General features: G+C 73.3%; 101 protein-coding genes and 2 pseudogenes (2 of these 103 cut by a window edge). 57 read left to right on the top strand and 46 right to left on the bottom strand.

Going from position 1 to position 115,343, the window contains the following annotated elements; genetic code table 11:
- Positions 1–820, bottom strand: the 5' portion of a protein-coding gene (locus LG395_RS15310; protein ID WP_225810235.1) for an amidohydrolase. Its footprint begins 1,049 nt before the window's first position; 820 of the gene's 1,869 nt are visible here — the first part of the coding sequence; its start codon is at positions 818–820; its stop codon lies beyond the left edge, outside the window.
- A gap of 428 nt (positions 821–1,248) precedes the next feature.
- On the opposite strand from LG395_RS15310, the gene LG395_RS15305 reads away from it, so the two are divergent.
- The 6 genes from LG395_RS15305 (at position 1,249) to LG395_RS15280 (ending at position 7,305) form a co-directional block, all read left to right on the top strand.
- Complete coding sequence (locus LG395_RS15305; RefSeq protein WP_225810068.1) at positions 1,249–2,220, top strand: alpha/beta hydrolase; 972 nt, start codon at positions 1,249–1,251, stop codon at positions 2,218–2,220.
- 16 nt (positions 2,221–2,236) lie between these two features.
- Positions 2,237–2,953 carry an alpha/beta fold hydrolase gene (locus LG395_RS15300; RefSeq protein ID WP_171150268.1) on the top strand — a complete coding sequence of 239 codons (717 nt, stop codon included), beginning with the start codon at positions 2,237–2,239 and terminating at the stop codon, positions 2,951–2,953.
- A 177-nt stretch (positions 2,954–3,130) separates the two neighbouring features.
- Entirely contained in the window at positions 3,131–3,553 is a 423-nt protein-coding gene (locus tag LG395_RS15295; RefSeq protein WP_225810234.1) for a hypothetical protein, read from the top strand.
- A gap of 116 nt (positions 3,554–3,669) precedes the next feature.
- Entirely contained in the window at positions 3,670–4,845 is a 1,176-nt protein-coding gene (locus LG395_RS15290; protein WP_225810066.1) for a PLP-dependent cysteine synthase family protein, read from the top strand.
- Entirely contained in the window at positions 4,842–6,083 is a 1,242-nt protein-coding gene (locus LG395_RS15285; protein WP_225810063.1) for an MFS transporter, read from the top strand. The genes LG395_RS15290 and LG395_RS15285 overlap by 4 nt, the downstream gene beginning before the upstream one ends.
- Positions 6,084–6,138: 55 nt before the next feature.
- A complete protein-coding gene (locus LG395_RS15280) occupies positions 6,139–7,305 on the top strand; it encodes a MalY/PatB family protein (RefSeq protein WP_225810061.1) in 1,167 nt (388 codons plus the stop codon).
- A 57-nt stretch (positions 7,306–7,362) separates the two neighbouring features.
- Here LG395_RS15280 and LG395_RS15275 read toward each other — a convergent pair whose 3' ends face one another.
- From LG395_RS15275 to LG395_RS15255, 5 genes are all read right to left on the bottom strand, one after another.
- A complete protein-coding gene (locus tag LG395_RS15275; protein ID WP_225810060.1) occupies positions 7,363–9,288 on the bottom strand; it encodes a glycoside hydrolase family 5 protein in 1,926 nt (641 codons plus the stop codon).
- Positions 9,289–9,418: 130 nt separating this feature from the next.
- Positions 9,419–11,338 carry a glycoside hydrolase family 97 protein gene (locus tag LG395_RS15270; protein ID WP_225810057.1) on the bottom strand — a complete coding sequence of 640 codons (1,920 nt, stop codon included), beginning with the start codon at positions 11,336–11,338 and terminating at the stop codon, positions 9,419–9,421.
- A gap of 133 nt (positions 11,339–11,471) precedes the next feature.
- Positions 11,472–13,793 carry a glycosyl hydrolase family 95 catalytic domain-containing protein gene (locus LG395_RS15265; protein ID WP_225810054.1) on the bottom strand — a complete coding sequence of 774 codons (2,322 nt, stop codon included), beginning with the start codon at positions 13,791–13,793 and terminating at the stop codon, positions 11,472–11,474.
- 291 nt (positions 13,794–14,084) lie between these two features.
- Positions 14,085–15,197 (bottom strand): glycoside hydrolase family 19 protein, encoded by a 1,113-nt coding sequence (locus tag LG395_RS15260; protein ID WP_171159487.1) that lies wholly within the window; start codon positions 15,195–15,197, stop codon positions 14,085–14,087.
- Between the two features lie 130 nt (positions 15,198–15,327).
- The gene (locus LG395_RS15255; protein WP_372463294.1) at positions 15,328–16,116 is read right to left on the bottom strand and encodes a lectin; all 789 of its coding nucleotides are present in this window, start codon (positions 16,114–16,116) and stop codon (positions 15,328–15,330) included.
- A 281-nt stretch (positions 16,117–16,397) separates the two neighbouring features.
- On the opposite strand from LG395_RS15255, the gene LG395_RS15250 reads away from it, so the two are divergent.
- Entirely contained in the window at positions 16,398–17,615 is a 1,218-nt protein-coding gene (locus LG395_RS15250) for an alginate lyase family protein (RefSeq protein ID WP_171150260.1), read from the top strand.
- A 22-nt stretch (positions 17,616–17,637) separates the two neighbouring features.
- On the opposite strand, the gene LG395_RS15245 is transcribed toward LG395_RS15250, so the two are convergent.
- On the bottom strand, positions 17,638–18,540 hold the full coding sequence (locus LG395_RS15245) for a DUF6424 family protein (protein WP_225810053.1): 903 nt from the start codon (positions 18,538–18,540) through the stop codon (positions 17,638–17,640).
- Positions 18,541–18,744: 204 nt separating this feature from the next.
- On the bottom strand, positions 18,745–19,221 hold the full coding sequence (locus LG395_RS15240) for an SRPBCC family protein (protein ID WP_171150258.1): 477 nt from the start codon (positions 19,219–19,221) through the stop codon (positions 18,745–18,747).
- Between the two features lie 327 nt (positions 19,222–19,548).
- Between LG395_RS15240 and htpG the strand changes: the two genes are divergently transcribed.
- The gene (gene htpG / locus LG395_RS15235) at positions 19,549–21,459 is read left to right on the top strand and encodes a molecular chaperone HtpG (RefSeq protein WP_225810052.1); all 1,911 of its coding nucleotides are present in this window, start codon (positions 19,549–19,551) and stop codon (positions 21,457–21,459) included.
- Between the two features lie 99 nt (positions 21,460–21,558).
- Entirely contained in the window at positions 21,559–22,119 is a 561-nt protein-coding gene (locus LG395_RS15230) for a DUF2269 domain-containing protein (RefSeq protein WP_225810051.1), read from the top strand.
- Between the two features lie 170 nt (positions 22,120–22,289).
- Here LG395_RS15230 and LG395_RS15225 read toward each other — a convergent pair whose 3' ends face one another.
- The 4 genes from LG395_RS15225 to LG395_RS15210 form a co-directional block, all read right to left on the bottom strand.
- Positions 22,290–22,715 (bottom strand): pyridoxamine 5'-phosphate oxidase family protein, encoded by a 426-nt coding sequence (locus LG395_RS15225; protein ID WP_171150255.1) that lies wholly within the window; start codon positions 22,713–22,715, stop codon positions 22,290–22,292.
- A gap of 94 nt (positions 22,716–22,809) precedes the next feature.
- Positions 22,810–23,025, bottom strand: coding sequence for a hypothetical protein (locus tag LG395_RS15220; RefSeq protein ID WP_225810050.1), 216 nt, complete (start codon positions 23,023–23,025; stop codon positions 22,810–22,812).
- A gap of 165 nt (positions 23,026–23,190) precedes the next feature.
- The gene (locus LG395_RS15215) at positions 23,191–24,708 is read right to left on the bottom strand and encodes an MFS transporter (protein WP_225810049.1); all 1,518 of its coding nucleotides are present in this window, start codon (positions 24,706–24,708) and stop codon (positions 23,191–23,193) included.
- Positions 24,709–24,786: 78 nt separating this feature from the next.
- Positions 24,787–25,686, bottom strand: coding sequence for a LysR substrate-binding domain-containing protein (locus LG395_RS15210; RefSeq protein WP_171150252.1), 900 nt, complete (start codon positions 25,684–25,686; stop codon positions 24,787–24,789).
- A 141-nt stretch (positions 25,687–25,827) separates the two neighbouring features.
- On the opposite strand from LG395_RS15210, the gene LG395_RS15205 reads away from it, so the two are divergent.
- Positions 25,828–26,835, top strand: coding sequence for an aldo/keto reductase (locus tag LG395_RS15205; RefSeq protein WP_225810048.1), 1,008 nt, complete (start codon positions 25,828–25,830; stop codon positions 26,833–26,835).
- Between the two features lie 38 nt (positions 26,836–26,873).
- A complete protein-coding gene (locus LG395_RS15200) occupies positions 26,874–27,284 on the top strand; it encodes an SRPBCC family protein (protein ID WP_225810047.1) in 411 nt (136 codons plus the stop codon).
- Positions 27,285–27,319: 35 nt separating this feature from the next.
- Here LG395_RS15200 and LG395_RS15195 read toward each other — a convergent pair whose 3' ends face one another.
- Positions 27,320–27,988, bottom strand: a complete 669-nt coding sequence (locus LG395_RS15195; protein ID WP_225810045.1) for a TetR/AcrR family transcriptional regulator — start codon at positions 27,986–27,988, stop codon at positions 27,320–27,322.
- Positions 27,989–28,162: 174 nt separating this feature from the next.
- On the opposite strand from LG395_RS15195, the gene LG395_RS15190 reads away from it, so the two are divergent.
- Positions 28,163–28,408: a hypothetical protein gene (locus LG395_RS15190; RefSeq protein ID WP_225810043.1), complete on the top strand. Its 246-nt coding sequence runs from the start codon at positions 28,163–28,165 to the stop codon at positions 28,406–28,408.
- A gap of 15 nt (positions 28,409–28,423) precedes the next feature.
- Here LG395_RS15190 and LG395_RS15185 read toward each other — a convergent pair whose 3' ends face one another.
- The 8 genes from LG395_RS15185 to LG395_RS41670 form a co-directional block, all read right to left on the bottom strand.
- Positions 28,424–29,200 carry a LamG domain-containing protein gene (locus LG395_RS15185; RefSeq protein ID WP_225810041.1) on the bottom strand — a complete coding sequence of 259 codons (777 nt, stop codon included), beginning with the start codon at positions 29,198–29,200 and terminating at the stop codon, positions 28,424–28,426.
- 173 nt (positions 29,201–29,373) lie between these two features.
- Complete coding sequence (locus LG395_RS15180; RefSeq protein WP_171150246.1) at positions 29,374–29,547, bottom strand: hypothetical protein; 174 nt, start codon at positions 29,545–29,547, stop codon at positions 29,374–29,376.
- A 24-nt stretch (positions 29,548–29,571) separates the two neighbouring features.
- Positions 29,572–29,928, bottom strand: coding sequence for a PRC-barrel domain-containing protein (locus LG395_RS15175; RefSeq protein WP_225810039.1), 357 nt, complete (start codon positions 29,926–29,928; stop codon positions 29,572–29,574).
- Positions 29,929–29,991: 63 nt separating this feature from the next.
- Positions 29,992–31,209, bottom strand: coding sequence for a spore photoproduct lyase family protein (locus tag LG395_RS15170; RefSeq protein WP_225810037.1), 1,218 nt, complete (start codon positions 31,207–31,209; stop codon positions 29,992–29,994).
- Between the two features lie 117 nt (positions 31,210–31,326).
- A complete protein-coding gene (locus tag LG395_RS15165) occupies positions 31,327–31,665 on the bottom strand; it encodes a DUF3140 domain-containing protein (RefSeq protein ID WP_225810035.1) in 339 nt (112 codons plus the stop codon).
- Between the two features lie 5 nt (positions 31,666–31,670).
- Positions 31,671–31,907, bottom strand: coding sequence for a hypervirulence associated TUDOR domain-containing protein (locus tag LG395_RS15160; RefSeq protein ID WP_225810033.1), 237 nt, complete (start codon positions 31,905–31,907; stop codon positions 31,671–31,673).
- Positions 31,908–32,036: 129 nt separating this feature from the next.
- A complete protein-coding gene (locus LG395_RS15155; RefSeq protein WP_225810031.1) occupies positions 32,037–32,654 on the bottom strand; it encodes a hypothetical protein in 618 nt (205 codons plus the stop codon).
- Between the two features lie 129 nt (positions 32,655–32,783).
- Positions 32,784–33,266 carry a cytochrome P450 gene (locus LG395_RS41670; protein ID WP_225810029.1) on the bottom strand — a complete coding sequence of 161 codons (483 nt, stop codon included), beginning with the start codon at positions 33,264–33,266 and terminating at the stop codon, positions 32,784–32,786.
- Between the two features lie 174 nt (positions 33,267–33,440).
- Between LG395_RS41670 and LG395_RS15145 the strand changes: the two genes are divergently transcribed.
- The 3 genes from LG395_RS15145 to LG395_RS15135 are packed head-to-tail and all read left to right on the top strand — an operon-like array spanning position 33,441 to position 36,274.
- The gene (locus LG395_RS15145; protein ID WP_225810027.1) at positions 33,441–34,496 is read left to right on the top strand and encodes a FecCD family ABC transporter permease; all 1,056 of its coding nucleotides are present in this window, start codon (positions 33,441–33,443) and stop codon (positions 34,494–34,496) included.
- Positions 34,497–34,498: 2 nt separating this feature from the next.
- Positions 34,499–35,266 carry an ABC transporter ATP-binding protein gene (locus LG395_RS15140; RefSeq protein WP_225810024.1) on the top strand — a complete coding sequence of 256 codons (768 nt, stop codon included), beginning with the start codon at positions 34,499–34,501 and terminating at the stop codon, positions 35,264–35,266.
- A 9-nt stretch (positions 35,267–35,275) separates the two neighbouring features.
- On the top strand, positions 35,276–36,274 hold the full coding sequence (locus LG395_RS15135; RefSeq protein WP_225810022.1) for an ABC transporter substrate-binding protein: 999 nt from the start codon (positions 35,276–35,278) through the stop codon (positions 36,272–36,274).
- 99 nt (positions 36,275–36,373) lie between these two features.
- Here LG395_RS15135 and snpA read toward each other — a convergent pair whose 3' ends face one another.
- On the bottom strand, positions 36,374–37,063 hold the full coding sequence (gene snpA / locus LG395_RS15130) for a snapalysin (protein WP_225810020.1): 690 nt from the start codon (positions 37,061–37,063) through the stop codon (positions 36,374–36,376).
- A gap of 181 nt (positions 37,064–37,244) precedes the next feature.
- Here snpA and LG395_RS15125 point away from each other — a divergent pair, with 181 nt between their 5' ends.
- The 15 genes from LG395_RS15125 to LG395_RS15055 all read left to right on the top strand — a co-directional run bounded on the left by LG395_RS15125 (position 37,245) and on the right by LG395_RS15055 (position 55,331).
- The gene (locus LG395_RS15125; RefSeq protein WP_225810018.1) at positions 37,245–38,285 is read left to right on the top strand and encodes a LysR family transcriptional regulator; all 1,041 of its coding nucleotides are present in this window, start codon (positions 37,245–37,247) and stop codon (positions 38,283–38,285) included.
- An 847-nt stretch (positions 38,286–39,132) separates the two neighbouring features.
- Entirely contained in the window at positions 39,133–40,047 is a 915-nt protein-coding gene (locus LG395_RS41440) for a GNAT family N-acetyltransferase (protein WP_225810016.1), read from the top strand.
- A 197-nt stretch (positions 40,048–40,244) separates the two neighbouring features.
- The gene (locus LG395_RS15115; protein ID WP_225810014.1) at positions 40,245–42,389 is read left to right on the top strand and encodes a DUF8189 domain-containing protein; all 2,145 of its coding nucleotides are present in this window, start codon (positions 40,245–40,247) and stop codon (positions 42,387–42,389) included.
- Between the two features lie 113 nt (positions 42,390–42,502).
- A complete protein-coding gene (locus LG395_RS15110; RefSeq protein ID WP_225810012.1) occupies positions 42,503–43,792 on the top strand; it encodes an ABC transporter substrate-binding protein in 1,290 nt (429 codons plus the stop codon).
- A 1-nt stretch (position 43,793) separates the two neighbouring features.
- The gene (locus tag LG395_RS15105) at positions 43,794–44,729 is read left to right on the top strand and encodes a carbohydrate ABC transporter permease (protein ID WP_225810010.1); all 936 of its coding nucleotides are present in this window, start codon (positions 43,794–43,796) and stop codon (positions 44,727–44,729) included.
- Positions 44,729–45,592 (top strand): carbohydrate ABC transporter permease, encoded by an 864-nt coding sequence (locus tag LG395_RS15100; RefSeq protein ID WP_225810009.1) that lies wholly within the window; start codon positions 44,729–44,731, stop codon positions 45,590–45,592. Before LG395_RS15105 ends, LG395_RS15100 begins: the two co-directional genes overlap by 1 nt.
- Positions 45,589–47,688, top strand: coding sequence for an alpha-galactosidase (locus tag LG395_RS15095; RefSeq protein WP_225810007.1), 2,100 nt, complete (start codon positions 45,589–45,591; stop codon positions 47,686–47,688). The genes LG395_RS15100 and LG395_RS15095 overlap by 4 nt, the downstream gene beginning before the upstream one ends.
- A gap of 48 nt (positions 47,689–47,736) precedes the next feature.
- On the top strand, positions 47,737–48,507 hold the full coding sequence (locus tag LG395_RS15090; protein ID WP_225810005.1) for an SDR family NAD(P)-dependent oxidoreductase: 771 nt from the start codon (positions 47,737–47,739) through the stop codon (positions 48,505–48,507).
- A gap of 109 nt (positions 48,508–48,616) precedes the next feature.
- Positions 48,617–49,354, top strand: a complete 738-nt coding sequence (locus tag LG395_RS15085) for a FadR/GntR family transcriptional regulator (protein WP_225810003.1) — start codon at positions 48,617–48,619, stop codon at positions 49,352–49,354.
- Positions 49,351–50,496, top strand: coding sequence for a galactonate dehydratase (dgoD, locus tag LG395_RS15080; protein WP_225810001.1), 1,146 nt, complete (start codon positions 49,351–49,353; stop codon positions 50,494–50,496). The genes LG395_RS15085 and dgoD overlap by 4 nt, the downstream gene beginning before the upstream one ends.
- A 5-nt stretch (positions 50,497–50,501) precedes the next feature.
- Positions 50,502–51,356, top strand: coding sequence for a hypothetical protein (locus LG395_RS15075; RefSeq protein WP_225809999.1), 855 nt, complete (start codon positions 50,502–50,504; stop codon positions 51,354–51,356).
- A 23-nt stretch (positions 51,357–51,379) separates the two neighbouring features.
- Positions 51,380–52,012, top strand: a complete 633-nt coding sequence (locus tag LG395_RS15070) for a bifunctional 4-hydroxy-2-oxoglutarate aldolase/2-dehydro-3-deoxy-phosphogluconate aldolase (RefSeq protein WP_225809997.1) — start codon at positions 51,380–51,382, stop codon at positions 52,010–52,012.
- Entirely contained in the window at positions 52,009–52,929 is a 921-nt protein-coding gene (locus LG395_RS15065; protein WP_225809995.1) for an SMP-30/gluconolactonase/LRE family protein, read from the top strand. The genes LG395_RS15070 and LG395_RS15065 overlap by 4 nt, the downstream gene beginning before the upstream one ends.
- Positions 52,926–53,963 carry a sugar kinase gene (locus LG395_RS15060; RefSeq protein ID WP_225809994.1) on the top strand — a complete coding sequence of 346 codons (1,038 nt, stop codon included), beginning with the start codon at positions 52,926–52,928 and terminating at the stop codon, positions 53,961–53,963. Before LG395_RS15065 ends, LG395_RS15060 begins: the two co-directional genes overlap by 4 nt.
- Before the next feature lie 141 nt (positions 53,964–54,104).
- On the top strand, positions 54,105–55,331 hold the full coding sequence (locus tag LG395_RS15055) for a cytochrome P450 family protein (RefSeq protein ID WP_225809992.1): 1,227 nt from the start codon (positions 54,105–54,107) through the stop codon (positions 55,329–55,331).
- Positions 55,332–55,391: 60 nt separating this feature from the next.
- Here LG395_RS15055 and LG395_RS41665 read toward each other — a convergent pair.
- Positions 55,392–55,492 (bottom strand): annotated as a pseudogene (locus LG395_RS41665) (2-hydroxyacid dehydrogenase); the annotation flags it as partial.
- Positions 55,493–55,503: 11 nt separating this feature from the next.
- Between LG395_RS41665 and LG395_RS41660 the strand changes: the two are divergent.
- Positions 55,504–55,683 (top strand): annotated as a pseudogene (locus tag LG395_RS41660) (hypothetical protein); the annotation flags it as partial.
- Positions 55,684–55,949: 266 nt separating this feature from the next.
- Positions 55,950–56,552, top strand: coding sequence for a sugar O-acetyltransferase (locus LG395_RS15050; RefSeq protein WP_171150222.1), 603 nt, complete (start codon positions 55,950–55,952; stop codon positions 56,550–56,552).
- Positions 56,553–56,592: 40 nt separating this feature from the next.
- Here LG395_RS15050 and LG395_RS15045 read toward each other — a convergent pair whose 3' ends face one another.
- Complete coding sequence (locus LG395_RS15045; protein WP_225809991.1) at positions 56,593–58,116, bottom strand: class I adenylate-forming enzyme family protein; 1,524 nt, start codon at positions 58,114–58,116, stop codon at positions 56,593–56,595.
- Positions 58,117–58,351: 235 nt separating this feature from the next.
- On the opposite strand from LG395_RS15045, the gene LG395_RS15040 reads away from it, so the two are divergent.
- The 5 genes from LG395_RS15040 to LG395_RS15020 all read left to right on the top strand — a co-directional run bounded on the left by LG395_RS15040 (position 58,352) and on the right by LG395_RS15020 (position 64,213).
- Positions 58,352–59,977, top strand: coding sequence for an NAD(P)-binding domain-containing protein (locus tag LG395_RS15040; RefSeq protein ID WP_225809989.1), 1,626 nt, complete (start codon positions 58,352–58,354; stop codon positions 59,975–59,977).
- A complete protein-coding gene (locus tag LG395_RS15035) occupies positions 59,974–61,086 on the top strand; it encodes an alpha-hydroxy acid oxidase (RefSeq protein WP_225809988.1) in 1,113 nt (370 codons plus the stop codon). The genes LG395_RS15040 and LG395_RS15035 overlap by 4 nt, the downstream gene beginning before the upstream one ends.
- On the top strand, positions 61,080–62,540 hold the full coding sequence (locus tag LG395_RS15030) for a cytochrome P450 (RefSeq protein ID WP_225809986.1): 1,461 nt from the start codon (positions 61,080–61,082) through the stop codon (positions 62,538–62,540). The genes LG395_RS15035 and LG395_RS15030 overlap by 7 nt, the downstream gene beginning before the upstream one ends.
- A 44-nt stretch (positions 62,541–62,584) precedes the next feature.
- Positions 62,585–63,862 (top strand): cation:proton antiporter, encoded by a 1,278-nt coding sequence (locus LG395_RS15025; protein ID WP_225809984.1) that lies wholly within the window; start codon positions 62,585–62,587, stop codon positions 63,860–63,862.
- Between the two features lie 198 nt (positions 63,863–64,060).
- Positions 64,061–64,213 carry a hypothetical protein gene (locus LG395_RS15020; protein WP_171150217.1) on the top strand — a complete coding sequence of 51 codons (153 nt, stop codon included), beginning with the start codon at positions 64,061–64,063 and terminating at the stop codon, positions 64,211–64,213.
- A gap of 75 nt (positions 64,214–64,288) precedes the next feature.
- Here the strand turns inward: LG395_RS15020 and LG395_RS15015 are convergent, their stop codons facing one another.
- The 7 genes from LG395_RS15015 to LG395_RS14985 form a co-directional block, all read right to left on the bottom strand.
- Positions 64,289–65,842: an ATP-binding SpoIIE family protein phosphatase gene (locus tag LG395_RS15015; protein WP_225809981.1), complete on the bottom strand. Its 1,554-nt coding sequence runs from the start codon at positions 65,840–65,842 to the stop codon at positions 64,289–64,291.
- A gap of 74 nt (positions 65,843–65,916) precedes the next feature.
- Positions 65,917–67,017: a PP2C family protein-serine/threonine phosphatase gene (locus tag LG395_RS15010; RefSeq protein ID WP_225809980.1), complete on the bottom strand. Its 1,101-nt coding sequence runs from the start codon at positions 67,015–67,017 to the stop codon at positions 65,917–65,919.
- A 601-nt stretch (positions 67,018–67,618) separates the two neighbouring features.
- On the bottom strand, positions 67,619–70,615 hold the full coding sequence (locus LG395_RS15005; RefSeq protein ID WP_225809978.1) for a glycoside hydrolase family 2 TIM barrel-domain containing protein: 2,997 nt from the start codon (positions 70,613–70,615) through the stop codon (positions 67,619–67,621).
- A 71-nt stretch (positions 70,616–70,686) separates the two neighbouring features.
- A complete protein-coding gene (locus LG395_RS15000) occupies positions 70,687–73,422 on the bottom strand; it encodes a glycoside hydrolase family 38 N-terminal domain-containing protein (RefSeq protein WP_225809976.1) in 2,736 nt (911 codons plus the stop codon).
- A 35-nt stretch (positions 73,423–73,457) separates the two neighbouring features.
- On the bottom strand, positions 73,458–74,264 hold the full coding sequence (locus LG395_RS14995) for a carbohydrate ABC transporter permease (protein WP_225810232.1): 807 nt from the start codon (positions 74,262–74,264) through the stop codon (positions 73,458–73,460).
- Between the two features lie 47 nt (positions 74,265–74,311).
- Positions 74,312–75,259, bottom strand: a complete 948-nt coding sequence (locus LG395_RS14990) for a carbohydrate ABC transporter permease (protein ID WP_225809974.1) — start codon at positions 75,257–75,259, stop codon at positions 74,312–74,314.
- A gap of 7 nt (positions 75,260–75,266) precedes the next feature.
- The gene (locus LG395_RS14985; RefSeq protein ID WP_225809972.1) at positions 75,267–76,601 is read right to left on the bottom strand and encodes an ABC transporter substrate-binding protein; all 1,335 of its coding nucleotides are present in this window, start codon (positions 76,599–76,601) and stop codon (positions 75,267–75,269) included.
- A gap of 264 nt (positions 76,602–76,865) precedes the next feature.
- On the opposite strand from LG395_RS14985, the gene LG395_RS14980 reads away from it, so the two are divergent.
- Positions 76,866–77,864, top strand: a complete 999-nt coding sequence (locus LG395_RS14980) for a LacI family DNA-binding transcriptional regulator (protein ID WP_171150211.1) — start codon at positions 76,866–76,868, stop codon at positions 77,862–77,864.
- A gap of 50 nt (positions 77,865–77,914) precedes the next feature.
- Here LG395_RS14980 and LG395_RS14975 read toward each other — a convergent pair whose 3' ends face one another.
- On the bottom strand, positions 77,915–78,835 hold the full coding sequence (locus tag LG395_RS14975) for a LysR family transcriptional regulator (protein WP_225809971.1): 921 nt from the start codon (positions 78,833–78,835) through the stop codon (positions 77,915–77,917).
- Positions 78,836–78,936: 101 nt separating this feature from the next.
- Between LG395_RS14975 and LG395_RS14970 the strand changes: the two genes are divergently transcribed.
- Positions 78,937–80,100, top strand: a complete 1,164-nt coding sequence (locus tag LG395_RS14970) for a diaminopropionate ammonia-lyase (RefSeq protein ID WP_372463234.1) — start codon at positions 78,937–78,939, stop codon at positions 80,098–80,100.
- Positions 80,101–80,278: 178 nt separating this feature from the next.
- Here LG395_RS14970 and LG395_RS14965 read toward each other — a convergent pair whose 3' ends face one another.
- Positions 80,279–80,704, bottom strand: coding sequence for a VOC family protein (locus LG395_RS14965; RefSeq protein ID WP_225809969.1), 426 nt, complete (start codon positions 80,702–80,704; stop codon positions 80,279–80,281).
- Positions 80,705–81,137: 433 nt separating this feature from the next.
- Here LG395_RS14965 and LG395_RS14960 point away from each other — a divergent pair, with 433 nt between their 5' ends.
- From LG395_RS14960 to LG395_RS14950, 3 genes are all read left to right on the top strand, one after another.
- A complete protein-coding gene (locus tag LG395_RS14960) occupies positions 81,138–81,875 on the top strand; it encodes a flavodoxin family protein (RefSeq protein ID WP_171150208.1) in 738 nt (245 codons plus the stop codon).
- A 111-nt stretch (positions 81,876–81,986) separates the two neighbouring features.
- On the top strand, positions 81,987–82,700 hold the full coding sequence (locus LG395_RS14955) for a HEAT repeat domain-containing protein (protein WP_225809967.1): 714 nt from the start codon (positions 81,987–81,989) through the stop codon (positions 82,698–82,700).
- A gap of 3 nt (positions 82,701–82,703) precedes the next feature.
- Positions 82,704–83,708, top strand: a complete 1,005-nt coding sequence (locus LG395_RS14950; RefSeq protein WP_171150207.1) for a MerR family transcriptional regulator — start codon at positions 82,704–82,706, stop codon at positions 83,706–83,708.
- A gap of 161 nt (positions 83,709–83,869) precedes the next feature.
- On the opposite strand, the gene LG395_RS14945 is transcribed toward LG395_RS14950, so the two are convergent.
- Positions 83,870–84,412, bottom strand: a complete 543-nt coding sequence (locus LG395_RS14945; protein ID WP_225809966.1) for a GNAT family N-acetyltransferase — start codon at positions 84,410–84,412, stop codon at positions 83,870–83,872.
- A 242-nt stretch (positions 84,413–84,654) separates the two neighbouring features.
- On the opposite strand from LG395_RS14945, the gene LG395_RS14940 reads away from it, so the two are divergent.
- A complete protein-coding gene (locus tag LG395_RS14940) occupies positions 84,655–86,817 on the top strand; it encodes an ATP-binding SpoIIE family protein phosphatase (RefSeq protein ID WP_225809965.1) in 2,163 nt (720 codons plus the stop codon).
- An 82-nt stretch (positions 86,818–86,899) separates the two neighbouring features.
- Here the strand turns inward: LG395_RS14940 and LG395_RS14935 are convergent, their stop codons facing one another.
- From LG395_RS14935 to LG395_RS14925, 3 genes are all read right to left on the bottom strand, one after another.
- Positions 86,900–88,084 (bottom strand): beta-ketoacyl-[acyl-carrier-protein] synthase family protein, encoded by a 1,185-nt coding sequence (locus LG395_RS14935; RefSeq protein ID WP_225809963.1) that lies wholly within the window; start codon positions 88,082–88,084, stop codon positions 86,900–86,902.
- Between the two features lie 366 nt (positions 88,085–88,450).
- Positions 88,451–89,083 (bottom strand): AAA family ATPase, encoded by a 633-nt coding sequence (locus LG395_RS14930; RefSeq protein ID WP_171150203.1) that lies wholly within the window; start codon positions 89,081–89,083, stop codon positions 88,451–88,453.
- A gap of 126 nt (positions 89,084–89,209) precedes the next feature.
- A complete protein-coding gene (locus LG395_RS14925; RefSeq protein WP_225809961.1) occupies positions 89,210–89,905 on the bottom strand; it encodes a DNA alkylation repair protein in 696 nt (231 codons plus the stop codon).
- Positions 89,906–90,354: 449 nt separating this feature from the next.
- Between LG395_RS14925 and LG395_RS14920 the strand changes: the two genes are divergently transcribed.
- The 6 genes from LG395_RS14920 to LG395_RS14895 all read left to right on the top strand — a co-directional run bounded on the left by LG395_RS14920 (position 90,355) and on the right by LG395_RS14895 (position 95,814).
- Positions 90,355–90,507: a hypothetical protein gene (locus LG395_RS14920; RefSeq protein WP_225809959.1), complete on the top strand. Its 153-nt coding sequence runs from the start codon at positions 90,355–90,357 to the stop codon at positions 90,505–90,507.
- A gap of 559 nt (positions 90,508–91,066) precedes the next feature.
- Positions 91,067–92,254, top strand: a complete 1,188-nt coding sequence (locus LG395_RS14915; RefSeq protein WP_171150200.1) for a lycopene cyclase family protein — start codon at positions 91,067–91,069, stop codon at positions 92,252–92,254.
- A 64-nt stretch (positions 92,255–92,318) separates the two neighbouring features.
- Positions 92,319–93,038, top strand: coding sequence for a class I SAM-dependent methyltransferase (locus tag LG395_RS14910; protein ID WP_225809957.1), 720 nt, complete (start codon positions 92,319–92,321; stop codon positions 93,036–93,038).
- A 74-nt stretch (positions 93,039–93,112) separates the two neighbouring features.
- Positions 93,113–94,627 carry an FAD-dependent oxidoreductase gene (locus tag LG395_RS14905; RefSeq protein ID WP_225810230.1) on the top strand — a complete coding sequence of 505 codons (1,515 nt, stop codon included), beginning with the start codon at positions 93,113–93,115 and terminating at the stop codon, positions 94,625–94,627.
- Between the two features lie 142 nt (positions 94,628–94,769).
- Positions 94,770–95,222, top strand: a complete 453-nt coding sequence (locus LG395_RS14900) for a hypothetical protein (protein ID WP_225809955.1) — start codon at positions 94,770–94,772, stop codon at positions 95,220–95,222.
- A gap of 115 nt (positions 95,223–95,337) precedes the next feature.
- Positions 95,338–95,814, top strand: a complete 477-nt coding sequence (locus tag LG395_RS14895; protein ID WP_225809953.1) for an MSMEG_6728 family protein — start codon at positions 95,338–95,340, stop codon at positions 95,812–95,814.
- A 204-nt stretch (positions 95,815–96,018) separates the two neighbouring features.
- On the opposite strand, the gene LG395_RS14890 is transcribed toward LG395_RS14895, so the two are convergent.
- The 7 genes from LG395_RS14890 to LG395_RS14860 all read right to left on the bottom strand — a co-directional run bounded on the left by LG395_RS14890 (position 96,019) and on the right by LG395_RS14860 (position 99,593).
- Positions 96,019–96,180, bottom strand: a complete 162-nt coding sequence (locus tag LG395_RS14890) for a hypothetical protein (RefSeq protein WP_171150196.1) — start codon at positions 96,178–96,180, stop codon at positions 96,019–96,021.
- A gap of 103 nt (positions 96,181–96,283) precedes the next feature.
- On the bottom strand, positions 96,284–96,496 hold the full coding sequence (locus tag LG395_RS14885) for a helix-turn-helix domain-containing protein (RefSeq protein WP_171150195.1): 213 nt from the start codon (positions 96,494–96,496) through the stop codon (positions 96,284–96,286).
- A 121-nt stretch (positions 96,497–96,617) separates the two neighbouring features.
- Positions 96,618–97,115, bottom strand: coding sequence for a hypothetical protein (locus tag LG395_RS14880; RefSeq protein ID WP_225809952.1), 498 nt, complete (start codon positions 97,113–97,115; stop codon positions 96,618–96,620).
- Positions 97,116–97,269: 154 nt separating this feature from the next.
- Positions 97,270–97,845 (bottom strand): Rv1733c family protein, encoded by a 576-nt coding sequence (locus LG395_RS14875; protein ID WP_171150194.1) that lies wholly within the window; start codon positions 97,843–97,845, stop codon positions 97,270–97,272.
- Between the two features lie 182 nt (positions 97,846–98,027).
- Positions 98,028–98,861 carry a rod shape-determining protein gene (locus tag LG395_RS14870; RefSeq protein WP_225809951.1) on the bottom strand — a complete coding sequence of 278 codons (834 nt, stop codon included), beginning with the start codon at positions 98,859–98,861 and terminating at the stop codon, positions 98,028–98,030.
- Positions 98,858–99,232, bottom strand: a complete 375-nt coding sequence (locus LG395_RS14865) for a TraR/DksA family transcriptional regulator (protein ID WP_225809949.1) — start codon at positions 99,230–99,232, stop codon at positions 98,858–98,860. Before LG395_RS14865 ends, LG395_RS14870 begins: the two co-directional genes overlap by 4 nt.
- Positions 99,233–99,281: 49 nt before the next feature.
- A complete protein-coding gene (locus tag LG395_RS14860) occupies positions 99,282–99,593 on the bottom strand; it encodes a TraR/DksA C4-type zinc finger protein (protein WP_171150191.1) in 312 nt (103 codons plus the stop codon).
- 337 nt (positions 99,594–99,930) lie between these two features.
- Between LG395_RS14860 and LG395_RS14855 the strand changes: the two genes are divergently transcribed.
- The 5 genes from LG395_RS14855 (at position 99,931) to LG395_RS14835 (ending at position 107,870) form a co-directional block, all read left to right on the top strand.
- Positions 99,931–100,884: a HAMP domain-containing sensor histidine kinase gene (locus tag LG395_RS14855; protein ID WP_171150190.1), complete on the top strand. Its 954-nt coding sequence runs from the start codon at positions 99,931–99,933 to the stop codon at positions 100,882–100,884.
- A gap of 2 nt (positions 100,885–100,886) precedes the next feature.
- Positions 100,887–101,588 (top strand): response regulator, encoded by a 702-nt coding sequence (locus tag LG395_RS14850; protein ID WP_225810229.1) that lies wholly within the window; start codon positions 100,887–100,889, stop codon positions 101,586–101,588.
- A gap of 1,043 nt (positions 101,589–102,631) precedes the next feature.
- Positions 102,632–104,935 (top strand): protein translocase subunit SecD, encoded by a 2,304-nt coding sequence (gene secD, locus LG395_RS14845; protein ID WP_225809947.1) that lies wholly within the window; start codon positions 102,632–102,634, stop codon positions 104,933–104,935.
- A 495-nt stretch (positions 104,936–105,430) separates the two neighbouring features.
- On the top strand, positions 105,431–106,045 hold the full coding sequence (locus LG395_RS14840) for a lasso peptide biosynthesis B2 protein (RefSeq protein WP_225809945.1): 615 nt from the start codon (positions 105,431–105,433) through the stop codon (positions 106,043–106,045).
- 10 nt (positions 106,046–106,055) lie between these two features.
- The gene (locus LG395_RS14835) at positions 106,056–107,870 is read left to right on the top strand and encodes an asparagine synthase-related protein (RefSeq protein ID WP_225809943.1); all 1,815 of its coding nucleotides are present in this window, start codon (positions 106,056–106,058) and stop codon (positions 107,868–107,870) included.
- An 83-nt stretch (positions 107,871–107,953) separates the two neighbouring features.
- Here the strand turns inward: LG395_RS14835 and LG395_RS14830 are convergent, their stop codons facing one another.
- Positions 107,954–109,207 carry a PP2C family protein-serine/threonine phosphatase gene (locus LG395_RS14830; RefSeq protein ID WP_225809942.1) on the bottom strand — a complete coding sequence of 418 codons (1,254 nt, stop codon included), beginning with the start codon at positions 109,205–109,207 and terminating at the stop codon, positions 107,954–107,956.
- A 207-nt stretch (positions 109,208–109,414) separates the two neighbouring features.
- Here LG395_RS14830 and LG395_RS14825 point away from each other — a divergent pair, with 207 nt between their 5' ends.
- The 3 genes from LG395_RS14825 to LG395_RS14815 all read left to right on the top strand — a co-directional run bounded on the left by LG395_RS14825 (position 109,415) and on the right by LG395_RS14815 (position 114,407).
- A complete protein-coding gene (locus LG395_RS14825; protein ID WP_171150187.1) occupies positions 109,415–110,056 on the top strand; it encodes a carbonic anhydrase in 642 nt (213 codons plus the stop codon).
- Positions 110,057–110,688: 632 nt separating this feature from the next.
- The gene (locus tag LG395_RS14820; RefSeq protein WP_225809940.1) at positions 110,689–112,617 is read left to right on the top strand and encodes a maleylacetate reductase and hydroxyquinol 1,2-dioxygenase domain-containing protein; all 1,929 of its coding nucleotides are present in this window, start codon (positions 110,689–110,691) and stop codon (positions 112,615–112,617) included.
- A 17-nt stretch (positions 112,618–112,634) separates the two neighbouring features.
- Positions 112,635–114,407, top strand: coding sequence for an FAD-dependent oxidoreductase (locus LG395_RS14815; RefSeq protein ID WP_225809938.1), 1,773 nt, complete (start codon positions 112,635–112,637; stop codon positions 114,405–114,407).
- A gap of 255 nt (positions 114,408–114,662) precedes the next feature.
- Here LG395_RS14815 and LG395_RS14810 read toward each other — a convergent pair whose 3' ends face one another.
- Positions 114,663–115,343, bottom strand: the 3' portion of a protein-coding gene (locus LG395_RS14810) for a helix-turn-helix domain-containing protein (protein ID WP_225809936.1). 189 nt of this gene lie beyond the right edge of the window; only the last 681 of its 870 coding nucleotides appear in the window; its start codon lies off the right edge, out of view — the gene reads right to left on this strand; the stop codon is at positions 114,663–114,665.

The raw sequence follows: 115,343 nt of genomic DNA, 5'->3' as shown, positions 1-115,343 counted from the left end.
GGTGGTAGGCGATGCGCAGCGACAGCTGACCGGCCTTCGCCAGCTCGATGACGGTGCCGTAGTTCTCGGGGAAGTTCTGGAAACCGCCGGCGGCGTCGATCGCCGAGGTCAGGCCGAACCGGTTCAGCTCGCGCAGGAAGTGACGGGTCGACACCTTCCTGTCCTCCCCCTCCAGCACCGGCGCCTTGGCCAGCGTCGAGTAGAGGATGAGGGCGCTCGGCGCGGCCAGCAGCATGCCGGTCGGCTCCCCGTCCCGGCCGCGGACGATCTGCCCGCCCTTCGGGTCGGGGGTGTCCTTGGCGTAGCCCGCGGCCCGCAGCGCCGCCCGGTTGAGGACGGCCGACTGGTACAGGTGCAGCACGAACACCGGCGTGTCGGGGGCGGCGGCGTTCAGCTCGGCCACGGTCGGCAGCCGGCGCTCGGCGAACTGGTCGGCCGACCAGCCCCCGACCACCCGCACCCACTGGCCCTTCGGCGTCCGCGCCGCCTGCTCCCGCAGCATCGCCAGGGCCTGCCGGAGCGTGCGGACCCCGTCCCAGCGGAGCTCCAGGACGTAGTTGAGACCGCCCCGGATCACATGCAGATGGGCGTCGTTGAGCCCTGGGATCATCCGCCGGCCGAGCGCGTCCACCACCTTCGTGGCGGGCCCGACGTGCGGGGCGACGTCCTTGTCGTCGCCCACGACCGTGATGACGCCGTCCCGCACCGCGAGCGCCTCGGCCCGCGGGCGGCGCGGGTCACCCGTATGGATACTGGCGTTGCGGACGACCAGATCCGCGGCATCGTCGATGGCCTGGGGAACCAGCCCGCCGACCGGCATGACAGACACGTGTGCGAGACCTCCTTTGTGGTGGGCGTCCTGGATGTCCGCCGTGCCCGCGCCCGGTGGCAGGGAAGAACACGAGCGGGGCGACGGGAGACGCGATCGAAGACGCGGGCGAGAAAGCGGTGATGGCGCGAGAGTCCGTGGCCGTACCGACGGGCGGACCGCGACCGCTGTGCCCTCACGCTAGGGCCGATGATCACCGCGGTGTGTCCCGTCCGTGCACTGGCCCGTTCCCCACAGCGCACAGGGCGCGCGGCGGACGGCATCCGTGCACTTTCAGGACGCGAGGCGTGCACGGACGGGCAATCGTGGTGCCGGCGGCGCTCCTAGGGTTGCGCTCAGCGGCGCCGGAGTGCCCAGCACGACGATCCGGCTCGTACGCCGGAACGACCGGCGCCCCTACGCACGTCCAGGAGATTCACATGTCTGATGCCCAGGCGCCGGTGACCCCGGTGCTGGAGCCGGCCGCGGCCGAGTTCGTGGCGGCGACCGCCAACCCGCCCTACCTCTTCGACCTGGCCCCGGCCGAGGGCCGCAAGGCCGTCGACGAGGTCCAGTCCGGCGAGATCGACAAGCCCGCCGTCGACGAGGAGTGGATCACCGTCCAGGGCGGCCCCACCGGCAGCGTCCGGGCACGGATCGTCAAGCCCGCCGGCGCCACCGGCACCCTGCCCGTCATCTTCTACATCCACGGCGCCGGCTGGGTCTTCGGCAACGCCCACACCCACGACCGCCTCGTGCGCGAACTCGCCGTGGGCGCCGAGGCCGCCGTCGTCTTCCCCGAGTACGACCTCTCGCCCGAGGTCCGCTACCCGGTCGCCATCGAGCAGAACTTCACCGTCGCCAAGTGGGTCGTGGAGGAGGGCGCCACCAAGGGCCTGGACGGCTCCCGCCTGGCCGTGGCCGGTGACTCCGTGGGCGGCAACATGACCGCCGCGCTGACCCTGATGGCCAAGGAACGCGGCGGGATCCCGCTGGTGCAGCAGGTGCTGTTCTACCCGGTCACCGACGCCGACTTCGACACGCCGTCCTACCACCAGTTCGCCACCGGCTACTTCCTGCGCCGCGACGGCATGCAGTGGTTCTGGGACCAGTACACCACCGACGAGACCGAGCGCGCCCAGATCACCGCCTCCCCGCTGCGCGCCACCACCGAGCAGCTCGCCGGGCTGCCCCCGGCCCTGGTCATCACCGGCGAGGCCGACGTGCTGCGCGACGAGGGCGAGGCGTACGCCAACAAGCTCCGCGAGGCCGGTGTGCCCGTCACCGCGGTCCGCTTCCAGGGCATCATCCACGACTTCGTGATGCTCAACGCCCTGCGCGGCACGCACGCCGCCGAGGCCGCCATCACCATGGCGGTCCGCACGCTGCACGCGGCCCTGCACACCGCCTGACCCCGAGGAGACACACATGAGCACCACGCCCACCGTCGTCCTGGTGCACGGTGCCTTCGCCGACGCGGCGAGCTGGTCCGCAGTCATCGAGGAGCTGCAGAGCCACGGCATTCCCGTGATCGCGCCGCCGAACCCGCTGCGCGGCCTCGCGTCCGACGCCGCGTACGTCGCCTCCGTCGCGGCCCAGATCGACGGTCCGGTCGTGCTGGTCGGCCACTCGTACGGCGGTGCGCTGATCACCGTGGCCGGCACCACCGAGAACGTGGTCGGCCTCGTCTACGTGGCCGCCTACGCACTCGAAGAGGGCGAGAGCCTCGGCGAACTCCAGGGCCGTTTCCCGCTCTCGCCGCTGGTGAGCAACCTCAAGCAGTGGACGTACCCCGTGCCGGGCGGCGAGCCCGCCGTCGAGGTCACCATCGCGCAGGACGCCTTCCCGTCGGTCTTCGCCGCCGACGTGCCCGCGGAGGTCACCAAGGTCCTCGCGGCGGCGCAGCGCCCGCTGGCCGCCGCCGCCTTCGAGGAGACGGCCTCCGCCGCCGCCTGGAGGACCAAGCCGTCCTGGGCCCTGGTGGCCGGCGCCGACAACGCCATCAACCCGGAGGTGGAGCGCTTCGGCGCGAAGCGGGCCGGGGCGACGACCGTCGAGATCGAGGGCGCCTCCCACGCCGTGGCCGTCTCCCAGCCGAAGGCGGTCGCCGAGCTGATCCGCGACGCGGTCCGCGCGACCGGCTGACCCGGCTCCACGAACGACCGCGCGGACGTCTCCCCCGTATCGCGTCCGCGCGGTCTCGCCCGGCGGGCCGCCGCCCGCGGCACCGGGGCCGCCAGGCAGCAAAGCCCTCGCCCAGGCGAATCGCACCCCTGCCGCTGTGACATAACGTCACGGCATGATTACTGTGGGGCTGTGATCATGTCGTGGGGCAGCGGTGGCGGACGCGCGGTGCGCTTCCGTCGTGCCGCCCTGCTGACGGGGCTGGTCCTGGTGATCGCCGTCCACCTCACCGGCGCGGTGCACGCCTGCTCCTTCGCCGGCCCGGACCCGAGCGCCCTGGTGGCGCAGGACGTCCGGCAGGTCGCGGACGGAGCCGACGAGCCGGACTCGAACGGACCGCCCCAGCACCGGCACGCGGCGGACGGGCACCTCGACCACACGGCGGACCGGCCGCGTGCCGCTCTGGACGACACGCCCCTCGACGGCGGGCCGCACCAGCCGCTCCCTCCCACCGGGCTGGACGGGCCCGTCACCCACACCGTCCGGCGCGGCCCGCCCGGTGTCCCCCTCTCCTGTGCGCACCGCTCCTCGCTCGCGCCCGTCTGCGTGCTACGGCAGTAGGCCCGCGTCCGCACGCCCCCGACCCGCCTCCGCGCGGTCCGGGCGTGCCTCGCGCGCCGCCCCCCACTCGCACAGCGCCCGTCGCACCGCCGCCGGGCGCGAAGGAGCCGTACGCCATGCACCCCTCCCTGCCCGGATCCCTCCCCGAAGCCCTGCCCGGTTCGCTCCCCGGACTCCCCGCGGAACCCCTGCCCGAACCCTTCCGGACCCGCACCCCCCGCCTGCGGACCGCCCGGCGCCCCGCCCACCTGGTCGGCGACACCCCGGTCCTGTGGGTGGACGAACCCTTCGCCCCGCCCGGCCGCGGCTTCCACGCCAAGCTGGAAGGCGCCAACCCCGGCGGCATCAAGGACCGGCCCGCCCTGCACATGGTCCGCGAGGCCCGCCGGCGCGGCGACCTCGCGCCGGGCGCGCCGGTGATCGAGTCCTCCAGCGGCACGCTCGGCCTGGGCCTCGCCCTGGCCGGGCTGACCTACGGCCACCCGGTGACCGTCGTGACCGACCCCGGTATGGAACCGGCCATGGCGCGCCTGCTGACCGCGCGGGGCGCACGCGTCGTCCAGGTCGCCGCGCCGCACCCCGAGGGCGGCTGGCAGGAGGCGCGCCGCGCGTGCGTCGCCGAGCTGCTGGCCCGCACGCCGGGCGCCTACTGTCCGGACCAGTACCGCAACCCCGACAACGTCGCCTCCTACCGGCCCCTCGCGGCCGAGCTGATCGCCCAACTCGGCCGGGTCGACGTGCTGGTGACGGCGGTCGGCACGGGCGGACACTCCGCCGGCGTGTCCGCCGCACTGCGGGGGATCCTGCCCCGGCTGACGCTGATCGGGGTGGACTCGGTCGGCTCGGCGATCTTCGGCCAGCCGGCGGGACCCCGGCTGATGCGCGGCCTCGGCTCCAGCATCCACCCGGACAACGTCGTTTACGCGGCCTTCTCCGAGGTCCACTGGGTGGCCCCGGCCGAGGCGGTCTGGGCCTGCCGCCAACTCGCCCGCCGGCACTACGCCTCCGGCGGCTGGAGCGTCGGAGCGGTGGCGCTGGTGGCCGGGTGGGCGGCGCGGACGTACCCCGCCGGGACGAGGATCGCCGCGGTCTTCCCCGACGGCCCGCACCGCTACCTGCACACGGTCTACGACGACGGCTGGTGCCGCGAGCACGGCCTCCTGGGGCGGACACCGCCGCCGGAGCCCGACGACATCACCGAGCCGGACGCGAGCGTGGTGACCCGGTGGACGCGGTGCGGCCGGGTCCGTGACCCGCTCGCGCGTGACCTGACGAAGGCGGGCGCCCGGTGAAGCGGTCACGCCTGCCCCTGGCCTCCTTCGACCGGCCGGCCCGGCTGCTGATGGTCAACCAGTTCGCCATCAACCTGGGCTTCTACATGCTCATGCCCTACCTCGCCGACCACCTGGCCCACGGCCTCGGCCTCGCCGCCTGGGCGGTCGGCCTGGTCCTGGGGGTGCGCAACCTCTCCCAGCAGGGCATGTTCCTCGTCGGCGGCACCCTCGCCGACCGCTACGGCTGCAAGCCGATGATCCTGACCGGATGCGCCCTGCGCGCGGTCGCCTTCGGGCTGCTGGCGGTCGCCGGCTCGCTCCCCGCCCTGGTGGTGGCGTCGGCGCTGACCGGCCTGGCGGGCGCGCTGTTCAACCCGGCCGTCCGGGCGTATCTCGCGGCGGACGCCGGCGAGGAGCGCAGGGTGGCGGCGTTCGCCGCCTTCAACGTCTTCTACCAGGCGGGCATCCTGGTCGGCCCGCTCGCCGGGCTCGCCCTGCTGGCCTGGAACTTCGGCGCGGTGTGCACGGTCGCGGCCGTCATCTTCGGCGCCCTCGCCGTGCTGCAGTCCCGCGCCCTGCCCGCCCGGCCCACGCCCGACCGCGGCGCCGGGCCCGCCTGGCGGGCGGTCGCCGCCGACTGGCGCGCCGTCGCCGCCAACCGGCCCTTCCTGCTCTTCGCCGCCGCCATGAGCGGCTCCTACGTCCTGGCGTTCCAGGTCTACCTCGCCCTCCCGCTGCACGCCCGCGCGCTCTTCGGCGAGCGGACCGGATGGGTCACCGGCGCGGTCTTCGCCGCGTCGGCGCTGGCCGCGCTGGCAGGCCAGCTCAAACTGACCGCGTGGGCGCAACGCACCCTGTCCGGACCGCGGGCCGTCGTGTGGGGGCTCGCGGTCATGGGCGTGGCGTTCGTGCCCCTGCTGCCCCGCTCGTACGGCGCGCCGGCCGGACTCTGCGCGCTGACGGTGTGCGCGGTCCTGCTGGCCTGGGGCGGGGCACTGCTGTACCCCTTCGAGATGGACACCGTGGTGCGGCTTGCGGGCGACCGGCTCGTCGCGACGTACTACGGCGCCTACAACACCGCGTCCGGCATCGCGATCTCCCTGGGCAACCTCGCCGTCGGCGCGCTGTTCGACACCGGGGTGCGCTGGCTGCCGTGGGCGGCCCTGGCCGCGACCGGCCTCGGGTGCGCCGGACTGGTCACCCGGCTGCACCTCGGCGGACACCTCGCGGTACGGCCGGCACCGGTGACCGGATGAGGTGTCGCCGGGCACCGGGGGTGCCTTCACGTCCCGCCGGCGTCAGGATGGACGGATGGCGGCAGAGAGGCACCCCGTGTTCGACGACCTGGACGTCCGCGCGCTGTACCGGCGGCCCGGAGCGAAGTGGAGGGGCGTCGAGCCGGACGTACTGCCCGCGTGGATCGCGGAGACGGACTTCCCACCGGCTCCCGTCGTGCGCGCGGCCCTGGCGCGGTGCGTGGACGACGACCTCGGCTACCCCGCCTGGGACGGACGGTCGGTCCACAACCCCCTGCGGGCCGCCTTCGCCGAGCGTATGCGGACACGTCACGGCTGGCTGCCCGACGCCTCGCACGTACGGGAGTTCACCGACATCAACCAGGGCCTCCAGGCCGTACTGAACGCCGCCACGCGGCCGGGCGACGGTGTCGTGGTGCACACGCCGGCCTACCCGCCTTTCCTGGAGACGATCGCGAGCATGGGGCGGCGCCTCCACCCGGTGCCGTACACACCGGACGGCGACGGCTGGACGTTCGACACCGAGCGGCTCGAGGGGGAACTGCGGGAACGGCCGGCGCGGGTGCTGCTGCTCGTCAACCCGCACAACCCGACGGGACGCGTGCTGCGCCGCGAGGAACTGGAGACGCTGGCAGGGCTCGCCCTGCGCCACGGCCTGCTGGTCGTCGCGGACGAGATCCACTCCGACCTCGTGCACGACCCGCACCGCCACCTCCCGTTCGCCTCCCTCTCGGCCGAGGTGGCGGCGCGCACGGTCACCCTGACCTCGGCCACCAAGGCGTTCAACGTGCCGGGACTGCGCTGCGCCGTCGCCCACGTCGGCGCGGCCGGCGTACGCGAGGCGCTGGCGCACCCCACCCATCTGTACGGCGAGCCGAACACCTTCGGCGTCGCGGCCACCCTCGCCGCCTGGCGGGACGGGGACGCCTGGCTGGCGGAGCTGAGGACGGTCCTCGCGCGCAACGCCCGGCTGGTGCGCGAGGAGCTTCCGCCCGGTGTGCTCCACCGGACGCCGCAGGCGACGTTCCTCGCCTGGCTCGACTGCCGTGAGCTGGGACTGGACACCGATCCGCGGGCCTTCTTCCTGGAGAAGGCCCGCGTCCTGCTCAACGACGGCCGCACGTTCGGAGCGGAGGGAGAGGGCTTCGTACGGCTCAACTTCGGGACGTCGGAGAGCATCCTGAGAGAGATCCTGCGCCGGCTCCGCGAGGCCCTGAACTGAGGCCGCCGGTGTTCCCGCCGACCGCGCGGCCGGCTCGTGCCGGAGAGCCCCCGGTGCTCAGGGCAGGGTGCGGCACAGCAGGGCCGCGGGGCCGGGGCGGCTGCCCACGCGGGTGGTGAAGGCGATCCCGGCGGCGTACTCGGTCGTCGCGCACTGGCCCTTGTAGGCGCCGTACGCGAAGTCCCCGCCGGCGCCGTCGGTTGGACGGCTGTCGGACCGGTCGAACCACACCGTGCGCCCGGAGCCCGGCAGCGTGGTCCGTGCCGGGACGCACAGGGCCGCCGAGACGCGCTCGCCCCGCACGCTGTAGCCGATGAGGAACTCCCCGGCGGGGCACTGGTACTTGGTGTACCCGGACGCCCAGTCCCCGCCGGCCGGTACGTACCGCTCGTCGGTGACGACCGTCTGGCGGGCGTCGCCGGCGCGCAGCTCTCCCGCCCCGGCGTCGGTGCACAGGCCACGCCCGCCGGTGTGGCTCAGCCCCGCCAGCCGCGTACCGTCGGGGCAGGCCGCCTTGTACGCTCCCGGGTCCCAGTCTCCCGTGGCGCGCACCCGCGGCGACGCCACCGCGTCTGCGTGATCGGTGCTCAGCATGCGCCAGAGCGGGACGGGGGCCACGGGACCGGCCGCGCCCGGCGCGGACATCAGGCGCTGCCACGCGGTGGCGCGCCAGTCGCCGGGGTCGAGGATGCCGGAGCGGTGCCCCGCGGTGTCGTAGCGCAGCAGTGCCCAGTCGTCGTGGCCCTCGAAGCCGACCAGCGGCCAGAACGCGAAGTCGGCGTCGTGGTCCGCGAAGTAGTCGGTGACATTGCCGAACCATTCGCGGGCGGCCGGATTCGTCTCGCCCGAGCCGATGCCGAACTCGCTCACCCAGACGGGTGCGGTGTAGTGCCGGCCGGTCTCCTCCACGAAGAACGCCTCGTCGTCCAGGGCCGCGGCCAGCTCGGCGCGGGAGAGGTCCTGGTAGCGGGCGTCGTGGGTCTCGCCGATGCCCGTCGCGCCGCTGTGGCGGGGGCCCGTGTAGCCGTAGAAGTGGGCGGAGTACACGAGTTTGCGGGCGTCCAGGAGGGTGTGCGAGAGGGTGCGCGCGGGGGTGAGCACCGGCCGGCCGTGGGGGAGTCCGTCGACAGGCACACCGGTCCAGTTGATGCCCTCGATCACGATGAGCAGGCGCGGGTTCGCCTCGGTGAGGATGCGGTCGGCGGCGAGCCGGGCCGCGCTGTACCAGTCGTGGTCGTCCCCGAGGCCCCAGTTGGGGTCGTCCAGCACGTCACGCCGTACCTCGTTGTACAGGTCGGCGCCGACCACGCGGGGCACGGAGGCGTAGCGGCGGGCCATGAAGACCCAGTCCTCCGCCCACTGCGCGGTGGTCTGCGCGCTGTTCCACCGCTCGTTGCCGTCGATGCCGCAGCACCACCGTGAGGTGTTGGTGTGGTTGTTGAGCACGACGGCGAAACCGCTTCGGGCGAGCGCCTCCACCACGGCGTCGTAGACCTCCAGCGGCGTCCTGCCGCGCAGTGCGGGGTTGGCCGCGACCGCGCTGTCGGGGACGGGCGCCGTGCTGTGGATCATCTCGTCGGAGAACGGCAGCCGGATGGTGTTGATGCCCACCTGGTGGAAGTCGGCCAGCAGTCGCGTGAGGGGTGCACGGTCAAGGCCCAGCGGTATGCCGTGCGAGTCCTGTCCGGCGTGGTGGTTGGCGGGGTCGGCGGCGCTGCCGCTGCCGGTCCAGGAGCCCTGCGCGCCGTCCCAGTTGGCGCCTTTCATCCGGAAGCGGTCGCCGTGCGCGTCGACGACGTACCGGCCCCGGGTCGACAATGGCGCGGACCAGGCGGCCTGGTCCGGCGTGTCGGCGGCGAACCGGGCGGGCGCGCTGGGGGGCGCCGCGGCGGCGGGGGCCGCGGCGGTGGTGCCGGTGGTGGCCGTGAGGAGGAGTCCCACGGCGGTGACGGCGAGCCGCAGCGCGGCTGGTGGCATCGGCATGAGGGAAGCCCTTGGGGTCGGAGGCGGGGAGCCGGGCGGTGACCGGTCGATGGCACCGCCCGGCCGGAGTGCCCACCACCGTGCCGGGAAGGACCGCGCAGGTCCATACCCGCGCCGGCCGGCGCCGGCCTCAGCGGCGGCAGGTGGTGACCCCCGGGTGCCAGCGGCAGGCGATCCCGGCGAAGCCGCCGCCCGCGACGACGTCGACGCCGAGCGTGTCGCCGCCGCGCATCACCTGCCGGTCCTGGACCAGTCCGTCGGCGCCGTCCCGGACCGTCTCGACCAGCCACCGTCCGGGCCCGACGTCCAGCGGCACCTCGGCCCTGCGCGCGGGACCGGCGTACACGCCGCCCAGGAACCAGCGGTCGCCGCCGCGCCGGGCGAGGACCGCCTCCTGCCCGGGTGCGCCCGCGAGCAGCCGGGTGTCGTCCCAGGCGGCGGGCAGTTGGGCGAGGAAGTCCCGGGCGAGCGGCCGGGCGTCGTACGCCTCCGGGCTGCCGGCGAGCATCTGCAGCCCCGACTCGTAGGCGACGGCGAGACCGGCCTCGGCCGCGTCGGAGTCCGGGCGCTGGCCGGCGCGCTGGAAGCCGCCGGGGGTGAAGTCCATGGAGCCGAGGACGTTGCGCGTGAACGGCAGGGTGGTCAGGTGGGCGGACGTGTTGGTGCGCTTCTCCTCGCCGCCGACCCCCTCCATGGTCATGACCTGCGGCCAGGTGCGCTGGATGCCCTTCGGGACCGTGGAGCCGTGGAAGTCGACCATGAGGTGGTGTGCTGCCGTCTCCTCCAGGACGGCGTCGTACCACTGGAGCATGGACTGCGACTCCGCGTTCATGAAGTCGATCTTGACGCCCTTGACGCCCCACCGCTCCAGCGTGGGCAGCCACTGGGCGCGTTCCTCGGGCGTGTCCAGGTCGCGCTGGTGGATCCAGACGATGATGCCGACGCCCTTGGTCCGCGCGTACGCGGTGAGCCGGGGCAGCCAGCTGTTCGTCGGCCAGTCGGGGTCGGTGGTGTCCCACTGGTCGCTCTTGAAGTACCAGCCCGCGTCGACCGCCTCGTACGGCCAGTGCCGCGCGGCGGCGTAGTCGACGTACGCCTTCTGCGCCGTGAGGCTCTGGCCGGCCGCGCGGCCTCCGGCGAGCCAGGTCCACAGCGCGGTGCCGGGCCGGATCCACGAGGTGTCGGCGACCCGGGAGGCGGGAGCGAGGTCGTCGGTGAACGTGGACCGGGTGACGGTGGCCAGGCTGCCGGTGACCATGGCCCGCCACGGTGTGGCGAGCGGGCCCCCGCTGCCGTGGACGCGCTCGTCGGCGAGCGTGACCCGGTACGTGCCGCCGCCCTGGTCGTGCGTGAGCCGGGCACCGGAGTAGGCCCCGGTCAGGCCCGACTCGGCGAGCAGCGTGTAGCCGCCGTCGGTCGCGAACAGTGCCTGGTCCGAGTACGAGCCGGTGGGCGCGGTGCCGGCGGAGTACTCGGCGAACTGGCCCTCGTTGTCCGCCCGGTAGGGGCTGAGCCACGCGCGCGCGTCCGACGGCAGCGTGAACGCGGAGGTCTCGCCGAGCACGTCGCCGTATCCGCCGGGCAGTACGTACCGGTAGGCGACACCGTCGGCGGCGGCACGGACGACGAGGTCGAACCGGGCGCCCGCGGCGTTGCCGAACGACAGCCGCGTCTCGTTCATCAGGGACCGCCGGTCGAGCCGTTTGCCGGACGTCGTCCGGTACCGCTCGTCGACCGGCCGGTCGGCGCGGTGCAGGAACCGCAGGCCCCGCGAGAGATCGGCCCGCTCGGTGCGGATGCCGACGGGGGACGGATCGATGACCGTCCGCCCGCCGCGGGACACCGACAGGTCGAGGGTGCCGGTGGTGCCGTCCAGGGACAGACGGGCGCGTGGCGCCCGGGCCGCCGCGCCGGGTCCGGGCGCGGACACGGTCCAGACGTGCGCGGAGGAGCCGGGGTCCTGCCCGGCCCGCGCGGGCGCGCCGCTGAGAAGGGAGGCCGCCAGCCCGGCGCACAGCGCGGCGACCGCGGTCCTGATCGGAACCGCCATGAGGATCCTCCCGGGTGAAGGAGTCGGGGTGGGGGAGGGGCAGGGAGGGCCGTGAGGGCCTTCTGTTCGGACCAGGCCGGATCAGGGCGCGGTGCCGGGGCCCGGGAGCCCGGCGTGATCCGGACGAGAGGCCTCAGGGCAGTCCCCAGGCCGGGCCGGGTTCGCTGACGGCCACCGGAGCGATGACCAGGTCGGGACGGGACCCGGAGTGGACCAGCACCTCGCGGTCCTTGGGCAGGTCGATGGCGAGGGTGCCGTCGCCGAGGTCCCGGGTGTGCGCCGGGGAGCCGTCGTCCAGCAGCACGGTGAGGGTTCCGCCCAGCCCGTGCCGCAGCTTCAGCGGTTCGCCCGCCAGGCTCCTGACCCGGACGAACCGGGTGACGCCCGCCTTGCGGACGGCGCTGACCAGGAAGGCGCCCTGCGTGCGGAAGTCGTGCAGGGTGACGTCCGCCCAGGCCGAGGGGACGGCGGGGAAGACGCGGATCACGCCGCCCCAGCTCTGGCAGAACATGTCGTGCAGCGACTGCGCGGCGGACAGCGGGGTCTCGATCACCGGACCGGCCTCGGTGTAGTGCGTGTTGGCCCGGCACGGGTAGCGGGTCGTGGGGTCGAAGAACTTCCGCAGATAGCCGAGCGCGGTGTCGCCGTCGCCGGTCATGGCGTGGATCGACGCCGCCCCGGTGTAGCTGTAGCCGCGGTGGGCGCCGGTCAGCGCGTGCCAGTGGGTCACCGACTTCATGATCAGTTCGCGGTTCTCCACCTGGTCCCAGTTGACCAGGTACAGCGGGTACACCATCAGCATGTGCGAGTAGTGCCGGTGGGACTGCGCGTACGGGGTGTCGGCGCCGATCATGAACCCGTTCTCGTCCACCGGGTACGGCGTGAGCCGGGCCAGCACGTCCTGCCACCGTGGTGCCGACTCGTCCTTGATGCCGAGCAGTTCGGCCGACTCGAGGAGCGTCCGGCAGCCCCAGCGGATCAGCGCCAGGTCGTAGTTGGTGTCCTGCGGCGGGACGACGGGGTACTCGGGTGAGAGCGTGCTCGGCAGGTGGAGCTTGCCGTCGCTGCCCGGGGTGAGGAAGTGCAGGTAGTAGTTGACGGCCCGGCGCAGCACCGGGTAGATCGTGTCGCGCAGCAGGGACTTGTCCATGGTGTGCCGGTAGGACAGCCACACGTTGTGCAGCGCCCAGGTGAGGTCGCCCGTCTCGGCGCCGGTTCCCGGCCGGCCCACGGAGCGGTCGGCGAACATGTCGGAGCTGCGGCCGATCCCGGAGCTGTCCTTGCGGTAGGCGGCGGGCACGTTGGCGATGAGCTGTTCCTGGTTCTGCCGCAGGGTGCCGGCGAGCGCGTCGAGCTCCAGGTGGTTGGAGCCGTGGATGAGCCAGTACTCCAGCTGGACGTTGAGGTTCCACCAGACCGCCGGCCAGGGCGTCGGCTCCAGCCAGGGCCCGCTGGTGGCCATGACGGGCCCGCCCGCGCGGCTGGCGGAGGCGACCTTGTAGAGCTGGATCCAGTAGAAGCTCTGCAACCGCTGGTCCGGGAAGGACACGAAGCTCTTGCGGTAGAAGGCGTGCCACCAGCGCACGTGCCGCCGCCGGAGGACCGCGTACGACGTCCCGCGCCGCAGGTTGCGCAGCGAGTCGGCCTCCGCGGCGGTCGCGGAGGGGAAGCTGTGGCCGACGCTGAGCAGCAGTTCGCCCCCGGTGCGACGGTAGGCGGTGGCGGTCTGCCCGCCCCCGGTGAGCGGCTGGAGCACCTGCTCGGTGCCGTCGGCCGCGGTCGGGGTGGTCCAGGGCGGGTTGCCGGTGTAGCCGGCGGGCGGGGCCTCCTGGATCCTGCGGGGGCTGACGGCCTCCTCGGGGTGGAAGGTCCAGGCGACCCGCTCGCCGTCGCCCGCCGTCACGCGGACGGCCAGGACCTCGTCGTGGATGAGGGCGGCCAGGGTGAGTGTGCCCGCGGTGGTGGTCACGGTGCCGGTCAGCTCGGCGTTCCACAGGCTCAGCCGCCAGTCCACGGCGGTGATGGTGCCGGCCGGTTCGAGGGTGAGGTGTCCGACCGGCAGCCGGCAGGTGCCCCAGCCGCTGCCGAACTCGGGCCGGTGGTCCTGGACCCGGCCGTGCTGGACGGTGAACCGGATCCGGTTGGTGTCCGGCTCCCGGTAGATCATGCTGCCGAGCAGCCCGTCGCCCAGGAAGGGGCCCTCGTACCAGAGGGCGGGCAGCCGGCTCCACAGCAGATCCTGGCCGCGCAGGAACCTCTCCCAGGCGCTGTCGTCGGCCAGGGCGGAGCTGAGCCGCCACGGCCGTCCGGCGACCGCCGTGCCGGTGTCCCCGGCCGTCCCCGCCTGTTCCGCGTGCGCCGCCCCCGGCAGTGCCGCCACCGCGGCTCCGCCCAGCGCGGTACCGAGCACGGATCTCCTGGCCACCGGTGAGCGCTTGTCCGACTGTGAGGCCATCGTCGTCCTCCAGACCTGACGGATCGTCGATACATCGGGTGTATCGGCGAACCTAGGTATCCGTCGTGCACCTGTCAATCGTCCGAACGGGGAACAGTTCGATCGACGGGAACAACACATCGGATGTCTAAGGCCTCTTCGACCGGATGCGGCAGGTGAAAGGGGTTGCCTCCGGCCGGTCCGGCTGGATTCGGGACCCCGGGGGCGCAACGGGAAAACCCCTGGCGCGTGGGGGCCCGGTCGGTGCCGGCCCGTGCGCCAGGGGTGCGCTGGGGGTGTGCCAGCGGTGTGTCAGCAGTACAGGTTGCCGCCCGGGCTGACGCCGAGGATCTGGGTGAACCTCTGGTAGGCGTCGACGCGGCTCTGGACCTGGGCGGGGTTCTTGCCGTCGCATTCCAGGGAGCCGTTGATCGAGCGGATGGTCTGGCCGAAGCCCGCGCCGTTGACCATGGCGTTGTGCGGGGTCATCGTGCCGGGCCCGGTCTGGGTGTTCCAGTACCACAGGCCGGTCTTCCAGGCGACGGCGGAGTCGTTCTGCACCAGCCAGGGGTTGTCGAGCAGGTCGATGCCGAGCGCGTCACCGGCGGCCTTGTAGTTGAAGTTCCAGGAGAGCTGGATGGGACCGCGCCCGTAGTAGGCCGACTGGCCGGCCGGGCAGCCGTACGGCTGGTTCGGGTCGCAGTAGTGCGGGTAGTTGGCGGTGTTCTGCTCGACCACGTACACGAGCCCGCCGGTCTCGTGGCTGACGTTGGCGAGGAAGGCGGCGGCCTCCTGCTTCTTCACGGTGTCGCTGCCGGTGTTCGCGAAGCCGGGGTAGGCGCCGAGCGCGGCGGTGAGACCACTGTAGGTGTAGAAGGGATTCCGGTTCGGGAACATCTGGTTGAACTGGGCCTCGGATACGACGAACCCGGAAGGCGTGGTACCGCCCCCGCCGCTCGCCGGCGCGTTCCACTTCTGGTTCGCCCCGCCCGTGCAGCTCCAGATCTGCAGACGGGTGCCGTTGGCGGAGGTGTTGTCGCGCACGTCCAGGCACTTGTTCGCGGCCGGGTTGACGATGTCGTGCGCGGCGGTGACCACCCACTGCTGGTTCGCTCCGCCGGAGCAGTCCCACAGCTGTACGGCGGTTCCGTCGGCCGTGCCGCGGTCGACGACGTCCAGGCACTTGCCGAGCGCCCGCAGGGTGCCGTCGCCGGGGTTGGACCACCGCTGGGCGTTCGTGCCGTTGCAGTCGTAGAGCTGTACGGCGGTGCCGTTGGCGCTGTTCGCGCCCGCCACGTCGACGCACTTGCCGGCGAGGCCGGTGATCTGTCCGTCGGCGGCCTGGGCCGGGGTGACGGCGAACAGCGCGGCGAGGCAGGCGGCGACGGAAGCGGCCAGCACCCGTCCGGGGTGCAGGCGTGTCATCGGTATCCGTCCGAAGTACGGGAGTCTCATGGGGGATGCGCTCCAGTTCACGGGGCGTACTGCGAGGGGGGATGCGCGGAGCTGCGCGGCCGGCGCACGACGTCGGCCGGTAACTCGGCGTGCTGGAAAGTCAGTTGAGGACGGTCTGCGTGACGACGATGTGCCCGGCGTCCGGGTTCAGGCTGCCGCCGAGCCGGCTGAACGCGCCGTCGGTCAGGTCGAGGCACTTGGGCTCCTGCGGCGTCTGCGCGAAGGTGCCCCGGTCGTTGATGCGGACCACCAGCGACCGGCCGTTGGCGACGTTGGTCACCTGGACCCGGGTACCGAAGGGCAGTTGCGGCTGGCGGCTGAGGGAGGTCGCCGCCGTGTCGGCGTTGTTGTCGAAGACCTCGCCGCTGGCCGTCAGGGCACCGGGCGGCTGGGGCCCGTAATGCGTCGCCCAGCACTGCTCGGCCGACTGCTGCGCGGCGGGCGCGTTCCACTTCTGGTTGGCGGCGCCGGTGCAGCTCCAGATCTGTGTCCGGGAGCCGTTGGCGGAGTTGTTGTCGGTCACGTCCAGGCACTTGTCGGCCTGTGGGTTGACGATGTCGTGGGCGGCGGTGACGGTCCACTTCTGGTTGGCGGCGCCGGTACAGGTCCACAGCTGCACCTTGGCGCCGTCGGCGGTGGAGTTGCCGGTGACGTCGAGGCACTTGCCGAGGGCGCGGATGGTGCCGTCGCTGCCGACCGTCCACTGCTGGGCGCTGGTGCCGTTGCAGTCGTAGATCTGTACGGCGGTGCCGTCGGCGGAGTTCGCCCCGGCGACGTCGAGGCACTTGCCGGCCAGGCCGGTGATCGTGCCGGTGGCGGCCTGCGCGGGGGAGGCGGCCAGCAGCCCGGCCGAGACGGCGAAGGCGGCGGCGAGCACGGCCCTGAACAGCGGGGCACGGTGGGGGGATGGCGCGGACAAGGGAGGAGATCACTGCCTTTCGCGTCGGTGAGGAAAGGGAGGGCCTCGCCGAGTCGAACGCTGCGCGCGAAGGCCCGCCCGGCACCGGGAAGGTAAGAGGTCTGAACCAATCACGTCAAGACGTGAAAGCGCGCTCCCGTGACGGGAGTTGTCGTTTCCGGCCTCTTGACGGCCCCCTGGTCCGTACCTATGGTCTCGTCAACTCGACGTTCAGTCAGCCGCACTTCGTTCACATACGAGGACGGGATCAGATGCAGGACACACCCGCTCGGCGCCGCCGTACATCCCCGCGCTCCGCCCTCGCCCTCACGGCGGCGGCCACCCTGCTCACCACCGGACTGCTCTCCTGGCCCGGGAGCCAGCGGGCGCAGGCCGCACCCGCCGCTTTCGCCCACCCCGGCGTCACCGTCTCCCGCGCCCAACTCGACTTCGCCCGCGGCAAGGTGCTCGCCGGCGTACAGCCCTGGAAGAGCGCGTACGACCAGATGATGGCCAGCAAGTACGCGAGCCTCAGCCGCACCCCCCAGCCGCGCGCCGTCGTCGAGTGCGGGTCGTACTCCAACCCCAACTACGGCTGTACCGACGAACGCGAGGACGCGATCGCGGCGTACACCGACGCGCTCGCCTGGTACTTCACCCGCGACGAGCGCTACGCCAAGAAGGCGATCGAGCTGATGGACGCCTGGTCCGCCGTGCTCCAGGACCACACCAACAGCAACGCCCCGCTGCAGACGGGCTGGGCCGGATCCTCGTGGCCGAAGGCCGCAGAGATCATCAAGTACACGTACACCGGCACGTGGGCCAACTCCGGCCGGTTCGCGACGATGCTCCGCAACGTCTATCTGCCCGAGATCATCAACGGCTCGAACTCCAACGGCAACTGGGAGCTGTCGATGATGGAGGCGGCCGTCGGCATCTCCGTCTTCCTGGAGGACAAGGCGTCGTACGACACCGCCATGGCGAAGTTCCGCACCCGCACCGCCGCGTACGTGTACCTCGCCTCCGACGGCGACCTGCCCAAGACCGTGCCGAGCCAGAACCTGAACACGCGCGACAAGATCGTGTCCTACTGGCAGGGGCAGTCCACCTTCGTCACCGGGCTCACCCAGGAGACCTGCCGCGACTTCACCCACACCGGATACGGCATCTCGGCCATCTCACACGTCGCCGAGACCAGCCGCATCCAGGGGCAGGACCTGTACGGCACCGACGTGGGCGAGCGGCTGCGGCAGGCGCTCGGCTTCCAGTCCAAGTACGAACTGGGCGCCGCCGTCCCGAGCTGGCTGTGCGGCGGGTCGGTGAACCGGGGGCTGGGCCCGGTCACCGAGGTCGGCTACAACGCCCTGCACAACCGCCTGGGCATCGCCATGACCAACACCCAGGCCCTGACCGAGCAGAACCGCCCGGCCGGCAGCAACAACCTCTTCGTCGCCTGGGAAACCCTCACCCACGGGGACAACCCGAACTGAGCACACGCCGGTGCCGTCCCGCTCAACGGGCCCGCGCGCCCCGTCCGTCGCCGTGCGCGTGGGCCCGGCGGGCCGCCGGCGGGCCGGACGCGGTGCGCTGTCCCGGCTCGATCTGGGCGGCGAACGCCTGGAGCGCGGCTGAGCTGTTGGGAGGCAGGACCGCCATCAGCCCGCGGTCCTGCGCCTCGGCCAGCGCGTCCGCGGCCTGGCTGCCCTCGGGGGCGAGCACCAGACGCACATGCCCGTCACCGGAACCCCGCCGGTCCACCGGTGTCACGGCGCCGTGCGTGCCGTCGGGCAGGGTCACCCACAGCTGGAAGTCCTCGTACCGGAAGAAGTCCGCGCCCTTGACGGGCCAGGGGTAGTGGTGCTCACCGGGTACCTTGGGGAGGATTCCCTGGTGATCCGAACGGCTCATCGGCACGCAGGAGTTGAACAGCGAGTCGGTCCACGCCTCGACACCGTCGGCGTCCGTGACGGGCGTGCGCAGCAGCTCCTCGGCCTCCTCGTAACCCAGTTCCGCCAGGGCGGGCAGCGTCTCGGGGAACCCGGCCACGAGCACGGCCGCGTCCTGGCGCAGCCGGTCGACCCTGGACGGCTCGGCGCAGAACTGCATGCTCCACTCGATGCCCGCGCGGGCCCGGTACATCCGCCAGCCGCTCGTCGTCTTCACCCACAGGCTGCCCCCGTGGTGCATCTCCCAGTGCGCCGGTGCCACGGGCCGGGGCCCGTAGGGCAGGTCGGCGTCGGCGATCTCGTCCAGGATCTTGTGTGCCGTGCGTTTCGCGGCCCTGAAGAACGACGACTCGAAGCGCTCGGGGTGCTTGACCAGCCGGATCCTCCAGGGGTGGTTCTCCGACTCCTCGCCGCCGGGCTGGATCGTGCCGGGCATGCGGGCCGCGGCCACGGTGTCGGCGCGGGTCATGACGACCTCCTCCTGCCGCCCACGGCCCGGAGCACGGACCGTGGTCCGAGTGTCCCCTGTGATTATCGTGCGCTGTGGGGCGGCAGTGTGCGAGCCGGAGCGACCCCTGCGGCGGGCGGCCGGTGGGCCGGCGTGCGCGGCGCGGCAGCAAACCGCCGCCGAGCTCGTGCGCTCGGCGGCGTATGCGTCACGGCCGCGTCCTGATCACAGGGACGAGCCGGCGTCCCCGGGCCGGATCCGGCCGCGCCAGGAACCGGACTCCCCGCCCTGTTCCTCGATGAACTGCTTGAACCGCTTCATGTCTCCCTTGACGCGCCGGTCGATCGTGCCGATCAGATCCGCCGCCTTCTCCACGGCTCCGCTGGGCTCGACGTCCATCACCAGCTCGACCTTGGTGTGCATGTCGTCCAGGCGCTCGAAGCGGACGGTGCCCTTCTGGCTCGTGTCGCCGCTCGTGGTGCGCCAGGTGATGCGCTCGTCGGGCAGCTGGTCGACGATCTCGGTGTCGAACTCGCGCCGTACTCCGCCGATCTTCATGGTCCAGTGATTGTGCCGGTCGTCCAGCTGCCTGACCTCCTCGACGCCTTCCATGAAGTTCGGGAAGTCCTCGAACTGCGTCCACTGGTTGTAGGCGGTGTGCAGCGGAACGTCGACCTCCACCGCTTCCTTGACCGTGCTCATCTCTGTACCTCCGTTGTCTCCGCTCGACTGGCGGCGGCCCCGGACCGTTGCCGGGCCTGGACCCGGCGAGTACCCGGCGGGCCGCCGGTTATGAGCCCCGGCTCCGGCGACGGCACGGGTGCGGCGGCACCGTTCCGCAGCGTGAGCAACCGGCCGCACAGCGCACAGGCGGGCCGCGCGGGCGTGCCGAGGCGGACCCGAACAGCAGGGATCCAGCCACCAGGCGCTCTTCCAGCCACGGCCCGCTCTTCGGGCCACCGCGCTGACGTGGTGTTTTACAGTGGCTCCACCAGTTCCGGCGACAGGACCTGTGAGGTATTCGCGAACATGCCGACCGAGACCTTCGAGTTCCAGGTGGAGGCCCGTCAGCTGCTGCAGCTGATGATCCACTCGGTCTACTCGAACAAGGACGTCTTCCTGCGGGAGCTCGTCTCCAACGCCTCGGACGCGTTGGACAAGCTGCGCCTGGAGAAACTCTGGGACGACTCGCTCGACGCCGACGTGTCCGACCCGCACATCGAGATCGACATCGACAAGGACGCCCGTACGCTCACCGTGCGGGACAACGGCATCGGGATGTCGTACGACGAGGTCGGGCAGCTCATCGGCACGATCGCCAACTCGGGCACCGCGAAGTTCCTGCGGGAGCTGCGCGAGGCCAAGGACGCGGCCGGGGAGGAAGGGCTCATCGGCCAGTTCGGCGTGGGGTTCTACTCGGGCTTCATGGTGGCCGACGAGGTGACCCTGCTGACCCGGCGTGCCGGCGAGAGCCAGGGCACCCGCTGGTCCTCGCGCGGCGAGGGCACGTACACGCTGGAGCGGGTGGACGACGCGCCGCAGGGCACCTCGGTCACGCTCCACCTCAAGCCGGCCGACCCGGAGAACCAGCTCCACGACTACACCTCGCCCTGGAAGATCAGGGAGATCGTCAAGCGGTACTCGGACTTCATCACCTGGCCCATCCGGATGGTGCCCGAGCGCTCCGCCACGGCCGGCGAGGACGACGGGACACCCGAGCCGGAGACGCTCAACTCCATGAAGGCGCTGTGGGCGCGGCCCCGCGACGAGGTCTCCGACGACGAGTACCACGAGCTGTACAAGCACATCGCCCACGACTGGCGCGACCCGCTGGAGACGATCCGGCTCCAGGCGGAGGGGACCTTCGAGTACCAGGCCCTGCTGTTCCTCCCCGAACACGCCCCGCACGACCTGTTCACGCGGGACTTCAAGCGCGGCGTGCAGCTCTACGTCAAGCGCGTGTTCATCATGGACGACTGCGAGGCGCTGCTGCCGCCGTACCTCCGCTTCGTCAAGGGCGTGGTCGACGCGGCCGACCTCTCGCTCAACGTCTCCCGCGAGATCCTCCAGCAGGACCGCCACATCGAGATGATGCGGCGCCGGCTGACGAAGAAGGTCCTGTCCACGGTCAAGGAGATGATGACCAAGGACCAGGAGCGGTACGCCACCTTCTGGCGGGAGTTCGGCACGGTCCTGAAGGAAGGACTGGTCACCGACTCGGAGAACCGCGACGCCCTCCTCGCCGTCGCGTCGTTCGCGAGCACCCACCACGACACCGAGCCGACCACGCTCAAGGGGTACGTGGAGCGGATGAGGGACGGCCAGGAGGACATCTACTACCTGACCGGCGAGTCGCGGCAGAGCATCGAGAACTCCCCGCACATGGAGGCGTTCCGGGAACGGGGCATCGAGGTGCTGCTGCTCACCGACCCCGTGGACGAGGTGTGGGCCGATGCCGTCGGCGAGTACGAGGGCAAGAAGCTGCGGTCCGTCGCCAAGGGGCAGATCGACCTCGACGCCGAGGGCGAGGACACCGCCGAGGAGGAGCGGGAGAAGCAGACCGAGGAGTACGCCGGGCTGCTCGGCTGGATGAAGGAGCAACTGGACGAGGACATCAAGGAGGTGCGCCTGTCCTCCCGGCTCACCGTCTCCCCGGCCTGTGTCGTCTCCGACGCGCACGACCTGACACCGGCCCTGGAGAACATGTACCGCGCCATGGGCCAGGAGGTGCCCCGCGCCAAGCGGATCCTCGAGCTCAACCCCGGCCACCAGCTGGTGAAGGGTCTCAACCAGGCGTACAAGGAGCGCGAGGACCGTACGGAACTGGCCGAGACCGCCGAGCTGCTGCACGGTCTGGCGGTGCTCGCCGAGGGCGGCCAGCCGAAGGAACCGGCCCGGTTCGTGAAGCTGATGGCGGACCGTCTGGAACGCGTGCTGTAACGGTGCCCTCCGGGGCGGGCGGTGTACTCCGGGCCGAGTACACCGCCTTGCTCCCCCTGCCGGACGGCACGGACGGGTTCCTCCGGCACCGTGTCGCACATGAAGTTGAGCCGCCCCGCGCGCCGGGCCTCCCTCGTCGTCCACGTGGCCGTCTCCGCGAGCTGGCTCGGGCTCACGCTCGGGCTGCTCGCCCTCGCGGTCACCGCCACCACGACGCGGTCGGCGGTGACCGCCGAGGCGTCCGTCCGCGCCATGCGGCTCTTCGCGGACCGGCTGCTGCTGCCGCTCGCGTTCCTGACCCTCCTCAGCGGTGTACTGCTGTCCGTGGGCACTTCCTGGGGACTGGCCCGGCACCGCTGGGTCCTCACGAAGTTCTGGCTGACCCTCGTCACGACCGCCGCCACGGCATTCGCGCTGCGCCCAGGGGTGAACTCCTCCCTCGCCGGCCTGACGGCGGGCGGACCGCCGCCCGGCCCCGGCGACCTCCTGCCCGGCCCGGTCGTGTCGCTGGGCGCCTACGTCTTCATGACGGCGATCTCGGTCCTCAAGCCCTGGGGCCTCACCCGGCGGGGAAGGAACCACCGGGCCGGCGCCGGAGCCCCGGCCGCCCCCGAAGGCCGGCCGGCCGGCGGGCGGACCGGTCGGGCGCGGGGCCGGTGAGGATCGTCCGGTCGGCGAGGAACCGGGTCCCGGCGTCCGTGATCATGGCCGGATCCTGTCCCCAGGCACCGCCGACGACGATCCTCGCGGACCGACGCAGACGGCCGCGGGCAGCACACCGGACCGGCACCGGCCGCCGGGGCGACGGCACCGTACCGGCCCCCGTGCCGTCAGACGGCTCCCAGGTCGGCGCAGACCCAGTGCTCGGGCCGCATGTAGACGAGGAAGTGCTCACCGAGCCGGGTCCGGTCGTACTCGACGAACGCGGCGACCTTCTCCTGCGGCAGGTAGCGCGCCGTCATCTCCCAGGAGTGCTCGTGGCTGTCCGGCGCCGTCCTGGTGACCGGTCCCTCGACCGACACGTAGCGCACGGTGGGCTCCGTACGCTGCACCATCAGGCTGAAGCGCCCCGCGGCACGGATCGCCCGCGCCTTGCGGGAATCGGTGCCGGTGCGCACCCACAGTTCGCCACCCGGCGTGTACTGGTACCAGATGGGAACCGTCAGCGGGGCGCGGTCCGGCCGTTCGACGACCGACAGCGCGCCGATGTGGGGCTCCGCCAGGAACTGCTCTCGTTCTTCGATGGAGAGTGTCACCCGGCCGACCCTAACCCCGGGCCGCTCGGCCCGGCCGTAGCGGATTCCGCCGAGTTCCGCGGGCCGGCCGCTTGCGGGGCGCCTGCTGAGCCTGCTAGCCGGCGTCGCGGTCCAGGACGCGGCGGGCCGCCTCGGCCTCCGCCGCCGGCGGGGACAGCTCGTCGAGCGTGTCCAGCTCGTCGTCCGCTTCGAGTTCCCGTTCCCAGGCCGCCGCCAGGGCTTCCTGCTCCGCGCGCGGCCGTGCGCCGACGGCCTCGCGGTGGCGGGGGTCCAACGCCGCCAGGAATCGTTCGACCGGGTCCGTGGACATGCGGTGCTCCTTGTCGCCACTGGGTGCCGCTCCGGCCCAGCATGGCCAACCCGGGGCGTGTCGGCAGCCCGACACGGCCCGGCGCCACCCTGATGGCCCTGCCGCGTGCCGTGGCCGCGCCGCGGGGCCCCGGCCGGCGGCAACCCGTGCGCGGACGCGGGCCGGTCAGGTGTGCCGGGCGTGCACCGGGTCGTGGGCGGCCTCGTCCGGGCACTTCCCGCGCGGGCGGCTCGACCGCCGGTCCCGCTGCCAGTCGAAGACAGCGAGCGCCAGGGAAGCCGCCATCCCGACGAGGGCGGCGCACAGCGCGGTGACGAGAGCGCCCCGGTAGTCGTGGCCGCGGCCGAGTACCAGGTAGAACAGGCCGGGCAGAGCGGCGGTGCCCAGCGTGGCACCCAGCCGCTGCCCCGTCTGCAGGGCGCCGCCCGCCGCGCCCGCCATCCGCACCGGTACGTCCCGCAAGGTCATCGTGATGTTGGGGGAGACCACGAAGCCACCGCCGACGCCCCCGAGGAACAGCACCGGGGCGGCGACCCAGGGAGCGACGTCCAGGGGCACGAAGCGGAGCAGCAGCGCGGTACCCCCCAGACCGACGAGCACGCCCGTCAGGCCGCACACGGTGAGCAGGCGGCCGAACCTCTCCACCAGCCGTCCGGACACCACGGCCGCGCTCGCCGAGCCGAGGGCGAACGGCGTCACGGCGAGACCGGACCGGAGCGGGGAGAAGCCGAGGCCGTGCTGGTAGAAGAGGGCGAACACCAGCCAGACCCCGCTGAAGCCGACGAAGTACAGCGTGCCGATGCCGGCGCCGACCGCGTAGCCCCGCACGGTGCTGAACAGCCGCGGGTCGAGCAGGGGCTGGGCGTGCCGGGCGACCAGACGGCGCTCCCAATGGACGAAGACGACGAGCACCGCCGCGCCCGCCGGGAACAGCCACCACAGCCGGCCGAGACCACCGGAGTCCGCCTGGACCAGCGGATACATGAGCGCGAGGACGCCCAGGCCGAGGAGCAGGACGCCGGGCACGTCCACCCGGCCCCGCCCGGAGCGCGGGGTGCGGGGCAGCAGGCGGCGGCCGAGGAGGACGGCGAGGATGCCGATGGGGACGTTGACGTAGAAGATCCACCGCCAGCCCTGGGCGCCCGAGGCGAGGGCGAGGACGACACCGCCGGTGATGGGGCCCGCGGCGGAGGAGATGCCGACGATGGCACCGAAGAAGCCGAAGGCCCGGCCGCGCTCGGCGCCGCGGAACATCTGCTGGATGAGCGCGGAGTTCTGCGGGGCCATGAAGCCGGCCGCCAGGCCCTGGGCGAGACGCGCCGCCACCAGCAGCGTGATGTCGGGGGCCGCTCCGCACGCCGCGCTGAAGAGCACGAAGCCGCCGAGGGCCAGCAGGAAGATACGGCGCCGGTCCAGCGCGTCGCCGAGACGGCCCGCGGTGACGAGGGCGAGGGCGAAGGTCAGGGCGTATCCGGAGACCACCCACTGCACCTGCGCCGGGGAGGCCCCCAGATCCCGTTGGACGGTGGGCAGGGCGACCGCCACGATCGTCACGTCGAGCAGGCTCATGAAGCCCGCCACCAAGGTGACCCACAGGGCGCGCCACCGGCGCGGATCAGGCTCGTACCCGGCCTCCTGGGCACCCGTGTCCCGACCGCCCGCCGCCGACGTCGACGCTGTCACCCGGGACTCCTCTCACCAGGGCCGCACTCGGTCCGACCAGGTTCCCGCGCCGGGCGCGGGCACACCTGTCCCGCTCGCTCACCCGGTCCCGGCCCCGCCCAGGACCAGTTCGCGGAACGACGGCACGACCGGGCGCAGGTCCGTCCGGTGCCAGGCCGCCCAGAGCCGTACGGACGCCTCGTGCCAGGGAAGTTCCCGTACGGTGATGTTCTCGCCGGCGCCTCGGAGCATGCTCTTCTGGATCAGCGCGAGGCCCAGTCCGGAGGCGACGAGCCCGAGCGCGGTCTGTGGCTCGGCGGCGTCCAGCCGCACGTCCGGCGTGAACCCGGACGCCGCGCAGGCGGCGATGAAGACGTCGCGCCAGGCCGGGTGCTGGGAGTCCGCCACGGCGATCCAGGGCTGCCCGTCGAGGTCGGCGGCGGTGATGACCTCCCGCGCGGCGAGCGGATGCCCGTGGGGGAGCGCGAGCATCAGCGGGTCCTCCAGCAGCAGCGCCGAGCACAGGTCGGCGTCGTCGTCGGCGGGCGGCTCGTGGACGAGCGCGATGTCCAGGCTGCGCTGCCGCAGACCCTCGAACTGCTCGGCGGGGCTCAGGGGGTACAGGGCGACGTGGATGCCGGGGCTGCGCTGCTGGAGGGCGCGCAGCGCGCCGGGCAGGATGCCGGTGTGCAGGGCGTGCGGGACGTACCCGATGCACAGTCCGCCCTCCTCGCCCCGGCCCAGCCGCCGGCCGAGGTTCTCCAGCCGCTCGGCGTGCCGCAGCAGCGCGCGGGCCTCGCTGAGGAAGACCCGGCCGTCCGCGGTGAGCCGGATCCGCTGCTGGCTGCGCTCGAAGAGCGTCAGACCGAGCTTCTGCTCCAGCTGGGCTATCTGCCGGCTGAGCGGCGACTGGGAGATGTGCAGGGCCTCCGCGGCCCGGCCGACGTGTTCGGCCTCGGCCACGGCGACGAAGTAGGTGAGCTGGCGCAGATCAAGCATGTAAGACCTCTGGGGACTGAAGTCTGTCCAACTATGTCTTGGACAGTCTCAACTCCTCGATCCTAGCCTCGGTGACACAAGGACGACGACCCGCCGGACACCCCGCGCGGCACTCGTCACCTCCCTCACCGAAGGACCCCCATGAGCATCAAGAACCTGCTTCCCGGACGTCTCGGCTTCGGCACGGCCCCGCTCGGCAACATGTTCCGCGCCATCCCCGACGAGGAGGCGGCGGCCACCGTCCAGGCCGCCTGGGACCACGGCATCCGCTACTTCGACACCGCCCCGTTCTACGGCGCGGGGCTCAGCGAGATCCGCCTGGGCGAGGTGCTGTCCGGCAAGCCCCGCGACGCCTACGTCCTGAGCACCAAGGTCGGCCGCGTCATCCTCGACGAGGCCGAGGACCCGGCCGCCCGCGACCTGGGCGAGAAGGGCGGACTGTTCGAGCACGGGCGCCCCAACAAGATGGTCAACGACTACACGGCCGACGCCACCCTGCGCTCCGTCGAGGACAGCCTCAAGCGCCTGCGGACGGACCGGCTCGACATCGTCTGGGTGCACGACGTCGCCCAGGACTTCTACGGCGACGAGTGGCTGGCCCGGTACGAGACGGCCCGCACCGGAGCCTTCCGGGTCCTGGACCGGCTGCGCGACGAAGGCGTCATCAAGGGCTGGGGCCTCGGCGTCAACCGGGTCGAACCCCTGGAGGTGACCCTCGACCTCGACGAGCCCCGGCCGGACGCGTTCCTCCTCGCCGGGCGCTACACCCTCCTCGACCACGAGCGCGCCCTCCAGCGGCTGCTGCCCGCCGCGGCCGCGCAGAACGTCGACATCGTCGTCGGCGGTCCCTACAGCTCGGGCATCCTCGCGGGCGGCACGCACTTCGAGTACCAGCAGGCCCCCGCCGAGATCGTCGCCAAGGTCGAGCGGATCAAGGAGCTCGCCGCCCGGCACGGTGTCGGCATCAAGGCCGCCGCGCTGCAGTTCTCCCTCGCCCACCCGGCGACCGCCGCGGTCATCCCCGGCGCCACCCGCCCGAGCCGCGTCGCCGAGGACGTCGCCGCGCTCAACGAGACGGTCCCGGCCGCGTTCTGGTCCGCGCTCCGCGAGGAGGGCCTGATCGCCGGGAACGCCCCGCTGCCCGCGTGACCCCCTCGAACCAGACCCGATCCACCCAGGAGAAACCCATGGCCACCACCACCGCGTCCCTCGACGTCCCCGTGCCCGCCGACCGGGTGTGGCAGCTCGTCGGCGGCTTCGGCTCGCTGCCCGAATGGCTGCCGTACATCCCCGGCAGCGACCTCGGCGAGGGCGGCCGGGTGCGCACCCTGACGAACGAGGAGGGCGGTGTCATCGTCGAACGGCTGGAGGCGTTCGACGACACGGCACGCACCTACACCTACTCCATCGTCCGGGCCCCGTTCCCGGTCACCGACTACCGGTCCACCCTCACCGTGCGCGAGACGCCCGACGGCGCCCGCGTCGAGTGGTCGGGCACCTTCACCCCCGCCGGTGTGCCGGACCAGGAGGCCGTCGACCTCTTCCAGGGCATCTACACCGACGGGCTGGCCGCCCTGCGCCGGACCCTCACCGGCTGACCGCGCGGGCGCCGCGCGCGGTGCGCGGCGCCCGGTCAGCCGGCCGCCGCGGACTCCACGCCGAGCCCCGTGAGGCAGGCGGTGAGGACGCGGGTCAGGCGGGGTTCCACCTCGACGACGGCGTGGCTCAGCCGGGGATCGCTCGCGTACAGCTCCCGCAGGCGCGGCCCCGGGCTGGCCATCTGCCACAGCGCTCCGGCCATGCCGGTCGCCGTGGCCACCGTGTCCACGGCCTGCGCCTCGGTCAGCCCCAGCAGCCGGTGCAGCTCGCCGCCGATCCGTTCGACCTCCCCGAGCGTCATCAGCTTGAAGGACCGCACCGACTCGATCGACACGTTCCGTTCCAGGTTCAGGGGCGCCTGGGCGAGCAGGTCGCAGAACAGGGGGCGCGCGGCGAGCGTGCCGGCGATGACCCGGGCGACCTCGGCGGGGGTGGCGTGCGGCCGGCCGGCGAGGTCGCCGCACAGGTCTGCGGACCACTGCCGCCACCCTTCCGCGGTCAGTGCGAGGAAGATCTGCTCTCTCGTCTCGAAGTAGCGCAGCAACGCCGATTTGTGCATGCCCACGGCCGCCGCGATGTCGGTGAGGGTCACGTCCCTCACGCCGTGCCGGTCGGCGAGCGTGCGGGCCGCGGCCAGGATCGCCTGTTCCCGGACCTGTTTGGCCTCGGGACTGCGCGCACGCTGAAAGGCAAGCTCACTCATGAGGGACATCATAGGAGCGGGTAGCGCACTGGCGTTGCGTAATGATGCGTGATCAGGGGAAGGGCGGTGCGGTGAACCCCGCGAGTCGTCGCCCGTCGCGTCCGTCCCGCCTCGCGTTTCCCCGGCCGGCCCACGGGAACCCGGCCGTGCCGACGAACGGATCGGAGGACGGCCATGACGGGACACACCGACGAGCCCGCCGACCGGTTCGCCCGGGCCCGCGACGAGGAGGAGCCCGGAGCGCACTCGGGCGGCGAGAGCCAGGCCCGCGACCGGACGGTTCCGGGCACGGCCAGTGCCAGGGAGGGCTACCAGTCCGGCGAGGGCACAGCGGCCGGTGAGCCGCTGCGAGGCGTGGGCGCCGAGGAGCGGACGGGGGAGCGCCGGGAGGAGGACGAGGAGACCGGTTCCGACCGGTAGACGGGCCTCGCGGCCTCATCCGGCCTCATCGGCTGGTCCGCCCACGGCGGCGGTCTCGTCGTGCTCCCCGCCGCCGCTCGCGCCGCCTGGGCCGGGACGGCGCACGACGAGGCTGCTCACCTCGAAGCTCATCTCGGTCGTGCCGGCCTCGGGCGGCGGGTGGTAGCGCCCGGCGCTCACCGAGAGGTTGACGATCAGGTAGGCGTGCCAGGCGCGGCCCACGCCCCGCCCGTCCGAGAACACCCGCCTGCCGTTCAGCCACCAGACCACCGAACGGCGCCCGAAATCGGTGCGCAGGTCCACCCATGCGCCCGGACCGACGGCGTCGTCGCGCACATAGCGCTCGGCGCCGCGCACATGGTTGGTCAGTTCCAGCAGGTCCGGATGGTCCGGGTGGTATTCGAAGACGTCGATCTCCTGGTCGCCGTCCCGCCAGGTCCAGATGGCCGGCCAGGCGCCGATCTCCCGGGGCAGCCGGACACGGGCCTCCAGCACGTCCCCCGTCCGGACCGTGAACCCCTCCTCGCTCCCCTCGGTGGTCAGCAGCCCCGTGTCCCATCTGCCGTCCGGCCGGGGCGTGGCCCGGAAGACGCCGGAGCGGCTGTGGTCCGCGCCGGTGACCAGGTAGTCCAGCTTGTCGTCGTCAGGATTGACCGGGCCGCCGTCCGGATAGGCCCACGAACGGCCCGCGACCCACTGCGTCGGCGAGGCGAAGTCCGCCGTGAACACGACGTCGGATCCGGCGGGGCGACGCGGAGCGGGCAGACGGCCGTCCGGTGCGTGTTCCTCCATGCCGGATGTCTCACCGGCGGTCGCCCGGTCATGCGCCCGGGCGCCGATCCGGTGCCGAGATTGCCCCTTCCGGGTGAACGGCGGGCGCCTGCGCGGCCTCGGCGCGTCTTCTCCGCGGTTCGATGTCACGTGGTCCGGGCCCCCCGGGTGCGTCGCCGGGGGCCCGTCAGCGGTCAGCGGGCGAGACGGTGCTTCCTGCTTCCCCGGCGCAAGCGCACCGCGCCGAGGACGATGTCGGCGGCGAGCACGACAGCGCCGATGACGAAGAGATAGAACAGGCCGTGGGTGACGAAGCCGATGATGCCCAGCACGACGGCCACGAGGACAAGGAACAGGAACAGACTCATCGGATCTCCCGCGTTCTGCGCGCCTCAACGGCGGGCCAGGCGTCGCTCACCGCCGGCGCCCGGTGTGTAGGTCAGCTCGTAGTGGGAGAAGACACCCGGCTCCTCGGCGGCCGGCAGCTCGCCGTCGGTGTCGATCGAGGGGGCCTTCTTGACCTGGTCCTTGCTGTGGGCGACCTTCAGGTAGCCGGGACCGACCGTCGCACCGGGGAGCGGTACGAACACCAGACGGCGACGGGTGGGCAGGCCCACGGTCACCGTGGCGAAGAAGGGCTGGTCGGTGGTCGTGTCCACGTAGATCGACTCCAGGACGCCGATCTTGTGCCCCTTGGAGTCGACGACGTCGCGCCCTCGCCACTCACGGATATCGGATGCCTCGAACATCAGAACCTCCTCTGCGGGGGTACCCACGATCGGGCCGGTGATGTGGCCGCGCCACCCGAATCCTCAGAAGGCGTACCGGATGCGCAGCCAGGGGGCGTGGGACGCGACGAGGTCCTTCAGGGTCCGGACGGCGTCCGCTTTGACGCGCGTGGCGTAGCGGACGTTCAGTGCGCCGTTCTGCGAGCGTTTGCCCTGTTGCAGCGCGGGCTGCCACAGCACCTCCTCGGCGCGGGGGTGCCATCCCAGGTTGACCTCGTGCAGCTCCCGGTTGTGCGTGAGCATGATCACTTCGGCGGCGGCCTGGCGTTTGACCCTGCCGGGCAGAGTGTCGTCGAGATGCCGCAGCAGTTCCGTCCAGGCTTCCTGCCAGCCGGGGCGCACCACCACGGGGGAGAGGTTGAAGTGGACCTCGTACCCCGCGTCCAGGAAGTCCGCCGCGGCGGCGATCCGGTCGCCGACCGGTGACGTCCGCAGGTCCAGCAGCCTGGAGTCCGCAGGGGGCATCAGCGAGAAGCGGATGCGCGTCCGGCCCCGCGGGTCCAGGGCCAGCAGGTCGGGGTTGACGAACTTGGTGGCGAACGACGCCTTGGCCGTCGGCCACTGGCGGAAGGCGCGGACGAGATCGGCGGTGTTGTCGCCGATGAGCGCGTCCACCGAACAGTCGCCGTTCTCCCCGATGTCGTAGACCCAGGCCGACGCGTCGCACTGGTTCGGTTCCCGTTTCCGGCCCTGCCGTGCGATGTGCCGTGCCAGGTGGGCGATGATGCCGTCGATGTTGGTGAAGACGGTGATGGGGTTGGCGTACCCCTTGCGCCGCGGCACGTAGCAGTAGGCGCAGGCCATCGCGCACCCGTTGGAGGCGCCGGGGGCGATCCAGTCGGCGGACCGGCCGTTGGGCCGCGTCGCCAGCGTCTTCTTCTCGCCCAGGACCAGCGTCTCCCCCTTCACCCGCACCCAGCGCTCGACGTTGCCCTCGTTGCCGTGCAGCCCGGGGATGCGCCAGTGGGAGTCCACCTCGATCACCTCGGCCTCGGGGAAGCGGGCGAGGATCTGACGGCCGCGTGCGGAGGCGGCGGCGGCCGGCTCGGCGAAGACGGTCCGCACCGGCAGCAGGCGGCGGGCCGCGGGGGAGTCACGGAAGCAGGTGCGGTGCTCCGGCGGGCGCCCGGCGCCCGTGCCGTGCTCGCCGGTCCCGCGTGTGCCGGGCGCGGTGGTCTCCAGCGCGTCGAGGCCGAACAGGGCGTCGGGGCCGTCGTCCGGTCCGGCGGAGGGGTACCGCATCTCTGCTCCGCTCGGGAAGGTGCCGTAGTGGGGGTCTCCTCTCCACTGTAGGCACGTGACGCGGCGGTGATTCCGCGCGCCCGGCCGGGCCGGCGGGGGCCGGCGCCGGGGGGGGGCTCAGTCGTCCAGGGGGTCGTGGCCCCAGTTCATCAGCGAGTGGCGCCATCGTGTGTCGCGCACGTCTCCGGACGGGCGCTGCGCGAGGTGGCGGCGGATGTACCCGGTCACCTTGCGCATGTGCGCGTAGTCCGCGTCCGACAGGTCGCCCTTGTTCTTGCGGAGGATGTCCACGATGGCGCGACCGGAGGCGTGGCCGGTGGACTCGCCCCCGTCCTTGTGCTGTCCGGCGGCCCGGGATTCGTCGGTGGCCAGCCACTTCTCCAGTGCGGAGGGTGTCATGTTCACCAGTTCGCGGAAGCTGTCGCGGATCTCCCGGTGCTGCTCCTCGCCCGGCACCGGGCCTACTTCTTCCGCTTGAGCGCGGACGGCTTGTGCACGGCCGTACGGCCGGACTTGTCGCTGCGCACCTCGTACTGCGGGTCGTCGGGCGAGGCGTCCACGGTGCGTCCCGACGCCTCGGTGCGCTCGGTGATCTTCTTCTCCACGGTGCCCTCGGTCTCGCTCCCGTGACTGCGCCAGGCCACCTTGTCGCCTTTGGAAGGTTCCTTCTCGCCTGATGTGCGCTTCGCCTTGGCCATGGTCGTACTCCCTGGAGACAAAGGTTCCGGCGTGCGGGTGGATCGCGATGTGTCCTTCCACCACCTTGCCTGGAGAGGGCGCGGTCCGCACCTGTGGTGCTGGCCGGCCCTCTCCGCGCGCCGGGGAGGTCAGGAGAGCTTGTCGACCGCCGTCCGGGTGGTGGCCTTGAACGCCTTGACCGGGGCGTCGCGGAACGAGCCCATCTGGGACCACTTCACGACCGTCACCGTCCTGCCCTCGCGGCCGACCGAGAACAGGGCGATGTCGGAGGCGCCCCACGTCGCGGTGGTGTGGATGCCGTAGACGTGGGCGCCCGCCGCCACCTTGACCTTGCCGTAGTACTTCTTCGCAGCCGTGATGTCCGGGGACTGCGACCGGAGCTTCTTCGCGCAGCCCGCGAGGTCCTCGCGCAGCAGGGCCGCGAAGTCGGCGGCGCGCCGTGCGTCGCGCTCCACCACGGTGACCTGGAGGGCGTTGGTGTCCAGGTCCGTCCAGTAGGCGCGGTGCGCGGAGACCGAGGGCAGGGCCTCGCCGACGCAGATCGGCAGCGGGTCCGGCCGGCCGGCGGTGACCGGGCCGGCGTACCAGGGCGACGACGGGTGGGGCGGCAGGTCCGCCGGGTCGAGGAAGGCGGGTGCGTCGGCGGTGCGGGCGGCAGCCGTCGCCGGGACCGCCGCCAAGGCGAGGGCGGTGCCGGTGGCCAGGGCCGTCAGGGCGTTGCGGATGGCCCGCGTCCGGATCGTCATGGTGTCCCCCTGTGCGGTGTGATGCGCTCGATGCCGGTGAGGGCGGATTCCTCCCGGCCGTCATGTGGAGTACGACCCGCCCCGGACGCGGTTCGTTGTGCCCCGAATGGCACGGAACTGTCACAGACGTCACCGGCCGGTCGTCACGTCCGGCTCGCACCCGGGCCCGGCCGCACGGGGGGCTCCGCTCGCCGCGGGCCGCCCGAGCGGGGCTGGGTGGCACCCGGTCCCCGGTTCGGCCGGGGCGGGCGGGCAGTGCCCGAGGGCCGCGGCGGCTTCGAGCCGAGCGCGTGCGGCGCCCGGAGGGCAGTGGCCGCCCGGCCCGGAGGCGAGGCGTTCCGGCTGCCGGTTCGGCAGGAGCCGGCGCGGATCGGGAAAGCCCCGCGGATCGCGGCCGGCCGCGCCGAGCGGCACGAGGACGACGGTGCCGGGCGGCACGGGCGCGCCCGCGACGTCGGCGTCCACCACAGCGGTACGGGGCCCCGGTTGAACGGGCGGGCCGAGGCGAAGCCGCCGCCGGCACCTGTTCCGCGGGGCCCCCGCGAGCGGTTTGTTAGGCTCGCCCTGCCTCCCGTGGGGGAAGTCCGGTGAGAGTCCGGCGCTGACCCGCAACGGTGTGCGCGGGGACCCTGTGGTCCTCGCGCGAGCCCGATCGCCTGCGGAGGGGTCAGCGACCCGTTTGACTGCTCGCCGAGGACTGCGAGAGGGGGCCGCGCGGCCGGCACGGCCGTACGGGCTGTCCCTGTTCGACGTTCCGCGGCGGCCCGTGCGAAGGACGGCCCCACCGTGCGTCGAAGAACGGCACCCCGCCGGATACCCGCGCTGCCGCTCGGCCTGGGGCTGGCGGCGCTGCTGCTGCTCTCGCTCCTGTGCGGTGTCGCGCTCGGCGCCGCCGGAATCGGCTGGGCCGACGTGCTCCGCTTCCTGTGGGCCGGGCTCACCGGCGGCACCGTGCACGCGCACGACGCGGCCCCCTACACCATCGTCTGGGAGATCCGGCTGCCCCGGGTCCTGCTCGCCGCCGTCGTCGGGGCGGGGCTCGCGGCCGTCGGCGTGGCCGTGCAGGCCATGGTCCGCAACGCGCTGGCCGACCCGTTCGTCCTCGGCATCTCCTCCGGCGCGGCGGTGGGCGCCAACGCCGTCATCCTGCTCGGCGCGCTGGCGGGACTCGGGGTGTGGGCGCTGTCGGTGTCGGCGTTCGCCTCCGCGCTCGCGGCCATGGCCCTCGTCTACGCCGTCGCCCGCTCGCCGCACGGACTGACCCCGCTGCGGCTGATCCTGACGGGCACCGCGCTGGCGTACGGTTTCGAGGCCGTCACCACGGTCATGGTGTTCGGCGCGGCCCGGGGCGAGGCGGCCCGCTCGGCGATGATGTGGCTGCTGGGCAGCCTCGGCGGCGCCACCTGGGCGCAGGTGCCGCTCGCCGCGGTGACCGTGGCCGCCGGATGGGCGTGGCTGCGCCGGCGGGCCGAGGCGCTGAACGCGCTCGCCATGGGGGACGAGACCGCGGCCTCCCTCGGTGTCCCACCGCCCCGGCTGCGGCGGGAGCTGTTCCTGGTGACCGCGGCCGTCACGGGAACCGTCGTCGCGGTCAGCGGGGCCATCGGCTTCGTCGGGCTGATGGTGCCGCACGTCGTGCGCATGCTGGTCGGTGCCGACCACCGCCGGGTGCTGGCGGTCGCCCCGCTCGCGGGAGCGGTGCTGCTGGTGTGGGCGGACGTGCTGTCCCGGCTGCTGCTGGCCCCGGCCGAACTGCCGGTCGGTGTCATCACCGCGGTGGTCGGTGTCCCCGCGTTCCTGCTGCTGATGCGGCGGGGCGGCTACGCGTTCGGGGGGCGCTGAGCGTGCGGCTCGACATCGAGGACGTCACGATCGAGGCGGCCGGAACCCGCCTGGTCGAGCACATCGACCTCACCGTGGGCAGCGGGACGTTCGCCGGACTCGTCGGCCCCAACGGCAGCGGCAAGTCGACTCTCTTGCGCAGCGTGTACCGGGCGCTGCGGCCGGCCGCCGGGGCGGTGCGGCTGGACGGTGACGACCTGCACGCCATGGACCCGCAGGCCGCCGCCCGGTCGCTCGCCGCACTGCCCCAGGAGTCGTCGGCCGAGTTCGACTTCACCGTGGCCGAGGTGGTCGGCATGGGCCGGCTGCCGCACCGCGGCCGTACGGCCGGCGCGGACCGCGAGATCTGCGCGCGGGCGATGGACCGCACGGGCGTCACCCACCTGGCCGGCCGGGGGTTCCCCGGCCTGTCCGGGGGTGAGAAGCAGCGGGTCCTCATCGCCCGCGCGCTGGCACAGCAGCCCCGGGTGCTCGTCCTCGACGAACCCACCAACCACCTCGACATCGCCCACCAGTTGGACGTGCTGTCCCTGGTCAGGGAGAGCGGCCTGACCGTCCTGGCCGCGCTGCACGACCTGAACCTCGCCGCCGCGCACTGCGACGTCCTGTACGTCATCGACAAGGGCCGCATCGTCGCCGCCGGACCACCGCTCGACGTCCTGCGACCCGCCCTGCTCGCCGAGGTGTTCGGCATCCGCGCGCACCCGGTACGGCACCCCGTGAGCGGCGCCGTCCAGCTCCTGTTCGACCGGCTTCCGCCCACCACCTGAAGGATCGCCATGCGCACGCTGCTCGCCGCCGCCCTCTGTCTCGCCGCGACCGCCACCGGCTGCGGCGCCACCGTCAGGTCCGCCGAGGACGCGCGGTCCCCCGCGGTCACGCTCACCAACTGCGGCCGTGAGGTGACCTACGACAAGGTCCCCGAACGCGTCGTCACCAACGACGTCGGCATCACCGAGCTGATGTTCGCGCTCGGCCTGGAGGACCGCATGGCCGGCTTCGCCATGCCCGACGACAGGGGCGACCTGAGCCGTGTGCCGTGGAAGGACGGATACGACAAGGTGCCCTGGCTGTCCAAGGACCAGCTCACCAAGGAGAACGTCCTGGACGCCCGCGCCGACCTCGTCGTCGCCGGCTGGAACTACGGCTTCCGCGAGGACGGCGGCTTCACCCCCGACGCCCTGGACAAGCTCGGCATCCCCTCGTACGTGCTCACCGAGTCCTGCCGCAACGGCCGTACGAAGACCTCGCGGGGGATCATGCCGCCCCTGGACGCCCTGTACACCGACCTCACCAACCTCGGCGCTCTGTTCGGCGTCGAGAAGCGGGCCCGAGCCCTGGTCGACGGCTTCAGGGAACAGGTCGCCGGCGTACGGGCGAAGGCTCCCCGGGGCGCCGGCCGCCCCTCGGTCTTCCTCTACGACAGCGGCCGGGACACCCCCTTCACCTCCGGCCGCTACGCCGCCCCGGAACAGATCATCACCGAGGCCGGCGGCGTCAACGTCATGCACGACGTGGCGGACTCCTGGACCACGGCCGGCTGGGAGACCGTCGTCGAGCGCGACCCCGACGTCATCGTCATCTGCGACTACGGCGACGTCAGCGCCGAGCGGAAGAAGCGGTTCCTGCTCTCCTACGCCCCGCTGCGCGACGTCTCCGCCGTCAGGCACCGGCGGATCGTCGCCCTCGACTACGCCGACCTGGTGGAGAGCCCCCGCAACCCGTCGGCCGTCGCCCGGCTCGGCGCCTACCTGCGGACGGTGGCGGAACAGGGGTGACCGGCGCGGTCCGGTGCGGTGAGCCGTACGACGGCGGTACGGACCGCGGCATCCCGAGCCGCGGTCCGTACCGGGTGAGCCGGCGGGGCTGTGTGGGGATCAGCCGCCGCGGTTCACCTTCGCCAGGGCCTTGGCCAGGCCGTTGGCCCACAGCTGGTTCACCCGGGAGCGCTCGGTGGCGTTCGGGTACCGGTTGGTGCAGGACGGGCCGGGGCCGCCGCCCGACATCAACTCGCTGCACGGTCCGCTGTAGTGGTCGGGCAGGCCCAGCACGTGGCCGGTCTCGTGGGCGGTGACGCGGACGGAGTCGTACTGCTGGTTCTGCGCGTAGTCCAGGAAGATGTAGCCGCGGCCGTGGCCGTTGGTGGAGGCGTAGGAACCGCGCGAGTCGTTGCCCTCGTAGTAGGTGAAGTCACCGGTGCCCGAAGTCGCCTGGAGCTTGACGTTCGACACGGAGCTGTTCCAGATGGAGGCGGCGCTCGATATCTGGGAGCGGAAGCTCGGGGCCTGGGAGGCGTTGTAGTAGACGGTCACCACCTTCAGCGAGGGCTGGTCGGCCTGCCGCTCGGCGACCGACTTCAGCACCGCGTCGAAGAACGCCTTGCTGCCGGCGCCGTCGGCCGTGCCCACGTACCCGGCGGTGGCGGTGCGGGCCGGTGCCTGGGCGGCGCTGTGGGCGCTCGCCGGGCTCGCGGTACCCAGTGCGGCGGAGGCCAGACCCAGACCGAGGGCCAGGGTCAGGAGTCTTCTGGTCTGCTGCGAGCCGGTGCTGCTGCGGAACGACGCCATGGGGGGCTCCTTCTCGTCCTGTGGGGTGGAACGATCGGTTGCCTGTGAGTCTCGGGCAGACCAACGGGGCGCGGGATGATGGCAGTCGGGGATAGCCCGGGGCTATCGCGGGCCGACTCGTCCCTGTTCGTTGGCACTTGAACATCTGGTGCCGTGCCGTGCGCCGCCTTACGCTCCCCCCATGGAGCTGGAGGTGAGGCACCTGCGCGTCCTGTGCGCCATCGCCGATACCGGCAGTCTGCACAAAGCCGCACGTCAACTCGGCCTGGCGCAACCCTCGTTGAGCACACAGCTGCGGCGCATCGAGCGCGCCCTCGGTGCTCAGCTCTTCGTACGCACCCGGACCGGCTGCCGTCCCACCCCGCTGGGGCTCGCCGTGCTGAGCCGGGCCAGGCCCCTGGTCGCGGAGTTCGCGGCGATCGTCACCGAGACCAGGGCGGCGGCCGCCCGCGCCGCCGGCGGGTTCCGGCTGCGCATCGGCGCCACCGCCAGCCGGGCCATCCCGGGCTGGTTACGTCTGCTCAGGGCACGCGGTCCCGGCTCTCGCCCGACACTCCAGATGAACGTGTCCGCCAACGCCCTGCTGGCCATGGTCGCCGCCGGCCGGCTCGACATGGCGTTCGTGCACGAGGTCGAGGGCAGCCCGCTGCGCATTCCGCCCGGCCTGAGCCTGCGGGTGCTCGTCGAGCGCGAACCGCAGTTCGTCACGCTCGCCGCGGACCATCCCGCCGCCTCGCAGCCGGAGGTGGGCCTCGCCGATCTGGCCGGCGACCGCTGGATGGTCGACTCCACGGTCGACGGCGAGTGGGACGGCCTGAGCCGGGTCCTGCGCGCCGCGGGCCTGAACCCCGAGATGCTGCACGGCGACTACCTCACCGCGTACTCACTGGCCGCCACCGGCGAGGTCGTCACGATCAGCCAGCCGACCGCCCATCCCCGCCCCGACCTCGCGATCCGCCCGCTGAAGGGCGACCCGATAGGGGTACGGCTGCTGCTGGCGGCCCGCACCGAGGAGGAACTGGACGAGGCCTACCCGGAGTTGGAGGAGGCGTACTGGACCGTGGCCCGGGAGGCGCCGGCCTACCGGGAGTGGCTGAGGCGTGCCGACCCGTGCGGCGCCCGTGCGGGCCGTGCCACGCGCACCCGGTGGGCCACCGCCGCGGGAACCGCCGACACGCTGACGTGCATCGGTCCCGGCCGTTGCCCGGCACCGGGTCGGTGAGCGCGGCGTCGCGGGGCCGGTCCCATGCCGTGGACGGCACCCGGTCACGCGTCCGGCAGCATTGGCCAGACCTCGGAGAAGGCCAGGCCGTGGGCACGGGTGACGGTTCCGCACGGGCAGCCCAGCGTGATCGGGGACCAGTCGCAGGTCACCGTCCACGGCCCGGTCGTACCCCGCACCCCGGGCAGTGCGCCGTCCGGGCCGTCCACACGCCGGGCGCGGGGCGGTCGTGCCGCCGGAGGCGGCCCTCGTACCGCACCTGCCGGGGCCCGCCCGGCGGCGTGAGCGGGCCGGGACCCGGCGGGCCCGGCGCGGCCAGGGGCCGGACGTCGCGGTCAGACCGGGAAAGAGGGCCTCATCCGCCTCGGTCGGCGGCCCGCCGCGCCGTCCGGCGCGCCCGGCCCGGCCGCGTACCTCGGGGCCGCCGCCGCGACCGGCGGGTCCGGAACGCCGTGCCAGGGCAGCGGAGCCCGCGCGTCGGCCGCGAGGAGAGCGGCGCGGCCGACGGGCTGACGGCGCCCGCGTGGAGGCGGTACAGGACGGTGCGCGGGACGCGCTGGTGCCGCCGGTCCCGGTCCACGGCCCGTGCCCGCGCCGCCGCGGTCCGCCGGACCGGCGGCGCAGCGGTGAGCCGGTCCGGTACGGCCGCCGCCTCGGCGTCCGCGGGGGGGTGGGACGTCACCGTCCGGCGACCACGAGCCCACGAGCCGCAGCGCTCGCGCCGACTCCCGCGCCACGGCACGCACCGGCGGCGACCCGCTGCCGCAGCCGCCGGCCTGTCCGTCGTGACACCCGGTCTCCCCGCCGGCAACCGCCGCTGCCGCGGGAGGACTTCTAAGGTGATCGAGTGACAGCATTCAACATCCTTGACGACCGCAGCGCCTGGCAGAAGGACTTCGAGCAGCGGCTCCACGCCCCGTACACGGCGGCCGGTTTCAGCCTGGCCGCGGCCGAGCGTCTGGTGGAGTACCTCCGCGTCCGCATCGGCGACTGGACCGTCGCCGAGATCACGGACGCCGGGACCCGGGTGGGACACGTGGCCGTGGACGTGGCCGACGAGCACGGCGTCCTCGTGGGCCACATCCAGGATCTCCGTGTCGACGCCGACCACACCGGCCGCGGGTACGAGCAGGCGGCACGGGACTGGGCCGAGGCGTGGTGCGCGGAGCGTGGCGCGCGCCGGCTGGGCATACGGCTCACCGGGCCCGCCGGTGACCTGTTCGGCGGCTACGGCGTCCGGGGCCAGCTCAGGGCACGGAGCATCGGCCCGGCGCCCGAGCCGCTGCACGGGGTCACCGCGCGGCCGATGACCCCGGCCGAATACTCCGCCTGGCTGGCCTCGGAGAAGGCCGCCTACGTCGCCGACATCGTCCGGTCGGGGGCCATGAGCCCCGAGGAGGCCGGGCGCAAGGCCGACCGGGACTTCGGGAACCTGCTGCCCCAGGGTCTCGATACGCCCGACAACAGCGTCCTGGTGCTCGAAGCGTCCGGCGAGCCGATCGGCAGCGGCTGGTTGAAGCACGGACACCTGCCGGGGGTGACGTACGGCTACTCGCTGCACGTCGGGGAGCGGCACCGCGGCAAGGGGTACGGGCGGGCCGCGATGGCGGCCGGCGAACAGGTCGCGCTCGCGGCCTGTGACTCGATGCTGATGTTCACCGTGTGGGGCGGCAACGAGGTGGCCATGAACCTGTACACGAGCGCCGGGTACCAGGTCGTGGAGGAATTCCGCACCCACGACCTGCCCCGGAGTGTGGCCTGACCCATGCGGCGGGGCCCCGTCTCTCGTCCCGGTTCGCGGACGAGGGCCGGGGCCTGGGTCCGTCCTGCTGCTACTAAATTAGTAATTAATATTGACAGGGTTTCGGCCACGGGCCACAGTCTTCGCCGTGACGCCGGTCTCCCGCAGGGACGCTTCCGGCTCACGTCTTCCCGCTTCCCAACCCCCGGGAGAGGCCCGTGACTTCCCAGTCGCCCACGCACAGCCCCCCGCACCGCCGGCCCACCGGGCCGGTGCTCGCCGCCGCGATCACGGTCGTCCTCGGCGCCGCGGCCGTCCCTCCGGCCGCGGCGGAACCGGCGGTGGACCAGGGGACGCCCGGCTCCTACGACAGCGGACTCGCCCCGACGCCCTACATGGGCTGGAACACGTACTACGGACTCGGCGCCCCCACCGAGAAGGAGGTGCGCGCGGTCGCCGACAAGCTGGTCGGCAGCGGTCTGCGCGACAGCGGCTACGACATCGTCTGGCTCGACGGAGGCTGGCAGGCCGACGACCCCCGTGACGCGCGGGGCCGGCTGGTGGCCCACCCGGACCGCTTCCCGTCCGGCATCCCGGCCCTCGTCTCCTACCTCCATCAGCGCGGCCTGCGTGCCGGGATCTACACCGACGCCGGTACCTACGACGGAGGCAGGAGCTGCGGGCTCGGCAGCCGGGGCCACTACACCGAGGACGCACGGCAGTTCGCCGACTGGAAGATCGACGCGATCAAGGTCGACTTCCTGTGCGGCATCGGCGAGAAGCTCGATCCGGGGCCCGCGTTCAAGGAGTTCGGCGACGCCGTCGCCAAGTCGGGCCGGAAGATGCTGCTGAACCTGTGCAATCCGCTCACCGACGACTGGGGACTGCCGCACACGCCCGAGCAGGACGCGCACAACACCTACGCCTACGCCCCGGCGATCGCGGACTCCTGGCGCACCGGCACCGACATCGCCTGGGGCACCCCGAGTCCGGGGGAGTGGCCCGACATCCTGCGCAACATGGACGCCAACGCCTGGCACCCGGAGGCGCAGGGCCCCGGCCACTACAACGACCCGGACTACCTGATCCCCATGCGCCGCATGGCCGACGGCACCCTGGAGCTGACGCAGGAGGAGTCCACTACCCAGTTCGTGATGTGGGCCGAGATGGCCTCCCCGCTCGTCCTCGGTTCCGACCCGCGCACCCTGACGCCGTCGATGATCGCCACGCTCCGCAACCCGGAGATCGTCGCCGTCGACCAGGACCCGCTCGGCGTCCAGGGGGTCCGGGTCGCCACGGACTCCGTCGGCGACGTCTACAGCAAGGTCCTGTCCGGACGCGGTGAGCGCGCGGTCGTCCTGCTCAACCGCTCCGAGCAGCCGGCCGAGCGCACCGTGCGCTTCAGCGACGTGGCCCTCGGCGGGTCCGTCACGGTGCGCGACCTGCGCGCACGCGCCGGCCGCGGTACGCACACGGGGTCGTACACCGTCGAGGTCCCCGCCCACGGCACCGCCTTCCTCCGGCTCACCGGGCAGGACGCGCTGCCCGGCACGAGCCTCGGACGGCGGACCTCGGCCAGCCCGGCCGTGGTGCGCGACGGGGAGACACTGACCACCTTCTTCCGCGGACCGGGCGGCACGCTCGTCCAGCACACGGCGGACGGCACGCGTCCGCCGCGGACCAGGGACCTCGCGGGCCCGGCCGGCGGACGGATCCTCGGCCAGCCGGCCGCCTACGCCTCCGCCGGCGGGCGTATCGACGTCTTCGTCCGCGGTACCGACGACCACGCCTACCGCAGGGTCTTCTCCGGCGGGCGCTGGGGCGACTGGCAGGACCTGGGCGGGAGCCTGACCGACGCGCCGACCGTGGCCTTCACCGATCCCGCCGACTGGACCCTCGTCGCGCGCGGTGCCGACGGAAGCGTCGTGCGGCGCGGCCCCTCGGGCGGCTGGTCGTCGCTCGGTACGCCGGGTGGCCGGCCGGTGTACGGCAGGCCGTCCGCGGTCGTCGGCGCCGACGACCGCGTCCACGTCGCCGTACGCACCGCCGCGGACGACGTGTGGACCAACTCGCGTGACCGGTCGGGCCGGTGGTCCGGATGGAGTTCGCTCGGCGGCACGGTGAGCGGCAGTCCGACGCTCGTCGCCGTGGGGGACGCCGTGGTGCTGTACGCGCGGGCGGCCGACTACACCCTCTGGCAGCAGCGGTACGACGGTGGCGCCTGGCGGGGCTGGACCAAGCGGCAGGAGTTCCCCAGCGCGGCCTTCGACGGCTCGCTCGGGGCCGTCGCCGGCCCTGACGGCTCGGTCGACGTGGTGTACCGCGGCGTCGACGGCGCCGTCCACAGAACCCAGTTCCAATAAATTAGTAATTAATATTGACGTGGCGGGATCGCCACGCGACTCTGGATCCGCCGCGAACGGGGCCCGGCCGCCACAGGGCCGGCCCCCGCCGCGCGGACCCACAGGGAGCCTCCATGACGAACCACCTGCCCGGCCGCCGGCGCTTCCTCGCCGGACTCGGAGCCGCCGGAGCGACCACCCTGCTCAGCGGCTGCGTCACCGCCGCCTCCACCGCCAAGTCCTCCTCCAAGGGCCCGGTGACCCTCCAGTCCAACCTGTCCGCACCGCAGGCCAAGGCCGCGATGGAGGACCTCGTCGCCGCCTACGCGAAGAAGGGCGAGGGCCGCGCCAGCCTGAACACCGTGGCCGCCGAGACCTTCCGCACCCAGCTGCCGACCTACCTGACCTCGGCCAACCCGCCGGACGTGTACACCTGGTACCCCGGCTCCGTGGCGGACGCCTACGCCAGGAAGAACCTGCTCCTCGACCTCGACGACGTCTGGAACGCCTCACCCGACCTCAAGCGGTACTCCAAGGCGCTGAACGGCCTGTGCACCGCGAGCTCCGGGAAGAAGGTCTTCGTGCCCACCACCTACTACTGGTGGGGCATGTTCTACCGGAAGTCGAACTTCGCCAAGTGGGGGGTCAGCGCGCCCTCCTCCTGGGACGAGTTCCTCGACCTGTGCGACAAGCTCAGGTCCAAGGGGGTGGCGCCGATCGGACTCGGCGCCGGCGGCAACACCCCCTGGGTCGCCTCGGCCTGGTTCGACTACCTCGACATCCGCGTCAACGGCGCCGCCTACCACCGTGACCTCCTCGCGGGCAGGCACCGCTTCGACGACCCCGAGGTGCGCAAGGTCTTCGACCGCTGGCAGGAGGTGCTGCCGTACTTCGACCCCGACGGCACCGCCCTCGCCTTCCAGGACGCCGGCACCGCCCTGCTCAACGGCCGCACCGGCATGATGCTCATCGGCACCTTCTTCGCCGACGCCGCCCCCGGAAGCGCCCTGGACGACATCGACTTCTTCCGTTTCCCCGTCATCGACCCCAAGATCCCCCTCGCCGAAGAGGCCCCGACCGACGGCTACTTCGCCAGCGCCCGCACCGGGCGCCGCGACCAGGTCGCCGACCTGATGAAGTACCTGGCCACCGCCGAGGCGCAGGAGATCTACATCAAGGGCTCGTCCGGGACCGTGCTGCCCTGCAATCCCGACGCCAAGGACGCGGGCACGGCGCTGGTGAAGAAGGGCCGCGAGCACATCGAGCGGGCGGCCGAGCTGACCCAGTTCTTCAACCGCGACTCCAGCGACGCCCTCCAGCCCACCGCCGACACCGCGCTCACGAAGTTCATCGCCCGGCCCAAGGACGTCGGCGGCATCCTCCGGGACTGGCAGCGCGACGCCGAGAAGATCTGGAACGCCTGACATGGCCGTCCTGACCGCCCCGCACCGCGAGTCCCCGGCCCCGGCACCGCCCCGAGGCCGCCGGGCCCGGGGTCCCCGCCGCACACCCCCGCTGGTCCTCGCCTTCGTTCTCGTCCCCCTGCTCGCCGAGGCCGTCTGGGTCTTCTGGCCCGCGCTACAGGGCTTCTACCTCGCCCTGACCAGCTGGGACGGCGTCTCGGCGCCGAAGTTCGTCGGCCTGGGCAACTTCCGCGAGATGGCGGGCGACGACGTCTTCCGCAGCGCCACCGGCCACACCGTCCTGTGGCTGCTCCTCTTCGGCGGCCTGTCCGCCGTACTGGGCCTGGCCGCCGCCCTGCTGCTCCAGCAGGAGCGCCGGGGTGTCGGCTTCTACCGCGCGGCCCTCTTCCTGCCCGTCGTGTTCTCCCTGGTGGCCACCGCCCTGGTCTGGCAGGCCGTCTACCAGCCCGACGGCGTGCTCAACCGCCTCCTGGAGTCGGCCGGCCTCGACAGCCTGCGTCACGCCTGGCTCGCCGACCAGGACACCGCCCTGTACGCGGTGATCGTGCCCGCCCTGTGGCGGCAGATCGGCTACGTGATGGTCCTCTACCTCGCCGGCCTGAAGGGCATCGACCCGTCCCTGTACGAGGCGGCCAAGGTCGACGGCGCCGGCCGTTGGCAGCGCTTCCGCCACGTGACGCTCCCTCAGCTGCGCGGCGTCAACGCCGTCGTGGTGTCCGTCATCATCATCGACTCGCTGCGCTCCTTCGACGTGGTCTGGTCGCTGACCCGCGGCGGCCCCTACCACTCCTCCGAACTGCTGAGCACCTACATGTACTCCACCGCCTTCCAGTCCCTGCGCCTCGGATACGGCTCCGCCCTGGCCGTCGTCATCTTCCTGCTGGCCTTCGGCGTCATCGCCTCCTACCTGGTCCGGGCCTTCAGGGAGGCCGACTGATGTCCGCCGCCCGGACGCACACGTCCGCCCGCGCGGTGCGCCGCCGGCGGGCCGCCACCGCCGGCTTCCACCTCGGCGCCGGAACCCTGGCCGTCCTGTGGCTGCTGCCCGTCCTCCTGGTCGTGGTCACCAGTCTGCGCTCCTTCGACGACATCGCCGCGCACGGCCTGGGCAGCCGGCCCCACTCCCTCACCCTGGACAACTTCCGGCAGGCCTGGGTCGACGGCGGCCAGCAACGGGCCCTGATCAACAGCCTGATCGTCACCGTCCCCTGCGTCCTGGTGACCCTCGCCCTGGCCGCCATGGCGGCGTTCGCCCTCAGCCGCTACGAGATGCCCTTCCGCCGCTCCCTGCTGCTGCTCATGCTCGGCGGCAACCTGCTGCCCCCGCAGATCCTGCTCGTGCCGGTCGCCAAGCTCAGCGAGATGACGGGCGTCTACGACACCCTGCCCGCCCTGATCGGCGTACAGATCGGCTTCGGCGTCGGCTTCTACGTGTTCGTCCTGCACGGCTTCATGCGGGCGATCCCCGTCGAGATCCAGCAGGCCGCCGTCGTCGACGGCGCCGGCCCGTGGCAGATCTTCCGGCGCGTCATCCTCCCGCTCACCCGGCCCGCGCTCGCCGCGCTCAGCGCGCTGTCCTTCACGTGGATCTTCAACGACCTGCTGTGGGCGATCACCGTCCTGCGCAGCGACGGCAAGATGCCGGTCACCGCGGCGCTCATCGGCCTCCAGGGCCAGTACGTGTCCATGTGGAACGTGATCGCCGCCGGGTCCGTCATCGCCGCCGCGCCCACGGTGGCCGTCTTCCTCCGCTTCCAGCGCCACTTCGTGGCCGGCCTCAACCTCGGAGCAGTGAAGTGACCCCGCACCAGCGCTGGACGCTGCGCACCGAGCACACCGGCTACACCGTCCGGCTCTCCCCGGACGGCCCCTGGGCGGAACTCCACGCGTGGGGACCGCACGGCGTGGAGAACGGGCCGCCGGCACTGGACTGGTCCCACCGCACCCACTTCGTCACCCCGGCCGACGCCGCCCCCGCGGAATACGTCCCCCACGGACTGCGCCCGTTCGCCGGAGCCGACCTCGTCGCCGCCCGGCCCGGCGCCGAGCGCGGCGTGTGGTGGAGCTTCGAGGACGCCCGTGAGGAGCCCGGCACGCTCCGGCTCACCTTCACCGACGCCGTCCTCGGCCTGCGCACCACCCTGTGCTACGCCACCGTGCCCGGCACCGACGTCCTGCACCGCTGGACCGAACTGACCTGCACCGGCGAGGAGGAACTGCGCCTGGAGCGGCTGGACTCCGCCGCCGTGAACATCCCGGTCACCACCGCCGCCCGGCTGACGTACCTGAGCGGCCAGTGGTCGCAGGAGTTCCAGCACACGCGACTCGACCTGGCCCGGGGCACCTTCGCCATCGGCAGCACCCAGGGCGTGCCCGGTCACGCGTACGCGCCCTGGCTCGCCGTCCAGGACGCTTCGGCCCCGCACGACGCTCCCGCCCCCGCCTACGGCATCGCCCTGGAATGGCCCGGCAACTGGCACATCACCGCACAGGCCGAGCCCGGCGGCGCCGTACGCGTCCGCGCCGGCCGCGTACCGCACGAGGGCGCGGTACACCTGGCCCCCGGCGACACCCTGACCACCCCCCGCCTCGCCTGCGCCTTCAGCCCGGACGGACTCGACGGACTCTCCCGCGTCTGGCACCGCTACGAGCGCCGCCTCGCCGGCGAACGCCTGCACCGCCCCCGCAAGGTCCTGTACAACTCCTGGGAGGCCACCGGCTTCGACGTCGACGCCGACAGCCAGCTGGAACTGGCCAAGGCGGCGGCCGACCTCGGCGCCGAGCTGTTCGTGGTGGACGACGGCTGGTTCACCGGACGGGCCGACGACACCGGCGGACTGGGCGACTGGCACCCCGACCCGGCGGCCTTCCCGCACGGCTTCGACCGGTTCGCCGACGACGTCCGCGCCCTCGGGCTCGACCTCGGCCTGTGGATCGAACCGGAGGCGGTCAGCCCCGGCAGCCGCCTGTACGCCGAACACCCGGAGTGGGTCTACCGGATCGAGGGCCGCCCGGCCCGCCGCGTACGCAACCAGCTCCTGCTCGACCTCGGCCGCCCCGACGTGCAGGACTTCGTCCTCGCCACCCTCGACCGGCTGCTGACCGCGCACGCCGTCGACTACCTGAAGTGGGACATGAACCGCCCGCCGACCGAGCGCGGACGTCCGGGCGCCGGGCCCGCGGACCGGCTGGACCTGGACGCCGAGCACGTCCACGGCTACCTCCGCGTCCTGGACCACCTGCGCACCGCGCACCCCCACGTCACCGTCGAGGGCTGCGCGGGCGGCGGCGGCCGGATCGAGCACGCCACCCTCGCACGCACCGACGTCGTCTGGCCCAGCGACAACACCGCGCCCCTGGACCGGCTCCGCGTCCAGTACGGCTTCCTGCACGCCCACGCGCCGCACGTGATGAGCTCCTGGGTCACCGACGCCCCCGGCGTCTTCGACCCCCGCCCGCGCAGCCTCGCCTTCCGGTTCGTCACCGCCATGTGCGGCGTCCTCGGCATCGGCGCCGACCTGCGGGCCTGGACGCCGGAGCAGCGCGCCGAGGCGGCCGGGTGGATCATCCGGTACAAGGAGGTGCGGGACGTCGTCCACCACGGCGACGCCCGCCTGCTCGGCTCGCCCGAGGACGCCACCTGCGGAGTGCAGTACGACGCGCCCGACGGACGCCGTACCGTCGTCGCCGCCTTCAGCACCGGCCCGCTCGACGGCGCCCCGCTCGTGCCGGGCCGCCCCGCCCGGCTGCGGCTGCGCGGTCTGGACCCCACGGCGGCCTACCGGGACGCCGCCACCGCGACCACGTACAGCGGCGCCCATCTGCTGCACTACGGGCTGCCCTGCGCGTGGACCGCCGGCCACGACGCCGACCTGGTCGTACTGACCCGGCGGTAGCCGCACCCGCACGCCGCAAGCCACCCAGACGAGAAGGAGCCCCGCCCCATGGATCCCGCACGACGGCACGGCGCCCGCTTCACCGGCCGCACGGCCGTGATCACCGGAGCCGCCTCCGGCATCGGGGCCGCCACCGCCGAACGCCTCGCCCAGGAGGGCGCCGCCGTGATCCTCGCCGACATCGCCGAGGAACCCGGCGAGGCCGTGGCCGCACGCATCACCCGGGACGGCGGCCGGGCCCGCTTCGTGCCCGCCGACGTCTCGGCCGAACGGGACTGGCAGCGGATCGTCTCCGCCGCCCACGCCTACGGGCCCGTCGACGTACTGGTCAGCAACGCCTACACCGTCGACGTCACCCCGGCCCACGAGATGACCCTCGCCTCCTGGCAGCGGCAGCTGTCCGTCAACGTCACCGCCGCCTTCCTCGGCTTCCGGGCCGTCCTGCCCGACCTGCGCTCGCGCCGGGGAGCGGTCGTGCTCACCTCCTCCGTGCACGCCCACGCGGGCATCCCCGGCCATCCCGCCTACGCGGCCTCCAAGGGCGCGCTGCTCTCCCTGTGCGGCCAACTCGCCGTCGAGTACGGCCCCGAGGTGCGGGTCAACGCCGTCCTGCCGGGACCGGTGCTGACGGCGGCCTGGGACCGGGTGCCGCCCGGGGAACGCGAGCTGAGCGTCGCCGCGACCGCCGTCCGCCGCTTCGGCACCCCTGGGGAGATCGCCGCGGCCATCGCCTTCCTCGGCGCCGACGAGGCCTCCTTCATCACCGGCGCGCACCTCGTCGTCGACGGGGGCTGGAGCGTCACCAAGGCGTCCGCATGACCACCGCCGTCCGAACACGCGACCCGTGCGCACCCGGCCATACTCGTCCGACACGCGCGCATCCGGATCCGTCCGGCCCCTGCGCATCCCGAGAGAAAGGCTGTACGACATGACGCCCTACGCCCGCCGCGGCGTGCACGGCCAGACGGTGGAGGCGCTGGCCCGCCGCATCCTGGGCGGCGAGATCCCCGAGGGTGCCACGCTCGACCTGGTGACGCTGCAGAGCGAACTGGACGTCAGCCTCACCGCCCTGCGCGAGTCCCTGAAGGTCCTGGCCGCCAAGGGCATGGTCGACGCCCGGCAGAAGCGCGGCACCTTCGTCCGGGCCCGCGCGGACTGGAACCTCCTCGACGCCGACGTCCTGCGCTGGCAGTTCGAGGGCGGCGGCGCCGGCGAGACCGACCGGGCGCTGCTACGCAACCTCGCCGAGGTGCGTGCCATCATCGAGCCGGCCGCCGTCCGCCTCGCCGCCGCGCGCCGCACCGACGACGACCTGGCGGCCCTCGGCGCCGCACTCGCGGCCATGGGGGAGCACGGCACCGACCCCGGCCACGCCGTCGAGGCCGACCTCGCCTTCCACCGCGCCCTGCTCGCCGCCACCCACAACGAGCTGCTGGAACGCATGGAGATGGTGATCGAGTCCGGCCTCGCCCACCGAGACCGCCTGGTCCACAGCTCCCCGCACGGCGAGGACCCGGTCCCCGCCCACCGCGCCGTCCTGGACGCCGTACGCGACCGTGACCCGCGGGCCGCCGAGGCCGCCATGCACGCCCTGCTCGAACAGGCCGGGCGCGACCTGGACCGGGTCGACGGGCCCGACGACACGAAAGGCACCGGCGGCAAGTGAAGATCGCCCGCATTGAGACGTTCCTGGTACCGCCGCGCTGGCTGTTCTGCCGGATCGAGACCGACGACGGCGTGGTCGGCTGGGGCGAACCCGTCGTGGAGGGACGCGCCGAAGTGGTCCGTGCCGCCGTCGACGTCCTCGCCGAACAGCTCCTCGGGAAGGACCCCCTGCGCATCGAGGACCACTGGCAGGTGGGCACCAAGGGCGGCTTCTACCGCGGCGGCCCCGTGCTGTCCAGCGCGGTCGCCGGCCTCGACCAAGCCCTGTGGGACATCGCGGGCAAGACCTACGGCGCACCGGTGCACGCCCTGCTCGGCGGCCCCGTACGCGAGCGCGTCCGGGTCTACGCCTGGGTCGGCGGCGACGAGCCCGCCGAGCTGACCGACCAGATAGCGGCCCAGGTGGAGGCCGGTTTCACGGCGGTGAAGATGAACGCCGCCGGGGCCACCTCGCCGATCACCACCCCGGCCGAGACGGCGGCCGTCGTGGCCCGGGTGGCGGCGGCCCGCGAGGTGCTCGGCCCCGACCGGGACGTCGCCGTCGACTTCCACGGCCGCTTCACCGCCGCCGGCGCCCGCCGCGCCCTGGCCGAACTCGCCCCCCTGCACCCGCTGTTCGTGGAGGAGCCGGTCCTCCCCGAGCACAACCACCTCCTGCCCGGCCTGGTCACCGCGAGTGCGGTGCCGCTGGCCACCGGCGAACGCCTCTACTCCCGAGGCGACTTCCTGCCCGCCCTCACCGCGGGGATCGCCGTCGCCCAGCCCGACCTGTCCCACGCGGGCGGCATCTCCGAGGTGCACCGGATCGCCGCCCTCGCCGACACCTTCGGCGCCCAGCTCGCCCCGCACTGCCCCCTCGGCCCCATCGCCCTCGCCGCGAGCCTCCAGATCGCCTTCGCCACCCCGAACTTCCTGATCCAGGAGCAGAGTCGCGGCATCCACTACAACAAGGACGCCGACCTCCTCTCCTACCTCGCCGACCCCGAACCGTTCCGGTTCGTCGCCGGTCACGCCCTCCGCAACGACGCCCCCGGCCTGGGCATCACCCTGGACGAGGCGGCCGTACGCGCGGCGGACCGCGGCGGGCACGCCTGGCGCAACCCCGTGTGGCGGCACCCCGACGGCTCGTTCGCGGAATGGTGAACCGCGTGCTCGACGTCGTCACCGACCCCGCCCACGGCGGCCGTTGGACCTCGCTGCGCGCGCACGGCCGCGAATGGCTCTGGCACCGCCCCGCACCGGAACGGGACACGGCCCTGCCCGGTGACGCGTTCGTCGACGCCGGGGGACTGGAGGAGTGCGTGCCCACCGTCCGTGGCCGCCCCGACCACGGCGACGCCTGGTCCCGCCCGTGGACCCGGGACGGCGACACCGAGCGGGTGCGCTGCGACGCCTTCACCCTGACCCGTACCGTCCGTGCCACACCCGACGGCGTGGTGGCCGACTACACGCTGGCCGCCGAACCGGGCTTCCGCTTCCTCTGGGCGGCCCACGCCCTGCTCGACCTCTCGGAGCACGCCACCGTCCACATGACCGCCGGCGCGACCACCCGCCTGTTCCCCGAGGCCGCCCCCCTGCTGGCGGAGCCGTGGCCCGCAGGCGCGCCCTGGCTCGAAGGTGCCTGGCCCGCCCCGCGCGGACTGGCCCTCGAACGGCTCGGCCCCGACGACGGCACAGCGGTGGGAGCCGTCGTGGACACACATGTGTGCTGTGTGCACGACGGCCGCGACCGGCTGTCCCTGAGCGTGCGGGTGGCCGCGGACACCGTGGCCGCCCGCTCCGAGGGCCGCCGGTGCGGAGCCGGGCAACCCGTGTCGGTCGCCCTGTGGCGCAACCTCGGCGGCTTCCCCGAGGCCAACCCCTACCGCAGCACGGGCGTCGAGCCGATGCTCGGCCGTGTCTTCGACCTCGCCGACGCCGGCCCCGGCGACGCCGCCGAGGTGCCCGCCACCGGAGAGGCGCACTGGCGACTGACGCTCACCACCGCCTGCCGCTGCCCCTGAACCCCCAGCAAGGAGACCGGTTCGTGGATCTGCCCGCCGCCCTCTCGGCCCACCGGCTGCTGGCCATCGTCCGTGGACGTGACGCCGACGCCGCGCTGCGCACCGTACTGACCCTGGCCGAGGAGGGCGTCGACCTCGTCGAGGTGTCGCTCACCGGCACGGACGCCCTCACCGTCATCGCGCGGGCCCGGGAACTCCTCGGTCCCGACCACCCGCTGGGCGCCGGCACGGTCCTGACCGCCGACGACGCGCGTGCCGCCCACCGGGCGGGGGCGACGTTCGTGGTCACACCCGGCCTGGGCGAAGCCGTGCCCGCGGCACACGGCCTGGGCCTGCCGGTGCTCGCCGGTGTGTTCACCCCGACCGACGTCATCGCCGCCCGGAGCACGGGGGCGGAGGCGCTGAAGGTCTTCCCGGTCGCCCAGGCCGGGGGAGCGGCGTACCTGAAGGCCCTGCGCGGCCCGTTCCCCGACGCCGCCTTCGTCCCCGTGGGGGGAGTCGACGAGACCGTGGCCCGCGCCTGCCTCGCCGCGGGGGCGACGGCGGTCGGAGTCGGTTCCCCGCTCGTCGGCGACGCCGCCGACGGCGGCAGCCTCGAAGCGCTCAGGACCCGCGCCCGCACCTTCCGCACCGTCGTACGGGAGGTGGCGCCGTGACCGCGGAGCCCCGCCCCAGCCGCCCCGACCGCCTCGAACTCGGAGAGGGCATCCGCTGGACCGGTAACGGCATCGTCCTCGTGGACCTCCTCGCCGGCCGGCTCCTCGCGGCCCCGGACGATCCCACGGCCCCGCTGCGGACCGTCGCGCACCTCCCGGTTCCGCTGGGAGCGGTCGCCCCGGTGGCCGGCCTCCCGGGCACCTGGATCGCGGCCGCGGGAACCGGCGTCTGCCTCCTGCACCCCGACGGCGCCACCCGCTGGCTGGCCCGCCCCGAGGACGGCTCCGTACCGCGCAGGCGCATGAACGACGCCGTGGCCGACCCCTCGGGCCGGTTCTGGGCGGGCAGCATGGGCTACGACGCCGACGAGGACGCCGGCGCCCTCTACCGCGTCGACCACGACGGCACGGTCGAACGCGTCCTGGACGGCCTCACCGTGCCCAACGGCCCGGTGTTCACCCCGGACGGGCGCTCGATGTACCTGGCCGACAGCGCCCGGGGCGTCGTCCGCCGCTATCCGGTCGACCCGCGGACCGCCCGGCTCGGCACCCCCGAGGTCTTCGTCACCGTGGACGACGGCAGCCCCGACGGGATGGCGATCGACGCGGAAGGCGCCGTGTGGATCGCCGTCTGGGGCAGTGGAACGGTACGCCGTCACCTTCCCGACGGCAGGCTGGACCGCACCCTGCGGCTGCCCGCGAGCCGCCCGGCCGGCGTGTGCCTGGAGGGAGACGTCCTGCACGTCACCACCGCCCGGCTGGGCCTCGAACCGGCCGGGCCGTACGACGGCGCCGTGTTCAGCGTCCGGGTCGAGGTGCCGGGCAGCCCGGCCGCTTCCTACCGGCCGACCGTCTCCGCCCGGCCGGCGACACCGGCCAAGGCCCGGGGCGAGACATCCGGAAGGGAACCCGCATGACCCGACCCGGCACGGAAACCAGCACGGAAACCGCGACGGGACGGCCGTGGCGCCCCGCCGCCGGGCACGTGGTCTGCGTCGGCGAGACGATGGCGGCCTTGGTGCCCGATCCGCCGGCACCGCTGGAGCGGGCCGCACGGCTGGGCCTGTCGGTGGCGGGCGCGGAGTCCAACGTGGCCATGTACCTGGCCGACCACGGCGTCCCGGTCTCCTGGGTCTCGGCGCTGGGCGACGACCCGCTGGGAAGGCGAGTCCGCGCCACGGTGGCCGCCGCGGGCGTCGACGTCTCGCACGTCCGCACCGACCCCCGCCACCCCACGGGTCTGCTGGTGAAGAGCCCGGCCTCCGCCACCGGCACGCGCGTGCACTACTACCGGTCCGGTTCGGCCGCTTCCGCCCTCGGCCCGGACCTGCTGGACGAGGACCCCGTGCGCTCGGCGGCCCTGCTGCACCTGACCGGCATCACCCCGGCGCTGTCGCCCTCCTGCCGGGAACTGGTCACGAGGGCCCTGGCCACTCCGGTGGACGCGCGCCCCCACGCGGTCAGCTTCGACGTCAACCACCGCCCCGCCCTGTGGCCCGACGGCACCGCGGCCACCGTGCTGCGCCGGCTGGCCGACCGGGCCGACATCGTCTTCGTCGGCCTCGACGAGGCCCAGGGCCTGTGGGGCGCGGACCTGACGGTCACCGGCGTACGGGACCTGCTGCCGCACCCCCGCGTCCTCGTGGTCAAGGACGGCGCCCGCGCCGCCACCGCCGTCACCGACCACGGCGTGTACACCGTGCCGGCGCTGCGGACGGCGGTGGTCGAACCGGTGGGCGCCGGGGACGCCTTCGCCGCGGGCTTCCTCGCGGGCCTGCTGAGGAGCGGCACGACGGCGCGGGCGCTCCGGCTGGGGCACATCACGGCGGTCTCCGCGCTGCGGGTGACGGGAGACCACGGCCCCCTGCCCGCGCCGGCCCGGATCGAACGGCTCCTCACCTTGCCGGACCCGGAGTGGGAGGCACTCGGCCGAACCGGAACCTTCCGCTGACGTCCGCGCGGCGGCCGCCCGCCGCGCGGACAGGCCCCGCCGCCTCGCCGGGGAATTTTGGAAGTCACCCCGAATCCGGGTATACACCCATGAAAACCGACAAACACGCACATACGGTCACTGTCCGTTCCGGGAGGCACGATGAGCCAGCAGCCAGTCCTTCTGCCCTACGCCGACCCGGCCTTCGTGGCGGACCCCTTCCCCCTCTACCGCCGCCTGCGCGAGGAGGGCCCCGTCCGCCGCGCGATCATCGCCGGCGGCCTGGACGCCTGGCTGGTCACCCGCTACGAGGACGGACTCGCCGCCCTGTCCGACCCCCGGCTGAGCAGCGATGTCCGTGACGCCTCGGACCCCCGCCTCATCGCACAGCTGCCCGAGTTCGAGCGGGAGTCGATGATGAGCACCATGCTGCGCTGCGACCCGCCCGACCACACCCGGCTGCGCCGTCTGGTGTCGAAGGCGTTCACGGCGCGCCGGGTCGCCGAGCTGCGGCCCCGGGTCCAGGAGATCACCGACCGGCTCCTCGAAGCGGTGGCCCCGGCCGGCCGGGCGGAACTCGTGGCGGACTTCGCGCTGCCCCTGCCGGTCACCGTCATCAGCGAACTGATGGGCGTGCCGGTGGACGAGCGGTACGACTTCCAGCGGTGGACCGACGCCATGCTCGTGCGCGGGGAGGAGATGCCCGATCCGCTCGTGGTCGACGAGGCGTGGCACCGGATGCGCGCCTATGTGACGAAGCACCTCGAGGCCAAGCGTGCCCGGCCGGGGGACGACCTCCTCAGCGCGCTGATCGACGCCCACGACCAGGAGCAGCGGCTGAGCCACGACGAACTGATCGCCATGACGTTCCTGCTGCTGGTGGCGGGTTACGTCACGACGGTCAACCTGATCGCCGGCGGCATCGCCGCGCTGCTCACCCACCCCGACCAGCTCACCCTCCTGCGCGATCGTCCGGAACTGCTGCCGGACGCGATCGAGGAGTTCCTGCGCCACGACGGACCGGTCAGTCCGGGCATCGCCCGTTTCGCACGCGAGGACGTCGAGATCGCCGGGGTGAGGGTCCCGCGCGGCGCGACCGTGCTCGTCGCGTCCGCCATCGCCGACCGTGACCCGGCGCGGTTCCCGGACCCCGACCGGCTGGACATCACCCGGCGCGACAACGGCCACCTGGCCTTCGGGCACGGCATCCACTACTGCCTGGGCGCGCCGCTGGCCCGGCTGGAGGGTGAGGTCGCCATCGGGACGGTCCTGCGCCGCCTGCCGGACCTGGCCCTGGCCGTGCCCCCGGCGGACCTCACCTGGCGTCCCGGCGGCCTCCGCGGCCCGGCGCGGCTGCCCGTCACGTTCACCCCCGACGGTGCGGGCTGAACACCGCCCGTTCCCCCTCGGCCACGGCCACCTCCGAGGCGCGTGGCCCGGCCGGCCGGGGTGGGTGTCGGGCAGCAGCGGCACGTGCAGGCTGACCAGGTCCGCCTCGCGAACAGCCGCCTCTGCGGCACGTACTCCATGCCGAGGGCGAGGCGGTCGGGGCTCGGAAGTACGCCTCGCGAGGCTGGTGACCTTCGGCAACGTGCTGGTCACCTCGCACCAGGCGTCCTTCACCAAGTCGGCGGTAGGTCATAACGCCGCACGGTCTGGGCCGTGCGCGGATTTGGCCCCCGCTGGTCCGCCGCCCCGGGAGTGGCGGACCAGCGCCTGCGAAGACGCCGTCGCGGGGTGAAACGGAACCTACGCTTCCAGCGGTTCGAGACGGAAGACCTGCGGATGTGGTCCGCCTCACATGGCCCCAACGGATCTCCCGGTGAGGGGCTGACCTGCGGAAACGTAGGCGATCACGGCGAATTCGCGCGGGTGGGCACGGCTCGTCCCACTATCTGGAGTGGTGTTCACCGGAGTTCGGCTGAACGAGGATGGACACCCGGTGGACACGAGGCGCCTGGGACGTCATGCCGGCGTCCGAGGGCTGGACGAGGGGAGCGTTCCGCGGTGACGCAGGCTCACGAGGACGAAGTGCAGGCCCGGATCGCGAAGGGCCTGGTCTACACCGAGTCGGAAGCGGCCTTCCAGGCCCCCCGGCGCCGCACCGAGGAGATCTTCGAGTACAACCACACACCTCCGGGCCGAACGGACCGGCGCCGTGCCCTGCTCGTCGCGATCTTCGGCTCGGTCGGTGAACGCACGGTGCTGCTGCCGCCGTTCCACGCGGCCTTCGGCAGCAACGTCCACATCGGCGACGACTTCTTCGGCAACGTGAACCTGACGTTCGTCGACGACGTGGACATCCGCATAGGCGACGGTGTCATGATCGCCCCCAGCGTCACCCTGACCACGACGGGACACCCGGTGCACCCGGCTCGACGTGCCGGCTTCGGCCGGTTCTCGGAACCGATCGTGATCGAGGACAAGGTCTGGATCGGCAGCAACGCGGTGGTGCTGCCGGGTGTCCGCATCGGATACGGCTCGGTCATCGGGGCCGGCAGCGTCGTCAGCCGCGACGTCCCCCCGATGACCGTCGCGGTCGGGACCCCGTGCCGGGTGGTCCGCCCGATCACGGAGGCGGACCTCACCACACGCACGACCGGGCATTAGGCCCTGCGGCGGCCGGCGGGCCGGCGGCGCTCCGGTCCCGTCAGCGCCCCATCACCAGGGCGCGCAACGCCGCCTTGTCCGGCTTGCCGCTCGGGGCCACGGGGACCTCGGTGAGGCCGGCGACGCGGGCCGGGACGCACGCCTCGCCGAGTTCCCGGGCCACCAGCTCGCGCAGCGCGTCCGGGTCGGGCGCGGTCCCGGGTTGCGGGACGACGAAGGCGTGGATCGCCTCGCCGGTCCGGTCGTCCGGGACTCCGACGACGTACGCCTGGTCGACGTCGGGATGGGAGGCCAGCACCCGCTCGATGGGGCCCGCGTAGTGGATGACGGCGTTGACGATGACGATGTCGCGCGTGCGCCCGGACAGCCGCAGATACCCCCGTGCGTCGAGCCGGCCGAGGTCCCGGGTACGGACCCAGCCGTCCCGCAGGACCTCCGCGGTCTCCCGGGGGTCCTCCCAGTAGCCGCTGAACGCGTCCGCCAGCCGTACCCACACCTCGCCCGTCCGGCCCGTGGGGAGGTCCCGCCCGTCAGCGTCGCGCACGGTCATCTCCACCGTGTCGAGCGGGCGTCCCACGCTGTCGGCGAGCCCGGGATCGGCCGCCAGCTCCTCCGGTTCGAGGACGGTCAGCATCCCCGTCTCCGTCTGGCCGTAGGCGTGGTGGACCACCGGCCCCAGCAGCTCCGCCGCCTCGGTCAGCCGGTGCGGGGCGAGCGGGGAGCCGGCCACGACGAGGGCGCGCAGGCTGCTGGTGTCCACGGCCCGCTCGCGTACGGCGTCGAGGATGGCGTACAGGCGTGGCACCGTCGTCATGCAGGCGGTGACGCGGTGGTCGGCGAAGACCTCGGGGAACCGCAGGGGCTGGTCCGGGATGACCGCGGTGCCTCCGCCGAGCAGCGACAGACAGACGTGTTCGAACATGACGGCGCTGCTGAGCGTGCCGAAGAGCAGGAAGCGCGCGTACCGCGCGGCGAGGCGCCGGGTGCGGTCGGTCCAGCGGGCGGGTTGCAGGGCCCAGTCCTCCGACAGGGCGGCGTAGGTCACCATCGTGCCCTTGGGCCGGCCGGTGCTGCCGCTGGTCAGGTGGATGACGCCGATGCCGTCGCGGTCACCCCGGGCGGTGAGGTCGGCGGGGCCGGGCGTGACGGGTGCCGGGGGCCATGACGCGCCGCCGGTGTCCAGCAGCGGGACGTCGCCCGCCTGGGCGACCAGTTCCGGCCGGCTCGCGGCGTCGTCCGTCACGACGGCGTCGACGTCGCGGGCGAGGATGTCACGCAGGTGCTCGGGGGTCAGCCCGGGACGCAGCGCGACCACCTGGCAGCCGACGACATGGGCCGCCACGCGGACGGCGAACGCCTCCGGCGTGACACCGGTGTCGAGGGCGACGCGGGATCCGGCGCTCAGTCCCGCACCGCGCAGACCTCGCACGGAACCGGCGATCAGCGTGAGCACCTGACCCCGGGTGACCGCGCGTCCCCCGTGCTCGAAAGCGGGCAGGTCCGCGGCGTCCCGGAAGGCGTCGACGAGCGCTTGCGGAAAGAATTCCCCGGGCTTTTCGTCCACTTCGTCTCCACTCTGGGCCGGAAATCGACGTAAAGGCAGTGTGAATGACTGGAAAACGACCATGCGGGGGTGGGCTCGGTGCACTCGGTCGGCCCCTCACGCCTTCACGTTAACCGACAAGGGAAATCCCCCACCCCGAGTGGTGTGTGACCTACATCACGCCGGGCTGGGGTGGCTCCGTGCTTTAACCGTCAAGTACCGTCTTTCCCGCCCCCACGGAAGGCAGGAGAAGGCCATGTCTGATTTAGGACAGGTTGACTATCTCGTCATCGGCGGCGGCCCCGCGGGCCTCCAGGCCGGTTACTTCCTCCAGAAGAGCGGCAGAGATTACCTCATCGTCGAAGAAAGCGACGCTCCAGGCGCTTTCTTCACCCGCTTTCCCAGGCACCGGACCCTGATTTCCTCCAACAAGGTGCACACCGGTTGGAGCGACCCCGAGATGCGACTGCGCGTCGACTGGAACTCCTTGCTCTCGGACGAGGGACCCCTGTTCACCGCGTACTCGCCCCGGTACTTCCCGCCGGCCGACGACATGGTCCGCTACCTCGCGGACTTCGCGCGGGCGCACGAGTTGCGCATCCGCTTCAACACCCGTGTCACCCGGATCTCCCGGCCCGACGGTGGCCTCTTCACGGCGACCGACCGGAGTGGCAACGTTGTCCGCGCCCGGCGCGTCATCGTCGCCACCGGCGTCTCGCGGCCGTACGTGCCCCCCATCGAGGGCGCCGAGGAGGCCGAGCACTACGACCAGGTGTCCGTGGACCCCGCCGAATTCACCGACAAGCGGGTACTGATCATCGGGCGGGGGAATTCCGCCTTCGAGACCGCCGACAATCTCATCGAGACCGCCGCCGTCATCCACGTCGCCGGACCCGGCTCCCTCAAACTCGCCTGGCGGACCCATTTCGTCGGACATCTCCGGGCCGTCAACAACAACTTTCTGGACACCTACCAGCTCAAGTCCCAGAACGCGGTACTGGACGGTGACATCCTGCGCATAGCGCGGAAGCCCGACGGCACCTACGTCGTGAGTGTCAAATTCTCGCGCGTCGCGGAAGTGGTCAAGGACATCCCGTACGACCGGGTCATCCTGGCCACCGGATTCCGGTTCGACGCCTCGGTCTTCGACGACGACTGCCGTCCCGAACTCGTCATCAAGGACCGCTTTCCACGGCTCACCGACGCCTGGGAATCGGTGAACGTGCCCGATCTGTATTTCGCCGGCACCATCACCCAGTCCCTGGACTTCAAGAAGTCCACCAGCGGCTTCATCCACGGGTTCCGGTACGGAGTGAAGGCGCTGCACCGCATCCTGGAGCGCCGCTACCACGACCGGCAATGGCCGCACACCACCCTGCCCGCCGCCGCAGGCCCCGTGGCCGACGCGGTCATCGGGCGGGTCAACCGCACCTCGGCCCTGTGGCAGCTGTTCGGATTCCTCGGCGACGCGGTGCTGGTCGGCGCCGACGGCGAGGTCCGCTACTGCGAGGAGATCCCGGTGGCGCACCTGCACCAGGCCGCCGCCCGGGGCGAGTTCGGGAACCCCGCCTCCTACTTCACCGTCACGCTGGAGTACGGCGCCGACCACGACCGGGTCGACCCCTTCGACATCACCGTCAGCAGGACGCCCCAGCGGGACACCAGCGGTCTCGACGCCCGCTACCTGCACCCGGTGGTACGGCAGTTCCTGCCCGACGGCAGCGGCAAGCCGGTCGCCGAACACCACATCACGGAGAACCTGGAGAACGAGTGGGACAACCCCGACGTCCACGTCGGCCCGCTGCGTTCCTTCCTCGCGTCCCGGCTGTCCGCCGGGGACGACCTCCCGGCCGGCGGGGAACTCGCCGCGCCCCGGGCATGACCGGCCCGCACGCCGGCCCGCCGCACCGTCCAGCCGAGTCGGCACGCGACAGACTCAGCCCCGCGCACTACGACTACTTCGCCGGCGGCGCGGGCGAGGAGACGGCGCTCAGGGACAACGAGGACGCCTTCGGCCGGCTGGCCCTGCTTCCCCGGGTGCTGCGTGGCGGCGCCGAGCGCGACACCCGGGTGAGCGTGCTGGGCCGGGAATGGCCGGCACCGCTCTTCGTCTCGCCCACCGCCTTCCACCGTCTCGCCCACCCCGACGGCGAGGCGGCCACCGCCCGCGCCGCCGCCGCGACCGGCACCCCACTGGTCACCGGCATGGCCGCCACCACGGCCGTCGCGGACGTCGTCACCGCGGCCCGCGAGGCGGACCCCGACGCGGTGGTCTGGTTTCAGCTGTACCTGCAACCGGAGCACGAGGTCACCGCCGAGCTGGTGCACCGGGCCGAACGGGCGGGGTGCTCCGCCCTCGTCGTCACCGTCGACTCACCCGTCTTCGGCAGGCGCACCCGGGACCTGCGCAACGGCTTCCACGACCTGCCGCCCGGGCTCGCGGCCGAGAACATGCGCGACCTGCCCGGTGCGGCACCCGGCGCCACCCGCGACATCGCCATGTGGCCGGCCGGCTGGGACGACCTCGGGCGGCTGCGCGAGCTGACCGGCCTGCCCCTCGTCCTGAAGGGTGTCCTGCACCCCGAGGACGCGCGTGTCGCCGTCGAGCACGGCGTCGACGCGCTGGTCGTGTCCAACCACGGGGGACGGCAACTCGACGCCGCTCCCGCGTCGGTCGAGGCACTCCCGGCCGTCGCCGGGGCCGTCGCCGGACGGGTGCCGGTCCTCATGGACGGGGGAGTGCGCCGGGGCGGCGACATCGCCCTGGCCCTCGCCCTCGGAGCCCGGGCCGTCGGTGTGGGCCGCCCCGTGCTGTGGGCCCTGGCCACGGGCGGCGAGGCCGGCGTACGGCAGGCGCTGACGGCCCTGCGCGAGGACTTCGACCACGTGCTCGCCCTGTGCGGCGGGCACCGCCCGCAGGACCTCACGGCCGACCAGGTGGTCCCGCGCGGGCTCCCGCACCGGCCCCGCACAGGAGAAGGCGCATGCTGAGCAGGAGAACGGCGGCGGCCCTGGCCGCGGGCGGTGCGCTGCTGCTGACCTCCCCGGCCTGGCTGCCCGGCAAGGTCGTCGCACTCCGCACGAAGGTCTTCGCCCGCGTCAACGGCGACGAGGCCATGCTCCTCCCCGACGCCACCTTCGGCCCCGACCGCTTCCAGGAGGTCTACGGCCACCCGGCCGCCGGGGGCCGCAGCAAGGGCGCGGCACTGTCCGACCTGTTCTGGTACTGGCTCGCGCCCGGCGCCGACATCCACCAGGAGCACCTGGAGGCCGGACCCCGCTACGACGAGGTCGCCCGCCGGACGCTCGCCATCCTCTCCGGCCCGTCGGCGGAGCTGTACGAAGCCGCCGCACGGCACACCCGGCAGGCCCTGGACGCCGCGGACACCGGCCGCGTACGCGCGGTACGGCTGCGCGACCTGATGATGCCGGTGTGGGCCGAGTTCTTCTACGGCCTCGTCTTCGAGGAACCCTGTCCGGCCGAGGCCCGGCGGCTGATCGTCGCCCACGCCGAGGACGTCGTCAACGCCCTCAAGTGCACCCGTCCGCGCCACATGCGCCGCAGGAACCGGCTCACCCGCTACCTGCTGCGCCGCCTGGCGGCCGGCGACGTACCGCACGCCCTGCCCGCCGGCCTGACCCGCCGCCAGCAGGCGTACTACCTCCAAGGCACCTTCTTCAACACCGCCGTCGTCCAGATGTCCGAGGCGATGGCCCACCTCCTGCTGGTCCTGGCCCAGCACCCGGAGGTACAGGACCGGGTGGCGGCCACACCCGACGACGACCGCTACCTGACCCACGTCATGAACGAGACGTTCCGTCTCTACCCCCTGTTCGGGGTGGCCCACCGGATCACCACCGCGGACATCGCCCTCGACGGTCTGCCCACGATCCCGGCGGGCACCGTCCTGACCTTCAGCTACCCCGACTACCACGCCACCGGGTACTGCGACCCCGAACGCTTCGACCCCGGACGCTGGGCGACGCTCTCGGCGAGGAACGCCCACCACATCCCCTTCGGAGTCGCCACCAACCGGCCGTGCCCCGCCTGGCGCCTCGCACCCGTCGTCATGCGCGCCGCGACCCGCGAGGTGCTCGCCCGGTACGTGCTCGACTCGCCCGTCAGCCACACCCGCTCCATCCCGCACCGCGCCCCCTGCCTGCTCCTGCCCCGGGACCGGCCGGTCCCGGAGCGCCGGCGACGCGTCCTGCGCACGGCACTGACCGTCCGCGACCGCGCCGAGGACGTCGGACGGAGCCTGCTGCAACTGCTCTTCGGCACCTGGATGGTGCTCGACGCCCGTCGTACCAGTCCCGCCGCGACGTACTTCGCCCGGCACGACACCGAGGGCCGCCCGCTGGAGGGCGACCACGGCTCGCCCGGCGCGGCGGCGGGACCCGCACAGGCCGCGGCCACCTGCCCGCACACCGGCCGGCGCGCCTGACAGCGGCAACCCCCCCCATACGTCTCCTCACCAAGGAGTCACCGTTGTCGACCACCGAGATGGGCCCGGCGTTCTTCCTCGCCGCGGCCGTCATCCTCACCGCGTGCCGCCTCGTCAGCCGGCTGCTGCGCCCGCTCGGCCAGCCGCCGGTCGTCGGCGAGATGGTCGCCGGCGTGGCCCTCGGCCCCTCCGTCCTCGGCCTCCTCTCGCCCGGCCTGGAGAAGGCCGTCTTCCCGGACGAGATCCGTCCCGTGCTGTACGTGGCGGGACAGGTCGGACTCGTCGTGTTCATGTTCCTGTCCGGATACGAGTTCCGGACCGACGGGCTGCGGTCGGTGGGCCGCACGGCGGTGCCCGTCTCGGCGGCCGGCATCGCCGTGCCCCTCCTGCTGGGCGCCGGACTGGCCTGGGCGGCGCACGACACGGTGGACCTGTACCCGGACGGGATCTCGCCCACGGTGGGCGCGCTGTTCGTCGGCGTCACCGTGGCGATCACCGCCTTCCCGATGATGGCCCGGATCATCACCGAACGCGGGCTGACGAACACCCGCTTCGGATCGGTCTCCCTGGCCGCGGGCGCGCTCGACGACGCCGTGGCGTGGGTCCTGCTGGCCGGGGTGCTCAGCATGGCGGGCAGCGGTGCGGACACCTTCCTGCGCGCCGTGATCGGCACGGCCGGGCTCGCCGTCCTCCTCGGGGTCTTCCTCCGTGTCCGGCCCCGGGCCCTGGAACGGGCCCGGCGGCTGACCGAGGACCACATGCTGCTGGTCACCGTCCTGCTGCTGTTCCTGGCCGCGTGGTACACCGACCGCATCGGCCTGTACGCCGTGTTCGGAGCCTTCAGCCTCGGAGTCGCCTTCCCCCGCGACCCGGTCGTGACGCGCGCGGTGGAGGCGGTCGCACCGGTCAGCCGGATCGTGTTCCTGCCCCTGTTCTTCGCCTACTCCGGCCTCAACACGGACTTCACTCTGCTGTCCGACGGCAGGCTTCTGCTGTTCACCGTGGCCTGTGTGGCGGTGGCGATCATCAGCAAGTTCGGTGCGTGCTGGGCCGCGGCGCGCCTGCTGGGCGAGCCGCAGGCCGTCGCCGTCCGCGTCGGCACGCTGATGAACGCGCGCGGTCTGATGCAGCTCATCGCCATCAACGTGGGCCTTTCCGCGGGCATCGCCTCTCCCGCCCTCTTCGGCGTCCTGGTGATCGTCGCCCTGGTGACCACGGTGATGACGGCCCCGCTGCTGGCCCTGCTGGACCACCGGGACCGGAGCCGGCGGCCGCACGAAGCCCCCCTGGCGGGGATGACACCGACGGCGAGGGAACCGTGACGTCGTCCGGGGCCATGCCGGCACCACGCCCGCCGCCCCCTCCCGACCGCGCGCTTCGCCCGGTCGACCGTGCCGCGGCCCACCCGCGTCGGCGCCGTACGGCACGACCGCCGGTGCATGTGTGAGCTGCGGCATTGCCGTCCCGGGCGACGGGCCGCCACGATGATGTGCGACGCACGTCAAGGAGAGCGGTTCCTCATGGGTGATCATGTACATGTGCGACTCGGCCAGGGGCTGAGCGTGTCGGAACAGGGTGAGCTGATCGAGCACTCCCGCTGCCGGTGCGGCGCCACCTGGACGAAGGTGTTCGACGCCGACGGCGAGGATCCGGACCGCCCGGGCCCCTCCTGACCCAGCGCCGTACCTCGCCGCGAGCCGGCCCGCTGGACGACGTCGCGGGGGCCGGCGCACCGGACGGCGGCCTGGTCAGGGGGCGGCCGGCGTGCCGTGACCGCCGGCACGGGCTTCGTCCGGCGTTCCGGACGTTCCGAGGTCCTGTTCCGCCCACACGGTCTTGCCGTCGGCGTGGTGGCGGGTGCCCCAGCTGCGGGTCAGCTGGGCGACGATGAAGAGCCCGCGTCCGCCCTCGTCGAAGGTGCGGGCCCACCGCAGGTGCGGGGAGGTGCTGCTGTTGTCGGAGACTTCGCAGATCAGCCCGGTGCCCTGGCGGATCAGGCGCAACCGCACCGGAGGCCCGGCATGGCGGACGGCGTTGGTGACGAGTTCGCTGACGATGAGTTCCGTGGTGGCGACGGCCTCCTCGAGGCCCCACGCGGCGAGCTTCCGCGCGACGAGCTGACGGGCCTCGGAGGCGGCGGCGAGACCGGCCGTGAGCTCCCAGGTGGCGACGTTGCCGCTGCCGAGCCTGCGGGTACGGGCGGCGAGCACCCCGGCGTGGACGTGGCGCCCGCCGGACAGCAGCGTGTCGAGCGCGGCCTGGCAGACGGCAGTCAGGCTCGGCCGGTGTCCCGGGTCCGCCCGCGGCGGCGCGGTCGCGCCGGACCCGGCCGGCGGGCCGGGTGTCCCGGGGTCGTGTCCGGGCAGCAGAAGCACACTGCCCTCGGGGAGACGCACCTCCGTGCTCTGCACGGGCGGCAGCGCGTGTCCGAGCGGCGGGCTCGCCGGAAGTTCGACCGTGGTGACGACGCCGTCGGGTCCGATGACGGTCGGTGCCGGACATCCGGCGCCGGCGAGGGTGCAGGCGCCGGAGACGGGGTCGTAGACCGCGTACAGGCAGCTCACGGCCACCCCCGGCGCGCCCGCGCGGTCCCGGCCCGCGTCGCCGGCCGGACGCAGCCGGGTGAGCACGTGTTCCAGGCGGGTGAGCAGTTCCTCCGGTTGCAGGTCCAGGTCGGCCAGCGTGCGTACCGCGGCGCGCAGTTCGGCCGTGACGGCGGGCGTGGCGGTCCCGTCCTCGACGGACCCGGCGACGAGCGCGACGCGGGCGCCCGGCAGCGGTATGGCGTCGAGCCAGTAGGCCTGGGCGCCGGCCGTGCCGTCGGCAGCCGTGCGGCGGGCGGCCAGTTCCACCGCGGCGGGGTGCGGCAGGAGGTCCAGCCGCAGGTCGGTCACCGGCGGCGAGGCGTCAGGAGGCGCGCGGTGGGCGGGCCCGACGGGCCGCTCCGCGGGGGCGGGAGCCGAGCACGGGGGACGCAGCCGCGCCTTGCAGACGACGAGGCTGAGCACGAGGGACAGCACGGCCGCGGAGATCACGACCGTACGGCCGCCGCCCGAGACCCCCCGGATCGCGAAGCCGTAGACGGCGACGCTGGCGACCAGCGTCGCCACCCCGACCGTGAGGGTGCTGCGGACGGGAAGCAACGCGGCGGCCACCAGGGGTGCGAGCAGCGAGTAGGCGGACCAGCGGACCAGGCCCCCCGCCGACGCGCCCAGCTGGACCGCGCAGGCCGCGCACAGGTAGACGGCGAGCAGCGAGCCGGGGTGCCGCAGCAGGCGGCGTACGGCGGCCGTCCTCGTCACGGTCCCTCCCGGACCGGCGCCGTGCGGGCGGGACACCGGGGACGGGGGGTCGTCGTCACTGGTCGTGTCGCAGGTCATGCGGTCGCCTCCGGTGCGGGTCCCGCGATGGCCGTCGGGACGTGGGAGGGGCGGGCGGGGAAGTGCACGGCCACCATGGCGAGGTCGTCGTCCAGGTGCCGCCCCGCATAACTCTTCAGGTCCTTGCTGATGTCCTGCAGGAGGCCGTGCGGACACTGCCACGCCCAGGCGGCGGCGCGTTCGAGGACGGGGTAGAAGCTCCCGGTGGCATCCCGGGCCTCGATGAGCCCGTCGGTGTAGAGCAGCAAGGTGTCTCCCGGGGCGAACGCGAAGGTGGCGAGGGGGAATTCCTCCGCCGTGCTCCCGGCCAGGCCGAGCGGCGGAGCGGGACGGGCCACGCGCAGGGCGGTCACGGGTCCGCGCCGGTTCACCAGGGGCGGGGGATGTCCGCAGCTGACGATCCGGACGGTCTCCTCGCCGTCGGGAAGTTCGGCCAGCAGGGCCGTGATGAACCGCTCGGCGCTGTCGGGCGCGAGCTCGGCCATCTCGTCCAGGTGCCTGCGGACACTGCGTTCCAGGGCGGCCGCCAGCTCCGGGAGCGTCTCGTGCTGGTGGGCCGCCTCGCGGAACGCGCCGAGCAGGGCGGAGGCGTCCTCCAGGGCCGGCAGACCCCTGCCGCGGACGTCGCCTATGAGGATGCGGGTCGCGCGGCCGGTGCGGGCGGCGGCGTACAGGTCGCCGCCCACCTGGGCGTGCGCGGTGGCCGCCCGGTACGCCGACGCGACACGCAAGGAGCCCAGCCTGCGGGGGAGGGGCCGCAGCAGAACCCGCTGGGCCGCCTCGGACACGGTCCGCACCTGCGTGAGTTCCCTCAGGTCACGGTCGTGCAGGGCGCGAGCGGCGATCACAGAGGCGGAGACGGCCAGCAGGGCGCCGATGTGAACGGGCAGCAGGGGCGAACGCAACAGTCCGTCGTGCCAGTCGACGAGAACCACGGCCGCACTGGCGGTCAGCGCCATGGCGACCGTGTACCGGGTCCGGGCGACCGCGGCGGTGCAGGTGGGGGCGGCAACGAGGAGCGGGGAGAGGTGAACGGCCAGGGGCGCGAAGGACGCCGCGAGAGTGATCGCCGCGATCAGCAGGAGGGGAAGGCCCACCTGGGCTCGGGCACCGCTCGTGAGGCGTCTGCCGGCACCCGTGGGGCCGAGTGGGGATCGGCTTCCCCACCGGTGCCGGAGTCTTCGTGGCCCAGGGCGCTCGGGGTCCTTCGGACCCGGTGCCGGGACACGGCGGGAAGGAGGTTTCATGGGGGTCCTATGAGGGCTCGAGCCTCATGAGCGCCGGGGATTCCCCGGTGATGCGACGCAGGCGCTCCGACGGAAGTGGATCATGGGGCCGCCGTCCTTACCGGATTTATGACGCAATCTCACCATGATGCGAGAAATGGTTTCCGTTATGCGGACTCAAATGTGCGACACCCGAACGCGCGAGTCAAGCGGCCCCAACACCCCGGCCCCACCGGAGAGGTGAAGGCGCCCTGTTCGGCGCGGCGGGCCTCTCGCTGCTGCCGGCAGCCCGCGGGCCGCCGGGCCCGCGCGGCGGCGGGACCGGCCGCATGGACGACCTGCGGTCCGGCCACTCTGGACGCCACCGCGGCCCCGCCCGGTCGGGAGCCTCTCCCGGACACGGCCACGCGCGACGGCGACGTGGCGCTGCTCCTCCTGGGCGGGCGTGCCCGCGGCGGAGGAGTGTTCCGGTTCAGCGGTCCGCCGTGATGCGCAGCCTAATGGTGCGGGCCTCGGGGCGCAGCGCGAACGCGGGCCGCACATCCGGCCCGCAGGACCGTGAGCCGAGTCCGTGCTGGGCCGCATCGATGATCAGGTGGCTCGTCGTCGAGTCGGGAAGCTCGAACGGGTGCCCGGCGCGTGCGGTCTGCTGGGGGGTGTGGCGGCTGAGCGTGAAGCCGGGACGGCGTCCCGACCTGTCCGGGACCGCCTCGACGTGCAGCACCCCGGTGCCGCCGCTCAGCAGCGTCAACCGGCGCAGTCCCGAACGGTGCCCGGTCTCCTGGGGGCGCGCGTAGCCGACCGAGAGGTCGCCGACGCCCGCGGTGAAGCGGCCCGTGCGCGCCGCACGCAGACTGTCCGGGTAGGACTCGAGGGGACCGAGACCGAACCACTCGGCGCCGTCGACCGGAGCCGTGCCGTCGGGAAAGCCGAAACGGATCCCGATACGGGGCCACACCGTGCGCCATCCCCGCGACGGCTCGATCTCCACGAGCAGTTCCAGGCCGTCGTCCCCGAGGGACCAGACGGACTCCACCGTCACCGACGGGGCGGAGCCCGCCGCGGCGACCTTGTCGATCGTGCGCAGGGACCGCGCGGCCTGCTCCACCCGGACCCGCCGTGTCACGAGCCGGTCGAGACCGTCGCGGCGCCACAGGTCGGCGTGGGAGACTCCGGCCACGGCGTCACTGTCCTCGACCCGGTCGGACGCGCTCTCGTCGTTGTCGGTCGGGGCCCGGAACAGCTCCAGCCGCGGACCCGTCACGGCGCGGCCGGCCAGTCGTACGAGGGACCCGTCGACGAACTCGGCGATCCCCAGCGTCAGGGTCCCCCCTCCCGGCCGCCAGTCGGTCCGGGGCCGGGCCGCCGGCACCGCACGGGGTGCCGACGCGTCCCGCTGGGCCGTCGCGACCAGGTGCCCCTCGGGCGCCCAGGCCGTCCCGGCCGCCAGCACCGCGTCCACCGTGAACCATGTCTCGGCGTCGGGCGACACACGGATCGGGGGCAGCGGCACCCGCGCCGAACCGCCCGGTCCGAGGACGGGCACCTCCAGGTCACCGCCGTCCACGGGCGTCCCGTCGTGCTCGACCCGCCAGCGGAAACGGAGGTCGGAGGTGTCCGCGGAGTGCCGCAGGTTCGTGACCGTGACGCCGTCGTCACCGAAGCCGAAGCGGAGCGGCTGCGCGACCGCCTTGAACTCGTGGAGGCCGGGCGTCGGCACGTCGTCGCTGAGCAGCATCCCGTCCATCACGAAGTTGCCGTCGTGCACCACCTCGCCGAAGTCGCCGCCGTAGGCGTAGTACGGCGTCCCGTCCGGGGCGCCGGCCAGGATGCCGTGGTCGCGCCACTCCCAGACGAAACCGCCGTGCACGCGCGGGTACGCGTGCACCAGCGCCTCGTACTCATCGAGCCCTCCGGGCCCGTTGCCCATCGCGTGCGCGTACTCGCACAGCAGGAACGGCTTGGCACGCTGGCGGGCGCTCTGTGCCGGGGTGCAGTGCGCCAGCGGCGAACGGGCACCCTCGGCGCCGATCTGCTCGATCTCGGGCACCGATGCGTACATGCGGGAGTAGACGTCGGTGTACTCGCCGGTGTGGTCGCCTTCGTAGTGCACGGGGCGTCCGGTGTCGCGGGCGTGCACCCACGCCGACATGGCGGCGAGGTTGCCGCCCGTTCCCGCCTCGTTGCCGAGCGACCAGATCACGACGCTGGGGTGGTTCTTGTCCCGTTCGACGGTGCGCCGGATCCGGTCGAGGAGCGCCTCGCGCCACGCCGGGTCGTCGCAGGGATTGCCGGCCCAGCCCGCGTCCTCGAAGCCGTGCGTCTCCAGATCGCATTCGAGGACGACCCAGAACCCGAGTTCGTCGGCGAGGTCGAGCAGCCTCGGGTGCGGCGGGTAGTGGCTGGTGCGGATGGCGTTCACGTTGAACCGCTTCATGCGGGCCAGGTCCGCCCGGGCGTGCTCCTCGTCGAAGACGCGCCCGCGCTCGGGATGGGCCTCGTGGCGGTTCATCCCGTGGAACACGACGCGGCGGCCGTTGACCAGGAACCGGTCGCCGCTGATCTCGACCGTACGGAACCCCAGCCGCAGGGAGACGGTCTCGGCGGGCGTCGACACGGTGGCGTCGTACAGGCGCGGTCGTTCGGCCGACCAGGGCTCCACCCCGGCCACGTCGAGGGGGGCCACGTCGGCGGGGGTCGCCCAGACCCGCTCCACGCCGAGTTCCGGGATGCGCAGGGTGACCGGGAAGGCCGCCGGCTCGGCCGTGACCTCGGGGTCGACGCGTCCGTGCCCGTCGTCGAACCCGGTGCGCAGCCACACGTCCTCGATGCCCCCGGCAGGCCGGGCGATCACGGTGACGTCCCGGAAGATGCCCGGCAGCCACCACTGGTCCTGGTCCTCCAGGTAACTGCCCGCCGACCACTGGTGCACCCGTACGGCGACGACGTTGTCGCCCGGGCGCACCACCGAGGTGACGTCGAACTCGTGGGCGAGCCGGCTGCCGCTCGCGCTGCCGATCTCCGTGCCGTTCACCCACACCCGGAAGAACGACTCGACCCCGTCGAAGCGCAGCACGACGCACTCGGCGTCCGACCAGTCGGCGGGCAGGCCGAAGTGGCGGCGGTAGTCGCCGGTGGGGTTCTCGTCCGGCACGTGGGGCGGGTCGAGCGGGAAGGGGTAGCGGATGTTGGTGTACACGGGCCGGCCGTAGGCTCCGTCGCCCTGGAGCACCCAGTGGGAGGGGACCGGAACACTGTCCCAGCCGCGGTCGTCGAAACCCTCGGCCGCGAAGTCCTCGGCCTCCGACGCCGTGGGCGACAGACGGAACCGCCATGGCCCGTCGAGTGACCGGGAGGGGGCGTCGGAGTGCAGCCACGACCGCGCGGGACGCAGGGCACCACGTCCGGGGGCGAGGTCCGAGACATGGGTGGGGAGTCTGGAGGACAAGAGGTCACGACTCTTTCTCATGAGCGAGTGAGTGAGCGAGTGCGGGAGTGCGGGAGTGCGTGAGATGGGCGTCGAGCGTCCGTGGCGACCGGTCAGCGCACCCTGACGCTGCGGATCTCCCACGGGGCGAGGTCGAGAACGAGCCCGTCCCGCACCGGCGTCCCGGACAGGGGCCGGCCCAGCAGGTCGACCGTGGTGGCTTCCGTGAACGGGCCGGTGACGCGCACGTGCGCCCCGCTGTCGCTCATCGCCGTCAGCCGGATCTCGGTACCGCCGCCGGTTCCGTGACCGGCGTCGGTGACCCGGCGGACGGCCGAGACCAGGACGTCCGTGCCGTCGACGTGGATGCCGGTCGCGTCCGGGGGCAGCGGGTCCCCTGCGGGGGCGGTCCCGCGCGTGACGAGTACGTCGTTGCGGAACTCCTCGGCGCGCGCGACCGCGCGGGCACCCGCCCAGCCGGCCGCACAGGGCAGCACCGCGAAACGGTTCTCGACACGTATGCCCAGGTCCTGCGCACCCGGTGCCGGGATCTCGCTCGCCGCGGGCTCGTCACGGAGAGGATGGATGTTGACGCTGATCGAGCCGATGGCACGCAGCAGGGTGAGGGCGAGTTCGCGGCCGTCGTCGACGAGTTCGTACTCACCGGAGTGGGCGAGCAGGACGTGCGCGGCGCCGGCCGACACGAAGGAACTCGCGGGGAACGTCGGGATCGGGTACTCGCCCCAGCCGCCCTCGGCGCTGAGCCCGCGCTGTGTGACGGCGAACTGCCCGGCGGAGGCCGACGTGCCCACGGCCTCGGGCAGCGGTACGTGGAAACGCAGGCGGTGATCGGCGCACTGGTTGAGGAACGCGGTGGACACACGGACGAACGGCTCGCCGGCGCGCACCTCCACCAGCGTCTCGACGGGCGTCGCCACGGTCCGCCCGCTGCGCACGTCACGGTCGCGGGAGAGCTCCGCGGGCCACTCGTAGACGCGGGTGACACGCGCTCGCGCACGCAGCGGGCCGCTCTCCAGCAGCTCGAAGCGGACCTCCGTGGGCTGCGAGACGAGCACGTCCCGGGCCGGGGGAGCGTAGTTGTAGCTGTCGCCGCGGTCTCCGCCGTCGACGAGCCGCCCGACCCCGTTCAGCACCGTGCCGTCGGTCCCGGTCACGTTCAGCGTTCCGTCGTCGGCGACCACGACCTCCACCAGCCCGTTCGACAGGGTGCGGGCCGTCGCCGTCGCCGGGTCGGGTGCCGCCGCGGGGGCGGCGGGCCGCTCGCCCGGCGTGACCCGGAAGCCCGCCAGCCCGCAGGCGGGGACGCGCACGGGCACCAGCGCGGTGGCACGCGCCTCCTGAAGCGTCAGCACCCGCCACTCACCCGGATGCGCGGCAGCGGCGGCGGCGACGTCCCGGCGCAGGACGAGCAGGTCGAACGGTCCGCCGGCCGGCACCTCGGCGAGGTGGAAGACGAGCGAACCGGGGGTGAGTTCGTAGCGGTCGATCAGCAGGCCGAAGAGTTCCCGGCGGTGGATCCGGCGCAGCACGCGTTCGAGCTGCGAGGCGTCCACGCGCTCGTCGCTGAGCACGGTCGGGGCCTCGGAGACCAGTTGCACGGGGTGCTCGCGGCCGTCCGCGGTGGTGGCGACCAGCGTGGTTCCCTCGGGCGGGGCAGCGACCTCGACCTCGACCAACGCATCGCGCGGGAACGGCAGCGGATTGGCGACCAGATGACCGTCGCCCGGCACCAGGGCGGCGGGCTCGGCGAGAGCCGCGTCCCGGACGGCGCGCGCGATCTGCGCGGCTTCGGCGAGCCGCGCTTCGACCTGGGCACAGGTCTCGTCGGTGCCGGAGCCGACCACCGAGTCGTGCGCCGTCGACTCGATGATCTTGTGCCAGGCGAGCGAGAGGAACGGCGAGTCGTCCCGCCGCGACCACAGCGCGTTCACCCGCTCGGCGTGGTCGATGGTGCGCTCGGCCACGGCCATGCGCTGCTTGAGCCCGAGCCGGACGGACAGCACGCCCGGCAGGATGTTCCCGCGCACGTGACTGCGCAGCTCACCCGTGACGACGGTGGCCGCCTCGTCGCGCACGTGCTCGCGGACGTACTCGTCGAGTGTGGCGAGGGTGATGGCGCGGTCCGGTCCTGCCGCCCGCCGCAGCCAGGCCGCGAGCCGCGGGTCGGGCGGGGTGTGATCGGTGCCGGCCATCGCCAGCACCGGGTCGTCGCCCCACCGGTGGGCCGTCGACTCCGTGTACTCGCCGAGCGCGCGGCCGATCCGGTCGGGCACCAGCAGCAGGTCGAGGCCGTTGTCGTAGCCGTCGAAGAGGAACTCGGTGCGCACCTCGGAGCCGTCGGGAGCACGCCAGCGGAAGGCGTGACCCTCGACGGCACCGGGGACACCACGCCACAGCGCCGCGTGTGCGATGCCGGCACGGGCCAGGATCTGCGGCATCTGCGCGATGTGGCCGAACATGTCCGGCAGATAGCCGATGGGCATCGCCCCGCCCAGGCCCTCCGCAGCCGCCCACCCCAGCTGGAGGTTGCGGACGATGGTCTCGCCGGAGCAGAGGAACTCGTCGAGCAGGATCAGCCACGGCCCGATGGCGAGCCGGCCCTCGGCGACCAGGGCCGCGAGGCGACCGCGGTTCTCCGGGCGCATCTCCAGGTAGTCCTCCACCGCGGCCATCTGACCGTCGACGGTGAACCGGAACTCCGGGTCGGTCTCGGCCGTCTCCAGCACGGTGTCGAGGGCGGTGACCAGCCGGTGCCGGAACACCTGGAAGGGCTCGTACCACTCGCGGTCCCAGTGGAAGTGGGGCACGAACACGGCCGCATGGGGCATGGCGACAGACACCTTCTGTGCGAGGGGGACGGACGTCACTTCAGGGACCCGGCGGCGAGCCCGGTCCGCCAGAACCGCTGGAGGAGCACGAACACGACGATCACGGGCACGATCGACACCAGCGAGCCGGTGATCACGGACTGCTGGAGCAGCGGGGCGCGGGCGGTCTGGCCGTTCCACTCGTACAGGCCGAGCGTGATCGGGAACAGGGACTCCTTCTGCAGCATCACCATCGGCAGGAAGAAGTTGTTCCAGATGGCCACGAACTGGAACAGGAAGATGGTCACCAGGGCCGGCGCCATCAGCCGGAACGCCACCGAGAAGAACGTGCGGAACTCACCCGCGCCGTCCAGCCGCGCCGACTCGATCAGCTCCTGCGGGACGGACGCGTTCGCGAAGACGCGCGCCAGGTAGACGCCGAACGGGCTGACGACGCTGGGCAGGAAGACCGCGAGATAGGTGTTGACGAGCCCGGTCGCCGAGAACAGCAGGAACAGCGGCAGGGCGAGCGCGGTGGTGGGGACGAGGACGCCGCCGAGGATGACGGAGAACAGCACCTCCCGGCCGCGGAAGCGGAACTTGGCGAGGGCGTAGCCGCACAGCGCGGAGATCAGGGTGCCCACGGCCGCGCCCAGCACCGCGTAGACGACGGTGTTGAGGGCCCAGCGGCCGAAGATGCCGTCGCTGCGCGTGAACAGGACGCGGAGGTTCTCGAACAGGTTGAAGTGCGAGAACACCAGCCCGTTGGTCGAGGCGAGGTCGCCCTGCGGCTTCGTCGCCGCGACGACGAGGAAGTAGACGGGCAGCAGGAAGTAGACGGCCAGGAGCAGCATCAGGGCCATGACGGCCGTACGGCTGACGCGGCTCTCACGGATCACGGAGGGGTTGCTCACAGCCCGGCCCTCTTCGCGGTCAGTCGCATGAACCCGAAGCTCAACACGAAGGTGATGACGGCGATGACCACGGAGATCGCCGCGGCCTGCTGGTAGTTGTTCCCCGAGGCCACCGTGTACGCGAGCATGTTCGGCGTGAACGTGCTGGAGATGTTCGAGGAGATCTGGCGCAGCACGGCCGGCTCGGCGTACAGCTGGAGCGTGCCGATGATCGAGAAAACCGAGGTCAGGACGATCGACGGGGCGATGATCGGGACCTTGATCCGCCACGCGATCGTCCAGTTGCCGGCGCCGTCGATCCTCGCGGCTTCGTAGAGCTCCTGCGGGATCGACTGCAGCGCCGAGAACATGATCAGCATGTTGTAGCCGGTCCACAGCCAGGTGGAGACGTTGGCGGTCGACCACAGCACGGCACCCGGGCCGAGGAAGTCCGGCTCGAGGCCGACGCCGTTCAGCAGGTCGACGACGGGGCTGAGCTGGGGCGAGTACAGGTACGACCACATGATCGCGGCGATGACTCCGGGCACCGCGTACGGCATGAACGCGGTGATACGGAAGAACGCCTTGAGCTTCAGCAGCGGAGTGTCCAGCAGCAGCGCGATGACCAGGGCGACGAACAGCATGACCGGCACCTGCACGACGCCGAACAGTCCGATGCGGCCGATGCTGGACCAGAACTCGGTGTTCCGCAGCACCTGCCCGTACTGCTCCAGACCACCGAAGGCGGTGTACGAGGTCCCGTACTGTCCGCCGGTGCGGCGCACCACCCGGAGGCTCTGCCAGAGCGCGTAGCCGACGGGCACCAGGTAGAACAGCAGGAACGGCAGGAAGAAGGGGGTCAGGAACGCGGCGACGGTGCCCGCCCGGGGCCCGCCGCCGTGGAGCCGGCGGCGGGCGCGGACCGGCGCCACCACGGATGTCGCACGGGCTGCGGTGTCGGTCATGCCGCGGTCACTTGCCCGCCGCGACCGGGATCGCCTGGTCCTTCATCGATGTCAGCGCGGCCCCCTGGGCGGCCGTCAGCGCGTCGGTGAGCGTGCCGTCGCCGGCCGCCGCCTTGGCCATCGCGTCCTGCAAGGCCAGGTTCACCGTCTTCTGCGTGGGACCCCAGGCGAAGTTCGTGTCGATCTTCTTGGACGACTCGGCGAAGACGTCGAAGATCTTCTCGTTGCCGTAGTACGCGACCCCCTTCCGCAACGAGGGAAGCCGCAGCCCGGCAGTGGCGGCGGGGTACAGCCCGCCCAGCTCGTTCTCCATCGCCAGCGCCTGCGGATCGGTGTTCAGCCAGGTGTTGAACTCCACCGACTCGTACAGGTGCTTGCTCCCCTTCATGAACGCGACGGTCGACCCGCCCCAGTCACCCGACGTGCCGTCCGTGCCCCAGGTCGGCATCGGGACGACCGACCACTTGCCGGCCTGCTTGGGCAGGTTGTCGCGGAACATGCTGTAGCCCCAGGCGGCACCGACATAGCTGGCGATCCGGTCCTTCTGGTACGCGGCGTACATCTGCGTCGAACCGTTGGCGAGGTCGGTGCGCACGAGCTTGCCGGAGATCAGCTTCTGCCAGTACGCCGCCACCTGCCTGCTGCGCTCCGAGTCGACGGTGACCTGCCACTTGTCGTCGGAGTACCCGTACATCTTCGCGTCGTTCTGCCAGAGCAGCCCGTTGAACCACTCGGCGTTGTTCGGGTCGAAGAACGTGATGGCGAGGTCCGGATCCGCCTTGTGCAGCTTCCGTGCCGCGGACGCGTACTCGTCCCAGGTGGTGGGGATCGCGACGTGGTGCTTCTCGAAGAGGTCGCGGCGGACGAAGAGGGCCATCGGGCCGGTGTCCTGCGGGAGGGCGAACACCCCCGTGCCGCCGAAGCTGGTCTGGGACCAGGTCCACGGGACGAACTTCGACCCTGCCGCGGTGGCCGCCTTGCACGCCGAGGCGTCCACGAAGGCGTTCTGGGTGCGCAGGTTGGGGAGTTCGTCGTAGCCGACCTGCGCGAGGTCCGGCGCCTTCCCCGCCTTCAGGGCGTTCCCGAGGGTGCCGTACTGGTCGTTGGAGATGTTCTTCGTCTCGACCCGGATGTCCGGATGCCGCCGGTTCCACAGGTCCACGACCTTGTCCATGCCCGGGACGGTGTTCCAGTACTGGAGGGTGACCTTGCCCTTGGCGGGCGCGCACGAGGCCGCCGACGCCTCTCCCGACGGCGCGGGCGAGGAGCACGCGGCGAGTACGGCGACACCGGCGGCCGCGGCCACGGTGGCGAGGCGGGTGCGCATGACTGTGCTGCTCATGTTTTCCGTTCCCGAGGACGACCGGCGACGGGCGCCGGCCGGGTCGACGTTGACTCACTCAGGCGGGATGCCGCGGTGGACGTGGACGGCCGCGACGGTGCCGGTCTGGGTCCCGGGCACCGTGGCGGAAAGGGGCGAGCCTGCGGTAACTTCCGTCCGTGAGCGTTCACGGGAACGTTCACGGGCGTGTGAAACGTTCGGAAGTGTGCGCTCGGGTGCAGTTGAGTGTCAAGACTTCGGATCACGACGGGGAGGTGGCCGACAGTGCCGACCGGGACCGGTTCCCGCAGGGTGACGATCCATGACGTCGCCCGTGCCGCCGGGGTGTCCCGGCAGACCGTGTCACGCGCGCTGAACGACAAGGGGGAGATCGACGACTCCACCAAGCAGCGTGTGCTCGAGGCCGCGCGGACGCTGGGATACCGGCCGAGCCGGTTCGCCAGGGGGCTGGTGCGCCAGGACACGATCAGCGTCGGTCTGGTGATCCCCGACCTGCTCAACCCGTTCTTCACCGAGGTCGCCGCGGCGGCGCTGGAGGCGGCGCGGGCCCGCGGATGGCACGTCCTGGTCTACGACACCGCGGACAGCGCACAGGAGGAGCTCGGTACCCTCCAGGTGATCGCCTCCCAAGTGGACGCGGTCGTCGGCTACTTCAGCCGGAGCGAGAGCGAGATCGAGCAGTGGACGCGGGGGCTGCCGGTCGTCCTCATCGACCGGGGCGAGGACGCCGAACGCTTCAGCTCCATCCGCATCGACGGACGGGACGGCGTCAGGGCGGCCGTCTCCCACCTCGCCCAGGCAGGACACCGGCGCATCGGCATGCTCGACCACGCGGCTCGCACCGAGCCGAGCGTCCGGCACGCGTGGTTCGCCGACGCGCTGACCGCCTGCGGACTCGGTGACGGACCGGTGTGCCGCGCGGAGCAGAGCGTGCGGGGCGGCGAGGAGGCGCTGGAACTCCTCCTCGGCCGGCATCCCGACGTGACCGCGGTGTTCGCCTTCAACGACGTCATCGCCATCGGCGCGCTCCGTGCCGCCCGCCGGACGGGACGACAGGTGCCGCGCGACCTGGCCGTGATCGGCTTCGACGGAGTGACGCTCGGCACGCTGGTCGAGCCCCCGCTGTCCAGCGTGGCCCTGGACATCCGCCGGCTCGGAGCACTCGCCGTCGAACAAGCGGCCCGTCTCCTGACCGGTGACAGTCCGCTCGGCCCCGACGATCTCGTGGCCCGCGCGGAACTCCGGCTGCGCGAGTCCGCGTAGGTCCGCCCCTCACCCGGTCAGGGTGGCCGGTGCCGCCGGGACCGGCCCCGTCACGCGGGGTCGGAGCGCAGGCCGACCGCGCGGCGCAGGGCCTTCCGGCACGCCCGCACGGCAGGGTGCCGGCCGCGGCCACGGCGTACGACGGTGAGGATGCGACGGACGCGCTGACCGCGGGGGAGCGGCCGCAGCGTGACCGTCGGGGACTGTCCGGTTCCGACGAGGCCGGGCAGGAGGGCGGCGGCGTGCCCCTGCTCGACGAGGCGGAGGTGGAGCAGCAGGTCGGTGGTCTCGAACCGCACGTCGGGTTCGAAGCCGGCGTTGCGGCACAGGGTCACGGCCCAGTGCCGGGCCGCGGTGCCCTCCGGTTCCATCACCCAGGGGTGGTCGGCGAGGGAACGCAGCGCAGCGGTCGGGCCCTTGCCGTCCGCTGTGCCGGCCGGTGTCGGCAGGGCGAGGTGCAGGGGGTCGTCGAGCAGGTCCTCCTGTTCGAGTTCGGCGGGGCGGGGGTTGGGGTTGCCCGGGTACTCCTCGGCGAGGACGAGGTCGAAGTCGCGGGCGTGCAGCGCGGGCAGGGCCTTCTCCGGCTCCATGTGCGTGACGTGGACACGCAGGTGCGGGTGCCGCTCGCGCAGCAGGCCGAGCGCGGTGGGGACGAGGGCCAGGGCGGCTGTCTGGAACGAGGCGATGCGCAGGGTGCCGGTCAGGTCGGACAGCGAGGCGGCGATGTCCGCCTCCGCGCGCTCGAGGCGTTCGAGGACCGCTTCGGTGTGGGCGACGAGGATCTCGGCCTGCTCGGTCAGCCGTACCCGCCGCCCGACCGGCTCCAGCAGCGGGACACCGACCTCGCTCTCCAACAGCGAGAGCTGCTGGGAGACGGAGGAGGGGGCGTAGGACAGGGCGGCGGCGACGGCCGCCAGCGTGCCGCGGTGCTTGAGCTCCCGGAGCAGGCGCAGTCGGTGCAGATCGAACATGTCACGCCCGCTCCGTCGTGCCGATCGGTCGGTTCTGCCGATGAGCATAGGTCGAAAACATCCGCTGGACCGATCGTACGGGCCCGCCGCACCATGATCCTGTGCCTGACAACGCCCCTGGCGGTGCCCCCGACAACGTCCCCGGCCACGCCCCCGGCAACGCCTCCTCCCGTCCGCTGCCGTGGTTCGCGCGCTCCGCCGCCCGTGCCTGGCGGTGTGAACCCGCGCCGGCCGGGGTGCGGGCCTTCCACCTCTCGCTGCCCGACTACACGCCCACCCCGCTGACCGAACTGCCGTCCCTCGCCGGCGCGTGGGGTGTCGGCCGGGTGTTCGTCAAGGACGAGTCGTGCCGCCTGGGACTGCCCGCGTTCAAGGCCCTGGGCGTGTCCTGGGCCGTCCACCGCGTCCTGGCCGAGCGGGCGGCGAACGGCGAACCGGCCCCGGTCACCCTCGTGACCGCCACCGACGGCAACCACGGCCGCGCCGTGGCCCGTGTCGCACGCCGCCTCGGCCAGGAGGCCCACGTGTTCGTTCCGCAGGGCGTGCACCCCCGGGCCGTGGCGGCCATCGTCGCCGAACAGGCCAAGGTCACCGAGGTGCCGGGGCCGTACGACGAGGCCGTGCGCCTGGCGGCCGAGGCGGCTGCCGCGCCGGACGCGGTCCTGGTCCAGGACACCGCCTGGCCGGGCTACGAACGGGTCCCGCGGTGGATCGTCGAGGGCTACTCCACCCTCTGCGCCGAGACCGACGAGCAGTTGGGGGCCGAAGGGGTCGCGGACGGGCCCGATCTCGTCTCCGTACCGGTGGGCGTGGGGTCCTTGGCGCAGGCCGTGGTCACCCACTACCGCAGCCGCCCCTCCGGGAACGCCCCGGCGCTGCTGTCGGTGGAGCCGGAGGCCGCGCCGTGCGTCCTGGAGAGCCTCAGGCTGGGCGCACCCGTCAGCGTCCCCACGGGGAAGACCACCATGGCGGGGCTGAACTGCGGCACCCCGTCCAGCATCGCGTGGCCCCACCTGCGGGACGGACTGGACGCCGCGGTCGCCGTCACGGACGCCGACAGCTCCCGCGCCGCCGGCGTCCTCGCCGCCGCCGGTGTCTCCTCGGGCCCCTGCGGGGCCGCGTCGCTCGCCGGTCTGCGCGCGGCGCTCACGGGCGCGGGCGCCGGGGAACGCCGCAGGGCACTGGGACTGGGACCGTCCTCGGTGGTCGTGCTGCTGAGCACCGAGGGCGCTGCTGCCAATCCGCACCCGGTAACGGGCTGCTGACCGTCGTTCCCGGCCCGGACACGGCGGTGATGGTCCGGTGTGTGCCCGCGGCCGGCCCCGAGGACGGGCGGCGTACGGTGGGCGGGATCGCGAACGGGCTGCTGCTCGGGGCGCGCCGACACGGGGCTGCCCCGACCGGCTCCGGGCGAGCCGGGGCTCGACGCCGTTCGGCGGCCTCCTAGGGCCGGACGTACGGCCGGGTCATGATCTCCATGTTGTGGCCGTCCGGGTCCTCGAAGTAGGCGCCGCGGCCACCGAAGAGACGGTTGATACGGCCGGGCTCGGTGTGGCCGGGGTCGGCGTAGTAGGTGACACCGACCGTCTCCAGGCGGGCGATCATGGTGCCGAACCGGTCGTCGGGCACGAGGAACGCGTAGTGCTGCGACTGGATCGGCTCGTCGCGCTTCTCGTAGTAGTCGAGCGTGACGCCGTTGCCCAGGTCGACGGGGAGGAACGGCCCGAAGGGGGCGCCGACCTCCAGACCGAGGATCGCGGCGATGAACTCGGCCGACAGCCGACGGTCCGTCGCGTGAACGGCGGTGTGGTTCAGCTGGACGGTGGCCGGCGAGCCGAGTTCGTGCCGACGCTGCTGCTCATGTGACATAGGTCGATTCATCTCCAGGTCCTGGATCCGCTGGGGGCACCGCGTGCGGGCGCTCGGGGGCAAGACGCGGAGAGATGGCGGGGCTCTGGCCCGCCTCGGGCTCACGCCGAGGCCGGGTGCCCTACTCGTGTATGGCCCATGGCCGACCCGGCAGTCACATGATCGACTCTAGTGCCTGACCCTCCGTCACGGCAAAGAGAGGGACACACCCTCCGCCGCCACCGCGGAGGTCAATGACCTACGGTCTCGGCGGAGCGGCGCGCGCCGCCTTCTCCAGCCGAGCCGCGGGGCCGGCCGGCCATGCCGGCGTCGCCGGGGTGCCCCGGCCATTCGGAGGTGCTGTGGTGGCGCCGGCAGGGGACGGCCCACAGGCTGGTCTGGATGTGGGCGCCGCCGCCGCGCAGGGGCTGCGGCAACGATCCAGGAGGACCGCATGACCGCTTCGTCGCCCTCCACCGAGACACCTCCGGCCCGGTACGACGACCTGCGGGCCCTGGTGATCAACTGCACCCTCAAACGCTCGCCGGAGACGAGCAACACCCAGGGGCTGATCGACCGGAGCACCGCGATCATGGACGCCCAGGGCGTAGGGGTCGATGTCGTCCGGGCGGTGGACCTCGACATCGCCACCGGCGTGTGGCCCGACATGAGGGAGCACGGCTGGGAGACGGACGCCTGGCCCGACCTGTACCGCCAGGTCATGGGGGCCGACATCCTCGTACTGGCGGGACCGATCTGGCTGGGTGACAACAGCTCGGTGATGAAGCAGGTGATCGAACGCCTCTACGCCTGTTCCAGTCTGCTGAACGACGCCGGTCAGTACGCGTACTACGGCCGTGTCGGCGGCTGTCTGATCACCGGCAACGAGGACGGTGTCAAGCACTGCGCCATGAACGTCCTCTACAGTCTCCAGCACCTCGGGTACACCATCCCGCCTCAGGCGGACGCCGGGTGGATCGGTGAGGCAGGGCCCGGCCCCTCCTACCTCGACCCCGGCTCGGGCGGTCCGGAGAACGACTTCACCAACCGCAACACCACCTTCATGACCTGGAACCTGCTGCACCTGGCCCGTGCCCTGAAGGACCTCGGCGGCATCCCCGCCTACGGCAACCAGCGCACCGCCTGGGACGCGGGCTGCCGCCACGACTACGAGAATCCCGAGCACCGCTAGACGTCGTCAGTCGCCGAGCGGCCGGCCGCGCCGCGCGGTCACACCCACGGACTGCTGTTTGACCTTGACACGGTGACAAGGTCTTCACTGCATGCCGAGGAGGTGGTCGCGATGACGATCCCGGGACAGGACACAGGCGCGGACACGCACACGGACACGGAGACGCACACGGACACGGACACGGCACGCGTGCTCCACGGGCTGGAGGACAGCCGGCCGACCGTGCGGCTGCGGACCGCCATGGCGGCCGGGACGACACCCGACCCGCGCTTCGTCGACAAGCTCGTCGAGCGATGCGCGGTCGAGCCCGAGTTCTTCGTCCGCGACATGCTGACCTGGGCGCTCACCCGCCACCCGGTGTCCCTGACGCTTCCCGTACTGCTCCGCGAAGTCCGCTCGGAGCGTGCGCGGGCACGGAGCCAGGCGCTGCACACGCTGTCCAAGATCGGGGACCGGCGGGCATGGCCGGCGATCACACGGACACTGCTGACCGACGCCGACGACGAGGTGGCGCGGACCGCCTGGCGGGCCGCGGTCGTGCTCGTACCGGAGGGCGAGGAACCCGCGCTGGCCACGGTGTTGGCGACGCAGCTCGGACGCGGCGACCGGGAGACACGGCTGAGTCTCAGCCGGGCACTGGTCGCGCTGGGGGAAGTGATCGTCCCGGCTCTCGGTCCTGCGATGATGGCCCCTGACCCCGGTGTACGAGCGCACGCGCTCGCCACGCGACAGCTGCTGCGCGACCCGGACGCCGGTTTCGGGTTCGCGATCGAGGAGGCGAAGCGCATCGTGGTGCTCGGCGGTCCCGGCCAGGAGGAACGATAGGGCGTGCTGATCAGTGAGGTGGCGCGACGGTCCGGGGTCAGCGCCCGCATGCTCCGGCACTACGAGTCGCTCGGTCTGGTGCGCCCCTCGGGTCGTACGGGCTCCGGATACCGGGAGTACTCCCGCGAGGACATGCGCAGGATCTTCCACATCGAGAGCCTGAGGTCGCTGGGACTGTCGCTGCGTGAGGTCGGACGCGCGCTCGACGACCCCGGCTTCACGCCCGCGGCACTCGTCGACGACCTCGTCCGCGAGACGCGCGACCGCATCGCGGCCGAGACCGAGCTGCTCACGCGGCTGCGCCGCATCCGCGCCGCGGACCCCGCCGGCTGGGAGGACGTCCTCCAAGTCGTCGCGTTGCTCCAGGCCCTGGGGTCGAAGAACGCCGACGCACGCCAGCGCGCGGCCCTCTCCTCAGCCGACGAGGTACCGGTACCGGTGGAGGCCCTGGTCGAGGCGGCACTCGGCGAGGCGGACCCGAACGTCGCCGGGGCCCTTCGATGGGCGCTGGCGCGATCGGGCGGCACAGGCGCGGCACTGCTGGCGGAGGGCCTCGGCTCACCGGTGGCCGCGGTGCGGGAACGTGCCGTTCAGTGCCTCGCCGAGATGCCCGGCGGGGAGGCCACCGCGCGCCTGCGTGACGCCCTCGCCCACCCCGACGTCGTGGTGCGCGGGCACGCGGCTCTGGCGCTCGGCACACGCGGTCTGGCCGATGCGGTCCCGGTGCTCATCGACATGATCGTGGAGGGGAGGAACGACACCGACGCGGCCGATGCGCTGAGCGTGCTGGCCGGCGACACCGTGACGGCGGACGAGATCGCGGCCCTGCTCGTCGACCGCCTCGCCCACGACGCCACGGGAGCGCCCGCGCGCGGGCGGCTGACCCAGGCGCTGGCGGGCATCCCGGGACCGAGGGCGTCGCGGGTCCTCGTGGAGCTGTCCCACGACCCGGACCGTGCCGTCGCGCTGACCGCGGCGTACCTCCTGCGGCTGCGCGGCGCACGGTGACGGGTCCCTGCTGACGGCTGGGGGAGCGCCAAGGGGGAGCGCCGGGGGCCGCAACCGCAGGGGGCCCGCGGGAGGGCGGGAGTGGAGGACCGACGTGTGCCGGCTGAGCCGGCCACGGTCACGGCGAGGCGGCAGCGAGGCCGTCGTCCTCGTCGCCGCCGTCAACGCGTGGTGGTGACGTACCGGTCCGACGACAACTCGAACACCCGGACCCGCCGCCCGCCGGCGGGACTGACGGTCTCACGGACCGGACGCATACCCAGTTTGGTCATGATCCGTTCGGAGGCGTCGTTGCCCACCTGAGCGATGCTGACGATCCGCTCCAGCCCCCGCTCTTCGAAGCCGAACCGTACGGCGGCCGCAGCCGCCTCGGTGGCCAGGCCCTGCCCCCAGTGGGAACGTCCCAGCCGCCAGCCGACCTCGACCGCCGGCATCACCTCCGGCAGGAAGTGGGGCACCGACAGGCCGGTGAAGCCGGCCAGCTTGCCGGTGGACCGGAGCTCCAGGGCGAACAGGCCGAAGCCCTGTGACTCCCACTCGCTCTCCCACGCCTCGATCCCGCGGCGGGTCTGCTGTTCGTCACGGACGCTGCCGTCCCGGATCCACCGCATGACCTCGGGGTCGGCATGGATGGCGGCCATGGGCGCGACGTCCTCCTCGCGCCAGCGACGCAGGACCAGCCGCGGAGTCTCGAGCGTGACCATCTCCTCATTCTGGATCACGGAACGGGCCCTCCGCCATCCTCACCAGGCACTTCCGGCACACGCCGACCGTGTCCGCGGTGCCGCCGCAGCGGCCCGTCGCCGACCCGCCTCGCGGTGCCGCCGTGTGGGCGAAGCGACCCCCGCTGTTATTCAATGAGGTGTGCGGCCGGGGCTCTCGGGACCCCGTCGCACGGGTCCGAGTACGGCCCCGGCGCTGCGCCGGGGATTGCTGAGAGAGCTCCATGGACTCCACACCCTCCCCATCGCCCTCCTCCGCGTTCGACCTGGTCAGCAGGGCCTTGGGGCGCTACATCCCGCGCGGCGGAGCGGCAGGGGACGCCCGTCCCGCCGACGCGCGGGGCGACCGCACCAGGCGTCGGCGGCCACCCGAGGACCCGGCGGCCGGCCGACAGGAGCAGATCCTCGGCGCGGTCAACCTGGACAGGTACCTGATCATCACCCGCTGCAATCTGGACGCCCCGGTGTTCGCGGGTCTGGAAGCCGTGGTCGGCAGGCCCTTCGTCGGTCTCCTGCCCCGCGGGGACGTACCGACGGTCACCCGGCGGCTGCGGCAGGTCCTGGAGACCGGCGAGGCGCACGTGGCGCGCATCCAGCGCCTGCGGCGCGGCGACGGGTCGGAGCTGGTCGTGTCGATGAGCATCCTGCCCGCCGCGGCGCCCGAGGAGGGACTGACCGTCTCCCTGATCGCGATGGCCAGGAGGCTGCACCTCTACGCCGCCGAGACCGCGATCGGCACCTCGCTGGACATCGGCGAGACCGCGCAGTCGCTGGCGGAGTCCCTGCTGGCCTGGGGGGACGTGGCCGCCGTCGACCTGGACTTCGCCGTGTGGACGGGCGAGGGGGTCACCGGCCGGTCCAAGGGGCGCATCCGGCTGCGGCGGGCGGCCCTGGTGCCGGACCGGGCGTGGCCCGAGGGCTACGTGACCCCGGGCGAGGACCTCCCCGGCGACGCGAGCCGCCTGCTGGCGCAGGCCGTCCTGCGGGACGACGCCCCGCAGACCATCGTCATACCCGACCGGGAGGCCGTCGAGCGGGTGCTCGGCAGTCCACGAGTCGTGCGGGCCCTCGTACCCGGCGACCGGTCGGCGGGTGTGGCGTGCGTACCGCTGGTCCTGGACGGCGCGCCGCCCGTCGTGCTGGGCGTGGCGGAGGTCTGGCGGCGGGCGGACTCCCCGTTCCGTGACAGCGAACTGCTCGACCTGCAGGAACTGGTCGCCAGGACCGCCCACCACGTCGACCTGGCTCGTCAGCACCAGCGCGAGCACACCCAGGTGCTGGCCCTGCAGCGCCGGCTCCTGCCCCGCACCGGTGGCGACACGATCGAGATAGCCAGCGTCTACCAGCCCGCCACCCCGGACAGCGCGGGTGTCGGCGGCGACTGGGTGAACAGCTTCCCGCTGCCGGACGGCCGCACCGCACTCGTGGTCGGCGACGTCGTCGGGCACGGTCTGGGAGCCGCGGCCACCATGGGCCAGCTGAGTATGGAGGCCCGCGCGCTGCTGTCCGCCGGACTGGCGCCGGACGAGGTACTGGAGCACCTGGACGAGACCGTCTCACTGCTGGACGACGCCGATTCCGGGCTGACGGCCGGCTACAGCGCCCTCGGCTCGACCTGCTGCATCGCCCTCTACGACCCGGTCAGCCACCGCGTGACACTGTCCAGCGCAGGCCACCTCCCACCGGTCCTGGTCTCCCCGGACGGTCACGCGGGCCCGCTGGAGGTCCGCACCCATCCCGGCCTCGGCGCCGAGTTCGCACTGCGGGAACCGTTCGACGTGCACACGTTCAGCGCACCGCCGGGTTCCCTGCTCGCCCTCTACACCGACGGCCTGGTGGAGGACCCGGCCGTGTCGATCGACGAGGGCATCGGCAGGCTGGCGGACGCCGTGTCCACCGTGCACCCCTGGGACGCCCTGCAGCGGGCGGCACGGCATGTCGTCTCCACGCTGGGACCCGCGCGCCAGCGCGACGACGTGACCCTGCTCCTGGCACGGATGATCGGCTACCGCAAGGGGGACACCGCGACCTGGCGGCTGCCCGCCCGGGACGACGCCCCCGCCCGTGCCCGTACGCAGGTCTCCGTGCTGCTGCGGCAGTGGCGCACGAGGGACGACACCCGCGACGACGTGGTCCTGCTGATCAGCGAGCTGGTCACGAACGCCGTGCGCTTCGCCACCGGACCCATCACGGTACGGCTGATCAGGTCCGGTCACGGCCTGCTGTGCGAGGTGGGCGACACCGGCAGCGGCAGGCCGCGTCTGAGGCGGGGCGGCCTGCTCGCCGACGGCGGTCGCGGCCTGCACATCGCGCACAGGCTCACCACCCGGTGGGGGGTCCGGTGGACGGACACCGGCAAGGTGGTGTGGGCGAAGGTCGCGAGGTGACACGGCCAGGGGGGCGATGTGCCCGCCGGGACCCGCACCGGTACGGGTGCCCGGGTACCGGTACCGGTGGGGCGAATCCGTACTACAGCCACTCCCCTTCCAGGGCGGTGGCGGTGAGGCCCGGTGCCGCCGCGTAGAGAACGGCGCGGCTGCCCGGCTTCTGCCCGGCGTCATGCGCCCGCCGCAGGATGTCGAACACGGCGGCGCCCCCGCGGTTGCCGGTGGTGTAGCTGGCCCGGCTGAAGTCCAGCAGTCCGGACGGCCAGGCGTCCGGCATCGTCTGCTCCATGTACTCCAGCACCCGGGTGCCGCCGGGGTGCGCGAGCAGCACGTCGGGGTGCCAGGCCTCGGGGTGGTCCTGGTAACGCACGCGCAGCCACTCCCACATCGCGGTGACCGTCTCCTGTACGGCGCGCGGCCCGCGCCGGTCCATCAGGAAGTGGGTGCCGTCCGCACGCGTCTCCAGGCGGTGCAGGTCCTGGGTGCCGGGCAGCGTGTGGTGCCAGGCGGCGTCCAGCCGCAGCACCGACTCGCGCCGGGGGCGGCCCGTGACCACCGCGGCGACCGCGGTGTCCGCGAACAGCAGCCGGACGATCAGCGACTCGAGGGTGTCGTCCGCGGGCTGGTAGGTCGTGCTCAGCGCCTCCGAGACGACGACCAGGACCACGCGGTCGGGGTCCGCGGCGACGAGGTCAGCGGCCAGTGCCAGGGAGCGGGTCCCGGCGATGCAGGCCCACTGCGTGGCCGGCAGCAGCATCACGTCCTCGCGCAGCGGAAGCCTGTTGGCCAGGGCTATGTCCAGACCCGGCAGCGCGGGGGTGGTGGAGTGACTGGTGATCAGGCAGTCGATGTCCGCGGTGTCCAACCCGGCGATCTGAAGGGCCCCGCGCGCCGCTCGCTCTCCGTAGGACTGCACGGCCTCCCAGGCCGGCCCGGTGCGCTCCTGGACGGTCTGCGGCGTGGGTATCGCCTCCAGTGCGGCGATCACGCGGTCCACGTCCTGCTGGGTGAACCCGTCGCGTGCCAGTGCCTCCTGGGCCGGCTCGACGCCGACGGACCGCAGGCCGCCGCCCTTGCCGGGTGCGACGGCGGTCTCCAGCGGCAGCATCCACCCTCGGGTCTCGATGCCCGTACTGGCCGCGATGCCGTCGATCCGCGGCGCCCACGCGGCGTGCGGGTGCCGGTCGCGCACCTCCGCCACGATCTGGCTGGTCTTCACGGGGTGCTCGCCGTGGATCACGGCAGGAGGACAGAGGTAAGCGGCCATGGTGCACCTTCCCGGCGGAACAGGGGAAATGGGAGAAAAAGGACATTTAGCGAATGTTGTGGCGCAAGCCACTTTGCTGCTTCATGCCCAAAGGGATGCCGATAAGCCCCACTTCGGGGGCCGGTATCCGTTTCGAGCATGGACGCTAAATGGACATTTCCGCTGTGATGCAGACAACTTAGGCGGCATCGAAGGCGCGTGACACCGCACACACCGCTTACCCCGGGGAGCGCGGGAGCGGTCCCCGGCTCAGTGCGGGCAAGGGCGTCCTCGTGCGGAGGACTTGAGCACCCGTCGGTGACACGGGGCCGTGACTACGCGTGGGGGAGCGGGTGTGCTCCTTCTTCCGAGGTTGGAGGCAGGCGCTCAGTCGAACCGGATGTGCCTGATCCCCGTCCAGGCCCGCCGCGCACGTCCTCGCAGTGCTCCGTCCCTGTTCGGGGCGAGTGCCAGGCCGGCGGCAGCGGCGATGTGCTCGGCAACCTCGGGCACGGTGAGGTGGTCGGTCCACACCTGGTCCCCGAACTCCCGTGCGCGCAGGCGCTCCAGACAGTGGTCGAGCCTGGACACGGCGAAGCTCTCGCGACGCAGGGGAGCGTTCTTGCCCGCGACGAACCGGACAACGTGTCCGAAGCCGCGCTCGCGCAGCCGACGCAGCACCGTCTCACGCTCGGCCAGCAGCGCGAAGTGCCGCACGTCATGGCCACGCTCGCGCAGGCGGCCCACGGTCTCGCGGAAGTACGCCGGCTCCACGACCGTCATGGGCACGATCACCGTCCCCTCGTGCCTGCTCAGGACGTGGTCGAGCACTTCGAACACCCCCTGCCGCCAGGCGGGGAGATCCTGGAAGTCGCCGCGCAGGGACGGGGGCGTCATGCGGTGCAGACCGAAGCCGACGTGTTCGGGGTCGCAGACGACGCTGTCCGCGAGCCGACGCCGGAGTTCGTACGCGGTCTGCGTCTTGCCGCCACCGAAGGGACCGTTGATCCACAGGAGCATGCACGCGAGCCTACGGCGGCCGGGGCGGTCGCCGGCCGTATGCGTCAGCCTTCGCCCATGGGCAGTGGTCTGGGACATCCCGTTGCCCGCCACTTCGGCGGGCCGCGCCGGCGTTCGTGCCCGGCTCTATCGCGCTCTGACGAACCGGGCCCGTTCGGCCGGTGCCAGCCGCTCCGTCGCATAGCGTACGGTGACGCGCGGCAGCTCGTGCAGATGCCGTTCGAGGAAGGCCACCATGAGCGGTTCGTCCCGGCGGCCGATCTCCCGCAGCATCCAGCCGAGCGCCTTGTGGATCAGTGCCTCCGGGTCCTGGCGCAACGTCAGGACCAGGCGGAGCGTCGGCTCGAAGCGTCCCGCGCGGATCAGCGCCAGCGTGGCGAGCACCGCGATCCGGCGGTCCCACAGCCGCGCCGACGCGGCGAGTTCGTCCAGGACCCGCAGATCCCCCTCCAGCAGCCACGGCCCCAGTACGACGTGCGCGGAACCGTCGACCAGGTCCCAGTTGTCCACGCACTCGGTGCGCGCCAGATAGAAGTCGACGAGCGCCCTGCGCTCTGCGCCGCTCGTCGTGCGCACCCGCTCGGCCAGGACCAGCAGCCCGGCGAAGCGCTCCTCGTGGACACGGCTGCGCAGCAGTACGTCCACGTCGTCGAGGGACAGGCCGCGGTAGGCGCGCGCCAGCTTGCGCAGCACCGGCACGCGTACGCCGAGCAGTTCGTCGTCCTGCGCGGGGGTGAGCACACGCTCCAGTTGCGCCCGCACGTCGGGCTCCGCCAGATTTCGCAGCTCGGCCCGTAAGTCCTTGAGGGAAGTGAACGTCATGACGGTGGACGTTAGCGCGGGACCACCCGTGCGCGCCGCCGTGCCCGCAGCGAAGGAATGGCCGGCCGACTTCGCGCACCGGCGGGACCGGGAGCCCGCGAACCGGGCGAGAAGCCTTGTCCGCCGAGCGGGAGGCGCGCTCTGGATTCGTGCCCGGTTCGACCCGGCCGCCCATGGACTGCCCTCCCTCGAACGACTCGACACGAGCCGTGCCGGTCCACCCGTGCCCGCTCACCGTGCCCAGGCCGTCGACGCTGTGGCGCGGGCGGCGTGGAGCGGTGACTGGCGAGCCGCGGGGGCCCATGCGGGGAAGGCCGGCCGGGACTGGGACGAACGCTGGTCCCGGAGGGAACTCCTGCGGCAGGTGGCCGAACGGGACGACGTCTGGCTGAACGCCTGGCGGGCCGCCCGGCCGGAGGACTGCGGCCGCCGCCACCGTCCGTGCCCGGGTGCGCCTCGACCGGGCCTGGACGGCTCGGGGCACCGGATCCGCCTACACGGTCGAGGCCGACCGCGTGGCCCGCTCCGAGGTCGTGCTGAGGGAGGCGATGGACGCGGCCGAGGAGGCGGCCCCGCTCGCACCCGGCGACCCCGGGCCGTGAGTAGTGATGATCACCGCCGCGCGTGGACTGCGCCTCGAACGCGACACGTTCCAGCCGGCGGAGCTGACGCCGCGCCGGGAGGGGAAGGCCCCGCGACGGCGCCCGGCACAGGGGCCCTGTCGGCGCCCGTCGCGCCGGGGACCGGGCCTGCCGTCGCGGACGGCTGTCGGCCGCCGTCGCACACCGGCAGCGGAGCCCGGTCCGCGTACGGAGTGCCGCGCGGGGCGAGCCCGTACCGGTGGCACTTCCGGGTGCCGCAGCGCACGGGACCGTCCCGCGACGGCGCCCTGAGACGCGACGGGCACCAGCCGTCCGGCGCACGGCGGAACCGCGCCGCACGGCCGCCCCGTCCTCCCCGCGCGCCTACCCGGCGCTCCCACGTCAGCTGTCGCCGGCGCGGCGACCGTCCACGCCGGCGCCCGGACATCCGCGGTGAGGTCGTCCGCAGCGCCGTCGGCCGTGATCTCCGCGTGCCGCATCCGGGTGACCCGCGTCCGTTCGGGCACTCCGGCGGGAAGAGAGGCAGAGCACGTGCACCCACAGCGCGGAAGGAGCCGTCGTGTTCGAGGCGGAGGTGGCCGTTCTGGGCGGCGGAGCCGCGGGACTGTCCCTGGCCCACCGTCTGGCCGGCCACGCGCGGGGCCTGCGGACGCCGTCGGTGCTGCTGGTGGACGCCCCACCGGGTCCGCTGCGCCCACCGCGCCGCACCTGGTGCTTCTGGGAGCCGGGCCAGGGGCGCTTCGACGGCGCGCTGACGGCCTCCTGGGGGCACCTGCGGGTACGGCCCCCCACGGGCGACCCGATCGAAGGGGACCTCGCGCCGCTGCGGTACAAGATGATCCGGTCCGACGACTTCGAGGGGCTGGTCGGACGGGACCTGGCGCGCAGCCCGAACGTACGGCGCCTGGAGGCCACCGTCGAGACCGTGGAGGACGTCGAGGGCGGAGCCCGCGTCCAGGTGCGGAGCGCCGGCGGCGAAGCCCGGGTACTGACCGCCCGCTGGGTGTTCGACTCCCGCCCGCCCGGCAGCCTGCCCGCCGCCCGCACCACCCTGCTCCAGCACTTCCACGGCTGGTTCGTCCGCACCGCGCGCCCGGTCTTCGACCCCGGCACCGTCGACCTCATGGACTTCCGCACCCCGCAGCCCGCCGACGGCCTCTCGTTCGGCTACGTCCTGCCCGTCGGACCGCACGAGGCCCTCGTCGAGTACACGGAGTTCTCACCCCGGACACTCACCGACGGCGAGTACGAGGCGGCGGTGCGGCACTACGCCGACGACGTGCTGCGCCTCGGCGACACACAGGTCCTGTCCACCGAGACGGGCGTCATCCCGATGACGGACGCGCCGATGCCCCGGCAGGTCGGGGCATCCGTCTTCCGCATCGGTGCCGCCGGCGGCGCCACCCGCCCGGCCACCGGCTACACCTTCGCCGGTCTGCAACGCCAGACGCGGGCCGTCGCCGCCGCCCTGCGCCGGGGGCGGCGGCCGGTGCCGCCCGCCGCCCACTCCGCCCGGTCCCGCGCCATGGACGCCGTACTCCTGCGCGCCCTGGCCAGCGGCCGGGCCGACGGCCCCGCGCTGTTCTGCGGCCTGTTCGCCCACGTGCCGGCCCCCCGGCTGCTGCGCTTCCTCGACGGACGCACCCGCCTGCGCGAGGACCTCGCCATCGGCCTGCGCACCCCGATCGGCCCGATGCTCCGCTCGGCGCTCGAACTGCCCCTCCTGCCCCGCCGCCCGTTCGACTGATCCACCGCTCCGCTCCACCGCCCCGCCCGACCGGCCACCCCCACCGCACCGACCTGGAGACCGCATGACGCTGCTGCGCGACGAGGACCTCACCGCCGCCTTCGACCACGCCGCCCGCGGCTACGACGCGCTGGTGGCCGCCAACCCCGGCTACCACGGCCACCTGCGGCGCTCGGTACGCCGTCTCGGCCTGCCCGGGTCCGGAGCGGGCCTGCGCCTGCTGGACCTGGGCTGTGGCACGGGCGCCTCGACGGCCGCGCTGCGCGCCGTCCTGCCGGCCGCGCACCTCACCGCCGTCGACGCCTCCGCCGGCATGCTGCGGCGGGCCGCCGCCAAACCCTGGGCGCGGGGGGTGACCTTCGTGCGGGCACCGGCGGAACGGCTGGCCGAGGCGGGCGTCACCGGCCCGTTCGACGCGGTCTTCGCCGCCTACCTGCTGCGCAACGTGTCCGATCCCGACGCCGTCCTCACCGCCGTACGGGACCTGCTCGTGCCCGGCGGCCGGCTCGGCGTGCACGAGTACACCCTCAGCGGCCGCCGCGCCGACCGAGCGGGGTGGAGCCTGGTCTGCCGCGGCCTCGTACAGCCCGTGGCGTCCGTCCTCGGGGACGGCGGGCTGTACCGCCACCTGTGGCGCAGCGTGGTCGAGTTCGACACCGTCGACCGCCTGGCCGCCCGCGTCCGCACGGCCGGGTTCGAGCGGGTCCGGACGCTGCCCCTGCCGGGATGGCAGACCGGCATCACCCACACCGTCGTCGCCCGGCGCGCGGAGAACGCGCGATGACCGCGGCGCAGTGGGGGGCGACCGCGGCCGAGCGGCCGGACGGCGGTCGTCCGGGCCGGGACCGGCGGGCCCGCATGCTGCCGGCGCCGCCCGGTGCCCCGCGCGTCGCCGGGCCCCGCCCCAGCGTCGCCGTCGTCGGCGGCGGCATCGCCGGTCTCGCCGCCGCCACGGCGCTCGCCGAACGCGGGGTGGCCGTGACGCTGTACGAGCGGCAGCCGTACCTCGGCGGGCGCGCCGGGGGCTGGCCGACCACCCTGCGGGACGGCACCCGGGTCACCATGAGCCGGGGCTTCCACGCCTTCTTCCGCCAGTACTACAACCTGCGCGGGCTGCTCCGCCGTACCGACCCCGGCCTGCGGCGACTGACCGGTCTGCCCGACTACCCGCTGCTGCACGCCGGCGGAACGCGCGACAGCTTCCGCCGCGTCCCGCGCACCCCGCCCTGGAGCGCGCTCGGCTTCGCCGCGCTCAGCCCCACCTTCACCCTGCGGGACATGCGCCGCATGAACCCGGTCGCGGCCCTGCCGTTGCTCGACGTCCGCGTCCCCGAGATCTACGACCGGCTCGACCACGTCAGCGCCCATGCGTTCCTCGACGCCGTCCGCTTCCCCGAAAAGGCCCGGCACCTCGCCTTCGAGGTGTTCTCGCGCAGCTTCTTCGCCGACCCCCGGCAGCTCTCGGCGGCCGAGATGGCGCTGATGTTCCACGTCTACTTCCTCGGCTCGGCCGAGGGCCTGCTCTTCGACGTGCCCCGCGCGCCCTTCCCGGCCGCCCTGTGGGAGCCCCTGGCCGGTCACCTGCGGCGGCACGGCGCCGAGGTGCGCACCGCCACGGCCGTCGAACACGTCACACCGAGGCGCGGCGGCGGTCACCAGGTCGTCACGGACCGGGACGAACGGCATCACGACGCCGTCGTCCTCGCCCTGGACACCGCGGGCCTGCGCGGCCTCGTCGCCCGCTCGGACCTGCTGGGCGACGCCCCGTGGCGCGAGCGGATCGCACGGCTGCGCAACGCCCCGCCGTTCCTGGTGACCAGGCTGTGGCTGGACCGTCCCGTGGCACCGGACCGTCCGGGCTTCCTGGGCACCGGCGGATTCGGCACCCTGGACAACGTCAGTGTCCTGGAGCGCTGGGAGGACGAGGCCGCCCACTGGGCCGCCCGCACCGGGGGGTCCGTGGTGGAGCTGCACGCCTACGCGGTCCCGGCCGACGCCGCCCGGGACGTCGAGGAGAAGCGCCTGATCGAACAGATGCACCGCGTCTATCCGGAGACGCGCGACGCCACGATCGTCGACGCCCGCCACGAATGGCGCGACGACTGCCCGCTGTTCCCGGTGGGCGGTCACGGCGACCGGCCGGCCGTCCGCACCCCGGACCCCCACCTCATGGTGGCCGGCGACCTCGTCCGCACCGGCCTGCCCGTGGCGCTCATGGAACGGGCCGCGACGACCGGCTTCCTCGCGGCCAACGCCCTGCTGGAGCAGTGGGGCGTGCGGGGAGTGACCCTGTGGACGGTTCCGCGGCACGGCCGGAACGCCCTGCTGCGGGGCCTGGCCGGCGCCGCCGCCCGGGGCTCCGGCACGCGGTGACCGGCCGCCGGCGCGTGGCGGTCGCGGGCGAGCGCGCCGCACACGACGACCCGTCACCCGTGCGGCCCACGCCGCACGCGGTCGCCGGGCGCGGCGGGAAGGGATGCGGGAACCGACAGAGCCACAGCACCCAGGGAGTGCCATGAACGAGTGCCAGGGCGGGCCCGACCACCGCTACCGCCGCCCGGAAGGTGTCGACGACCTGACCGTGGAAGCCCTCGGCTCGCTGTCGAAGGCTCTGGAGACCACGGAGCGCGCCCGCGGCCATCTGTACAGCTTCCACCAGCTGACCGGCGGGGCCGACCTCGAACTGGAACGGGCGGTACGGCTGCTGCGCGAGGCCGGGCACACCGAGTGGGCGGCGAAGGCCGAGGCGGAGATCCTGGGCCGCGACGTCATCCCCGGTCACTGGACCTTCCAGATCGTCGAGGCCTACAACGACACCTACTACGGGCCGTTCCGGGAGCTGGAACGCAGTGTGGTGAACGCACTCGCCCAGGGCCGGGACCACCTGTACGAGGCGGAGATGAAGGAGGCGCGCCGCACCCTCGGACGCCTCGGCCACACGGCGAGCCCCCCGGCCGGGGACGGCTGACCGCCTCCCGCACCGGGCGGGACCGCCGGGTCCGCCGGCCCCGGCGGCACACCTGCGAGCAAACCCGGACCAGCCCAACTCCCGCACCCGCTCCATGACTTCCAGGACGGCGACCATGCAGACGTTCCTGCCAGATGCCGACTTCCGGCGCTCCGCCCTGATCCTGGACCGGCGCCGCCTCGGCAAGCAGCGGGTCGAGGCGCTCCAGGTCCTGCGCGGCCTGACCGTTCCCGGATACGGCTGGCGCAGGCACCCGGCCGTGCGCATGTGGAGCGGCTACGAGGAGGCCCTGGTCCGCTACGGACTCGAAGTCTGCCGGGTCTGGCGCGAGCAGGGGCACCAGGACAGCTGTGCCGCGTCACTGATCGCCGGATACGCGGCGGGCCGTCCGGGCGCACACGTGCGTGACCAGCCCGCTCTGGCAGCCGCGGGCGAACTCCCGCCGTGGCTCGGTGACGAGGCCTTCCACCGCAGCCACCAGTCCGCGCTCGTCCGCAAGGACCGGGACACCTACGCACCCGTGTTCCCCGGCGTGCCGGACGACCTGCCCTACGTGTGGCCGTCCTCCGACCGGGAGGGGACGACTGCCTGACCGGTGACGCCGCACGATGCGGCGGGTTCCCGGCGGGGCGGGGCGGGGCCGGCGAGGCCCGCGCGGCTTCCGCGCGTCGGACCTCACGACCTCACGACCGGCGGGGCCGAGAGGTGCGCCGCCTTCGACCGCCTCGGCGCCGCCGGCGTGCCGTCGCGGACCGCCCGGCCCGTGTGCGCCGCTCCCCGGCCACCGCTGGGACGGTCAGATGCCCGAACCCGAACGCCGGGAGCGCAGCTTGCCGATGAGCCGCTGTGCCTGGGCTCGACGGCGCGGATCGGACGCGGTACGGCGCACCTGCTCGATCGTGCGCCGGCCCTGCGGGCTGTTGGCGAACTGCTTGATGCGCTGGAGAACTCCTGACATGACACTCCTCTCGCCAGGGTGCCCTGCTCTCGTCGGGGGCCCCATGAGGTCCGGCTACCCTGAAAACCGGTGGTGCAGCCTCTGGCGGCCGGGGACGCGGCTGTTACCGCGCCGAATGGGCCGCGCTGGTACGGACGTCACCGCCCCGTGCCCTGAGAGGCGCGCCGGCTTCGGTGAGCACCCGGTGCACGAAGCCGTACGACCGGCCATGAGCCTCGGCTATGGCACGGATCGACTGTCCCTCCCGGTACTCCTTGGTGAAGGCCTCGGCCAACTCCTTGCGCGCGCTGCCTGTTATCCACTTGCCCTTGTGCATGGAGAATCTCCTCCCGCATCGCCGAAACGTGATCACCGGTTTCCCGCGTGGGCGCGACCCATGCGGGGCGAACCTTGCCGGTCGCGGGAGCTGCGGCGCAGGACGCGTGCCGGACAGGGCGTCAGAACGTCACCCGGCCCATGCCGGCGTCGGGGACGTCCGGGGAGGCGAAGTGGAACGGCACGCCAAGGTGGCCGGCCGGCGCCCGGCCGGCCTCGGTTGCGGCCGTCGCCGGAGGAGGGCCGCCACGGCGGCGGCAGACGGTCGCCAGGTGGCCCTCCCCGTCCGGATCCTCCAGGACCGCGATCAGGAGCACGAACCAGTCGTGCACCGTGTCGCCGTCCCACACGGCCTCGACCGCGGCCACCCGGCCCGGGAGGGCTGCGGAACGGGCGGCGAGCGAGGGGACGTCGAGCGGATCGGGCGGTGTGCGCCGTACCTGGCCGGCGAGAGCCGCGTAGCGCGCGTGGACCACCCGCTCCGCCTCGAACAAGCCCAACCCCAGCGGGCGCAGGGCGTCCAGGACCGCCTTGACCGCCGGCACGCGGCGGTCCCGCACCACTTCGGCGTCCACTTCCCGGCGCGTCCGTTCCTCCAGGTAAGCCCACCAGCCGCTCACCGGCTCACCGTCTGGATCTCCGGGTACGGGTCACGGACTGACCGTACGCCAGGTCGTCGCCCGTTGCCTCCGGGTTCCGTCCGGAGCGCCGCCGCCCCCCACCGTCTCCGTCACTGCCGCCCCCGTCGTGCGCGGGCCCTCGGCCGGCCGCGGCCTACGGCGACGTCGTCCAGCGGGGAGCCGTCCGGGCCCAGGCGGTGTCCCACGCGGCGAGGTTGCGGCGCCGGATGACGAGACAGGTGGCGCCGTAGGCGGCGGCTGCCGCGGCGTGGACGCCGAGGGCGGCGATGACGGCCGATCCCATGGCGCGGCTGTGGACCTCACGAGGGCTCATCGGTGGGTCGCGGATCGTCCCGTCGGTGCCGGCCCAGACACGGACCGCGCTGCCCTTGGCCAGGGCGGGCTGGACGTCGGCGGTGGCGGTGCGGGTGCGCCCGAGGGGGTCGGTGAAGCGGACCTCGGCCGGGTAGCGGGTCTTCCTGGGCTCGGCGGACCCGGGTTCGGGGTGGTCCCGGGCGTCCTCGAGGAGGACGGCGGTGGTCTGGTGACGGGTGGCGGCCTGGTGCCGGGCGGCGCGGGCGTAGTGGCGGTGGGCGGCGTCGCCGACGAGGACCATGGCGGCGGGGGTGGCTGCCAGCGCGGCCGACAGCAGGCAGAGACCGGCCCACGCACGGACCAGGTCGCTGCGGCGGCACAGGGGGTTGCGTCTCAGGCGCCGGAGCGTGACCACGGGCAACTCCTCGGGAGGCGGCGAATGGCGACGGGGCACGTGTCCTCCTTCCGGCGTGGACGCGGGGGGCGGGGGAACCGGGACGCGCGCGGGCCTGGGAGTGTGTCTCGCGGTGCGCCCCGGGCCACGTGCCGGTCCCGGGTCCACCGGGACCGGCACGTCGCCTGCCACCTCGCCGTCGGTCACCGACGCGCCGAGTCGACTCCCTCCGCCGCCTCGCGACCGCACGCGGAGGGGTGGGTGTGGGCGGCTTGCAGAAGCTTGGCGGCGCCGCGCACCGCTGCGGTGTGCGGCGCCGGGACCACGTGCAGCGGCAGGTGCCACCGCTCGCTGAGACGGCGGGTGATCTCGGGACGCAACGCGCCTCCACCGGCCAGCAGGACGCCGCGGTGCGCCGCGTCGGCGGCGAGCGAGGTGCGGTCCTGCCGGAGCATCGCCGTCAGCATCGAGGCGACCGCCCCGGCGATCTCCCCGGGCGTGGTCGTGTCCTCCAGATCGCCGGTGCCCAGGGCGGTGCGGCGCGCGTCGGTGATGTCGCCGTCGGCCAGCAGCACCACCTCGGTGAGGTGGGCGCCGATGTCCGCCACCAGCAGCGGACGGGACGTGTCCGCGCCGGCCGCCACGGCGACGGCCCGGGCGCCGGGCACGGTCAGGACACTGAGCGGGCGGAGCACGTCGACCGCGCTGCGGGCCTGGGCGCGGTAGGCGACGCCGTCGAGCACGGGCGCGGTGACGACGACCATGGGGCGGGCACCACGCGGCAGGCGGCGGGCGAGCAGGCGGTGGAGCATGCGGGCGCACTCCGCGGTGTCGATGATGGTGCCGCGCTGGATGGGGTGCACCGCGCCCGAGCCCGGAAAGGTCACGGACGGTACGTCGACGACCACACCCTTTCCGGCGATCCAGGCCCGGGTGCGCACGCTTCCCATGTCCAGGGCGACGCCGCAGCAGCGCCGGCACAGCGGCCAGGGCAGGTGCCGGGCAGCGGTGGCACGGTCGTGGTCGGTGCCGGTCATGGGACCGCCTGCCTGACCTGCTGGCAGCGCACGCAGTAACGGCACTGCGGCACGATCATCAGCCGCTCCCGGTCGATGGGGCGCCGGCACAGGTGGCAGGCGCCGTACGAGCCGTCGTCCATGCGCCGCAGGGCCGCCTCGACGTCGGCGAGGACCATGCGGGCGGACGCGGCGAGCTTGACGCGTACCTCGATCTGCGCGGCGGCCTGCCGCTGCAGCCGGTCCTCGGCGCGCGAGGTGACCGGTCCGGCGAGCTGCAGCAGTTGCTCCCGGCGGAACACGCGCTGCTCCCTGAGGTGCCGGCGCAGTGCTGCGAGGTCCTCGGCCGACAGGTGTGTCGTGCTCTGGCCGATGGTCTGGTGGTTCACCACTTCACCCCTTCGGGGGCAGGAGGCAGGAGGGCGGCGTGACGGGCGGTGGTCAGGTGGCGCGGCGCTGGCAGGCGACGCAGTAGCGGGTGTACGGCAGGATCTCCAGCCGTTCCGCGGGAATGGGCTTGGCACAGTCCTGGCAGGTGCCGTAGGAGCCCTCGTCGATACGGGTGAAGGCCTCCTCGATCTCCCTCAGGACCCGCTTCATGGCGGACTTCTGCTCGGTCAGCAGGTACGCGTCCGTGGTGTGCACGGTCTCGTCGAGTGCCTGGAGCTGGGCCAGCCGCGACACACGGGCGTGTTCCAGGTGCCGTCGGGCCTCGTCCCGATGGGGTTCGGCCCGGGTGACGTCGAGTGACATGGTCGGTTCCTTTCGCGGCGGCCCACGGCGCGGCGGCGTCGCCGCGCCGCACGCCCGTCGTCGGCGGTGATCGTGTGCCTCCCACCATGGCCGGGCCGGCGGCGGACACCTATCGGGCGCGGGACCCATCTACGCCGGGGCGCGGGACCCATACGGCAGGGTCATGGGTGGTGCGCGCCCCCGGAAATGGGGTCCGGGCCCCATCGACGCGGCACCCGCGACGGGGGACGCTGGCCACAGGCGCACCCGAGCGCCCCGGTACCGTGGACGCGGCGGGGCGGCGCGACGGCCGACAGCGGAGGTGGGCCGAGGCTGTAGAAGGAGAGGCGTAGGACCGGTGTCCTTGTTCTGGCGGATCTTCGCCCTGAACGCCGTCGTGCTGGGCACGGCGACCGCGCTGCTCCTGTGGGCCCCGGTGACCGTCTCCGTGCCGGTCCTCCTCACCGAGGCGGTCATCCTCGTCGGCGGTATGGCCGTGATGCTCGTCGCCAACGCCGTGCTGCTGCGGCTCGGACTGGCCCCGCTCGACCGGCTCACGAAGCTCATGACCACCGTGGACCTGCTGCGCCCCGGCCAGCGTCTGCCGGCATCCGGAGGCGGCGAGGTCGCCGAGGTGATCCGCACGTTCAACGCCATGCTGGAGCGGCTGGAACACGAAAGGGCCACCAGCAGCGCCCGCGCCCTGCTGGCGCAGGAGGCCGAACGCCGCCGCATCGCGCAGGAGTTGCACGACGAGGTCGGCCAGAGCATGACCGCGATCCTGCTGGGACTGAAGCGGGCCGCGGACGACGCACCGGCGGCACTGCGGGAAGAGCTGCACGAGGCGCAGGAGATCACCCGGCAGAGCCTCGACGAGGTCCGTCGCCTGGTGCGCCGGCTGCGGCCCGGCGTGCTGGACGACCTCGGGCTGGTCAGTGCGCTGACCTCGCTCACCGAGGACTTCGCCACGCACACCGGGCTGCGGGTCGGCCGCCGGTTCGACGCCGACCTGCCCGCCCTCGCGCCGGAGACCGAACTCGTCCTCTACCGCGTCGCCCAGGAGTCGCTGACCAACGTCGCCCGTCACGCGGACGCCCGGCGGGTCACGGTCGCCCTGCGCCACGCCGACGACAGCGTGGTGCTGACGGTCACCGACGACGGCTCCGGCATCAAGGCGCCCCGCGAAGGCGCCGGCATCCGCGGCATGCGCGAGCGTGCCCTGCTCATCGGGGGGAGCCTCGAGATCACCCCGGCGCCCGGTACCGGCACCCGGGTCCAGCTCACCGCGTCCGCTCCCAGGAAGCAGCCGTGACCATGCCCGACGCCACCACGCCCCCGGCGGGGACACCGACCCGGACGGCCTCCCGGAGCACGATCCGCATCCTGCTCGCCGACGACCACGCGCTGGTCCGGCGGGGTGTGCGGCTCATCCTCGACCAGGAACCGGACCTGGAGGTGGTCGCCGAGGCCGGTGACGGCGCCGAGGCCGTCGACCTGGCCCGCACCCTTGATGCCGACCTGGCCGTGCTGGACATCGCCATGCCGCGCATGACCGGCTTGCAGGCCGCCAGGGAACTGGCCGTCCTCAAACCGGGCCTGCGGATCCTGATGCTCACCATGCACGACAACGAGCAGTACTTCTTCCAGGCCCTGAAGGCCGGCGCGAGCGGGTACGTGCTGAAGTCGGTCGCCGACCGGGACCTGGTCGCCGCGTGCCGGGCCGCGATGCGGGACGAACCGTTCCTGTACCCCGGCGCGGTCACCGCTCTGATCCGCCACTACCTGGACCGGGCCCGACGCGGCGAGGAAGCCCCCGAGCAGGTCCTCACCCCCCGCGAGGAGGAGGTCCTGAAGCTGGTGGCCGAGGGGCACTCGTCGAAGGAGATCGCCGAGCTGCTGTTCATCAGCGTCAAGACGGTCCAGCGGCACCGCGCCAACCTGCTGCAGAAGCTCGGCCTGCGTGACCGCCTGGAACTCACCCGCTACGCCATCCGCGTCGGCCTGATCGAACCCTGACGTCCCGTCCGACCCGACCGGCGGCCGCCTGCCCCCGGACCCGCCGCCCGCACACCACGACGAGAGGGGAGGGCATGCACCACCCCGCGCGCACCGCCCCCCGCCGAGGCAAGGCCCGGCTCTCCGCCGGAGCGGTACTGGCCGCCGTCGTCCTGACACTGCTGACCACGGTGGGCCTGGCCGGCCCCGCGGGTGCGGGTGGCGCCGCGGTGCCGGGTGGCCTTGCGATCGGGGGTGGCCCTGCGGTGCCGGGTGGCCTTGCGATCAGGGGTGGCCCTGCGATGACGGGTGGCCCCGCGAGCGGGGGTGGTCCTGCGGCGACGAGTGGCTCTGCCATGACGGGTGGCGCCTCGGCCGGGGGTGGTCCCGGGACGACGGGTGGTCCCGTGATCGTGGGTGGCCCGGCTGTGACGCGTGGCCCCGCGACCGCGTACGGCTCCGCAGCCACGGGCGAGCCCGTAACCAAGTACGACCCCGCGAGCACGTACGACTCCGCAACCACGGGCGGCCCCGTGGACACGCGCCGCCCTGCCATCGCCTACGGCTCCGCAGCCACGGGCGAGCCCGTAACCAAGTACGACCCCGTAACCAAGCACGACCCCGCAAGCACGGACGACCCCGCGACCGCGTACGGCCCCGCGCCCCCGGGCGGCGCCCCGGCCGTAGTGGCGCCGGCAGCGGATCACCACCTGGAGCCCGGGCCGCGTGCCGACGACGGGTGTGACACGGTCTGCGTCGTCCGGGCGGCACCGCGTCAGGAGCAGCACAGCGAGAAGCCCGCTCCGCGTTGCCAACTCGGCGTTCGTGCCGAGGGCACGGACGTCACCCCGCCCCGCCCGGCGCGGCACACGGCATCCACCTGGCACGTCCCCTCCTCGGACTCTCACGCACCCCGTGACCGTGGCCGGGCACCACCGGCCGCCCCCGGCACCTGACACCCCTCTTCCCTCTCCTTCCCCTCACCGCTCACCCCGCCCCCGGACCGCGGCCCCCCTCCGGCCCGGCCCGCGCCGTGGCCGTGGTGTGCCTGCCGGAGGCTCCCGTTGACCCGTTCCCTACGGGTGAGGGCGTTGCTCGCCCTCGCCGTGATCGCCGTATCGCTGTACATCACCGTCACCGTGCCGGTCCGCCTCGGACTCGACCTGCGCGGCGGCACCCAGATCGTGCTCCAGACCCGGTCCACCGCCACCACCGACGCCGACCGCGCGGCCACCGACCGCACCCTGGAGGTGCTGCGCGGTCGCATCGACGCGCTCGGCGTCGCCGAACCCACCCTCGTCCGCTCCGGCGACGACCGCATCGTCGTCGAACTGCCCGGTGTGCAGGACCCGAAGAAGGCCGCCGACGTCCTCGGCCGCACCGCACAGCTCACCTTCCACCCCGTGCTCGGCACCGCCGCCGGCGCGGACGACGACTCCCGTCCCCTGCCGAAGCGGTCCCGGGAATCCGTCCGGCCCGACGAGTCCGGTACGCCCCTGCGCCTCGGTGCCGCCGCCCTGACCGGTGCGCACGTCGAGGAGGCCGCCGCCCGCTTCGACCAGCAGGGCGGCGCCGGCTGGCACGTCACCGTCGGCTTCGCCGGCGCCGGCCGTGACGGCTGGGCCCGGCTGACCGGCGAGGCCGCCTGCCACCCGCCGGGCGCCCCGGAGCGGCGGGTCGCCATCGTCCTCGACGGCAAGGTCATCTCCTCACCGCAGGTCGACCCGTCCGTCGCCTGCGGGACCGGCATCCGCGACGGCGCCACGCAGATCACGGGCTCCTTCGGCCCCGACGAAGCCCGTGAACTGTCCCTGCTCATCAACGGCGGAGCTCTGCCCGTGCCGGTCGAGACCGTCGAACAGCGCACCGTCGGCCCCACCCTGGGCGCGCAGGCCATCACGGCAAGTGCCTGGGCGGCGGCCATCGGCACGGCACTGACCTCGCTGTTCATCATCGCCGTCTACCGGCTGATGGGGGTGCTGGCCGCCGTGGCCCTGGTCTGCTACGGCCTGGTCTCCTACGCCGCTCTGGCCGTGCTCGGCGCCACCCTGACCCTGCCGGGCCTGGCCGGTTTCGTCCTGGCGATCGGCATGGCCGTGGACGCCAACGTCCTGGTCTTCGAACGGGCCCGCGAGGAGTACGCCGCCCGCCGCCGCCCCAGTGCCCGCTCGGCGCTGGCGGCCGGGTTCCGCAACGCGTTCAGCGCGATCGCCGACTCCAACATCACCACCCTGATCGCCGCCGCCCTGCTGTTCTTCCTCGCGTCCGGACCCGTGCGGGGCTTCGGTGTGACCCTCGGCATCGGCGTGCTCGCCTCCATGTTCAGCGCCCTGGTGATCACCAGGGTGCTCGCCGAGTACGCCGCCGGCCGCCCCGGCCTGCGCCGCCGGCCGCGGCTGACCGGCATCGCGACCACGGGCGCCGTCCGTGCCCGGCTCACCCGGCGCGCCCCCCACCTCATGCGCCACCCGCGCCGCTGGCTGGCCACCTCCGCCGCCGTGCTCGTCCTGGCCGCGTCGGGCATCGCGGTGCGGGGCCTGGAACCGGGTGTGGAGTTCACCGGCGGCCGTCTCGTCGAGTACGCCACCAGCGCCCCCGTCGATGCCGACCGGGCCCGCACCGCGCTCGCGGAGGCCGGATTCCCCCGGGCCGTCGTGCAGTCCTCCGGCGACAGCGGCCTGACCGTGCGCACCGAGCGGCTGACGGACGCCGAGGAAGCCGAGGTCACCCGCACCGTACGCGATCTCGCGGGCGGGGCGGACAAGGTCCGCGACGAACTGATCGGCCCCAGCCTCGGCAAGGAGCTGCGCCAGAGCGCCCTGATCGCGCTCGCCGTGGCCCTCGGTGCGCAGCTCGTCTACCTGGCGGCGCGCTTCCGTCTGCTGTTCGGTGCCGCCGCGGTCGCGGCCCTCGCCCACGACGTGGTGATCCTCGTCGGCGTCTTCGCCTGGCTGGGCAACCCCGTGGACGGGGTGTTCCTGGCAGCCCTGCTCACCGTCATCGGCTACTCGGTGAACGACTCCGTGGTCCTCTTCGACCGCGTCAGGGAACTGGTCCGCTCAGCCGGACCGTCGCGCGAAGCCACCGCGACACCGCTGCCCGACCTCACGAACCAGGCGATCCTCCAGACCCTGCCCCGCACCGTGAACACCGGCATGGGCGCCGCCTTCATCCTCACCGCCCTCGCCGTGCTCGGCGGGTCCTCGCTCACCGACTTCGCCCTGGCCCTGCTCATCGGCCTCGCGGTCGGCACCTACTCCTCGGTCTTCACCGCCGCACCGTTGGCCCTGGAACTCCACCGGCACCGCGACCGGCCCCGCCGCGGTCCGCTTCCGGCCAGTGGGTTTCCGCCCTCGGTACGGCGATGACGACCACGGGCGTCACCACCCGAACCCCGCCGGTGTGGCACCCTCCTGACGGTCGCGTCGTGACAGAGGGAACGTCAAGTGGCGCTGCGGTCAAGCCCGTCCACTCCCTTCCTTCCCACTGGAGGGCGCACCGCGGCGCGGGCGGCCCCAACGGAATGGAAGCGGTCGAGGGGATCAGCAACGGCAGGCCTTGCCCGGCGAGTTGAGCGTGCGCGACGCCGACTTCGTGCGGATCCGGCCGGAGCACCCGGTCGGCGATCGGCTCGCCCTTCCCGTTCGAGGTTGCGAGTCATCGGGGCGGGAGTAGCCTGGAGTTGATCGACGCCACCCGGTTGTGGAGGTAGGCGATGTTGATCCGATTCCTGCGGCGCCGTATGCCGCGTGGCCTCGTCCTTCTCGGCGGCGGCCGTCTGATCCGGGGTTTCAGCGGCGGCGACTACGACGGTCACGGGTACCAGTCCTGACGCCGTGCACCGGGGTGAGGGAGGTCGTGCGGTGACACAGGACCCCGACCCCCTGGCGGCCATGACACGGACCCTCTCACCGTACTGCCGTGTCACCGGGCTGCCCGGGGGAGCGCTGATAGCCGACTGGAAGCGGACGCGGTTCCTCGGAATGGCGACGGCGGACGTCGAGCGGTTCGCCGACGAAGGCTCCGGGGAGCGCGCCCGGCTGCTCAAGGGCCTCGTCCGGGCCGGATGCGCGCCGCCCGGCCGGCCGGCGGATGCGGACGCCGACGTCGGACGCTGGCTGCGCGGCGGACACCTGCTGATCCGGACGCTCGGGTTCGGCCGCGTCCTCCGGCTCCTGCCCCTCGTCGCCCCGCAGTACGCCCGAACGGACACCCCGTCCCCGGCGGACGTCGCGCGGCTGAAACGAGCGGTGCAGACGGTCAGCCGCGGTAGCTGGTTCGTCAACGGCGACTGCAAGACGGAGGCCGTCACGGCGTTCGTCCTGCTGCGGCGGCGCGGCTTCGAAGCCGCACTGCACGTGGGCGTGCGCAAGCACCCGTTCGCCCTGCACGCCTGGACGTCCGCGGCCGGCCTGAGCATCCCGGACGCCGATCCGCGAGGGCACGCCTTCGCGCCGGTCCTCACGATCGGGTGCTGAGGGCGTCGGCGTGGAAGCGCTCCGAGTCGAGTTCGCCGGGGACGCGCCCCGGCTCACGACAGCCGAGGCCATGGTCCGAAGGGGACTCGTGACGACGGTGTCCGCGCCGGCCGGCACGGCGGTGGTCGTCGGCTGGACCGGCTCGTTCCGCGACCGCCTGGCGGGCGCACGCGCCCTCCTCGGCGCCTTCGCCCGGCCGGGGCATGAACCGCCCCTGCGCATCGGCGACTTCGCCGCGGTCCTCGTGTACCGGGACCGCGTCCTGCTGATGCGGGACGGGCAGGCGCGCATCCCCCTGTTCCTGCGGCGGTCCGGTGACCGGGTGAGCGCGGTGAGTACCTCGGCGCGCGGCCTGGGCGACGCGGCGGAGCTGGAACCCCGCTACTTCTGCCGGTACCTGACCGGGAACATGGCGCAACCGCACACGGAGCTGAGCCCGTTCGCCGGGGTGCACCGGATCCTGGGCGGCGAGGTGGTGGAGCTCTCCGTCACCGGGCGGATGCGAGGCCGCCGGCTGAGCCGCACCGCCGTCACCACCGGCGGGGCGCCGGCGGTGACGGACGGAGACAGCCCCGGCCGGCAGCTGCGCCGCGCGCTGGAGCACGCCGTAGGGCGCCGCCTCGGCCGGACGGTCGCCTGCCACGTCTCCGGCGGCACCGACTCCAGCAGCGTCGCGCTGCTCACGGCCCGTCTGCTCGCTGCGGGACAGGAGGGCGGCGCCGGGGAGCTGATCCTGCTGGCCGGACGCTTCGGCAAGGGAGAGCTGGCCGGGGAACGGCCGTACCTGGAGGAGGCGGTGGAGGCGGTCCGCGCGCTGGCACCCGGCGCCCGCCCGGTGATCGTCGAGGCCGACGACGTGGCCGACTTCGACGACTTCGCGCACCACGCCGCGGCCTCCGACGAGCCCCATGCCCACGCCTTCCGCGCCCCCTTCTGGAGCAGGCTGCACGCCGCCGCGGCCGAGCTGGGCTGTGACACCGTCCTGACCGGATGCGGAGCCGATCCGGTGGTGGACGCCAACCCCTTCCACCTGCACCGGCTGGCCCGGTCCGGACGGCTCCGGGAGATGACGGGCCAGGCGCGGGCCCGGGCGGCGTCGAGCGACCAGGGGGTGCGCGACGTCGTCCGCACCCACGTCGTACGGCCGGCGTTTCCGCTGACCGCCGAACGGGTCGCCCGGCTCGCCCACCGCGGCACGGTCCTCGGAGGCCTCGGCCACTTCACGCGCCCGCCCTGGCTGCGACGCGGCTTCGCGCGGGCGCACGGCTACCGCGCGGCCGGCGTCACGGAGAGCCGCTTCCTGTTCGGACCCACGCCGGAACGGTCGCTCTACGACGCGGCCAACCACCTCGCCGCGCCCGACCCGCTGTCCTGGCGCTGCGCACCGCGGAACGGCTTCTTCCTCTCCCACCCCTTCCTCGACCCGGAGGTCGTCGCCACGATGCGCCGCCTCCCCGCCGAAGCCACGTTCCGCCCCGGCTGTCCGAAGGCGGTGCTGCGGGACGCCATGGCGGACCTGCTCCCGCCCCGGATCCGCGACCGGACGGACAAGATCCCCTTCACCGAGCCGTACGTCCACGGTCTGCGCGCGCACGGCGACGACCTCGTCGACCTCTGCCGCCGCGCACGGCATCCGCTCGTCGCGGAGATGTTCGACATCGGCACACTCTGCCGGGCGGTGCGGGAGGCCCAGCTGGGCCTCGGCGACGCCGCCTCCTGGGACCGCGTGAACGGCTCGCTGGCTCTGGTGGCGTGGCTGGAGGGACTGCCGGCCGAGTCTCCTCCCGCGCCCGGCGCGACCGTGCCGGTCGGCGTGGTCTCCTGAGGCCCGCGGGAACGCGCTCGGCACGCGCCGGGTACGCGTCGCCGGACGTCCACCGGCAAGGGCGGTCCCGCCCTGCGCGCCGGTCAGAGGCGTACGACGATCAGCGCGATGTCGTCGCGGCCACCACTGGAGACGCCGAGGCGTGCCAGGACCGTGTCGGCGAGTTGTTCGGTGCCGAGGTCACCGTGTGCGCCGAGCACGTCGATCAGGCGTCCGAGGCCGGCGTCGATGTCCTCGCCGCGGCGCTCGATCAGCCCGTCGGTGTACAGCACCAGGGTGTCGCCAGGCTTGTAGGGCAGGCTGGCCTGCGGGCGGGGCACGTGCTGGGGGCGGGCGCCCAGCGGCGGGTCGGTGGCCTGGTCGAGCAGTTCCCGGTCGCCTCCGCGGCGGAGGAGTATCGGCGGTGGGTGGCCGGCGTTGCTGTAGGTGATCAGGCGGCTGCGGGTGTCGGCGAGTACCTGGACGGCGGTGGTGCCCAGCGCGTCCTCGATGGACCGGGCGTACAGGCCGAGCACCTCCAGCGCCTGGGCGGGGCGTTCCAGGGCGCGGGTGGCCGCCGACAGGGCGCTGCGGAGCATGCCCATCACGGCCGCGGCCTGGAGTCCGTGGCCGATGACGTCGCCGACGGCGAGGGCGAGCCGGTCGGGCGGGATGTCCACGACGTCGTACCAGTCGCCGCACACGTTCAGGGACCCGGTGGCCGGCAGGTAGCGAACGGTCACATCGTGGGGGTGCTGGGCCAGGTCGGGGGCATGGAGCATGGCTTCCTGCAGGGCGAGGGCGACCTCGCGCTCGCGTGTGTGGGCCTGGCGCAGTTCCTCGTTCAGCCGCTGCAGTTCCCGCGCCCGTGAGTACAGCTCGGCCTCCAGCGCCTGGGTTTCCTCCAGGTACTGGCCCGCCCGGATGCCGGTGGGATGCGCGGCCTGGTGGGCCTTGACGAAGGGGGTGACGTCCTCCACCCGGTGGATGATGTAGGCCACCTGCCCGTCCGGTCCCAGGACGGGAGTGTTCACCGGGGACCACCACCGTTCCTCGAAGACGCCCGGCCGGTCCATGTCGGGGATGTCGTACTTCTGCAGGCCCATCGTGTCGGGCCTGCTGGTGGTCAGGACCCGGTGCAGCGAGGCGTTCAGGTTGCGGACCCCGTCGGCCTCCGGGTCGTCGGGGTTGTCGGGGAACGCGGCGAAGATGTGCCGCCCGAGCAGGTCCTCGCGGGTGCGTTCCGTGGCCTCCAGGTACGCCTGGTTGACATCGACGATGATCAGGTCCGGGCCCAGTACCAGGTACGGGCTCGGAGTGGCGGCGAACAGCGCCGCGTGATCAACCCGCGATGCCACCGGTGGCGCTCCCTTCCGGCCCCAACAGCCCCCACCCTCAACTTACGGTCCGCCCCGCGTCCGCGCCCGCCGTCCTCGGCGCGCACCGCCGGCACCCGGTGTCGAGGCCGCCCCGGGCCGGTGTCCGGGCCGTCGGCATCACCCGACCCGGCGACGACCGGGGGACCAGGCGCTGCGCCGGCCGGGGCCGGGTTCTAAGCTGCGGTCATGACCGAGATCCAGACCCCGACGCCCCGTGACGCATTCGAGCTGCTGCTGGCCGGCAACCAGCGCTTCGTCGCCGGCACCCCCGACCACCCGAACCAGGACGCCACCCGCCGCGCGGAGATCGCGCCGTCCCAGCAGCCCTTCGCCGTGCTGTTCGGGTGCTCGGACTCCCGCCTGGCCGCCGAGATCATCTTCGACCGTGGTCTGGGCGACCTGTTCGTGGTGCGCACCGCGGGCCACGTGGCGGGCGCGGAGGTGCTGGGCAGCATCGAGTACGGCCTGGACGTGCTGGGCTGCCCGCTGGTCGTGGTGCTCGGTCACGACTCGTGCGGCGCGGTCGGCGCGGCGTGCGCCGCGCTGGAGGACGGCATGACCCCGGCCGGCTACGTCCGTGACGTCGTCGAACGGGTGACCCCCAGCGTGCTGGCGGCGCGGGCCGCCGGACGGGTCGAGCCGGACGAGATCCTCGCCGAGCACATAAGGCACACCGTCGACCTGCTGCTGGACCGCTCCCGGGTGCTCGCCGAGAAGGTCGCCGCCGGTCAGGCCGCCGTGGTGGGCCTGTGCTACCGCCTGGCCGACGGCAGCGCGCAGCTCGTCGCCTCCCACGGCCTCGACGCGGCGGTCCCCGCCGCGTCCTGACCGACCGGCTACCGCCCCGGCCACCGCCCGCGGGAAGCGCGGCCCGGCCCCCGCGCCGACCTGACGGGGGCCGGGCCGCGCCGCGTTCACCGACCGTCGGCTCCGCGGCACCGCCGGGCGCACCCGACCCGCCGGGATCTCCCGGGCGCCCGGTCGTGCACGGAGACCGTGCGCCACCCGGCGGGCGCCCGTCACGCCCGTCGAGGTCCACCCCGCCGGAGCGCGCGCGGCGTGGGCCCTGGGGCTCCGCGTCCCGGCGTCCCCGCCGGCGCGGCGGCACGCGCCCGGGGGCGTGGGGCCCGGACGGGACACCCGGCACCCCGCGCCCGCGACGGGCGTACGCGCCCCCGGCGCCTCGTGCCTGGCGCATCGGCCCCGGACACACAGCCCCGGCGTGCCGTACCTGGCACATCGGCCCTGGACACAGCCCCTGGACATACAGCCCCCGGACACGCAGCCCTCGAACGCACAGCCCCCGGCCGTGTCGTGTCCAGTGCACCGGCCCCGCACGCACGCGCGTGTTTCGTGCAGCGCGGCGCGCGCATCGTGCAGGACGACGTGCCTCCCTCCTCCGCACACTCGGTGATCCAAGCCATCGGCACACACCGGATGACAGGCGGAGGCAGAACCCCATGCGGACGTTCGTCCACACATCCCGTCCCTCGCGGGTCGTCTTCGGATCCGGCACGGTGGGCCGGCTCCGCGAGGAGGTGGAGCGGCTCGGCTGCTCCCGCGTCCTGCTGCTGTCCAGCCGGCCCCAGGCCCGCACCACCACACGGGTCCGCGAGGCGCTCGGCGACCTCGTCGTGGCGGAGTTCGACGGCGCCGCCATGCACACCCCGGTCGAGGTGACCGAGCGGGCGCTCGACGTGCTCACCCACGCCTCGGCCGACGCGATCGTGGCCGTCGGCGGCGGCTCGACGACCGGCCTGTCCAAGGCGCTGGCCCTGCGCACCGACCTCCCGCAGGTGATCGTGCCGACCACCTACGCCGGTTCCGAGGTGACCCCGGTGCTCGGCGAGACCCGGGACGGGCGCAAGGTCACCCAGTCCTCCCCGGCGATCCTGCCCGAGACCGTCGTCTACGACGTCGACCTCACCCTCGCGCTGCCGCTGCCCCTCACGGTGACGAGCGGCGTCAACGCCCTCGCCCACGCCGTCGAGGCCCTCTACTCGGCCGACGCCAACCCGGTGACGGACCGGCAGGCCCTCGACGCGATCTCGGGCATCGCCCGGGCGCTGCCCCGGCTGGCCGCCGACCCGGCCGACCCGGAGGCCCGGACCGGCCTGCTGCACGCCGCCTGGCTCGCCGGGACCTGCCTCGCCACGGTCGGCATGGGCCTGCACCACAAGCTGTGCCACGCCCTCGGCGGCAGCTTCGGCCTGCCGCACGCCGAGACCCACACCGTCGTCCTGGCACACGCCATGGCGTACAACGCGCCCGCCGTCCCCGAGGTCATGCGCCGCGTCGCCGACGCGCTGGGCGTGCCCGACGCACCGAGCGGCGTGTACGACCTGATCGTCTCCCTGGGCGGCCCCACCTCGCTGCGCGAGCTCGGCTTGGCCGAGTCGGACCTGGCACGCGCGGCCGAGCTGGCCGCCGCGAAGCCGTACCCCAATCCGCGTGAGCTGACCACCGAGGGCATCGGTGAGCTGCTGGCCGGCGCCTGGCAGGGGCGCCGCCCGCAGGGTCCGCCCTCGACGGAGGCGAAGCTGGCCCGGCTCACCGAGGAGGTGGTGGGCAGCTTCGCGCAGGCCCCCGACCCCCGGGTGCGTACGCTGATGGCCGACCTCGTCCGGCACCTGCACGCGTTCGTCGCGGCCAACGACGTCACCGACGCCGAATGGCAGTACGCCATCGACTTCCTCACCCGCACCGGGCAGATCTGCGGTCCGACCCGCCAGGAGTTCGTCCTGCTGTCCGACACGCTCGGCGTCTCCAGCGCGGTGGACCTGCTCACCAACTCCCGTACCCCCGACACCACCCCGTCCGCGGTGCTCGGCCCCTTCTACGTGGAGGGCCCGCCCGAGACCGCGTCCGGCAGCGACATCTCCGGCGGCCTGCACGGCACCCCGCTGTGGGTGGACGTACGCGTCACGGACAGCGACGGCGAGCCGGTCAAGGACGCGGTGGTGGACGTGTGGCAGTCCAACGAGGACGGCTTCTACGACGTACAGCTCCCCGACCTGGAGGGACCGGTGCTGCGGGCCCGGCTGCGCAGCGACGGCCAGGGGCGGGTCACCTTCTGGTCCATCCTGCCCTCGCACTACCCGATTCCCGCGGACGGACCGGTCGGGCAGATGCTCGACGCGGTCGGCCGCCACCCCTACCGGGCGCCCCACCTGCACTTCATGTTCGACGCGCCCGGCCACCGCCGGCTCGTCACGCAGCTGTTCGTGGCCGGCGGGGCGTACCTGGACAGCGACACCGTCTTCGGCGTCAAGGACGAACTCGTCGTGGACTTCACACCGGGGTCCGGCCCCGCCCCCGACGGCCGTCCGGTCGACGGCCCGTGGTGCCGGCTCGACTACACCTTCCGTCTCGCCCCCCAGGCCGGATGACCGAGGAGCGCACACCCATGACGACCACCGCCCCGCTCGACGGCTACGACACCGACGTCCTCGTCGTCGGCAGCGGCCCCGCAGGCGGCTCGGCCGCCCTGCTGCTGGCCACCTACGGCATCCGCACCCTGCTGGTGACGAAGTACGGGTGGCTCGCCAACACCCCGCGGGCGCACATCACCAACCAGCGCACCATGGAGGTCCTGCGCGACCTCGGCGTCGAGTCCGAGGCGCTGGCCCTCGGCAGCCCCTCGCACCTGATGGGGGACACCGTGCTGTGCACGGCGCTGACGGGCGAGGAGATCGGCCGCATCCGCAGCTGGGGCACCGGCCCCGCGACGGCCACCGAGTACTCCGCCAAGAGCCCCTGCGAGATGATCGACCTGCCGCAGACCTATCTGGAGCCGATCCTCGTCGACAACGCGGCGGCCCGCGGCGCCAAGGTCCGTTTCGACACCGAGTTCCTCAGCCTCGAACAGGACGAGGACGGGGTCACCGCCCTGCTGCGCGACCGGGTCCGAGGCGACGAGTTCACAATCCGGGCCCGCTACCTCATCGGCGCCGACGGCGGACGCAGCGCGGTCGCCGGGCAACTGGGCCTGCCCTTCGCCGGCCGCATGGCCAAGGCCGGCAGCATGAACATCGTCTTCAAGGCCGACCTCGCCCGGTACTGCGCCCACCGTCCGAGCGTCCTGTACTGGGTGCTGCAGCCCGGCGCGGACACCGGAGGCATCGGCATGGGCCTCGTCCGCATGGTCCGCCCCTGGAACGAGTGGCTGCTGGTGTGGGGTTACGACATAGAGCAGCCGCCGCCGCGGGTCGACGAGGAGGCCGCCCGCACGATCGTCCGCGACCTCGTCGGCGATCCGGACCTGCCGGTGGAGATCACGTCGACCTCGCTGTGGACCGTCAACCACGCCTGCGCCGAGCAGTACGCGAGCGGCAGGGTCTTCTGCGCCGGCGACGCCGTGCACCGTCATCCGCCGTCCAACGGACTGGGCTCCAACACCTCCGTCCAGGACGCGTACAACCTCGCGTGGAAACTCGCGATGGTGATCCGCGGCGAGGCGGGGCCCGCGCTGCTCGACAGCTACACCGCCGAACGCGCCCCCGTGGGACGGCAGATCGTCGAACGGGCCAACCTCAGCCGCGACCAGTTCGGGCCGATCTTCGACGTGCTCGGCGTCGGCGGCGGCAGCGACGCGGCGGCCATCGCCGAAGGGATCGCGGCGATACGGGCGCGGACGTCCGAGGGCGCCAAGAAGAGACGCCAGCTGGAAGAGGCGATCCAGCTGAAGAACTACGAGTTCAACGCGCACGGCGTGGAGATGAACCAGCGGTACGTCTCCGGCGCGGTGCTCCCCGACGACAGCCCGGCCGAAGTCTGGGTGGACGACCGCGAGTTGGTGCACCGGCCGACGACCCGGCCGGGCGCCAAGCTGCCGCACGCCTGGCTGGTCGACGCGGACGGCGCGCGCGTCTCCACGCTGGACGTGGTCGGCCGCGGTGTCTTCACCGTGCTGACCGGCCTGTCCGGCGGCGTCTGGGACACGGCCGCGCGGGCCTGCGGTGACGCCCTCGGCGTACCGTTGCGCGTGGTCCGCGTCGGTGACGACGACTGCCGTGACGCCTACGGTGAGTGGAGCCGCGTCAGCGAGATCGCCGAGGACGGCGTGCTGCTGGTGCGCCCGGACGGACACGTCGCCTGGCGCCGGGCTACCGCCGCCGAGACCGACGAGGCGGCGCGGGAGGAACTCCTCGGCGCGCTCCGCCGCGTCCTGGCGCGGTAGCGGAGGATCCGGTCCTCACGGGACACCCTCGCCGAGCGGCTGCGAGCGGGGGAGTGGACCAGTGCCGAACGGGGGAGTGGAGCAGTGTCTCGGGCCCCTCGCCTTCGACACTCCGCCCGTCGTCACCCGGATGCCGGCGCCGTCGCCATCGGCCATCGGCCGGGCACGCCGGGCGGGGGCATGGGGACGGCGCCGCGGTGCGCCCGGGCGGGCCGGGCACCGGCGCTGGGACACCCGGGGCCGTGGCCGCCGCGGTCAGCCCGAGCGGCGCAGCGCGGCGGGGGTGGTGCCGAGCCGGGCGCGCATCACCCGGGTGAGGTGCTCCTGGTGGGAGAACCCGCAGGCGACGGCCACCTCGGCGATCGGGTCGGTGCCGGCGCGCAGCAGCCGGCAGGCCCGCTCCAGGCGCAGGGCGAGCAGGAACTGGTGCGGCGACCGGCCCGTGCTCGCCCGGAACTGCCGGGTGAACTGGCTGGGGCTCAGTGAGGCCGCTTCGGCGAGGTCCGCGATCGGCAGCGGTTCGGCCAGCCGCTCCTCCATGAGCGCGCGGACGGCGGCGAGCCGGGCTGCCGACAGCCCCGGCCGCCGGTCCGCCGGCACGGCTTCCCGCACGCCGTGCCGGCGGGCGAGCTGTGCGGCGAGCATCCCGGTCAGGTGGTCGGTGTAGGTACGGGCCGAGGGCTCCCACGAGCGCACCGCGCCGGCCAGCGCGAGCAGAAGCTGCTCGGCCAGGGGGTCGGTGGTGCCGAGTTCCTCGGACAACGCCACGGGCCGTCCGTCGTTCGCCTCGCACAGCGCGTCGTCGGTGAGGTAGGCGTGGACCGTCTCCAGCGTGCCGCCGAGTTCGACGGCGAGGGTCCGGCCGGCCGGCTGCAGGAAGAGCCCGCCGGCCGGGATGATCCGCGACCGGGTGACCGCACCCCGTCCCCGTCGCAC

This window comes from Streptomyces spinosus (assembly GCF_020400655.1).
GTDB classification, from domain to species: Bacteria; Actinomycetota; Actinomycetes; order Streptomycetales; family Streptomycetaceae; genus Streptomyces; species Streptomyces argyrophylli.
This window is presented reverse-complemented; position numbering and strand designations above follow the sequence as displayed.

Excerpts from the sequence above, each read along its gene's own strand:
- LG395_RS15305 (WP_225810068.1), top strand. The coding sequence starts at position 1,249 with ATGTCTGATGCCCAGGCGCCGGTGACCCCGGTGCTGGAGCCGGCCGCG.
- LG395_RS15300 (WP_171150268.1), top strand. The coding sequence starts at position 2,237 with ATGAGCACCACGCCCACCGTCGTCCTGGTGCACGGTGCCTTCGCCGAC.
- LG395_RS15295 (WP_225810234.1), top strand. The coding sequence starts at position 3,131 with ATGTCGTGGGGCAGCGGTGGCGGACGCGCGGTGCGCTTCCGTCGTGCC.
- LG395_RS15290 (WP_225810066.1), top strand. The coding sequence starts at position 3,670 with ATGCACCCCTCCCTGCCCGGATCCCTCCCCGAAGCCCTGCCCGGTTCG.
- LG395_RS15280 (WP_225810061.1), top strand. The coding sequence starts at position 6,139 with ATGGCGGCAGAGAGGCACCCCGTGTTCGACGACCTGGACGTCCGCGCG.
- LG395_RS15275 (WP_225810060.1), bottom strand. The coding sequence starts at position 9,288 with ATGCCGATGCCACCAGCCGCGCTGCGGCTCGCCGTCACCGCCGTGGGA.
- LG395_RS15270 (WP_225810057.1), bottom strand. The coding sequence starts at position 11,338 with ATGGCGGTTCCGATCAGGACCGCGGTCGCCGCGCTGTGCGCCGGGCTG.
- LG395_RS15265 (WP_225810054.1), bottom strand. The coding sequence starts at position 13,793 with ATGGCCTCACAGTCGGACAAGCGCTCACCGGTGGCCAGGAGATCCGTG.
- LG395_RS15260 (WP_171159487.1), bottom strand. The coding sequence starts at position 15,197 with ATGACACGCCTGCACCCCGGACGGGTGCTGGCCGCTTCCGTCGCCGCC.
- LG395_RS15250 (WP_171150260.1), top strand. The coding sequence starts at position 16,398 with ATGCAGGACACACCCGCTCGGCGCCGCCGTACATCCCCGCGCTCCGCC.
- LG395_RS15245 (WP_225810053.1), bottom strand. The coding sequence starts at position 18,540 with ATGACCCGCGCCGACACCGTGGCCGCGGCCCGCATGCCCGGCACGATC.
- LG395_RS15240 (WP_171150258.1), bottom strand. The coding sequence starts at position 19,221 with ATGAGCACGGTCAAGGAAGCGGTGGAGGTCGACGTTCCGCTGCACACC.
- htpG (WP_225810052.1), top strand. The coding sequence starts at position 19,549 with ATGCCGACCGAGACCTTCGAGTTCCAGGTGGAGGCCCGTCAGCTGCTG.
- LG395_RS15230 (WP_225810051.1), top strand. The coding sequence starts at position 21,559 with ATGAAGTTGAGCCGCCCCGCGCGCCGGGCCTCCCTCGTCGTCCACGTG.
- LG395_RS15220 (WP_225810050.1), bottom strand. The coding sequence starts at position 23,025 with ATGTCCACGGACCCGGTCGAACGATTCCTGGCGGCGTTGGACCCCCGC.
- LG395_RS15210 (WP_171150252.1), bottom strand. The coding sequence starts at position 25,686 with ATGCTTGATCTGCGCCAGCTCACCTACTTCGTCGCCGTGGCCGAGGCC.
- LG395_RS15205 (WP_225810048.1), top strand. The coding sequence starts at position 25,828 with ATGAGCATCAAGAACCTGCTTCCCGGACGTCTCGGCTTCGGCACGGCC.
- LG395_RS15200 (WP_225810047.1), top strand. The coding sequence starts at position 26,874 with ATGGCCACCACCACCGCGTCCCTCGACGTCCCCGTGCCCGCCGACCGG.
- LG395_RS15195 (WP_225810045.1), bottom strand. The coding sequence starts at position 27,988 with ATGAGTGAGCTTGCCTTTCAGCGTGCGCGCAGTCCCGAGGCCAAACAG.
- LG395_RS15190 (WP_225810043.1), top strand. The coding sequence starts at position 28,163 with ATGACGGGACACACCGACGAGCCCGCCGACCGGTTCGCCCGGGCCCGC.
- LG395_RS15185 (WP_225810041.1), bottom strand. The coding sequence starts at position 29,200 with ATGGAGGAACACGCACCGGACGGCCGTCTGCCCGCTCCGCGTCGCCCC.
- LG395_RS15180 (WP_171150246.1), bottom strand. The coding sequence starts at position 29,547 with ATGAGTCTGTTCCTGTTCCTTGTCCTCGTGGCCGTCGTGCTGGGCATC.
- LG395_RS15175 (WP_225810039.1), bottom strand. The coding sequence starts at position 29,928 with ATGTTCGAGGCATCCGATATCCGTGAGTGGCGAGGGCGCGACGTCGTC.
- LG395_RS15170 (WP_225810037.1), bottom strand. The coding sequence starts at position 31,209 with ATGCGGTACCCCTCCGCCGGACCGGACGACGGCCCCGACGCCCTGTTC.
- LG395_RS15160 (WP_225810033.1), bottom strand. The coding sequence starts at position 31,907 with ATGGCCAAGGCGAAGCGCACATCAGGCGAGAAGGAACCTTCCAAAGGC.
- LG395_RS15155 (WP_225810031.1), bottom strand. The coding sequence starts at position 32,654 with ATGACGATCCGGACGCGGGCCATCCGCAACGCCCTGACGGCCCTGGCC.
- LG395_RS15135 (WP_225810022.1), top strand. The coding sequence starts at position 35,276 with ATGCGCACGCTGCTCGCCGCCGCCCTCTGTCTCGCCGCGACCGCCACC.
- snpA (WP_225810020.1), bottom strand. The coding sequence starts at position 37,063 with ATGGCGTCGTTCCGCAGCAGCACCGGCTCGCAGCAGACCAGAAGACTC.
- LG395_RS15125 (WP_225810018.1), top strand. The coding sequence starts at position 37,245 with ATGGAGCTGGAGGTGAGGCACCTGCGCGTCCTGTGCGCCATCGCCGAT.
- LG395_RS15110 (WP_225810012.1), top strand. The coding sequence starts at position 42,503 with ATGACGAACCACCTGCCCGGCCGCCGGCGCTTCCTCGCCGGACTCGGA.
- LG395_RS15105 (WP_225810010.1), top strand. The coding sequence starts at position 43,794 with ATGGCCGTCCTGACCGCCCCGCACCGCGAGTCCCCGGCCCCGGCACCG.
- LG395_RS15100 (WP_225810009.1), top strand. The coding sequence starts at position 44,729 with ATGTCCGCCGCCCGGACGCACACGTCCGCCCGCGCGGTGCGCCGCCGG.
- LG395_RS15090 (WP_225810005.1), top strand. The coding sequence starts at position 47,737 with ATGGATCCCGCACGACGGCACGGCGCCCGCTTCACCGGCCGCACGGCC.
- LG395_RS15085 (WP_225810003.1), top strand. The coding sequence starts at position 48,617 with ATGACGCCCTACGCCCGCCGCGGCGTGCACGGCCAGACGGTGGAGGCG.
- LG395_RS15060 (WP_225809994.1), top strand. The coding sequence starts at position 52,926 with ATGACCCGACCCGGCACGGAAACCAGCACGGAAACCGCGACGGGACGG.
- LG395_RS15055 (WP_225809992.1), top strand. The coding sequence starts at position 54,105 with ATGAGCCAGCAGCCAGTCCTTCTGCCCTACGCCGACCCGGCCTTCGTG.
- LG395_RS15040 (WP_225809989.1), top strand. The coding sequence starts at position 58,352 with ATGTCTGATTTAGGACAGGTTGACTATCTCGTCATCGGCGGCGGCCCC.
- LG395_RS15035 (WP_225809988.1), top strand. The coding sequence starts at position 59,974 with ATGACCGGCCCGCACGCCGGCCCGCCGCACCGTCCAGCCGAGTCGGCA.
- LG395_RS15030 (WP_225809986.1), top strand. The coding sequence starts at position 61,080 with ATGCTGAGCAGGAGAACGGCGGCGGCCCTGGCCGCGGGCGGTGCGCTG.
- LG395_RS15020 (WP_171150217.1), top strand. The coding sequence starts at position 64,061 with ATGGGTGATCATGTACATGTGCGACTCGGCCAGGGGCTGAGCGTGTCG.
- LG395_RS15005 (WP_225809978.1), bottom strand. The coding sequence starts at position 70,615 with ATGAGAAAGAGTCGTGACCTCTTGTCCTCCAGACTCCCCACCCATGTC.
- LG395_RS15000 (WP_225809976.1), bottom strand. The coding sequence starts at position 73,422 with ATGCCCCATGCGGCCGTGTTCGTGCCCCACTTCCACTGGGACCGCGAG.
- LG395_RS14995 (WP_225810232.1), bottom strand. The coding sequence starts at position 74,264 with ATGGCCCTGATGCTGCTCCTGGCCGTCTACTTCCTGCTGCCCGTCTAC.
- LG395_RS14990 (WP_225809974.1), bottom strand. The coding sequence starts at position 75,259 with ATGACCGACACCGCAGCCCGTGCGACATCCGTGGTGGCGCCGGTCCGC.
- LG395_RS14985 (WP_225809972.1), bottom strand. The coding sequence starts at position 76,601 with ATGAGCAGCACAGTCATGCGCACCCGCCTCGCCACCGTGGCCGCGGCC.
- LG395_RS14975 (WP_225809971.1), bottom strand. The coding sequence starts at position 78,835 with ATGTTCGATCTGCACCGACTGCGCCTGCTCCGGGAGCTCAAGCACCGC.
- LG395_RS14965 (WP_225809969.1), bottom strand. The coding sequence starts at position 80,704 with ATGTCACATGAGCAGCAGCGTCGGCACGAACTCGGCTCGCCGGCCACC.
- LG395_RS14960 (WP_171150208.1), top strand. The coding sequence starts at position 81,138 with ATGACCGCTTCGTCGCCCTCCACCGAGACACCTCCGGCCCGGTACGAC.
- LG395_RS14955 (WP_225809967.1), top strand. The coding sequence starts at position 81,987 with ATGACGATCCCGGGACAGGACACAGGCGCGGACACGCACACGGACACG.
- LG395_RS14945 (WP_225809966.1), bottom strand. The coding sequence starts at position 84,412 with ATGGTCACGCTCGAGACTCCGCGGCTGGTCCTGCGTCGCTGGCGCGAG.
- LG395_RS14940 (WP_225809965.1), top strand. The coding sequence starts at position 84,655 with ATGGACTCCACACCCTCCCCATCGCCCTCCTCCGCGTTCGACCTGGTC.
- LG395_RS14935 (WP_225809963.1), bottom strand. The coding sequence starts at position 88,084 with ATGGCCGCTTACCTCTGTCCTCCTGCCGTGATCCACGGCGAGCACCCC.
- LG395_RS14930 (WP_171150203.1), bottom strand. The coding sequence starts at position 89,083 with ATGCTCCTGTGGATCAACGGTCCCTTCGGTGGCGGCAAGACGCAGACC.
- LG395_RS14925 (WP_225809961.1), bottom strand. The coding sequence starts at position 89,905 with ATGACGTTCACTTCCCTCAAGGACTTACGGGCCGAGCTGCGAAATCTG.
- LG395_RS14910 (WP_225809957.1), top strand. The coding sequence starts at position 92,319 with ATGACGCTGCTGCGCGACGAGGACCTCACCGCCGCCTTCGACCACGCC.
- LG395_RS14905 (WP_225810230.1), top strand. The coding sequence starts at position 93,113 with ATGCTGCCGGCGCCGCCCGGTGCCCCGCGCGTCGCCGGGCCCCGCCCC.
- LG395_RS14900 (WP_225809955.1), top strand. The coding sequence starts at position 94,770 with ATGAACGAGTGCCAGGGCGGGCCCGACCACCGCTACCGCCGCCCGGAA.
- LG395_RS14895 (WP_225809953.1), top strand. The coding sequence starts at position 95,338 with ATGCAGACGTTCCTGCCAGATGCCGACTTCCGGCGCTCCGCCCTGATC.
- LG395_RS14890 (WP_171150196.1), bottom strand. The coding sequence starts at position 96,180 with ATGTCAGGAGTTCTCCAGCGCATCAAGCAGTTCGCCAACAGCCCGCAG.
- LG395_RS14885 (WP_171150195.1), bottom strand. The coding sequence starts at position 96,496 with ATGCACAAGGGCAAGTGGATAACAGGCAGCGCGCGCAAGGAGTTGGCC.
- LG395_RS14870 (WP_225809951.1), bottom strand. The coding sequence starts at position 98,861 with ATGACCGGCACCGACCACGACCGTGCCACCGCTGCCCGGCACCTGCCC.
- LG395_RS14860 (WP_171150191.1), bottom strand. The coding sequence starts at position 99,593 with ATGTCACTCGACGTCACCCGGGCCGAACCCCATCGGGACGAGGCCCGA.
- LG395_RS14850 (WP_225810229.1), top strand. The coding sequence starts at position 100,887 with ATGCCCGACGCCACCACGCCCCCGGCGGGGACACCGACCCGGACGGCC.
- LG395_RS14825 (WP_171150187.1), top strand. The coding sequence starts at position 109,415 with ATGACCGAGATCCAGACCCCGACGCCCCGTGACGCATTCGAGCTGCTG.
- LG395_RS14820 (WP_225809940.1), top strand. The coding sequence starts at position 110,689 with ATGCGGACGTTCGTCCACACATCCCGTCCCTCGCGGGTCGTCTTCGGA.
- LG395_RS14815 (WP_225809938.1), top strand. The coding sequence starts at position 112,635 with ATGACGACCACCGCCCCGCTCGACGGCTACGACACCGACGTCCTCGTC.